General features: G+C 67.1%; 106 protein-coding genes and 6 tRNA genes (2 of these 112 only partly in view). 62 read left to right on the top strand and 50 right to left on the bottom strand.

The features are described 5' to 3' along the window. From nuoN to N5C18_RS21960, 12 genes are all read left to right on the top strand, one after another. Positions 1-1,088 carry the 3' portion of an NADH-quinone oxidoreductase subunit NuoN gene (gene nuoN / locus N5C18_RS22015; RefSeq protein ID WP_049456506.1) on the top strand. It extends 373 nt beyond the left edge of the window, so only the last 1,088 of its 1,461 coding nucleotides appear in the window; its start codon lies beyond the left edge, outside the window; the stop codon is at positions 1,086-1,088. 127 nt (positions 1,089-1,215) lie between these two features. After that, positions 1,216-1,292: transfer RNA gene (locus tag N5C18_RS22010), tRNA-Met, on the top strand. Between the two features lie 82 nt (positions 1,293-1,374). Then, positions 1,375-1,451, top strand: a tRNA-Met gene (locus N5C18_RS22005). Between the two features lie 366 nt (positions 1,452-1,817). Beyond that, a complete protein-coding gene (rimP, locus tag N5C18_RS22000; RefSeq protein WP_053450381.1) occupies positions 1,818-2,408 on the top strand; it encodes a ribosome maturation factor RimP in 591 nt (196 codons plus the stop codon). A 4-nt stretch (positions 2,409-2,412) separates the two neighbouring features. Then, positions 2,413-3,924 carry a transcription termination factor NusA gene (gene nusA / locus N5C18_RS21995; protein ID WP_006458580.1) on the top strand — a complete coding sequence of 504 codons (1,512 nt, stop codon included), beginning with the start codon at positions 2,413-2,415 and terminating at the stop codon, positions 3,922-3,924. Between the two features lie 92 nt (positions 3,925-4,016). Next, the gene (infB, locus tag N5C18_RS21990; protein WP_053511689.1) at positions 4,017-6,662 is read left to right on the top strand and encodes a translation initiation factor IF-2; all 2,646 of its coding nucleotides are present in this window, start codon (positions 4,017-4,019) and stop codon (positions 6,660-6,662) included. A 124-nt stretch (positions 6,663-6,786) separates the two neighbouring features. Further along, positions 6,787-7,170, top strand: a complete 384-nt coding sequence (gene rbfA / locus N5C18_RS21985) for a 30S ribosome-binding factor RbfA (RefSeq protein ID WP_005410447.1) — start codon at positions 6,787-6,789, stop codon at positions 7,168-7,170. Between the two features lie 105 nt (positions 7,171-7,275). Next, complete coding sequence (truB, locus tag N5C18_RS21980; protein WP_279945607.1) at positions 7,276-8,184, top strand: tRNA pseudouridine(55) synthase TruB; 909 nt, start codon at positions 7,276-7,278, stop codon at positions 8,182-8,184. A gap of 174 nt (positions 8,185-8,358) precedes the next feature. Then, positions 8,359-8,619, top strand: a complete 261-nt coding sequence (gene rpsO / locus N5C18_RS21975; protein ID WP_005417886.1) for a 30S ribosomal protein S15 — start codon at positions 8,359-8,361, stop codon at positions 8,617-8,619. 151 nt (positions 8,620-8,770) lie between these two features. Beyond that, complete coding sequence (gene pnp / locus N5C18_RS21970; RefSeq protein ID WP_006458359.1) at positions 8,771-10,879, top strand: polyribonucleotide nucleotidyltransferase; 2,109 nt, start codon at positions 8,771-8,773, stop codon at positions 10,877-10,879. 287 nt (positions 10,880-11,166) lie between these two features. Beyond that, positions 11,167-12,360 (top strand): glycoside hydrolase family 18 protein, encoded by a 1,194-nt coding sequence (locus N5C18_RS21965; protein WP_279945606.1) that lies wholly within the window; start codon positions 11,167-11,169, stop codon positions 12,358-12,360. Positions 12,361-12,457: 97 nt separating this feature from the next. Then, positions 12,458-12,850: a VOC family protein gene (locus N5C18_RS21960; protein ID WP_279945605.1), complete on the top strand. Its 393-nt coding sequence runs from the start codon at positions 12,458-12,460 to the stop codon at positions 12,848-12,850. 185 nt (positions 12,851-13,035) lie between these two features. Here the strand turns inward: N5C18_RS21960 and N5C18_RS21955 are convergent, their stop codons facing one another. Genes N5C18_RS21955 through N5C18_RS21940 form a run of 4 tightly spaced genes read right to left on the bottom strand, consistent with a single transcriptional unit; the run spans position 13,036 to position 17,299 of the window. After that, on the bottom strand, positions 13,036-14,595 hold the full coding sequence (locus N5C18_RS21955; RefSeq protein ID WP_053510958.1) for a PepSY-associated TM helix domain-containing protein: 1,560 nt from the start codon (positions 14,593-14,595) through the stop codon (positions 13,036-13,038). Positions 14,596-14,605: 10 nt separating this feature from the next. After that, complete coding sequence (locus N5C18_RS21950; protein WP_279945625.1) at positions 14,606-14,869, bottom strand: hypothetical protein; 264 nt, start codon at positions 14,867-14,869, stop codon at positions 14,606-14,608. Next, the gene (locus tag N5C18_RS21945; protein ID WP_040007368.1) at positions 14,869-15,165 is read right to left on the bottom strand and encodes a hypothetical protein; all 297 of its coding nucleotides are present in this window, start codon (positions 15,163-15,165) and stop codon (positions 14,869-14,871) included. Before N5C18_RS21945 ends, N5C18_RS21950 begins: the two co-directional genes overlap by 1 nt. 7 nt (positions 15,166-15,172) lie before the next feature. Continuing rightward, positions 15,173-17,299 carry a TonB-dependent siderophore receptor gene (locus tag N5C18_RS21940; protein ID WP_279945604.1) on the bottom strand — a complete coding sequence of 709 codons (2,127 nt, stop codon included), beginning with the start codon at positions 17,297-17,299 and terminating at the stop codon, positions 15,173-15,175. A gap of 362 nt (positions 17,300-17,661) precedes the next feature. On the opposite strand from N5C18_RS21940, the gene thrS reads away from it, so the two are divergent. From thrS to N5C18_RS21895, 9 genes are all read left to right on the top strand, one after another. Then, the gene (gene thrS / locus N5C18_RS21935) at positions 17,662-19,563 is read left to right on the top strand and encodes a threonine--tRNA ligase (RefSeq protein WP_049456625.1); all 1,902 of its coding nucleotides are present in this window, start codon (positions 17,662-17,664) and stop codon (positions 19,561-19,563) included. A 48-nt stretch (positions 19,564-19,611) separates the two neighbouring features. Further along, the gene (gene infC / locus N5C18_RS21930; protein ID WP_080357233.1) at positions 19,612-20,154 is read left to right on the top strand and encodes a translation initiation factor IF-3; all 543 of its coding nucleotides are present in this window, start codon (positions 19,612-19,614) and stop codon (positions 20,152-20,154) included. A gap of 266 nt (positions 20,155-20,420) precedes the next feature. Next, positions 20,421-20,618, top strand: a complete 198-nt coding sequence (gene rpmI, locus N5C18_RS21925; RefSeq protein WP_005410436.1) for a 50S ribosomal protein L35 — start codon at positions 20,421-20,423, stop codon at positions 20,616-20,618. Positions 20,619-20,629: 11 nt separating this feature from the next. Continuing rightward, on the top strand, positions 20,630-20,989 hold the full coding sequence (rplT, locus tag N5C18_RS21920) for a 50S ribosomal protein L20 (protein ID WP_005410435.1): 360 nt from the start codon (positions 20,630-20,632) through the stop codon (positions 20,987-20,989). A gap of 428 nt (positions 20,990-21,417) precedes the next feature. Beyond that, positions 21,418-22,392 (top strand): phenylalanine--tRNA ligase subunit alpha, encoded by a 975-nt coding sequence (gene pheS / locus N5C18_RS21915; RefSeq protein WP_279945624.1) that lies wholly within the window; start codon positions 21,418-21,420, stop codon positions 22,390-22,392. 85 nt (positions 22,393-22,477) lie between these two features. Further along, entirely contained in the window at positions 22,478-24,874 is a 2,397-nt protein-coding gene (gene pheT / locus N5C18_RS21910) for a phenylalanine--tRNA ligase subunit beta (protein WP_279945603.1), read from the top strand. A gap of 27 nt (positions 24,875-24,901) precedes the next feature. Beyond that, positions 24,902-25,201, top strand: coding sequence for an integration host factor subunit alpha (locus N5C18_RS21905; protein ID WP_005410432.1), 300 nt, complete (start codon positions 24,902-24,904; stop codon positions 25,199-25,201). Then, positions 25,182-25,538, top strand: coding sequence for a MerR family transcriptional regulator (locus tag N5C18_RS21900; RefSeq protein ID WP_005410431.1), 357 nt, complete (start codon positions 25,182-25,184; stop codon positions 25,536-25,538). The genes N5C18_RS21905 and N5C18_RS21900 overlap by 20 nt, the downstream gene beginning before the upstream one ends. A 68-nt stretch (positions 25,539-25,606) precedes the next feature. Then, positions 25,607-25,683: transfer RNA gene (locus N5C18_RS21895), tRNA-Pro, on the top strand. Between the two features lie 65 nt (positions 25,684-25,748). On the opposite strand, the gene N5C18_RS21890 is transcribed toward N5C18_RS21895, so the two are convergent. Beyond that, a complete protein-coding gene (locus N5C18_RS21890; protein WP_279945602.1) occupies positions 25,749-26,198 on the bottom strand; it encodes a GNAT family N-acetyltransferase in 450 nt (149 codons plus the stop codon). Between the two features lie 86 nt (positions 26,199-26,284). Then, complete coding sequence (locus N5C18_RS21885) at positions 26,285-26,788, bottom strand: DUF3011 domain-containing protein (RefSeq protein ID WP_049456623.1); 504 nt, start codon at positions 26,786-26,788, stop codon at positions 26,285-26,287. A gap of 242 nt (positions 26,789-27,030) precedes the next feature. Between N5C18_RS21885 and N5C18_RS21880 the strand changes: the two genes are divergently transcribed. Then, positions 27,031-27,423, top strand: a complete 393-nt coding sequence (locus N5C18_RS21880; protein WP_337999986.1) for a hypothetical protein — start codon at positions 27,031-27,033, stop codon at positions 27,421-27,423. A gap of 24 nt (positions 27,424-27,447) precedes the next feature. Here N5C18_RS21880 and N5C18_RS21875 read toward each other — a convergent pair whose 3' ends face one another. Next, positions 27,448-28,140, bottom strand: coding sequence for an aspartate/glutamate racemase family protein (locus tag N5C18_RS21875; protein WP_279945601.1), 693 nt, complete (start codon positions 28,138-28,140; stop codon positions 27,448-27,450). 154 nt (positions 28,141-28,294) lie between these two features. On the opposite strand from N5C18_RS21875, the gene N5C18_RS21870 reads away from it, so the two are divergent. Together N5C18_RS21870 and N5C18_RS21865 are read left to right on the top strand one after the other, a co-directional pair. After that, positions 28,295-28,936 carry a LysE family translocator gene (locus N5C18_RS21870; protein ID WP_279945600.1) on the top strand — a complete coding sequence of 214 codons (642 nt, stop codon included), beginning with the start codon at positions 28,295-28,297 and terminating at the stop codon, positions 28,934-28,936. A gap of 94 nt (positions 28,937-29,030) precedes the next feature. Further along, on the top strand, positions 29,031-29,204 hold the full coding sequence (locus tag N5C18_RS21865; RefSeq protein WP_080376002.1) for a DUF1328 domain-containing protein: 174 nt from the start codon (positions 29,031-29,033) through the stop codon (positions 29,202-29,204). A 22-nt stretch (positions 29,205-29,226) separates the two neighbouring features. Here N5C18_RS21865 and N5C18_RS21860 read toward each other — a convergent pair whose 3' ends face one another. The 4 genes from N5C18_RS21860 to N5C18_RS21845 all read right to left on the bottom strand — a co-directional run bounded on the left by N5C18_RS21860 (position 29,227) and on the right by N5C18_RS21845 (position 30,759). Continuing rightward, complete coding sequence (locus N5C18_RS21860; RefSeq protein ID WP_006457753.1) at positions 29,227-29,559, bottom strand: SMR family transporter; 333 nt, start codon at positions 29,557-29,559, stop codon at positions 29,227-29,229. A gap of 13 nt (positions 29,560-29,572) precedes the next feature. Continuing rightward, a complete protein-coding gene (locus N5C18_RS21855) occupies positions 29,573-30,142 on the bottom strand; it encodes a TetR/AcrR family transcriptional regulator (protein ID WP_279945599.1) in 570 nt (189 codons plus the stop codon). Between the two features lie 86 nt (positions 30,143-30,228). After that, complete coding sequence (locus N5C18_RS21850; RefSeq protein ID WP_164241749.1) at positions 30,229-30,462, bottom strand: DUF1653 domain-containing protein; 234 nt, start codon at positions 30,460-30,462, stop codon at positions 30,229-30,231. A gap of 12 nt (positions 30,463-30,474) precedes the next feature. Then, positions 30,475-30,759 (bottom strand): hypothetical protein, encoded by a 285-nt coding sequence (locus N5C18_RS21845; protein ID WP_164241748.1) that lies wholly within the window; start codon positions 30,757-30,759, stop codon positions 30,475-30,477. Between the two features lie 398 nt (positions 30,760-31,157). Between N5C18_RS21845 and N5C18_RS21840 the strand changes: the two genes are divergently transcribed. Then, entirely contained in the window at positions 31,158-31,415 is a 258-nt protein-coding gene (locus N5C18_RS21840) for a hypothetical protein (RefSeq protein ID WP_053510933.1), read from the top strand. Here the strand turns inward: N5C18_RS21840 and N5C18_RS21835 are convergent. The 8 genes from N5C18_RS21835 to N5C18_RS21800 all read right to left on the bottom strand — a co-directional run bounded on the left by N5C18_RS21835 (position 31,384) and on the right by N5C18_RS21800 (position 36,059). Next, the gene (locus N5C18_RS21835; protein WP_279945598.1) at positions 31,384-31,680 is read right to left on the bottom strand and encodes a hypothetical protein; all 297 of its coding nucleotides are present in this window, start codon (positions 31,678-31,680) and stop codon (positions 31,384-31,386) included. The genes N5C18_RS21840 and N5C18_RS21835 overlap by 32 nt on opposite strands. 593 nt (positions 31,681-32,273) lie before the next feature. After that, positions 32,274-32,738, bottom strand: coding sequence for a pilin (locus N5C18_RS21830; protein ID WP_279945597.1), 465 nt, complete (start codon positions 32,736-32,738; stop codon positions 32,274-32,276). A gap of 88 nt (positions 32,739-32,826) precedes the next feature. Further along, entirely contained in the window at positions 32,827-33,288 is a 462-nt protein-coding gene (locus tag N5C18_RS21825; protein ID WP_279945596.1) for a pilin, read from the bottom strand. Between the two features lie 168 nt (positions 33,289-33,456). Continuing rightward, positions 33,457-33,903, bottom strand: a complete 447-nt coding sequence (locus N5C18_RS21820) for a pilin (RefSeq protein ID WP_080376001.1) — start codon at positions 33,901-33,903, stop codon at positions 33,457-33,459. A 110-nt stretch (positions 33,904-34,013) separates the two neighbouring features. Continuing rightward, complete coding sequence (locus N5C18_RS21815; protein WP_197563404.1) at positions 34,014-34,340, bottom strand: hypothetical protein; 327 nt, start codon at positions 34,338-34,340, stop codon at positions 34,014-34,016. 99 nt (positions 34,341-34,439) lie between these two features. Next, positions 34,440-34,811 (bottom strand): roadblock/LC7 domain-containing protein, encoded by a 372-nt coding sequence (locus N5C18_RS21810; RefSeq protein ID WP_053510925.1) that lies wholly within the window; start codon positions 34,809-34,811, stop codon positions 34,440-34,442. Continuing rightward, on the bottom strand, positions 34,804-35,355 hold the full coding sequence (locus N5C18_RS21805) for a GTP-binding protein (protein WP_050413361.1): 552 nt from the start codon (positions 35,353-35,355) through the stop codon (positions 34,804-34,806). The genes N5C18_RS21810 and N5C18_RS21805 overlap by 8 nt, the downstream gene beginning before the upstream one ends. After that, the gene (locus N5C18_RS21800) at positions 35,352-36,059 is read right to left on the bottom strand and encodes a hypothetical protein (RefSeq protein WP_279945595.1); all 708 of its coding nucleotides are present in this window, start codon (positions 36,057-36,059) and stop codon (positions 35,352-35,354) included. Before N5C18_RS21800 ends, N5C18_RS21805 begins: the two co-directional genes overlap by 4 nt. Before the next feature lie 250 nt (positions 36,060-36,309). Here N5C18_RS21800 and N5C18_RS21795 point away from each other — a divergent pair, with 250 nt between their 5' ends. From N5C18_RS21795 to N5C18_RS21785, 3 genes are all read left to right on the top strand, one after another. Next, the gene (locus N5C18_RS21795; RefSeq protein WP_053510921.1) at positions 36,310-36,981 is read left to right on the top strand and encodes a response regulator transcription factor; all 672 of its coding nucleotides are present in this window, start codon (positions 36,310-36,312) and stop codon (positions 36,979-36,981) included. 127 nt (positions 36,982-37,108) lie between these two features. Next, positions 37,109-37,669, top strand: coding sequence for a DUF3011 domain-containing protein (locus N5C18_RS21790; protein ID WP_053510918.1), 561 nt, complete (start codon positions 37,109-37,111; stop codon positions 37,667-37,669). Positions 37,670-37,837: 168 nt separating this feature from the next. Then, positions 37,838-38,041: a hypothetical protein gene (locus N5C18_RS21785; RefSeq protein ID WP_005410416.1), complete on the top strand. Its 204-nt coding sequence runs from the start codon at positions 37,838-37,840 to the stop codon at positions 38,039-38,041. A gap of 114 nt (positions 38,042-38,155) precedes the next feature. Here N5C18_RS21785 and dxs read toward each other — a convergent pair whose 3' ends face one another. The 7 genes from dxs to N5C18_RS21750 all read right to left on the bottom strand — a co-directional run bounded on the left by dxs (position 38,156) and on the right by N5C18_RS21750 (position 44,674). After that, positions 38,156-40,063, bottom strand: a complete 1,908-nt coding sequence (gene dxs / locus N5C18_RS21780) for a 1-deoxy-D-xylulose-5-phosphate synthase (protein ID WP_279945594.1) — start codon at positions 40,061-40,063, stop codon at positions 38,156-38,158. 105 nt (positions 40,064-40,168) lie between these two features. Further along, the gene (locus N5C18_RS21775) at positions 40,169-40,834 is read right to left on the bottom strand and encodes an HNH endonuclease (RefSeq protein ID WP_006457729.1); all 666 of its coding nucleotides are present in this window, start codon (positions 40,832-40,834) and stop codon (positions 40,169-40,171) included. 412 nt (positions 40,835-41,246) lie between these two features. Continuing rightward, the gene (locus N5C18_RS21770) at positions 41,247-43,037 is read right to left on the bottom strand and encodes an acyl-CoA dehydrogenase C-terminal domain-containing protein (RefSeq protein ID WP_279945593.1); all 1,791 of its coding nucleotides are present in this window, start codon (positions 43,035-43,037) and stop codon (positions 41,247-41,249) included. Between the two features lie 64 nt (positions 43,038-43,101). After that, positions 43,102-43,578 carry an LEA type 2 family protein gene (locus tag N5C18_RS21765; protein WP_006457727.1) on the bottom strand — a complete coding sequence of 159 codons (477 nt, stop codon included), beginning with the start codon at positions 43,576-43,578 and terminating at the stop codon, positions 43,102-43,104. Between the two features lie 164 nt (positions 43,579-43,742). After that, positions 43,743-44,294 carry a lipocalin family protein gene (locus N5C18_RS21760; RefSeq protein ID WP_197563378.1) on the bottom strand — a complete coding sequence of 184 codons (552 nt, stop codon included), beginning with the start codon at positions 44,292-44,294 and terminating at the stop codon, positions 43,743-43,745. Between the two features lie 156 nt (positions 44,295-44,450). Beyond that, positions 44,451-44,526: transfer RNA gene (locus N5C18_RS21755), tRNA-Phe, on the bottom strand. Between the two features lie 72 nt (positions 44,527-44,598). Next, positions 44,599-44,674 (bottom strand) — tRNA-Phe (locus tag N5C18_RS21750). A gap of 334 nt (positions 44,675-45,008) precedes the next feature. Here N5C18_RS21750 and N5C18_RS21745 point away from each other — a divergent pair. Then, positions 45,009-46,034 (top strand): NADP-dependent oxidoreductase, encoded by a 1,026-nt coding sequence (locus N5C18_RS21745; protein ID WP_279945592.1) that lies wholly within the window; start codon positions 45,009-45,011, stop codon positions 46,032-46,034. 61 nt (positions 46,035-46,095) lie between these two features. Here N5C18_RS21745 and N5C18_RS21740 read toward each other — a convergent pair whose 3' ends face one another. Continuing rightward, on the bottom strand, positions 46,096-46,938 hold the full coding sequence (locus N5C18_RS21740) for a methylated-DNA--[protein]-cysteine S-methyltransferase (protein ID WP_279945591.1): 843 nt from the start codon (positions 46,936-46,938) through the stop codon (positions 46,096-46,098). 132 nt (positions 46,939-47,070) lie between these two features. Here N5C18_RS21740 and N5C18_RS21735 point away from each other — a divergent pair, with 132 nt between their 5' ends. After that, on the top strand, positions 47,071-47,832 hold the full coding sequence (locus tag N5C18_RS21735) for an SDR family oxidoreductase (RefSeq protein ID WP_279945590.1): 762 nt from the start codon (positions 47,071-47,073) through the stop codon (positions 47,830-47,832). A 111-nt stretch (positions 47,833-47,943) separates the two neighbouring features. Continuing rightward, the gene (locus tag N5C18_RS21730) at positions 47,944-48,117 is read left to right on the top strand and encodes a hypothetical protein (protein WP_271260482.1); all 174 of its coding nucleotides are present in this window, start codon (positions 47,944-47,946) and stop codon (positions 48,115-48,117) included. Between the two features lie 59 nt (positions 48,118-48,176). On the opposite strand, the gene N5C18_RS21725 is transcribed toward N5C18_RS21730, so the two are convergent. From N5C18_RS21725 to N5C18_RS21710, 4 genes are all read right to left on the bottom strand, one after another. Next, a tRNA-Ala gene (locus tag N5C18_RS21725) sits at positions 48,177-48,252 on the bottom strand. Between the two features lie 91 nt (positions 48,253-48,343). After that, complete coding sequence (locus N5C18_RS21720) at positions 48,344-49,270, bottom strand: alpha/beta hydrolase (RefSeq protein WP_279945589.1); 927 nt, start codon at positions 49,268-49,270, stop codon at positions 48,344-48,346. Next, positions 49,260-50,153: an alpha/beta hydrolase gene (locus N5C18_RS21715; protein WP_279945588.1), complete on the bottom strand. Its 894-nt coding sequence runs from the start codon at positions 50,151-50,153 to the stop codon at positions 49,260-49,262. The genes N5C18_RS21720 and N5C18_RS21715 overlap by 11 nt, the downstream gene beginning before the upstream one ends. A 21-nt stretch (positions 50,154-50,174) precedes the next feature. Continuing rightward, positions 50,175-51,230 (bottom strand): sugar phosphate isomerase/epimerase, encoded by a 1,056-nt coding sequence (locus tag N5C18_RS21710; RefSeq protein WP_279945587.1) that lies wholly within the window; start codon positions 51,228-51,230, stop codon positions 50,175-50,177. Between the two features lie 101 nt (positions 51,231-51,331). On the opposite strand from N5C18_RS21710, the gene N5C18_RS21705 reads away from it, so the two are divergent. Beyond that, positions 51,332-51,913: a TetR/AcrR family transcriptional regulator gene (locus N5C18_RS21705; RefSeq protein ID WP_164088002.1), complete on the top strand. Its 582-nt coding sequence runs from the start codon at positions 51,332-51,334 to the stop codon at positions 51,911-51,913. A 180-nt stretch (positions 51,914-52,093) separates the two neighbouring features. Continuing rightward, entirely contained in the window at positions 52,094-54,424 is a 2,331-nt protein-coding gene (locus tag N5C18_RS21700; RefSeq protein WP_279945586.1) for a TonB-dependent receptor, read from the top strand. Positions 54,425-54,515: 91 nt separating this feature from the next. Here N5C18_RS21700 and N5C18_RS21695 read toward each other — a convergent pair whose 3' ends face one another. Further along, positions 54,516-56,588: a DUF4034 domain-containing protein gene (locus N5C18_RS21695; protein WP_279945585.1), complete on the bottom strand. Its 2,073-nt coding sequence runs from the start codon at positions 56,586-56,588 to the stop codon at positions 54,516-54,518. A gap of 118 nt (positions 56,589-56,706) precedes the next feature. After that, positions 56,707-57,786, bottom strand: coding sequence for a ribonuclease D (rnd, locus tag N5C18_RS21690; RefSeq protein ID WP_053511729.1), 1,080 nt, complete (start codon positions 57,784-57,786; stop codon positions 56,707-56,709). An 84-nt stretch (positions 57,787-57,870) separates the two neighbouring features. On the opposite strand from rnd, the gene N5C18_RS21685 reads away from it, so the two are divergent. Then, on the top strand, positions 57,871-59,757 hold the full coding sequence (locus tag N5C18_RS21685) for a formylglycine-generating enzyme family protein (RefSeq protein WP_279945584.1): 1,887 nt from the start codon (positions 57,871-57,873) through the stop codon (positions 59,755-59,757). 89 nt (positions 59,758-59,846) lie between these two features. Further along, positions 59,847-60,743, top strand: a complete 897-nt coding sequence (locus tag N5C18_RS21680) for a M48 family metallopeptidase (RefSeq protein WP_008268686.1) — start codon at positions 59,847-59,849, stop codon at positions 60,741-60,743. Positions 60,744-61,382: 639 nt separating this feature from the next. Here the strand turns inward: N5C18_RS21680 and xseA are convergent. Continuing rightward, complete coding sequence (gene xseA, locus N5C18_RS21675) at positions 61,383-62,714, bottom strand: exodeoxyribonuclease VII large subunit (RefSeq protein WP_279945583.1); 1,332 nt, start codon at positions 62,712-62,714, stop codon at positions 61,383-61,385. Between the two features lie 44 nt (positions 62,715-62,758). Continuing rightward, positions 62,759-63,829, bottom strand: coding sequence for a tRNA epoxyqueuosine(34) reductase QueG (gene queG / locus N5C18_RS21670; RefSeq protein WP_279945582.1), 1,071 nt, complete (start codon positions 63,827-63,829; stop codon positions 62,759-62,761). Between the two features lie 23 nt (positions 63,830-63,852). Here queG and N5C18_RS21665 point away from each other — a divergent pair, with 23 nt between their 5' ends. The 6 genes from N5C18_RS21665 (at position 63,853) to N5C18_RS21640 (ending at position 71,386) form a co-directional block, all read left to right on the top strand. Next, complete coding sequence (locus N5C18_RS21665) at positions 63,853-65,337, top strand: NAD(P)H-hydrate dehydratase (RefSeq protein ID WP_279945580.1); 1,485 nt, start codon at positions 63,853-63,855, stop codon at positions 65,335-65,337. Continuing rightward, positions 65,334-65,816, top strand: coding sequence for a tRNA (adenosine(37)-N6)-threonylcarbamoyltransferase complex ATPase subunit type 1 TsaE (gene tsaE, locus N5C18_RS21660; protein ID WP_053511772.1), 483 nt, complete (start codon positions 65,334-65,336; stop codon positions 65,814-65,816). The genes N5C18_RS21665 and tsaE overlap by 4 nt, the downstream gene beginning before the upstream one ends. Before the next feature lie 82 nt (positions 65,817-65,898). Next, on the top strand, positions 65,899-67,461 hold the full coding sequence (locus tag N5C18_RS21655; RefSeq protein WP_053450335.1) for an N-acetylmuramoyl-L-alanine amidase: 1,563 nt from the start codon (positions 65,899-65,901) through the stop codon (positions 67,459-67,461). A 121-nt stretch (positions 67,462-67,582) separates the two neighbouring features. Next, positions 67,583-69,487, top strand: a complete 1,905-nt coding sequence (mutL, locus tag N5C18_RS21650) for a DNA mismatch repair endonuclease MutL (RefSeq protein ID WP_279945579.1) — start codon at positions 67,583-67,585, stop codon at positions 69,485-69,487. An 11-nt stretch (positions 69,488-69,498) separates the two neighbouring features. Then, a complete protein-coding gene (locus N5C18_RS21645; protein ID WP_180880727.1) occupies positions 69,499-70,428 on the top strand; it encodes a DUF1684 domain-containing protein in 930 nt (309 codons plus the stop codon). Between the two features lies 1 nt (position 70,429). After that, a complete protein-coding gene (locus N5C18_RS21640; RefSeq protein ID WP_279945578.1) occupies positions 70,430-71,386 on the top strand; it encodes a TraB/GumN family protein in 957 nt (318 codons plus the stop codon). 74 nt (positions 71,387-71,460) lie between these two features. Here N5C18_RS21640 and phaR read toward each other — a convergent pair whose 3' ends face one another. The 3 genes from phaR to gluQRS form a co-directional block, all read right to left on the bottom strand. Beyond that, on the bottom strand, positions 71,461-72,000 hold the full coding sequence (gene phaR / locus N5C18_RS21635; protein WP_053451352.1) for a polyhydroxyalkanoate synthesis repressor PhaR: 540 nt from the start codon (positions 71,998-72,000) through the stop codon (positions 71,461-71,463). A gap of 183 nt (positions 72,001-72,183) precedes the next feature. Continuing rightward, positions 72,184-72,924, bottom strand: a complete 741-nt coding sequence (phbB, locus tag N5C18_RS21630; RefSeq protein ID WP_053511776.1) for an acetoacetyl-CoA reductase — start codon at positions 72,922-72,924, stop codon at positions 72,184-72,186. 17 nt (positions 72,925-72,941) lie between these two features. Continuing rightward, on the bottom strand, positions 72,942-73,862 hold the full coding sequence (gluQRS, locus tag N5C18_RS21625; protein WP_279945577.1) for a tRNA glutamyl-Q(34) synthetase GluQRS: 921 nt from the start codon (positions 73,860-73,862) through the stop codon (positions 72,942-72,944). 93 nt (positions 73,863-73,955) lie between these two features. Between gluQRS and htpX the strand changes: the two genes are divergently transcribed. Next, entirely contained in the window at positions 73,956-74,822 is an 867-nt protein-coding gene (gene htpX / locus N5C18_RS21620; protein ID WP_049457138.1) for a protease HtpX, read from the top strand. Between the two features lie 668 nt (positions 74,823-75,490). Here the strand turns inward: htpX and N5C18_RS21615 are convergent. Continuing rightward, entirely contained in the window at positions 75,491-76,318 is an 828-nt protein-coding gene (locus N5C18_RS21615) for an inositol monophosphatase family protein (RefSeq protein ID WP_004153814.1), read from the bottom strand. A 120-nt stretch (positions 76,319-76,438) separates the two neighbouring features. Here N5C18_RS21615 and N5C18_RS21610 point away from each other — a divergent pair, with 120 nt between their 5' ends. From N5C18_RS21610 to N5C18_RS21600, 3 genes are all read left to right on the top strand, one after another. Then, complete coding sequence (locus N5C18_RS21610) at positions 76,439-77,209, top strand: RNA methyltransferase (RefSeq protein ID WP_053450329.1); 771 nt, start codon at positions 76,439-76,441, stop codon at positions 77,207-77,209. A 76-nt stretch (positions 77,210-77,285) separates the two neighbouring features. Further along, complete coding sequence (locus N5C18_RS21605; RefSeq protein WP_230078989.1) at positions 77,286-78,188, top strand: phosphate/phosphite/phosphonate ABC transporter substrate-binding protein; 903 nt, start codon at positions 77,286-77,288, stop codon at positions 78,186-78,188. Next, on the top strand, positions 78,185-80,311 hold the full coding sequence (locus N5C18_RS21600) for an EAL domain-containing protein (protein ID WP_279945576.1): 2,127 nt from the start codon (positions 78,185-78,187) through the stop codon (positions 80,309-80,311). The genes N5C18_RS21605 and N5C18_RS21600 overlap by 4 nt, the downstream gene beginning before the upstream one ends. A gap of 68 nt (positions 80,312-80,379) precedes the next feature. Here N5C18_RS21600 and epmB read toward each other — a convergent pair whose 3' ends face one another. Continuing rightward, positions 80,380-81,420, bottom strand: coding sequence for an EF-P beta-lysylation protein EpmB (epmB, locus tag N5C18_RS21595; RefSeq protein WP_154582934.1), 1,041 nt, complete (start codon positions 81,418-81,420; stop codon positions 80,380-80,382). A 96-nt stretch (positions 81,421-81,516) separates the two neighbouring features. Between epmB and efp the strand changes: the two genes are divergently transcribed. The 5 genes from efp to N5C18_RS21570 all read left to right on the top strand — a co-directional run bounded on the left by efp (position 81,517) and on the right by N5C18_RS21570 (position 85,736). Continuing rightward, complete coding sequence (gene efp, locus N5C18_RS21590; RefSeq protein ID WP_006457340.1) at positions 81,517-82,083, top strand: elongation factor P; 567 nt, start codon at positions 81,517-81,519, stop codon at positions 82,081-82,083. A 159-nt stretch (positions 82,084-82,242) separates the two neighbouring features. Further along, positions 82,243-83,586: a TRZ/ATZ family hydrolase gene (locus tag N5C18_RS21585; protein ID WP_053511833.1), complete on the top strand. Its 1,344-nt coding sequence runs from the start codon at positions 82,243-82,245 to the stop codon at positions 83,584-83,586. Positions 83,587-83,611: 25 nt separating this feature from the next. Next, positions 83,612-84,328 (top strand): bifunctional 2-polyprenyl-6-hydroxyphenol methylase/3-demethylubiquinol 3-O-methyltransferase UbiG, encoded by a 717-nt coding sequence (gene ubiG / locus N5C18_RS21580; protein WP_049458268.1) that lies wholly within the window; start codon positions 83,612-83,614, stop codon positions 84,326-84,328. Further along, positions 84,325-85,020, top strand: a complete 696-nt coding sequence (locus N5C18_RS21575) for a phosphoglycolate phosphatase (protein WP_279945575.1) — start codon at positions 84,325-84,327, stop codon at positions 85,018-85,020. Before ubiG ends, N5C18_RS21575 begins: the two co-directional genes overlap by 4 nt. Before the next feature lie 11 nt (positions 85,021-85,031). After that, positions 85,032-85,736 (top strand): squalene/phytoene synthase family protein, encoded by a 705-nt coding sequence (locus N5C18_RS21570; protein ID WP_053450323.1) that lies wholly within the window; start codon positions 85,032-85,034, stop codon positions 85,734-85,736. Between the two features lie 88 nt (positions 85,737-85,824). Here the strand turns inward: N5C18_RS21570 and N5C18_RS21565 are convergent, their stop codons facing one another. Genes N5C18_RS21565 through yidD form a run of 3 tightly spaced genes read right to left on the bottom strand, consistent with a single transcriptional unit; the run spans position 85,825 to position 88,275 of the window. Then, positions 85,825-86,673: a M23 family metallopeptidase gene (locus N5C18_RS21565; RefSeq protein WP_053511829.1), complete on the bottom strand. Its 849-nt coding sequence runs from the start codon at positions 86,671-86,673 to the stop codon at positions 85,825-85,827. Beyond that, entirely contained in the window at positions 86,673-88,019 is a 1,347-nt protein-coding gene (locus N5C18_RS21560) for a dihydroorotase (protein ID WP_006457238.1), read from the bottom strand. Before N5C18_RS21560 ends, N5C18_RS21565 begins: the two co-directional genes overlap by 1 nt. 1 nt (position 88,020) lies before the next feature. Further along, complete coding sequence (gene yidD, locus N5C18_RS21555) at positions 88,021-88,275, bottom strand: membrane protein insertion efficiency factor YidD (protein ID WP_008266150.1); 255 nt, start codon at positions 88,273-88,275, stop codon at positions 88,021-88,023. 272 nt (positions 88,276-88,547) lie between these two features. Here yidD and dksA point away from each other — a divergent pair, with 272 nt between their 5' ends. Continuing rightward, positions 88,548-89,777, top strand: a complete 1,230-nt coding sequence (dksA, locus tag N5C18_RS21550) for an RNA polymerase-binding protein DksA (protein ID WP_279945574.1) — start codon at positions 88,548-88,550, stop codon at positions 89,775-89,777. A 140-nt stretch (positions 89,778-89,917) separates the two neighbouring features. Here the strand turns inward: dksA and N5C18_RS21545 are convergent, their stop codons facing one another. From N5C18_RS21545 to cysS, 3 genes are read right to left on the bottom strand one after another with little or no spacing between them, the layout of a single operon-like run. Continuing rightward, positions 89,918-91,165 (bottom strand): MFS transporter, encoded by a 1,248-nt coding sequence (locus tag N5C18_RS21545; protein ID WP_006457191.1) that lies wholly within the window; start codon positions 91,163-91,165, stop codon positions 89,918-89,920. Continuing rightward, entirely contained in the window at positions 91,162-91,614 is a 453-nt protein-coding gene (locus tag N5C18_RS21540; protein WP_049458275.1) for a SufE family protein, read from the bottom strand. Before N5C18_RS21540 ends, N5C18_RS21545 begins: the two co-directional genes overlap by 4 nt. Positions 91,615-91,668: 54 nt before the next feature. After that, positions 91,669-93,045: a cysteine--tRNA ligase gene (gene cysS, locus N5C18_RS21535; protein WP_133935154.1), complete on the bottom strand. Its 1,377-nt coding sequence runs from the start codon at positions 93,043-93,045 to the stop codon at positions 91,669-91,671. Positions 93,046-93,231: 186 nt separating this feature from the next. On the opposite strand from cysS, the gene N5C18_RS21530 reads away from it, so the two are divergent. The 11 genes from N5C18_RS21530 (at position 93,232) to N5C18_RS21480 (ending at position 104,541) form a co-directional block, all read left to right on the top strand. Continuing rightward, the gene (locus N5C18_RS21530; protein ID WP_049458277.1) at positions 93,232-93,795 is read left to right on the top strand and encodes a hypothetical protein; all 564 of its coding nucleotides are present in this window, start codon (positions 93,232-93,234) and stop codon (positions 93,793-93,795) included. Between the two features lie 318 nt (positions 93,796-94,113). Then, positions 94,114-95,124 (top strand): N-acetylornithine carbamoyltransferase, encoded by a 1,011-nt coding sequence (locus N5C18_RS21525; protein ID WP_279945573.1) that lies wholly within the window; start codon positions 94,114-94,116, stop codon positions 95,122-95,124. A 118-nt stretch (positions 95,125-95,242) separates the two neighbouring features. After that, positions 95,243-96,439 carry an argininosuccinate synthase gene (locus N5C18_RS21520; RefSeq protein WP_053450318.1) on the top strand — a complete coding sequence of 399 codons (1,197 nt, stop codon included), beginning with the start codon at positions 95,243-95,245 and terminating at the stop codon, positions 96,437-96,439. 87 nt (positions 96,440-96,526) lie between these two features. After that, positions 96,527-97,615 (top strand): acetylornithine deacetylase, encoded by a 1,089-nt coding sequence (locus tag N5C18_RS21515; RefSeq protein WP_164242069.1) that lies wholly within the window; start codon positions 96,527-96,529, stop codon positions 97,613-97,615. Between the two features lie 25 nt (positions 97,616-97,640). Then, on the top strand, positions 97,641-98,969 hold the full coding sequence (locus tag N5C18_RS21510) for an acetylglutamate kinase (RefSeq protein ID WP_006457088.1): 1,329 nt from the start codon (positions 97,641-97,643) through the stop codon (positions 98,967-98,969). 3 nt (positions 98,970-98,972) lie between these two features. After that, on the top strand, positions 98,973-99,575 hold the full coding sequence (locus tag N5C18_RS21505; protein WP_197564308.1) for a GNAT family protein: 603 nt from the start codon (positions 98,973-98,975) through the stop codon (positions 99,573-99,575). Beyond that, a complete protein-coding gene (gene argC / locus N5C18_RS21500; protein WP_180880702.1) occupies positions 99,572-100,525 on the top strand; it encodes an N-acetyl-gamma-glutamyl-phosphate reductase in 954 nt (317 codons plus the stop codon). Before N5C18_RS21505 ends, argC begins: the two co-directional genes overlap by 4 nt. 20 nt (positions 100,526-100,545) lie before the next feature. Further along, positions 100,546-101,841, top strand: a complete 1,296-nt coding sequence (argH, locus tag N5C18_RS21495; RefSeq protein ID WP_279945572.1) for an argininosuccinate lyase — start codon at positions 100,546-100,548, stop codon at positions 101,839-101,841. Next, entirely contained in the window at positions 101,841-102,104 is a 264-nt protein-coding gene (locus N5C18_RS21490; RefSeq protein ID WP_279945571.1) for a YciI family protein, read from the top strand. The genes argH and N5C18_RS21490 overlap by 1 nt, the downstream gene beginning before the upstream one ends. 11 nt (positions 102,105-102,115) lie before the next feature. Further along, positions 102,116-103,273: a glutamate 5-kinase gene (gene proB, locus N5C18_RS21485; RefSeq protein ID WP_180880699.1), complete on the top strand. Its 1,158-nt coding sequence runs from the start codon at positions 102,116-102,118 to the stop codon at positions 103,271-103,273. Beyond that, positions 103,270-104,541 carry a glutamate-5-semialdehyde dehydrogenase gene (locus N5C18_RS21480; RefSeq protein WP_279945570.1) on the top strand — a complete coding sequence of 424 codons (1,272 nt, stop codon included), beginning with the start codon at positions 103,270-103,272 and terminating at the stop codon, positions 104,539-104,541. Before proB ends, N5C18_RS21480 begins: the two co-directional genes overlap by 4 nt. 137 nt (positions 104,542-104,678) lie before the next feature. Here the strand turns inward: N5C18_RS21480 and pgaD are convergent, their stop codons facing one another. The 4 genes in view from pgaD to pgaA are tightly spaced (at most 1 nt apart) and all read right to left on the bottom strand, a layout consistent with a single transcriptional unit that may run on beyond the window. Then, positions 104,679-105,149: a poly-beta-1,6-N-acetyl-D-glucosamine biosynthesis protein PgaD gene (gene pgaD, locus N5C18_RS21475; RefSeq protein WP_008266968.1), complete on the bottom strand. Its 471-nt coding sequence runs from the start codon at positions 105,147-105,149 to the stop codon at positions 104,679-104,681. After that, positions 105,146-106,402 carry a poly-beta-1,6-N-acetyl-D-glucosamine synthase gene (gene pgaC, locus N5C18_RS21470; protein WP_279945569.1) on the bottom strand — a complete coding sequence of 419 codons (1,257 nt, stop codon included), beginning with the start codon at positions 106,400-106,402 and terminating at the stop codon, positions 105,146-105,148. The genes pgaD and pgaC overlap by 4 nt, the downstream gene beginning before the upstream one ends. A gap of 1 nt (position 106,403) precedes the next feature. Beyond that, complete coding sequence (gene pgaB, locus N5C18_RS21465; RefSeq protein ID WP_279945568.1) at positions 106,404-108,290, bottom strand: poly-beta-1,6-N-acetyl-D-glucosamine N-deacetylase PgaB; 1,887 nt, start codon at positions 108,288-108,290, stop codon at positions 106,404-106,406. A 1-nt stretch (position 108,291) separates the two neighbouring features. Beyond that, positions 108,292-110,260: the 3' portion of a poly-beta-1,6 N-acetyl-D-glucosamine export porin PgaA gene (pgaA, locus tag N5C18_RS21460; RefSeq protein WP_279945567.1), read on the bottom strand. Its footprint extends 59 nt past the window's final position; the window shows 1,969 of its 2,028 coding nt (coding positions 60-2,028); the start codon falls outside the window, past its right edge; its stop codon occupies positions 108,292-108,294.

Raw genomic sequence — 110,260 nt, 5'->3', positions numbered from 1 at the left:
TGATCCTGGTCTCGGCCGGCAGCCTGCTGATGGTCTACCTGGGTCTGGAACTGCTGGCGCTGTGCTCCTACGCGCTGGTGGCCAGCAACCGCGAGAACGGCCTGGCCTCGGAAGCGGCGATGAAGTACATCGTGCTCGGTTCGCTGGCCTCGGGCCTGCTGCTGTACGGCATGTCGCTGATCTACGGCGCCACCGGCAGCCTGCACCTGGACGTCATCCGCGATGCCATCCCGCATTCGGAAGAACGCGTGCTGCTGATCACCGGTGCGGTGTTCATGATCGCCGGCGTCGCCTTCAAGCTGGGTGCCGCGCCGTTCCACATGTGGCTGCCCGACGTGTACCAGGGTGCCCCGGCGCCGATCGCGCTGTTCATCAGCTCGGCGCCGAAGCTGGCCGCCTTCGGCATGGCCTACCGCCTGCTGGAAATGGGCGTGGGCCCGTTGTCGACCGAACTGCAGTTGCTGATCGCCGGCCTGGCTGCGGTGTCGCTGGTCATCGGCAACCTGATGGCCATTGCGCAGAGCAACCTCAAGCGCATGCTGGCGTTCTCCACCGTTTCGCACATCGGCTTCCTGCTGATGGGCATCGCCGGTGGTGGCGCGCAGGGCTATGCCGCCGCGCTGTTCTACGCACTGGCCTACGCCATCATGTCGACCGCCGCCTTCGGCGCGATCATCGCGCTGTCGCGTGCCGGCTTCGAAGCCGAGAACATCGAAGACTTCAAGGGCCTGAACGCCCGCAACCCGTGGATGGCCGGCCTGGTGCTGTGCATCATGGCGTCGCTGGCCGGCATCCCGCCGTTCCTGGGCTTCTGGACCAAGCTGGCCGTGCTCGGCGCGGCGGTCAACGGCGGCCTGCTGTGGCTGGCGATCCTGGGCGTGCTGTGCGCCGTGGTCGGCTGCTTCTACTACCTGCGCGTCATCAAGGTCATGTATTTCGATGAGCCGGTGGGCGAGGCCATGCCGCGCAGCAACGACCGCGTACTGGGCCTGGTGCTGGGCGTGAACGCACTGGCGCTGCTGGCGCTGGGCATTGCCTGGAACCCGATCATGGTCTGGTGCCAGCAGGCATTTGCGCATCTTGCATAAAAGTTGACACAAAGCTGCGCGATTCGTGTAATATGCGCAGCCTGAGTTGTCACTGCAGCGGTTCAGCCAGAACATCGTTGCGGTAGCCCTCCTCGAAAGAGCAGGGCAGCAGTTCAAACACTTCCGGTGCGGGGTGGAGCAGTCTGGCAGCTCGTCGGGCTCATAACCCGAAGGTCGCAGGTTCAAATCCTGCCCCCGCTACCAACATCGAATCGGCGCCAACCGGTTTGATGAATGAGGGAAAGCTTGCATTTTTCGCAGCAATGCCTCATGATTCCGCTTCTGATGCGGGGTGGAGCAGTCTGGCAGCTCGTCGGGCTCATAACCCGAAGGTCGCAGGTTCAAATCCTGCCCCCGCTACCAAGTAAAGAATGCGCCTTCGAAGTCCTGCTTCGAAGGCGTTTTTCTTTGGGTCCTGCGGCGTTTCCGCGCGACCGGGGTCAGATCCCTTTTCCTGCGGAGAGGGATCTGACCCCGGGCTCACACCTTGCACCAGTGCGGTGCAGCCGCTATCATCAGCGGCCTAGCAGTACCCCTGAAGGCGGCCTCCCAGCGGGAGTCCGGATCCGGAAGGAGGGCCGCAACCGGCAGGCACTGCAGGTTGCAACCGGAATCCAGTCACCGGAGTCTTTCCGGAAAAGGGGCCCAGCGGGCCCTTTGTCGTTTCCGGGGCGTCATGTTTCCACGCCGGCCAAGGCCGGCACCCAACCATAGAGATCAAGGCAGGCTGTGAGCGACAAGGCAACCGACATCGCGAATCTGCTCGCCCCGACCGTTGTGTCGCTGGGCCTGGAGCTGCTGGGCGTTGAGTATCTGCCGGCCCCCGGCGGTGCGACCCTGCGCCTTTACATCGACGTGCCGCTGGCTGAACAGCCCGAGCGCATCATCAATGTCGACGACTGCGAGCGCGTCAGCCGCGAAGTGTCGGCGCAGATGGACGTCGAAGACCCGATCAGCGGCAACTACACGCTGGAAGTGTCTTCGCCGGGCGTGGACCGTCCGTTGTTCAACCTGGAGCAGTTCGGCCGTCACCTCGGCGAAATGGCCAAGGTCACCCTGAAGCTGCCGCAGGACAACCGTCGTCGCCTGCAGGGCCGCATCGAAGCAACCGACGAGGCCGCGGACACCATCACCTTCGTTGTCGACAAGACCGAAGTGGTCGTGTCGGCCGACAACATCGACAAGGCACGGATCATGCCCGACTGGGTGGCGCTGGGGCTGGCCCCGAGCAAGCCGACCGGTCCGGCACCGAAGCGTCCGAAGCCGAACAAGAATTCTTCTTCCAACGAGCCGGCGGCAAAGAAGCCGCGCGCGGAGTGAGCCAATGAGCAAGGAACTGTTGCTGGTAGTGGACGCAGTCGCCAACGAGAAGGGCGTGCCGCGTGAAGTGATCTTCGATGCCATCGAGGCCGCCCTGGCCTCGGCGGCGAAGAAGCGCTATCCCGACGAGGAAGTGCTGACCCGCGTGGTCATCGACCACAAGGATGGCAGCTACGAAACCTACCGCCGCTGGGAAGTGGTGGCCGATGACGTGGTGATGGAATCGCCGGACCGCCAGATCCGCCTGATGGATGCCGTCGATGAAGCCGAAGGCGTGGACGTCGGCGACTATATCGAAGAGCAGATCGAGAACCCGGACTTCGGCCGCATCGCCGCCCAGGCCGCCAAGCAGGTCATCGTCCAGCGCGTGCGCGAAGCCGAGCGCCAGCAGGTCGTGGATGCATGGAAGGATCGCGTCGGCGAACTGATCACCGGTGTGGTCAAGCGCGCCGAGCGCGGCAACATCTATGTCGACCTCGGTGGCAACGCCGAAGGCTTCATTCCGAAGGACAAGGGCATTCCGCGCGACGTGCTGCGCGCTGGTGACCGCGTGCGCGGCTACCTGGCCGAAGTGCGCTCGGAGCCGCGTGGCCCGCAGCTGTTCATCAGCCGCGCCGCCCCGGAATTCATGATCGAGCTGTTCAAGCTGGAAGTGCCGGAAGTCGGCCAGGGCCTGGTGGAAATCAAGGCCTGTGCCCGCGATCCGGGCGACCGCGCCAAGATCGCCGTGCTCGCCCACGACCAGCGCACCGATCCGATCGGCGCCTGCATCGGCATGCGCGGTTCGCGCGTGCAGGCCGTGTCCAACGAGCTCAATGGCGAGCGCGTGGACATCGTGCTGTGGAACGACAACCCGGCCAACTTCGTCATCAACGCGATGGCGCCGGCCGAAGTGCAGTCGATCATCGTCGATGAAGACAAGCACTCGATGGACCTGGCCGTGGCTGAAGACCGCCTGGCCCAGGCGATCGGCAAGGGCGGCCAGAACGTGCGCCTGGCCAGCCGCCTGACGGGCTGGCAGCTCAACGTGATGACCCAGGACCAGGTCACCGCCAAGTCGGAGGCCGAGCAGGCTTCGGCCCGCCAGCTGTTCATGGACAAGCTGGAAGTGGACGAAGAGATTGCCGGCATCCTGGTCAGCGAAGGCTTCGGCACCGTCGAGGAAATCGCTTATGTCCCGGTCGGCGAACTGCTGGCCGTGGAAGGTTTCGACGAGGATATCGTCGAAGAGCTGCGCGCTCGTGCCCGCGATGCGCTGCTCAATGAGGCCCTGGCAGTCGAGGAAGGCCTTGAAGACGGCCAGCCGGCGCAGGACCTGCTGTCCCTGAAGGGCATGGACGAAGCCACCGCGTATGCGCTGGCCGGCCACGGCGTGCGTACCAGCGAGGACCTGTCCGACCTGGCCGCCGACGAGGTCATGGACTTCGGCATCGAAGGACTGGATCAGGCGCGCGCCGCTGCGCTGATCCTGGCCGCCCGTGCCGAAGAGATCGCCCGACTGGAACGCGGCGAATGAGCCGGCAATGAACAGGGCCCTGAGCCGCTCAGGGCGTAGAATCCGCGCCACCTCCAGATGCGGGGGGGCGCCCACAAGATCATAGGATCCGAATGTCGCAGCAAACCACCATCCGCAAGCTTGCCGAACTGGTCAACACGCCGGTCGAAAAACTGCTGGAACAGCTGGCCGGTGCCGGCATGAAGTTCAGCGGTCCCGACCAGGTCGTGACCAGCTCCGAGAAGGTGAAGCTCCTGGGCTTCCTTCGTCGTTCGCACGGCAAGCCCGAGCAGGCCCCGGAAGAGACCGATCAGTCTGCAAAGAAGATCACGCTCAACCGCCGGAAGCAGCAGGAAGTGACGGTCAGTTCCGGTCGCAGCAAGACGACCGTGAATGTCGAGGTGCGCCAGAAGCGTACCTACGTCAAGGATGGTGCTCGCGCCATGACGCCGGACGAAGAGCGCGCCGACATCCTGCGCAAGCTGGAAGAGTCGCGTGCGCGCAACCTTGCCGAACAGCAGGCCCTGGCCGAGAAGGATCGTCTGCGCGACGAAGCCATCGTCCGTGCCCGTGAGGAAGAGGTTGCCGCCAAGGAGCGCGCCGAGGCCGAAAAGAAGGCTGCCGAAGAAGCTGCGGCCGCCGCCAAGGCTGCCGAGGCGCTGGCGGCCAGCAAGCCCAAGCGTGCTCCCATCGATGAAACCGCGCCGCGCCCGCCGCGTGCCCCGGCCGCCGCCCCGGCTGCGCCGCGTGGCGCACCGCCGCCGCCGCGCAACGATGACCGCAACAATCGCAGCGCGCCGCGCAACGAGCGTGGCCCGGGCGATCGCTTCGCCGGCCAGATGCACCTGTCGGCCGCTGACCGCGCGCGTCGTGGCAACAGCAACAACAGCAACACCCGGGGTCGTCCGGGCGGCCGCAACCAGTCCGGTGGCCGTCGCGACATGTCGCGCGGTGGCAACAATGCCGGCCCGCACGCCTTCGAGCGTCCGACTGCACCGGTGGTGCGTGAAGTGGCGATCGGCGACACGATCACCGTGGCCGACCTGGCGCAGAAGCTTGCGTTGAAGGGCGGCGAAGTGGTCAAGGCGCTGTTCAAGATGGGCGTGATGGCCACCATCACCCAGTCCATCGACCACGACACCGCCGCACTGGTGACCGAGGAACTCGGCCACAAGGCGATCCGTGCCAACGACAACGACGCCGAAGACGCACTGCTGGCCTCGACCGGTGAAAACCAGGGCGAAGCCACCCAGCGTCCGCCGGTGGTCACCATCATGGGCCACGTCGACCACGGCAAGACCTCGCTGCTGGATTACATCCGCCGCACCAAGGTCGCCACCGGCGAAGCCGGCGGCATCACCCAGCACATCGGTGCCTACCACGTGGATACGCCGAAGGGCGTGATCAGCTTCCTGGATACCCCGGGCCATGCTGCCTTCACCTCGATGCGTGCCCGTGGCGCCAAGCTGACCGACATCGTGGTGCTGGTCGTGGCTGCCGATGACGGTGTCATGCCGCAGACCAAGGAAGCGATCCAGCACGCCCGTTCGGCGGGTGTGCCGCTGATCGTGGCGATCAACAAGATCGACAAGTCCGACGCCGACCCGATGCGGGTCAAGAACGAACTGCTGTCCGAGCAGGTCGTGGCCGAAGACTTCGGTGGTGACACCCAGATGGTGGAGATCTCGGCCAAGACCGGCCTGGGCATCGACGACCTGCTGGACGCCATCTCGATCCAGGCCGAACTGCTTGAACTGAAGGCCGTCGACGAAGGCCGCGCCTCGGGCGTGGTGATCGAATCGTCGCTGGACAAGGGCCGTGGCCCGGTCGCTACCGTGCTGGTGCAGCAGGGCCGCCTGAAGAAGGGCGACTACCTGGTGTGCGGCATCCAGTACGGCCGCGTGCGTGCGCTGTTCGACGAAACCGGCAAGCAGCCGGAGTTCGCCGGCCCGTCCATCCCGGTGCAGGTCCTGGGCCTGTCCGGCGTGCCGGAAGCCGGTGATGACTTCGTGGTGGTCGAGGACGAGCGCCTGGCCAAGGACGTTGCCCAGCAGCGTGAGACCAAGCGCCGTGAATCGCGCCTGGTCGCTACCGCCGGCAGCCGCATGGAAGACATCATGGCGACCCTGGGCAAGGGCGAGGGCCAGCAGGTCCTCAACCTGGTCATCAAGGCCGACGTGCAGGGTTCGGTGCAGGCGCTGAGCCAGGCACTGGTCGCGCTGTCCAACGAAGACATCCGCATCAACGTGATCCACTCCGGCGTGGGCGGCATCACCGAGTCGGACGCCAACTCGGCCGCCGCTTCGAAGGCCACCGTCATCGGCTTCAACGTGCGTGCGGATGCTTCGGCCCGTCGCATCATCGAATCCAACGGCGTGGACCTGCGTTACTTCTCGATCATCTATGACGTGATCGATCAGGTGAAGCAGGTGGCTTCCGGCCTGCTGGGCGTGGAGATCCGCGAAGAGATCATCGGTATCGCCGAGGTCCGCGATGTCTTCCGCAGCTCCAAGCTGGGCGCCGTTGCCGGCTCGATGGTCATCGAGGGCGTGGTCAAGCGCAACAAGCCGATCCGCGTGCTGCGCGACAGCGTGGTGATCTTCGAGGGCGAGCTGGAATCGCTGCGCCGCTTCAAGGAGAACGTCGAGGAAGTCCGCAACGGTACCGAATGCGGTATCGCGGTGAAGGCCTACAACGACGTCAAGCCGGGTGACCAGATCGAGTGCTTCGAGCGTATCGAAGTGCCGCGCACCCTGTAATGCTGCAATGGACCGGCCCTCACGGGCCGGTCCACTCCCTGGTGGGGCCCGACCTTGGTCGGGCCGCTCCTCCTGGTAGGACCCGACCTTGGTCGGGTCACATTTGAATCGAGAGCCCGACCGCGTGCCCAAGACTTTCCATCGAACCGACCGTGTCTCCGCCCAGCTGCGCCGTGAACTCGGCACCCTGGTGCACAACGCCGTGCGCGAGCACGGGTTGCCCTCGGTGAGCGTGTCCGACGTGGAAATCACCCGCGACATGGCCCATGCCAAGGTGTTCGTCACCGCGCTGATGCCGGAACGCTCGGCTGAAGCCGTGGCCGGCCTGAAGGAGCTGGGCTACCGCCTGCGCATGGACCTGGCCCGTGCCATGAAGCTGCGCCACGTGCCGGAGCTGCACTTCCACTACGACGATTCGGTCGACCGTGGTGAGCACATCGACAACATCCTGCGCGACTTGCCCGATACGCTGGCCGCGGAGAAGCGTCGCGAGAGCGACGAAGAATAAGGCAGCGCCGGGCCCGTGCCCGGCGTCTTTCCGTTCCGGCAACGCGATGCCCGTGCGGGCCGCGCTGCGGCAGCCGGGCATGGCCCGGCTCTACAACTTCCTGTCATGACCCGAATTCAGTTCCGCCGCCTGGATGGCATCCTGCTGCTCGACAAGTCGACCGGCATGAGCTCCAACGCCGCCCTGCAGGTGGCCCGTCGCCTGTTCCGCGCCGAGAAGGGCGGTCACACCGGCAGCCTCGACCCGCTGGCCACCGGCCTGCTGCCGCTGTGCTTCGGCGAGGCGACCAAGATCGCCGGCCTGCTGCTGGGCTCGGCCAAGGCCTACGACGCCGAGATCGTGCTTGGACAGACCACCGATACCGACGATTCCGAAGGCCAGGTGCTGCTGCAGCGCCCGGTGCCGGCAGTCAGCGCGCAGGCCCTGCAGGCCGCGCTGGCGCCGCTGACCGGCAGCATCCTGCAGCGGGCGCCGATCTATTCGGCGCTGAAGCAGGGCGGTGAGCCGCTGTATGTGAAGGCCCGCCGTGGCGACGTCATCGAGGCGCCCGAGCGCGAGGTGCAGGTGCACGCCATCGAGGTGCTGGAGCAGCAGCCTGAACGGCTGCGCCTGCGCGTCACCTGCGGCTCGGGCACCTACATCCGCAGCCTGGCCCGTGACCTCGGTGAACGCCTGGGCTGCGGCGCGCATATCAGCGCGCTGCGCCGGCTCTGGGTCGAACCATTCCGCGAGCCGGCGATGGTTACCCTGGACCAGCTGCGGGCGATGGTCGAGGCGGGCGACGAGGCCGCCATGGATGCGCTGCTGCTGCCCCTGGCCGCCGGCCTGGCCGAGTACCCGCGGGTCGACCTCGACGCCGACCAGGCTCACCGGTTCTGTGTCGGCCAGCGCCAGCGCGACCTGTCCTGGCCGCGCGGCCTGGTCGCCGTGTTCGGCCCGGACGATGCTGTCCAGGGGCTGGGCCAGGTCGATGACAGTGGCCTGCTGGCCCCCCAGCGCCGTTTCAACCTCTGACCGGGGCCCGCCCGTTCAGCCCCGGACCTTGTCCCGGAAGCCCCCGGCCGTTACAATTTCGCGGCCGTTTTCCGGCAGCCTGCCTCGCGCAGGTTTCATCCTCGTAGTCCACGGCGAGCCTGGCGGTGCGCGAAGCGCGTTCCTGCCGGCCACGCATCACAGAGAAAAAAGAAAATGTCGATCGACACCCAGAAGGTCATTGAAGACAACAAGCGCAGCGCCGCCGACACCGGCTCCCCGGAAGTCCAGGTGGCCCTGCTGACCGCCCGCATCGAACTGCTGACCGGCCACTTCAAGACCCACAAGAAGGACCACCACAGCCGCCGCGGCCTGCTGCAGATGGTCAACCGCCGTCGCAGCCTGCTCGACTACCTGAAGAAGAAGGACGTCGAGCGTTACAAGGCCCTGATCGAAAAGCTTGGCCTGCGTCGCTAAGCAACGAATCCCCCGCGGCGCAGCGATGCGCCGCGGTTTTGTTTTGTAGCACCGCAATCCCCGATTCAGGCCGGAACGATCCGGCCACCCGCAGGCGGCAAGGGTCGCCGACGGTCCAAATTCGCAGACAGCATCCCCAAGGACACCCTCCGTGGCAAAAATCACCAAAACCTTCCAGTACGGCAAGCACACCGTCACGCTTGAGACCGGCGAAGTCGCCCGCCAGGCCAGCGGTGCCGTCATCGTCAAGATGGACGACACCGTACTGCTGGTCACCGCCGTCGCCGCCAAGAGCGCGCGCGAAGGCCAGGACTTCTTCCCGCTGACCGTCGATTATCAGGAAAAGTTCTACGCCGGCGGCCGTATCCCGGGTGGTTTCTTCAAGCGCGAAGGCCGTGCGACCGAAAAGGAAACCCTGATCTCGCGTCTGATCGACCGTCCGATCCGCCCGCTGTTCCCGGAAGACTACAAGAACGAAGTGCAGATCATCGCCACGGTCATGTCGCTGAACCCGGACGTGGACGGTGACATCCCGGCCCTGATCGGTGCCTCGGCTGCGCTGGCCCTGGCCGGCACCCCGTTCATGGGTCCGATCGGCGCTGCCAAGGTCGGTTACAAGAACGGCGAGTACATCCTGAACCCGACCGTCAGCGAACTGGCTGACTCGCAGCTGGAACTGGTTGTCGCCGGTACCTCCAACGCCGTGCTGATGGTCGAATCCGAAGCCGCGCTGCTGTCCGAAGAAGTGATGCTGGGCGCCGTGACCTTCGGTCACCGCGAAATGCAGAAGGTCATCAACGCGATCAACGAGCTGACCGTCGAAGCCGGCACCAAGCCGTCGACCTGGGAAGCCCCGGCCAAGAACGACGCGCTGATCTCCGCCCTGAAGGAAGCCATCGGCCCGCGCCTGGGCGAAGCCTTCCAGGTGCGCGACAAGCTGCAGCGCCGCGACGCCATCTCGGCGATCAAGAAGGACGTGGTCGAAACCCTGGCCGGCCGTGTGGCCGCCGAGGGCTGGAACCCGGCCGAGCTGTCGAAGGAATTCGGCGAGCTGGAATACCGCACCATGCGTGACTCGGTGCTGGACACCAAGGTCCGCATCGACGGCCGTGCGCTGGACACCGTCCGCCCGATCGCCGTGAAGACCGGCGTGCTGCCGCGTACCCACGGTTCCTCGCTGTTCACCCGCGGCGAAACCCAGGCCATCGTGACCATCACCCTGGGCACCGCCCGTGACGGCCAGGTCATCGACGCCGTTGCCGGTGAGTACAAGGAAAACTTCCTGTTCCACTACAACTTCCCTCCGTTCTCGGTGGGTGAGTGCGGCCGCATGATGGGCCCGAAGCGCCGCGAAATCGGCCACGGTCGCCTGGCCAAGCGCGGCGTGCTGGCTGTCATGCCGTCGCTGGAAGCCTTCCCGTACACCATCCGCGTCGTCTCGGAAATCACCGAGTCGAACGGTTCCTCGTCGATGGCGTCGGTCTGCGGCTCGTCGCTGGCCCTGATGGACGCCGGCGTGCCGGTGAAGGCGCCGGTTGCCGGTATCGCCATGGGCCTGGTCAAGGAAGGCGAGCGTTTCGTCGTCCTGTCCGACATCCTGGGTGACGAAGATCACCTGGGCGACATGGACTTCAAGGTGGCCGGTACCGCTGAGGGCATCTCCGCCCTGCAGATGGACATCAAGATCGAAGGCATCACCGAAGAGATCATGAAGCAGGCCCTGCAGCAGGCCAAGGCTGGCCGTCTGCACATCCTGGGCGAAATGGCCCACGGCCTGACCGCCCCGCGTTCGGAGCTGTCCGACTACGCGCCGCGCCTGCTGACCATCAAGATCCACCCGGACAAGATCCGCGAAGTGATCGGCAAGGGTGGTTCGACCATCCAGGCCATCACCAAGGAAACCGGCACCCAGATCGACATCCAGGATGACGGCACCATCGTCATCGCTTCGGTCAACGCCATCGCTGCCCAGGCCGCCAAGGCCCGCATCGAGCAGATCACCTCGGACGTCGAGCCGGGCCGCATCTACGAAGGCAAGGTCGCCAAGATCATGGACTTCGGTGCGTTCGTCACCATCCTGCCGGGCAAGGACGGCCTGGTCCACGTCTCGCAGATCTCCAGCGACCGCGTCGAGAAGGTCGGCGACGTGCTGAAGGAAGGCGATGTGGTCAAGGTCAAGGTGCTGGAAGTCGACAAGCAGGGCCGTATCCGCCTGTCGATGAAGGCCGTGGAAGAAGGCGACGCCGTCAGCGCCGAGTAATCGACCTCCGGTCGATTACGGTGGGTGTCAACCTTGGTTGACACGCTTCTGGAATCGCTGAAATGAAAAAGCGGGCTTCGGCCCGCTTTTTCTTTGCGTCGACGCAACGAGGAGCCGCTCATACAGGTCGCTGCATGTCCTGCTGCAGTGCATGAGCGCCGCCAGGTGGCCATCGTTCTGTCACGGTTGTGCGGATCGCGCCTGTCCACTGGACGACATGCCGCGACATCCGTACCGCAGGCACATCGGTTTGCTAACGTGGCTGCGCCTTCGAACCGGGAGATCCCATGTTGCGCCAGACCGTGGCTGTCCTTGCCGTGCTGATTGCCGGCGCCCTGCCCATCGCTGCGCACGCCGCTGCGGCTCCGCAGCTACCAATCTTCGGTGCCTACTATCCTGGCGGGTCGGCCGAGCGCTATCCGGTGTCGAGCATTCCGGCCGAACGCCTGACCCACCTGTTCTATGCGTTTTCCACCATTGAAGACGGCCGCTGCACGGTCGGTGCCGAAGCGCCGGCCAACTTCGCTGCGCTGGCCGAACTGAAGAAGGCGCATCCGCACCTGCGCACGCTGATTTCCATCGGCGGCTGGGGCGCGGGCGGTTTCTCCGATGCGGCGCTGAGCGAGGCCAGCCGCAAGCGCCTGGTCGATTCCTGCATGGCGCTGTTCTTCGATCGCCACGCCGGCAGCTTCGATGGCGTGGACATCGACTGGGAATTCCCGGTCAGTGGTGGGCCGAAGGAGCTGGCACATCGCCCGCAGGATCGCGCCAACCTGACCAGGCTCGCGCAGGCGTTCCGCGTGGCACTCGACGCGCGCGGGCGCAAGCAGGGGCAGCCGATGCTGCTGACCGCCGCATTGGCCGCCGGCCGCTTGCAGACCGATGGCCCCTACGATCCGGCGGCCAGCTACGACCTGCCGGCGCTGGCCAGGGTGTTCGATTTCATCAACCTGATGAGCTACGACATGGGCACCGGTTTCTCGGCGGTGTCGACCTTCAACGCCCCGCTGCATGAAGTAGCGACCGATCCGCTGGCGCCGGAACTGCGGCGCTGGAACAACGTGGCCGGCGCGGTGCAGTACTACCGCGACCACGGTGTGCCGGCCCACAAGCTGGTGCTGGGCGTGCCGTTCTATGGCCGTGGCTTCAAGGTCACCGGTGACGCCGCCGATGGGCTGTACCAGGCCTACAGCGCACCGGCCGACGCGGGCGACTGGCGGGTGATCAAGGCGCGCTATCTCGACCAGCCCGGCTGGACGAAGCATTGGCAGCCGCAGGCGCAGAGCCCGTGGCTGTACAACCCGCAGCAGAAGATCTTCATCAGCTACGAAGACCCGCGCTCGATCGGGCTGCGCGCGCAGTTCGCCCGCGAGCAGGGCCTGGCCGGGGTGTTCATGTGGGAGCTGACCGGCGATGACGAACAGGCCAGCCTGCTCAACGCCATGCTTGGCCCGTGGCAGAAGGCCCGCATCGGCGACTGAGCCGCGCGTGGATGCCGGGCGATGCCCGGCGCGATCGGCAACGCCATCGGCCCGAGGCCGCACAGCCAGGCAACGCCCGCAGCGTTAAGCTGCGGGCATGATCCTCATCGACCGCCTCGACCATCTGGTCCTCACCGTTGCCGACATCGAGCGCAGCTGTGACTTCTATCAGCGCGTGCTTGGCATGCAGGTCGTGCGTTTCGGCGCCGGCCGCACTGCGCTGCAGTTCGGCCAGCAGAAGATCAACCTGCACCCGGCCAGTGCACCGCTGCAGCCGCACGCCGCGCAGCCCGCGCCGGGCAGTGCCGATCTGTGCCTGGTCACGGGCACGGCGACTGCCGATGTGCTGGCCCATCTGCGCGCGCAGGCTGTCGTGGTGGAAGAGGGGCCGGTGCCGCGCACAGGTGCATTGGGGCCGATCGAGTCGGTGTACTTCCGCGACCCTGACGGCAATCTGATCGAAGTCAGCCGTTACCCCAGCGGCGCGTGATCCGGCTGCCGTAGAGTCGAGCTTGCTCGACTGCGTGGGGCGAGAAGGCAACGGCAGTCGAGCAAGCTCGACTCTACCGAGGCCGTGTTCCGGGATGCCGTGGCGTCGAGCTTGCTCGACTACGCGGGGCGAGAAGGCAACAGCAGTCGAGCAAGCTCGACTCTACGGAGTGCCGGGCGGGCGCCTCAATTGGCCCAGACGCTGTTGGGATCGCCGTTGCGCGCGCGACGCTGGCTGGCCAGTGCCAGCCGGGCAAAGCCGAATGCCATGGCCAGTGCGATCGCATCGACCCAGAACAGCGGCCAGTGCCCATGCGCGGCCGCGCGCCACAACCAGTCACCGCTGAGGGCGCCGTGCAGCACCGGCACCAGCGCGGTGCTGATCGCGGCGGCCCAGAGCAGCTCGCGTGCCGCCTGGGCCGGGCGGCGCAGTGCCGCCCACAGCGCACAGGCGGCCCAGCTGCCGAAACAGGCCCAGCGGATGCCGTGATCAACGGCGGACGGTGCCACCCGTTCCAGCACCAGGGCGCTGGCGAACGCGACCGAGATCGCCACGCACAGGCCGATGCACACGCCCACCGTGGCCCGTGCCATGTTCACCCCGGAGCGCGGCTGCTGTGGTTGCCGGCGCTTGCGCCGCGATTCGATCCACAGCAGGTTGCCCGAATAGAACAGGAAGGCACCGCCCAGGCCCAGCAGGAAGTACAGCCAGACCACCACGCCATTGCCGAACTCACCGAAATGCAGCGCGTAGGCGGCGCTGAGCGTGGCGTGGTTGGCATCGCGGTGGCCGGGCAGCTGGCTGGCCAGCAGGCGGCCACTGGCGACGTCCAGCGCGACCGAGCCGAGCGGGCCGAGGGTGCCGCTGGATTCACCGGTGATCTCGATGGTGGCATTGGCATCACCGCCGTTGGCCAGTTTCAGGTAGGCCGGTTCGAAATCGGTCACGCCCTGCGCGCGTGCCACTTCCAGCGCGCGCGCATGCAGTTCGCGCAGGCTGCCCGGAGCGGCCGGCACGCCGCTGGCGGCGCGCACGGGCGCGGTGTCCATCGCCGTCGGCACCGCCTGCAGGGCCTTGCCTTCGAAGATGAGCGGGTTGAGCAGGGCGATCTGGATGAACACCAGGCAGAGCAGGGCACCGGTCACCGCGAACATGAGGTGGAACGGCAGGCTGAGCACACCGATCACGTTGTGTGCGTCCTGCCACAGCTGCTTGAGGTTGCGGCCCGGGCGCAGCGCGAACAGGTCGCCGAGCAGTTTCGGCAGGTGGATCACCAGGCCACTGAGCAGGGCCATGCCATACAGCAGGCTGACGATGCCCATCACGTAGATGCCGGCTACCGGCAGGCCCAGGCTGTAGTGCAGCTCGTTGACCAGTTCGGCCAGGCCCGACTGCGGCGGCGTCGGGCTGCCGGCGGTCTGCCCAGGCCAGGCATAGCGCCACCCCCCGTCGTCGGCCTGCCAGTAGGCCAGCGGCTGCGGATGCTCGGCACCGGGGAAGGTCATGCCGACATGCCGGCGTGCTTCCGCATGTGCGGCCAGCACGTCCTCCAGCAGGTACTGCGCGTCATCCAGGCTGGCGGGCAACGCAGTGGCCGCGCCCGGCGTCTGCCACAGCGGCAGGTCGTGGTGGAACAGGGTCAGCGCACCGGCATAGAAGGCCACGAACAGCCCGAAGCCGGCCACCAGGCCGACCCAGGTGTGCAGGGTGGTGAACGTGCGCAGGGTCTGCGAGCTGAACTTCATGCGATTGATCTCATTGCACGGCGCCGGCCATGCGCAGCAGCCCGAGCACACCGAAACCGGCCACCGCGCTGCCGGCCAGGGCCAGCCAGGCATATCCCGCGCGGCGGAAACTGAAGGCCCACAAAGCCGCCAGCATCCACAGCGGCACGAAGGCGATCAGCGCAGGCACCAGGGCGTTCTGCCACGGGCCCGGTGGCAGCCAGGTGACCAGTCCGGTGGCGGCGGCCGCCAGGAAGAAGCCGGCGAAGATGCCGGCAAACGCGCGCGCCCACATCACGGTGTCTCCGCGCCGGGGCGATGCCACGCGGCCAATGCCGGCAGCAGCATCGCCGACAGCATCCAGGTGCACAGCATTGCGACCAGGCCAGCGGCGAAGCCCAGCTCGGCCATCCACAGCCACAGCGATGCGGCGGCGGCAACCAGGCCGATCTGGTGGCCGAGGCGTCCTGCGCGGCGCAGGCGTGGCCAGCGGCAGTGCGGCGAGGCGGCATAGAAGGCCAGCGCCGAGAACATCGCCGCCAGCATGCCCAGGCTGCAGAATCCCAGCGTCGACAGGCCTACCGTGATCATCGCGGGCTCACCATTGGTAGCGCAGGCTGGCGGTGACGGTACGCGGGTAGCCGTAGTAGCACCAGGTCGCGCTGTTGCAGGCCGACACGTACTTCCTGTCGGCGGCGTTGGCGGCATTGACCTGCAGGCGCCACGGGCCGCGGTCGTAATGCACGCTGGCATCGATGAGGGTGAACGACGGCGTGTACCAGTCGTTGTAGATGTCGCCGTAGATGCCGCCGTTGTAGCGCACGCCCGCACCGAAGCCGAACCCGCTCAGCGCGCCGGCGGTGAAGGTGTAGTCGGCGCCCAGCGACGCGCTTTCCTTCGGCACCAGCGCCACCTGCTTGCCTACCGAAGCGGCATCGGTGCTGCGCCGGACCTTGGCGTCGAGGCGGGTGTAGCTGCCGTACACGCTCAGGCCCTGGCCGATGTTCCAGCGCCCTTCCAGCTCGGCACCGCGCACGCGGGTCTGGCCCTGCTGGATCGAGAACAGGGTGTGCTGCGGGTCGACGGTGAGCGTGTTGTCCTGCTCGATCTGGTACGCCGCCGCGGTCAGCAGCAGGCGGCCACCCTCGGGCTGGTACTTCACGCCGGCCTCGAACTGCTCGCCGGTGGTCGGCACGAACGCGCGCCCCGCGTAGTCGGTACCGATGGTGGTCTGGAACGACTGCGACCAGCTCACGTAGGGGCTCACGCCATTGTCGAACAGGTAGTTCACGCCCACCCGGCCGGAGAACCTGTCATCGCTCTGGTGGGCGCGGCTGGCGGTGCCGATGCGCTGCTCGGTATCGGTACCGACCCAGTCCTGGCGGCCGGCCAGCGTGACCAGCCAGCGGTCGATGCGGATCTGGTCCTGCAGGTACAGGCCCAGCGTGCTCTGCGTCTGCACCTGGCGCGAGGTGTAGTCGGGTACCTGCACCGGCGCGCCATACACGGGGTTGTAGGCATCGATGCCGGGCGCGCCGAACAGGAATGCCGAGGCGTAATCGTTGCGCGCGCGACGGTAGTCCAGCCCCGCCAGCACCGTGTGCTCGGCACGGCCGCTGCGGAAGCGGAAGGTCAGGTTGTTGTCGATGGCCACGCTTTCGGACTTGTCCAGGCGCGGGTAGTAGTAGCGCACCAGCTCGGTGCTGTCCGGCGACACCAGGCCGAACAGGCCCAGGCTGCCGCGGCTGGCGTCCACTTCGGCCCAGCTGTAGCGCACGTTCTGGTTGAACACGGTGCCATCGCCGAAGTCATGGCGGAATTCATAGCCGAGCGCGGCGCTTTCCTTGGTGTAGTCGTTCACGCCCGGCTCGCCGCTGAAGAAGTGGCGGGAGATGTAGCGGCCGTTGGCGCCGGGCACCACCGTGCCCTGGTAAGGCAGGAAGCCGCCGGTTTCGACCGTGTCGTTCTTCTGGTAGCGCGCCAGCACGGTCAGCGCGTTGGCATCGTCCGGCGTCCAGGTCAGCGAGGGGGCCAGGTAGTAGCGATCGTCATGGACGTGGTCGATCACGTTGTCGCTGTTGCGGGCCAGGCCGACCAGCCGGTACAGCACGCTGCCGCTGTCATTGAGCGCACCGCCGATGTCGAAGGCGGCCTGCTTCAGGCCGTAGTTGCCGACCTGCAGCTCCACTTCCTGCAACGGGTTGGCGTGCGGCCGCTTGCTGACGAAGTTGATCAGGCCGCCCGGCGGCATCGCACCGTAGTTGACCGAGGCCGGACCCTTCAGCACATCGATGCGCTCCAGGCCATAGGGCTCCAGGCGCGATTCGCCGGTCCAGGTGCCTTCCACCGTGGCCAGGCCATCAAGGTAGCGGGCGGGTTTGAAACCACGGACCAGCAGCCAGTCGCTGCGCGTGTCTTCGCCGTACTGGCCGCCCTGGGCGCCGGCGGTGTACCACACCGCCTCTTCAACGCCATGGATGCCACGGTCGCGCATCTGCCGGTCGGTGATGACCGAGATCGACTGCGGGATCTCGCGCAGCGGGGTATCGGTCTTGGTCGCGCTGCCGCTCTCGGTGGCGATCGGGGCGGTCACCTGCACGGTGTCGAGCGTACGCGCCTCGTCGGCCGCGGCCAGGCCCGGAAGCATGCCGCAGACGGCAAGGGCGAGGGCGGAGAGTGGGGCACGGAGCAGGCCGGCACGGGCCGGCAGCGACAGCGTATACATGGGTGGTTCCAGGGCCAGGAAGGGGCGCGCCACACGCGAGTGAGAAACGCCTGCGTATGGTAATCATTGATATTTGGCCCCGCCAGCGACGGCCATTCAGCCGCGATTGCCGGCGGCAGGCCCCGGCCGGCTTGGGCTTTCCTCCCTGCTGGTTTAAGATCGTCGCAGACCCCTGACTGGAACAAGGTGGCCCGCGCCCAGCGCCGGCCGAGCGTGCGACATGAGCACTACCACCGCCCACGGTTGACCTGCCCCCGAAGGCCCTGCGTTCCAGGCGCCCTCGCGGCGCTTTTTTATTGCCCGGGCCATCGCCCGGGAACGCTTTCCAGCCCGCCCGGCGGGCCCCGCACGAAGCCACTGCGATGATCAATATCACCCTTCCCGACGGCAGCCGCCGCGAGTTCGAAAACCCCGTCAGCGTCATGGACGTCGCCCAGTCGATCGGCGCCGGCCTGGCCAAGGCCACCATCGCCGGCTCGGTCGATGGCGTGCTGGTCGATGCCAGCGATGTCATCGACCACGATGCCAGCCTGCGCATCATCACCGCCAAGGACGAGGAGGGCGTGGAGATCATCCGCCACTCCTGCGCCCACCTGGTCGGCCACGCCGTCAAGCAGCTGTACCCGGACGTCAAGATGGTCATCGGCCCGGTGATCGCCGAGGGCTTCTACTACGACATCTACTCCGAGCGCCCGTTCACCCCGGAAGACATGGCGGCGATCGAGAAGCGCATGGGCGAGCTGATCGCCCAGGACTACGACGTCATCAAGAAGATGACGCCGCGCGCCGAAGTGGTCGAGATCTTCAAGGCCCGCGGCGAGGACTACAAGCTGCGCCTGATCGAGGACATGTCCGACGACATCCAGGCGATGGGCATGTACTACCACCAGGAATACGTGGACATGTGCCGTGGCCCGCACGTGCCGAACACCCGCTTCCTGAAGGCCTTCAAGCTGACCCGCATCTCCGGCGCCTACTGGCGCGGTGACGCGCAGAACGAGCAGCTGCAGCGCATCTACGGCACCGCCTGGGCCGACAAGAAGCAGCTCGAGGCCTACATCAAGCGCATCGAAGAAGCCGAAATGCGCGACCACCGCCGCATCGGCAAGCAGCAGGACCTGTTCCACCTGCAGGAAGAGGCCCCGGGCCTGGTGTTCTGGCACCCCAAGGGCTGGGCGCTGTGGCAGGTGGTCGAGCAGTACATGCGCAAGGTCTATCGCAAGACCGGCTACGGCGAAGTGCGCTGCCCGCAGATCCTGGACGTGAGCCTGTGGCAGAAGTCCGGCCACTGGGACAACTACCAGGACGCGATGTTCTTCACCGAATCGGAGAAGCGCACCTACGCGCTCAAGCCGATGAACTGCCCGGGCCACGTACAGGTGTTCAACCAGGGCCTGCACAGCTACCGCGACCTGCCGATCCGCTATGGCGAGTTCGGTGCCTGCCACCGCAACGAGCCGTCCGGCGCGCTGCACGGCATCCTGCGCGTGCGTGGTTTCACCCAGGACGACGGCCACGTGTTCTGCACCGAAAACCAGGTCGAGGCGGAAGTGACCGCGTTCCACCAGCAGGCGCTGGCGGTCTACCAGCACTTCGGCTTCGATGAGATCCAGGTGAAGATCGCCCTGCGTCCGGAATCGCGCCTGGGCGACGACGCCACCTGGGACAAGGCCGAAGGCGCGCTGCGCTCGGCACTGTCCAGCAATGGGGTGGAATGGCAGGAGCTGCCGGGCGAGGGCGCCTTCTACGGCCCGAAGATCGAGTACCACCTGAAGGACGCCATCGGCCGTACCTGGCAGCTGGGCACCATGCAGGTCGACTTCATGATGCCGGGCCGCCTCGGCGCCGAGTACGTGGACGAGAACAGCCAGAAGAAGCACCCGGTCATGCTGCACCGGGCCATCGTCGGCTCGATGGAGCGCTTCCTGGGCATCCTGATCGAGCACCACGCCGGCCAGTTCCCGGCCTGGCTGGCGCCGACCCAGGTGGTGGTGGCCAACATCACCGACGCCCAGGCTGAATACGTCTCGGGCGTGACCAAAACCCTTGCGGAGCAAGGCTTCCGCGTCAGCTCGGATTTGCGTAACGAGAAGATCGGCTATAAAATCCGCGAGCATACGTTGCAGCGCGTGCCGTACCTGCTGGTCATTGGTGACCGCGAGAAGGAAAACGGCGCTGTAGCGGTGCGTACGCGTTCTGGCGAAGACCTGGGCAGCATGAGCCTGCAGGCCTTCATCGAGCGGCTCCACGCCGAGGGCGCGTAAGCAAAGGTCCGGTCCGGGCGCACAGGCACCCGGACCGGTTCGATACCCTTGGGAGAACGTAATATCAGCACCCCTGACAACAAACAGAACCGCAAGAATCAGGAAATCCGTGTGCCGCGCGTCCGCGTGATCGGCAGTGACGGAGAAATGATCGGCGTGTTGTCGCGCGACGAAGCGCTGTCCATGGCCGAAGATGAAGGCCTGGACCTGGTCGAGATCCAGCCGCAGGCCGATCCGCCGGTCTGCAAGATCATGGACTTCGGCAAGTTCAAGTTCGAAGCGCAGAAGAAGGCCAACGAGGCCAAGAAGAAGAGCAAGCAGGTCGAGATCAAGGAAGTGAAGTTCCGTCCGGTCACGGACGAGGGCGACTACCAGATCAAGCTGCGCAAGATGCGTGAGTTCCTCGAGGATGGTGACAAGATCAAGGTCAACATCCGTTTCCGTGGCCGTGAAATGAGCCACCAGGAACTGGGCCGCGAAATGGCCAACCGGATCGAGGCCGATCTGGGCGAGGACATCGTCATTGAATCCCGTCCGCGCCTGGAAGGGCGTCAGATGGTCATGATGATCGCACCGAAGAAGAAGACCTGAGGCCTGACCGGCCGCCTTTCGGGGCGCCTGGCTGAATGGTTCAGGGTGAAGGGGCGCCGATGGCGTCCCTTTGCTTTTGCGGCACCCCGGTGAATTGCCGGTGAAAGGGTTGCAGGGGCTGGTGACAGGGCGGTTTTGCCTGTATCATGCCCGGCTCGACCCACCCAGGACGGGTCGTACGCCGATCATGGCAGGACGGAAAGAGCGGCCCAGGCCGCCGCCAGATCAGTCAGAAACCAGGGTCAAATCCCATCAAGGACATTGCAATGCCCAAGATCAAGACCAACCGGGCAGCGGCCAAGCGTTTCCGCAAGACCGCCTCGGGCAAGTACAAGTGCGGCCACGCCAACCGTAGCCACATCCTCACGAAGAAAGCGACCAAGCGTAAGCGTAATCTGCGTCAGACGGGCCATGTCCGTGCAGAAGACGCAGGCCGTCTGGACCGCATGCTCCCTTACCTCTGAGGAACTGAAAAATGGCACGAGTTAAGCGTGGCGTACAGGCGCGTCGCCGCCACAAGAAAATCCTGGATCTCGCCAAGGGCTATTACAACGCCCGTCGCAAGGTCTTCCGCGTCGCCAAGCAGGCCGTCATCAAGGCACAGCAGTATGCCTACATCGGCCGTAAGCAGAAGAAGCGCAACTTCCGTTCGCTGTGGATCACCCGTATCAATGCGGCTGCCCGCATCAACGGCCTGAGCTACAGCCGCTTCATGAACGGCCTGCTGAAGGCTGGCATCACCCTGGATCGCAAGGTCCTGGCTGACATCGCCGTGCACGACGCAGCCGGTTTTGCCGCGCTGGCCGAAAAGGCCAAGGGCGCGCTGGCGGCATAAGTCCTTCCCGATGCCGTAACCGTTCACTCGGAACGGTGTCAGGTCAAGGCAATGCATGGGGAAGGGCGCAAGTCCTTCCCCATTTTTTTTTGGATAAAGCGATGAACCACAAACTCGAAAAGCTCGTTAACGCTTCTGCCAAGCTCGGTGAGGTCTCCGATCTTGATACGTGGCAGCGCTTGAATGCCCTTGTCGTAAAGGCGTCAACAGTCAACGTCGCGAACACTGCATTCAATAATTACTTGAAGAGCTATTCGAGTGCAAAGCTGGCATCCTCGCACTCTGGTTCAGCGCCAAAGCCGACTCCGACTCCGACTCCGACTCTCATTAAGCCGCCTTTGGAGAGGGCTCTTATTGAAGCGAAGCAGGCGATTGGTTTGTCTGGGTTGCAAAGTACAATTAATTGGTCGAAGGTCGAAAGCGATGCGTTGAATGCCTTACTGGCTTCCGATCGCGAAAAGCTTCTCTCGGCGTACCTGAATGAGGTCCGATTGGGGTTGCTCGGTAAGGCCGGAATTTTTAATGACTTGATGAAATCACTACGGACTTTGGTTCAGTCCGAGCGTGTTGAGCGAGCAAAGCTCGTTAACGAAGCAAAGGCTGCGGTGGAGGAGTCTGTTAGTGCGCTAACCAGCGAGCTGGAAGACGCGGCACTGGATGCGCGCCTGGCGGCCGAAGCCATCGACATCACCTTGCCGGGCCGCAATGGCGATCGCGCCGGCCTGCACCCGATCACCCGCACCCTGGAGCGCATCACCGGCATCTTCGGCCGCCTGGGCTACGAGCTGTCGGAAGGGCCGGAGATCGAGGATGACTGGCACAACTTCGAGGCGCTGAACTTCCCGCCGCACCATCCGGCGCGCGCGATGCATGACACCTTCTACTTCGGCGACGGCCGCCTGCTGCGCACGCACACCTCGGGTGTGCAGGTGCGCTACATGGGCGACCACGCGCCGCCGCTGCGCATGATCGCCGCGGGCAAGGTGTACCGCAGCGACAGCGACCAGACCCACTCGCCGATGTTCCACCAGGTGGAAGGCCTGCTGGTGGACGAGCATTCGACCTTCGCCGACCTGAAGGGCACGCTGGCCGAGTTCGTGCGCGCCTTCTTCGAGCGCGATTTCGAGATGCGCTTCCGCCCCAGCTATTTCCCGTTCGTTGAACCGGGCGCGGAAGTGGACATCGCCTGGCAGCAGCCCGATGGCAGCACGCGCTGGCTGGAAGTGCTCGGCTGCGGCATGGTGCATCCGAACGTGCTGCGCAACGTCGGCATCGATCCGGAGCGCTACACCGGCTTCGCCTTCGGCATGGGGGTGGAGCGCTTCGCGATGCTGCGCTACGGGGTCAACGACCTGCGCGCGTTCTTCGAGAACGACGTGCGCTTCCTGAAACAGTTCGCGTAAGCGCCGGTCCGTAGCGTCGAGCTTGCTCGACGGCTCTTAAATTCGCAGGCCCAGGCGCATGCGCCGGGCCCACCAGGATGACACCATGAAATTCTCCGAAAACTGGCTGCGCAGCCACGTCCCGACCAGCGCTTCGCGCGATGAACTGAGTGCGGTGCTGACCGCCATCGGCCTGGAAGTGGAAGAGGTGACCGCGCTGGGCGAAGGCCTCGATCACGTGGTCGTGGCACGCATCGTCGAGGCCGTCCGCCATCCGGAAGCCGACCGCCTGCAGGTGTGCAGGGTCGATGCCGGGCAGGGCGAGCTGCTGCAGATCGTCTGCGGTGCGCCGAACGCGCGCCCGGGCCTGGTCGCGCCGCTGGCGATGGTTGGTGCGCAGATCGGCGAGCTGAAGATCAAGCCGGCCAAGCTGCGCGGCGTCGAGTCCAACGGCATGCTGTGCTCGGCCAAGGAACTGGGCCTGGACAACGATGCGTCCGGCCTGCTGGAACTGCCCGATGACGCCCCGGTCGGCCAGGCCCTGGTCGAGTACCTGGGCCTGCCCGATGCCAGCATCGAGATCAAGCTGACCCCGAATCGCGCCGACTGCTTCAGCCTGCGCGGCATCGCCTTCGACGTTGCCGCCGCCACCCGCAGCGAAGTGCTGGATTTCGCCGCCGATCCCATTGCGGCCGTCGGCAGCCGTGAACTGTCGATCCAGCTGGATGCCGGTGCCGAAGCGCCGCGTTACCTCGGTCGTGTCATCGAGGGCGTCAACGCCGCGGCGAAGACCCCGCTGTGGATGGCCGAGCGCCTGCGCCGCAGCGGCGTGCGCCCGGTGTCGCTGCTGGTCGACATCACCCAGTACGTGATGCTGGAGCTGGGCCAGCCGATGCATGCCTATGACCTCGGCACCCTGCAGGGCAGCATCGCCGTGCGCCGTTCGCGTGCCGGCGAGACGCTGAAGCTGCTGGACGGCCGCGATGCTGCGCTGGATGACAGCTTCCTGGTGGTCACCGACGCCGACCGCGCGGTCGGCCTGGCCGGCCTGATGGGCGGCTTCGACACCCGCGTCACTGACGCGACCACCGCCGTGTTCCTGGAAGCCGCACACTTCGCGCCGGCCGCGATCATGGGCCGTGGCCGCAAGCTGGGCTTGCACACCGATGCCGGCCACCGCTTCGAGCGTGGCGTCGATCCGGCACTGCCGCGCACCGCCATCGAATACGCCACCCGACTGGTGCTGGACCTGGCCGGCGGCACGCCGGCAGCGGTCACCGAGGCCGTGCGTGAGGCCGATCTTCCGCAGCCGGCAACCATCGCGCTGCGCCGCGCACGCATCACCCGCGTGCTCGGCATCACCATCGAAGACGCCGAAGTCGAGCGCATCCTGCGCGCGCTGGGCATGGACGTGAGCGCGACGGCCGAGGGCTGGCAGGTGGCCGCGCCGACCCGCCGCTTCGACATCGCCATCGAGGAAGACCTGATCGAGGAGCTGGCCCGCATCCATGGCTACGAGCAGATCCCGACCACGCTGCCGGGCGGTGCCTCGCGCGTGGCGATGCCGAGCGAGACCCAGCTGGACGCGCTGAGCGTGCGTCGCCAGCTGATCGCCCGTGACCAGCAGGAAACGGTCAATTTCGCCTTCGTCGACGACGCACTGCTGACCCAGTGGCAGCTGCGCGACGGCCTGGTGCCGCTGGCCAACCCGCTGTCGGCCGAACTGGCGGTGATGCGCCCGTCGCTGCTGCCGGGCCTGGTCGCCACGCTCGGCCGCAATGCCGCCCGCCAGCTGGGTCGCGTGCGCCTGTTCGAGCTGGGGCGGGTGTTCGCCCAGCAGGCCGGCGACGCGTCGCCCGGCGAAAGCCGGCCGGCGCCGCTGGAAACCCCGCGCGTGGCCGCGGCGGTTTGCGGTGATGCGCAGGCGGTGCAGTGGGGCCTGCCGACCCGCAAGGTCGATTTCCATGACCTGAAGGGCGACCTGGAGTCGCTGGCCGCCGCCAGTGGCGCGCAGCTGGAGTTCCGCCCGTCCGCCCGTGCCTACGGCCACCCGGTACGTTCGGCCGAAGTGCTGCGCGATGGCGTGGCGATCGGCTGGATCGGCCAGATCCACCCGCGCCTGCTCAAGGCGATGGAGATCGAGGCCGATGTCTATGCCTTCGAGCTGGACCTGGAGCCGCTGACCGCCCGCCGCCTGCCGCGTGCCGGCGAGCTGTCGCGCTACCCGGCGGTGCGCCGCGACCTGGCGTTCCTGGTGCCTGAACAGGTGGCCTGGGCCGATCTGGCCGCCACCGTCCGCCAGGCCGCCGGGCCGCTGCTGCGCGACCTGAACCTGTTCGACCGCTATGTCGGCCAGGGCGTCGAGCCGGGATTCAAGAGTCTCGCTATGGGCTTGATTTTGCAGGACAAGTCGCGCACTCTGACGGACCGCGACGTGGATGCGGTGGTGGCCGAGGCGGTCACTGCCATCGAGCGTGAACACCACGCCCGGATCCGCGGCTGAGCGGGCAGCACTCGGGGGTAGCAGGCAATGGCATTGACCAAGGCGGAGATGGCGGAAAAGCTGTTCGACGAAGTCGGTCTGAACAAGCGGGAAGCCAAGGAATTCGTCGACGCGTTTTTCGATGTGCTGCGTGAAGCATTGGAACAGGGACGTCAGGTGAAGCTGTCGGGCTTCGGTAATTTCGATCTGCGGCGCAAGAACCAGCGTCCGGGTCGCAACCCCAAGACCGGCGAGGAAATTCCGATTTCCGCCCGTACGGTGGTCACCTTCCGTCCGGGCCAGAAGCTCAAGGAGAGGGTGGAAGCTTATGCTGGATCCGGGCAGTAACCGCGAACTACCGCCGATCCCGGCCAAGCGCTACTTCACCATCGGTGAAGTCAGCGAGCTGTGCGACGTCAAGCCGCACGTCCTGCGCTACTGGGAAACCGAGTTTCCCAGCCTTGAGCCGGCCAAGCGCCGAGGCAACCGCCGCTACTACCAGCGCCACGACGTGCTGATGGTGCGGCAGATCCGCAGCCTGCTGTACGAACAGGGCTACACCATCGGTGGTGCACGCCTGCGCCTGGACGGCCCTGATGCCCGCGAGGAATCGGCGCTGAGCAACCAGATCATCAAGCAGGTACGCATGGAGCTGGAAGAAGTGCTGCAGTTGCTGCGCCGCTGATCCCATTTCCTTCGTAATCCGCTATACTTCACGGCCCGCCGCACTGGCGGGCACATCGCAGCATCAGTCGGGGCGTAGCGCAGCCTGGTAGCGCATCTGCCTGGGGGGCAGAGGGTCGTCGGTTCGAATCCGGCCGTCCCGACCACTGTGATGAATCAAGAAGCCTGCGCAGCGATGCGTGGGCTTTTTTGTGCACGCGGCGCAGCGTGATCAATCACCCGCGAAGCGGTAGATCCGTTCCGCATCGCCCTCATCCAATCCGTGCACGATGCCGCTGTCGACAAAGCCCGACGCAGCAAGCAGGCGCTGCATGCCGCTGTTGGAGCTGTTGGTGGAGGTGAACAGCTTGCCGCCGCCGCGTCGCGCAATGGCGTGGCGAAGCAGGGCGGCACCGATGCCCTGGCCGCGCCGTGCCGGGCCCACCATCAGCATCTCAACGAAGGCTTCGCCGAAGAAGTGGTGATGGATGACCAGGTAGCCGACAGCCACGCGATCCTGCTCGGCCACGTGCACATGGCCCTGCGCAAGCCACTGGCCGATCTGCGTCGCCCGTCGCGGATCATGTGCCGCCACGCTGTCCAGCGCGATCAGCGCGGCGGCATCGCCGGGGCGGGCGTCGCGGATCTGCAGCGTCGTCGTGGAGGGATCCGGCGGTGTCATCAATCGTTCCTCGGGCGGTTGCATGCAGTCTATCGGTCACGCCGGTTGCGATCACTGATCCGCCGCAGCCAGCGCGTGCTCGGCAGTCAATAGACCCGGAACTCGGCACGGCAGCCGTCGCTGACCCAGATGCCACGGCGGTCCCAGCCCCAGTTGCGGTCCTCGACACAGGCCGTCACCGACTTCTGCTTGACCAGGCGCACTTCGTGGCGCACGCGGATACGGCATTCCTTGTCCTTCTTCTCGTACGACTCGCAGACCAGGCGTTCGCCCTCGTCGTCGCGATCACGACCGCGCCCGGGCCAGCGACCGTACTCGTCGGCGACGAACTCGGCGCGGCAGCCGTCAGTGACCCACAGCATGCGGCGGCGCTGGCCCCAGTTCTGGTTCTCCACGCATCGGGTAACCGACAGCTGCCGGGCCAGCCTCATCGGGCCTTCGATGGCGCACTGCTGGGTCTTGTTGAACTGCGATTCGCAGCGCAGCACTGGAATGTGATCCGTGTCGTAATCCTGGGCGGCCACGGTGGTGGCAGCCAGCAGCAGGACAAGCGCGGCGGCGGTGATCGGTAACAGCAGGCGGTGGGTCATCAGGGGCCTCGGGTGGTGGATCGGGCGGCAAGAATGACCCAGCCCGGGGCCGCCGGAACGCACCGTTCCGGAACGGGCTCAGTGGGGGTTTACTAGTACGCGCGGGCCCATGCAGAGGCTTACATCCCGTATCATCGCTGCACATCCGATCGCATCGGTTTACACCTTCTTACATGTCTTCCACGCCTGTCGGCGCAGCCTGCGGCTGCCGTCACTGGTGTGCGGGCGGCCTGTGGGGGAGGATGCGCGGACCACGACGACCACAGGGGGTTGCGTTGATCAGCAGTACTGTCATTCATCGCTCGGCCGACACCGGCGCCGAGGTGCAGGTCCTGGACACCACGTTCAAGGGCAAGCATGTGTTCATTGCGTGGGGCCTGCGCGGGCCGGAACTGACCCGCAGCGCGGACCCGGCCACGACCGTGGCCGCGCGCAACGCGTTGCATGCCGTGGCCGGGCACAGTGAAGGGCCGCGCAGCCCGGAAGTGTTCATCGCCAACCAGTCGGCGGTGGCGATCACCGTGTATCGCCTGCTCACCGAAGCGCGCTCCGGCGATGCCATCTTTTTCCTGTGCGATTCGCAGGCGGTGGTCGACTGGCTGATCACCGCGCTGGAAGTGCAGGGCGCGGACTGATTCCGCGCCGCATCGCAGGTGGGGTCAGGCCAGTGCCGCGTCCACCGCGGCCCGCGCATGCAGGGTGGTGGTATCGAACAACGGCACGGCGCTGTCCTCCGGCCGCACCAGCAGCATGATCTCGGTACAGCCGAGGATGATCGCCTCTGCGCCGCGCGCGACCAGGCGCGCGATGACCGCGGCATAGACCTGCCGTGACTGCTCGCTGACCACGCCGGCGATCAGCTCCTGGTAGATGATGTCGTGCACGCTGCGACGATCTTCGGCATCGGGCACCAGCACCTCCAGGCCGAAGCGCTCCTGCAGCCGCCCACGGTAGAAGTCCTGCTCCATGGTGAAGGCGGTGCCGAGCAGGCCTACCCTGCGCGCACCCGCCTGCACGATCGCGTTCGCGGTCGGGTCGGCGATATGAAGCAGCGGCAGGGGGCAGGTGGCTTCGATGCGATCGGTCAGCTTGTGCATGGTGTTGGTGCAGATCAGCAGCAGATCGGCGCCGCCGGCCTGCAGGCGCCGTGCGGCATCGGCCATGTGGTCGCCCAGCGCATCCCAGTCGCCGTCGTGCTGCAGCTGCTTGATGCCGGCGAAATCCACCGACCACAGCAGCAGCTGTGCCGAGTGGGCGCCGCCCAGGCGATCACGGATCTCCTCGTTGATGAGCCGGTAGTACTGCGCCGAGCTCTCCCAGCTCATGCCGCCGATCAGGCCAAGGGTCTTCATGCACCGCTCCATGCCAGGGGCCTCCATTGCAGCACAGAAGGCGTGCGGCTGCCGATCCCGGAATCTGTAACCACTGCATCCACGGTGGGCTGTATGTTCCGTGCGTTGCGGGCACGGCCTATGCTGGTGCGGTCTTCTGGAGTGGATGTGCGCGATGGCCCTGCATACCTGGTGGTGGTTCCTGGCCACCGTGTTCGTGCTGTGTGGCACCCCGGGGCCGAACATGCTGCATATCCTGGGCCGCAGCGTCGGGCTCGGCTTCCGTGGCAGCGTGCCGGCAATGGCGGGCTGCCTGCTGGCGATGCTGCTGGTGCTGGCCGCGTCCGCGGCGGGCCTGAGCGCGCTGCTGCATTCCTCGCCGATGCTGTTCGAGGTGCTGCGTTACGTGGGCGTGGCCTACCTGGCCTGGCTGGGGCTGAAGGCATGGCGTGACAGCGGCCGCCCGGCGCCGCCGGTGACCGTGGATGCAGGGCTGGCGGTCGCGCCGGCACTCGGCGCATGGGCAGTGTTCCGCGGGGGACTTCTGGTCGGCCTGAGCAATCCCAAGCTGCTGCTGTTCGCGACGGCGTTCCTGCCACAGTTCGTCGACCCTTCGCGCGGCCAGGCGCTGCAGTACAGCGTGCTGGTGGCTACCTTCGCCGGCTGCGAGCTGTTCTGGTACGTGATGTATGCAGCCGGTGGCCATGGCCTGCGCCGCTGGCTGGCAAAGCCGTTTGCACGGCGCTGGTTCGAGCGGCTGGTGGGCAGCGTGTTCCTGGCGTTCGCGGTGGCCCTGCTGCGTTTCCGCCCGCGCTGATTCACGCCGCGCACGCGGCCTGTTCACGAGTGCCGCATCGGCCACGGCCTAGCCTGATCATCCAGTACGCAGTCCCCGCGGGGAAAGGTTTGACATGATCAAGTGGGCCATCATCTTCGCCATCATCGGCGTCATCGCAGGCGTGCTCGGCTTCGGCGGCATTGCCGGCGCGGCGGTCGGCATCGCCAAGTTCCTGTTCTGGGCCGGCATCATCATCGCCGTGGTGCTGTTCCTGCTGGGCATGACCGTGGCCAGGAAGGTCAGCTAGCGCGTGCCGCGCGGCAGCGTGCTCAGTGTGCGCTGCTGCGCGAGAACAGGTTGATCACCAGCACGCCGGCGCAGATCAGCCCGATGCCGATCAGTGCCGGCGCATCCAGGCGCTGCTTGAACACCACCAGCCCGATCACCGAGATCAGCACGATGCCGATGCCGGACCAGATGGCGTAGGCGATGCCGGTCGGTATCGATTTCATGGTCACCGACAGCAGGTAGAAGCACAGCCCGTAGCCGACCAGCGCACCCAGCGTGGGCAGCAGCCGGCTCATGCCGTCGGAGGCCTTGAGCAGCGACGTGGCGATCACTTCCAGCACGATCGCGGCGGCGAGATAGACGTAGGGATTCATCGCAGGCTCCGGCTTACACAGGGTCACACAGCTTCAGGGCCTGCTCGGCCATGGCCAGGGCATTGATGCGTTCTTCCTCGTCCAGCGGCCGGCCGTAGGCGGTGGCCCAGTAGCCGTCGGCAACACAGCGCGCCGCATACAGGCGGGGATTGGCGGCTTCCTCCGGGAACTCGGCCAGCATGCGCCGCAGCCAGGCGCCCCACTGCGCAAGCAGCGCCGGTTCAAGCATGTTGCCCAGGGTCAGCCCGATATCGTTCACCCGTTCCTGCTGCAGCAGGTGGTCGAAGTTGGCGCGCACATAGGCGCGGGTGAAGCAGCCGTAGTGCGCACTGCCTGCCATCAGGCCACGTACCTGCGCTTCGAACTCCGCGATGAGCGTGGCGATGGCGGCATCGACCAGCGCCTGCTTGCTGGCGAAGTGATGGAACAGCGCGCCCTTGCTGACGCCGGCCGCCTGTGCGATGTCCTGCACGGTCACTGCGGCCAGTCCCTGCCGTGCGATCACGTCGATGGTGGCCTGCAGCAGCGACTGGCGCACGCTGTCGGGCGCCTTGCGGCGCGAGCGGGAGGAGGATGCGGACATGGCGGGAAGAAACCGACTGGACGGTACGATTGTAACGCAGGCCCGGTGCCGGGCAGCCACTGCCGGCCGTGGCCGGCAACGCGGATTCAATCGCCGATACGCGCGAAGCGCGGCTGCGGGCCGTGTTCGCCGGGTACCTGCTCGACGAACATCGGGTAGGGGCGCACCCACAGCCCACCTTCGCCATAGAGCGCCCGGTACAGCACCAGCGGCTCCAGCGTTTCGCTGCTGCGGACGATGTCGATCACTTGGTACTCGCCGCCCTTGAAATGGCGGTAGCGGCCGGGTGCGAGGGCGGGCAGCGGACTGAGCTCAGCCATGGTGCGCGCTGCTCACTTGCGCGCCGGACTGGCCGGCTTCGCGCAGTAGGCATCGATCGCTTCGGCGGTATTGGCCAACCCCTGGGCCTGCGCCAGTTCCCACGGCCGCTCGCAGCGTTGGCTGTGTTCGCACCACTGGTAGCCGGCAGAACCAATGCAGCCGTGGGCGTCGCGATCAGCGCCGACCCTCGGCGTGGCCGGCGAGCTGGCCGCAGCATCGGCGCTGGCGGCCGCCTGACGCTGGTTGGCGCAGGCGGACAGGACCAGCAGCGCTGGAATCAGAAGAAGCACTTTCATCGGGCGAACTCCATGCCTTGAAGCAACAGTTTCTGCTGGCGCCGTGCTGCCAGCAAGCGCTCAATGCATGGCGGCGCGGATCAGTTCTTCGATCAGCACCAGATAGCTGGCCACGAAATAGAACTTGAGCAGCGTCCCGCGCTGCTGCGAGAAGAAGGTGCGCATGTGGAAGGGGCCCCTGTTAGTGACGGTAGTGTGAAGCTGAACCGACTCCGTGACAAGGATCACGGAATGAACAGGCTAAACGGGCTCAGGGATGTGATGAGCGTGGAGTTCTGACACCCGGGCGCGGGTTTTTCGTACTTATCTGATAGGACCGCGCTGATGGGCTGGCTACGGTGACGTCATCAGCAGAGGGTCATGCGCCCCCTGTGCCATTTCCCCACGAGGAGCTTCCCATGGTCATTACCGTCAAGTGCAGTGCCGCACAGTGGTCGCTGCTGGACCCCGCCGCCGGCGTGGCCGAAGCCTTCAGCAGCGGCGCCGCCGCCTTCGACGCCGCGGTTGGCCGGGCCAGCGCCCACCACCGCCGCACCGGCCAGGGCAGCACGGTGCGCGTGGAAGCGCTGGGCAACAGCGTGGAAGCCGTGCATTTCGAGGCGCTGCCCGCCGCCGCCGCGCCGGTCAGCGGGCTGCGTCCTGCGCCAGTGGCGTAACGCCAGTCGATTCATCGCGCAGTGCCTGGCTGATGAAACGGCACAGCCACAGCGGGTTGACCGTCTTCGCATAGACGTGCCTGACCTGCGCTGGCAGGGCGCGATCCTGCAGCAGGCGCAGGGGTTGCTGGGCCAGGACCAGGATGAGCAGGTCCCTGCGCAGGCAGCAGATCTGGCGCAGCAGCGGCATGCCATCGGTCTGGCCTACGGTGGGCATGCACGGATCGATGACCAGCACCTTGCAGTGCGGGTTGGCGATCTGCATCAGAACCTCCGCGGGCGAGCGGGCTTCGCTGAGCACAGTGCCATCCAGATGGGGCTGGACGCTGCGCACCAGTTCACGACGGACCCAAGGATTGGGATCGGCGAGCGCGATGGAGGGGATGTGATCCACGGGTGTTTGCCTCTTGCAGGATGAAACATCCAATACGAATGCGGGGGTGTTGGCGGCGGAAAAAGGATGGCTCAGCAGCCTGCGTGGATCGCATGCTTGCGCGTCAGTCAGTCAGTCAGTCAGTCAGTCAGCCGGGCTGGCACAGCTCGAGCAGAAGGTCGTGGAGAATATGGGGAATGCCGGATTGGAATAGCCGGTCTCCCCAGGGATTTGCATTCCCATATGCACTGTGAAAGAGATTGATGCCGATACTCTTCATGCTGCGAATGAGGATGAAGCCCGAAGTGCGTCATCGCTGACTATGACTGTCACATCCCGCCGCGGAATCCTTGCATCGTAATCGCCAACGCAGCCAGCGAGAGGTCCACTATGGGGACACCATCACCACTTACAGCGGTGAGCCTTGCGTAACTGGCCAGCAGCCGGGTCTTTGGTCGCCCAGCATTGATACGTCGCTACTCTTACTAGCGCTGGGTGCAGCCGGCAGGAAGCCAGCTGGCGTCCCCTGCGTCAATGCGGCATTTCCAAGCCCCATCTACTTGGCGAACAATATCCACGGCGCTGACATTGTAGCGCCCGGAGAACCTCAAGTTGCACCAGATCTCCAGAGCGCCAAAATCGATGGATACTGCAGTGAAAGATGCGCATTGCGAGGTCTGCTGCGGGAGCCCGAATTCTTCTGGTTTCACGGTCTGCCCGGTTGGCAACGCCCGTCCTTCGGCAAGAATGGCCTCAACTACCGGTTTTGCAGCTGAAACCTCGGAGAGCGCGGTTGTAAGCTTGGCGCGGATCGCATATTTCTGATACTGGGGCAGCGCGATCAGTGCCAGAATTGCAATGATTGCCACTGCTACGATCAGCTCGACAAGAGAGAATCCGCGCTGTACCAAGGTGTGGGAGTGAGTGCTGCGTACGATCTTGGGGGGCATGGCAGGTTTCCTGCGGAACGGTGATTTGCACTGAGGTTCGTCAGAAGGCCGGAATGTGCTCCATTACCGGCCTTTGTCTTTGCTGGGATCAGGTTTTGCAACCTTCCGGCAGGACGCTCAAGTCGGAAATTGAACTTGAGCAGGTCCAGATGCCCTCAGCGGTGCGATCCAGACTCAGAGTCTGGGCCGTGCCGTAGTTTGCGTCGTCCTTGAGATTGCAGACCAGGCTCCCCTCGCCGGTGCCACTCATGCTCACATCGAAGTCAGTGCACCTGGAGCTCTTGGCTGGCATCCCGACGTAGGTCGCGTCGGCGCCAGTCATATCCGCACCTTCGGCCAGCAGCGCTTCAACGCCGATTTTCCCACTCGTCAGTTCCGCGAGTGCCGACGTCACCTTCGATTTCGTAGAGAACTTCTGATACTGAGGCAGGGCAATCATCGCCAGGATGCCGATGATCGCCACCACCACCATGAGTTCAATAAGGGAGAAACCCTTTTGCCGGGAGGCACGCATGCCTGTGCGCGATGCTGGGGCGAATTCGATATTCATGATAATCCTTTGTGACATGGGTGATTCGTGGGTGTGGCCGCGAAAGGAGGGTTCGTGGCGCAGCCCTAGAAAATCACGAGTGCTCCAATGTGGATATTCAAGAAATCGTAAAATCTACTTTATGAACTGACTGGTTCTGTGTTTTGAAAATAATCCGATGCCGCGCTTTCATTGCGTGGGGCACTTCACCGGCACAGCGTGCACATCCGGGGCGCGCGCATGGCATCGCCACTCGCCGGAAGCGGTACGCGACCACCTGACGCTGCCGCGCAGGGCGGCCGTTTCGCGCAGCTCGCAGGACAGCACGGCGTGTCCTGTATCCGGCAGCGAGGCGCGCAGATGGCTGCAGTACGCGGCACTGCCGGGCAAGCCCAGGTGCTGGTCGGTCAAGGTGAGATCGCCCTCTGCGTAACTGGCTTCGACGGTGGTGATGGCACGACCCAGCGCGTTGGCCGCATCACGCAGGCGCACGCGGCTGGCATGGCCATCCACGGCGGGAGCAAGCAACAGGATCGCGTAGACGGCGGCCAGCGCGATGGTAATGCCCGCCGCCGCCCAGTGCGGGTAGCGCGGTGGCACGTCGCGTGCTGCGTGCGCTGACGATCCAGCTGGCATGCAAGGAACTCCCGATGGTGAGTGGTGAGTGCGGGGCGCACTCGCAGGCCGGGGCCGCTCTCCCCAGAACAGCCCCGGCGTTTCCATCCCCTGTCTGTCGTTGCCGGGTGTTACAGCGCCAGCGAACTTTCCACGTCCAGCACCATGCGCCGTGCGAGGGCGAGATTTGCCTTCTGCCGGTCCAGTACCACGTAGAAGAACAACCCCTTCTTGGCCGACACCGGGCGCAGCACGTGGTACGCGCGTCCCAGCGTGATCAGGACGTCTTCGATGTTGTCGTTGAGGTTCAGTGCTTCGGCGGTTTTCATTTTGGCGCGCAGCACTTCGGTGTTTCCTGCGGCCGCCAGTTCCATGTCCACGCCCGAGCCGGCCTCACCCAGCAGCATGCCGCTTTCGTAGTCGACCAGGGCAACGGCTTGCGCGCCGTTGATCTGCATGAGCGTGTCCAGGCATTTATTGATGGCGATATTCATTTCAGTGGTCCGTTGCGGGTGTGAGGGGGTGAACAGCCGTCTGAGCAGTGAGAAAGGCATGCATCAGTTCAGACTGTCGGCCAGGGCGCGCACGCACTGCTTGGCATGCCAGAGCACGTTGCCGATGACACAGCGGTGGTCGCAGGCGGTCATCAGCAGGCGCGGTTGCTTTCCGGGAATGGCGAGCATCAGCACCTTGCCGTCGGCGGCGTCGAGGATCAGCGTGTCGAGCTCACCGAAGTGCAGTTCGCGGCCCAATGCACTGGCCAGGCCGAGCATCGAACTGGTCATCGCGGCCAGGCGATCGGCGACATGGCCCTGCGGGCCGGCCTGGGCCAGTGCGAAGCCATCGGTGCTGGCAACGACGAGGGTCTGGATGCCGGTGACGTCGCGTACCAGTGCGTCCAGTGGTGAAGTGCGGCCGATGTCATGCATGGGTGACCGCCATGGCGTTGCATTCGATCTGGCTCATCAGCAGATCCATCGCGGTGATGGCCTGGGCCATGTCGCGTGGGTCCAGTGGCAGCGCCGGCAGGTGCGGTGCATGGTCCTGCAACCAGTCCTGCCAGTGTGGCTGTACCGGATCATCGGTACTGCCGCATCGGGTGAAGCCGATGACCACCGGCAGGCCCGGTGCGCTGTCTGCGATGGCTCTCAGATGCTGCCCAGCCAGCGTGCTGTCCACGCCGGCGCTGCCATCGATCAGGACGATGGCACCTTCGGCACCGGCTAGCAGGATCGGCCAGATGTATGAAAAGCGCTCCTGCCCGGGCGATCCATACAGGCGCAAGCGGTCACCACCAGGCAGGTCGATGTCGCCATAGTCCATGGCCACGGTGGTGTACTGCTTGCCCACGGCGGGGTCGGTATTGCGGGCCTCGGTCACTACGGCCTTGCCCCGGGTCAGGGTCTGCACCAGGGTGGACTTGCCCGCGCCGAGGGGGCCCATCACTACGATCTTGTGCTCACGCACGGTCATGCACTCCAGCGGATGCGAAGTTGTCGCCACAGATTGACGAGGCCGTCGGTGGGCGAGGGGCGCACGGGCGCGTCCTCGCCCACGACGGGAAAGGCGTAGGCGGTGAGGAAGGCCGCATTGAAGAATGACTGCACGCTTCGGCGTGGCAGGTCGAGGATGGCGCAGCACGCCTGCACGGATGCGCCCTGCTTGATCAGCAGCGCACACAGCCGGAAGTGATCGGGACGATGGGCCAGGATGCGGAAGTCCGGCCAGCGCCGAAGGCGCAGCTTGGTGCCGTCATGCAGGGGCTGCATCGGCGTGCCATGCCCGGCGGTGGCCAGGGCAATGTTCCACAGCGTCAGGCGCAGTGGAATGTTGCTGGACACCGTCGCACGCTGCACGAACACGTCCTGCGTCACCGGCACCAGGCTGAGCGCAGGGTCCGCATCGCCCAGCAGCTTCTGCAGCAGCGTCAGCGTGATCGGCGCGGGTGCAGTGGTCATCATCCGGTCGTTCCTGGCATCCAGCCAGCACACGGTGGCGCCGTCATGGATGATCGCGGCATGGGCCGGGCGTCGTTGCAGCGCGCCGTCGCTTGCCAGGTGCAGGCGCAACTGCTGCACGAACGGCAATGCGGCCGTTGGCAGGGCTGCCGGCGCCAGCGGTTCTGCTGCAAAGGGCTCTTGCAGATCCTCAAAAGGTCGACGACGGAAACGGACCATGGGGTGTCCAGTACAGCGAGTGATCGGAGGTGACTATGTAAGCGGCGCTACCGGTTTTATGGAATGAAACTATTGGGAAAATTGCAGTGCCGTCCGTGTTTGTGCAGCTCGCTGCAACTAGTGGAATTGGCCGGTTGATACTGCTGCGATGCCATCAATTGCAGTGCGTGATTGTTAAGTTGACGTAGCCTGGAATGATTACTAGCGTCTTCGCTGCGCACTGCGGCGTGACTATTGACGGGTAATCAGCATGCTCACTCGAATTGCCATTGCGGATGATCATCCACTGGTCCTGCTTGGCACGCGCATCGTGATCGAGGCCGGTGGGCGCCACCGCGTGGTGGCCGAAGCGCGATGCGCGGAAAGCCTGCTGGCGGTGCTGGCCGAAGAACCGGTGGATCTGGTGGTGACTGATTTTTCGATGCCCGATGGCGGGCGCTCGGACGGCCAGGCGATGCTGCAGGCGTTGCGTCGCAATCACCCCAAGGTGCCGGTGATCCTGGCCACGATGGTCACCAATGCCACCACCTTGAACATGGCCATGCGCACCGGAGTGCGTGGGCTGGTGTGCAAGGGCAGTGGCGTGGATGGCATCCGCAGGGCGGTCGATACCGTGTTGAGCGGAGGGATCTATCTGGACCCCGAATTGGCGCACTGCCTGCAGGATGCCGGGCGCGAGCGATCGCTGTCGGTGCTGTCACCGAAGGAACTGGAAGTCCTGCGGCTGTATGTGTCGGGGCCCTCGATCACCGAGATCGCCGCGCAGTTGCGGCGCACGGTCAGTACCATCAGCCGGCAACGCATTTCCGCGATGAGGAAACTGGGCATCAGCAATGACGCCGAGCTGTTCGCCTATGCGTTCGAGGAACGGCTGGGCAATGCCGGTGGCATGGGCAGCGGGGCCGAGAAAGGCGGTCCATGAGTCACGCCGGTCCAGTCAGGTCCGGTTGGGTTGTTTGAATGGGGGAAAAACTGCCGTTACGTTTCCCACTGTGCGGCGCGCCGCGAATCCCGGATGCTTGCGCCATCGTATTCATCTGGAGATCTCGATGGGCAAGGCACTCAGCTGGCGCACCCTGGCCTGCACCCTGTTGCCAATGCTGGCGGCCGCGGGCGGCGCCCAGGCGCAGAGCTATGGCTACGGCTATGACGATGACCGCTATGGCGGCCGCGAGGGCAGCGGCATCGTGCGCTGCGAATCGATCAAGAACCGCAGCAACGAGTGCCGCCTGGAGGGGCGGGCGCGGATGATCCGCCAGCTGTCTGGATCGCCCTGTGTGGAAGGCGAGACCTGGGGCCAATCGCGCAACGGTGTATGGGTCACCCAGGGCTGCCGTGCCGAATTCGTCGGCGAGTACCGGCGGGGCGGCTGGGGTGGCGGCCGAGGCAACGGCTGGGGCAACAATGGCAACGGTTGGGGCGGCGGTGAGGTGATCACCTGCCATTCCAATGGGCACCGCCAGGAATACTGCGATGCGCGCATCCGCCGTGGCGTGCGCCTGGTCCGCCAGGATTCGCGCAGCGCGTGCATTGAAGGCCAGACCTGGGGTTGGGATCGTCGCGGCATCTGGGTGAGCGACGGTTGCCGTGCCCAGTTCCAGGTGAATTGAGCGTTCCTCTCGAAAATCAGAATAATCTGATACAGCTCACATTTTGAACGTCGTATCGTCTGCGATCAGGGGCACCTCCGCGTGCTCCTGATTCGTCGCGACAATGCGCGCCGCAATCGGCATGCCTGTCCCGCCCCCGTCGATACGCTGTCTCAAGGAGTGAGCCGCATGTTGATCCGCCTGCAATGCGAGCAGCGCCAGTGGCGCGTGCTGCACCCGGATCGGCCGGAGCCGATCGATTTCCGCGACGGTGCCCGCGCGTTCGATTTTGCTGAAACCCTCGCACGCCTGCACTTCGTCGACACCGGGCAGCGCGCAGCCGTGCGCGTGGAGGCCAGTGGCGCCTTTGTGGAAGCGGTCAGTTACGGCTGAGCGCGGGGCGCGCCGGATCATTTTCCAGGGGCTGTCATCCACGCATGGCGTGGATTTTTCTCTGCTCCACAATGGATCCACGCCATGCGTGGATCCACCGGGCCTGCAGCGGCTTCAGCCTGCCGCGCTGAGCGGCGGGCTGCCCACGGCCAGCTGCGGCCAGCGCTTCAGTACCGCAGCGCGGATGCCCGCCGCGTCGATGCCGGCTTCGGCCAGCAGGTCCTCACGGCTGGCGTGGTGCTGGTAGCTGTCGGGCAGGCCCAGGTGCAGGATCGGGCGCAGCACGCCTTCGGCATTGAGCAGTTCGCCAACGCCGGAACCGGCACCGCCGGCCACCACGTTGTCCTCGATCGTGACCAGGCCTTCGTGCCCGGCGGCCGTGGCCAGCACCAGTTCGCGGTCCAGCGGCTTGATGAAGCGCATGTTGACCACGCTCAGGCCCAGCTCGCGGCCGACCTGTTCGGCGGCGGACACGGTGCTGCCGAAGGCGAGCAGGGCGATACGGCTGCCCTGCAGGCGCAGCTCGCCCTTGCCGATCGGCAGCGTGGACAGGTCGGTACCGGCGGCAATGCCGGTGCCGGTGCCGCGCGGATAGCGCACCGCGGCCGGGCCCGGATGCTGCAGGCCGGTGCTGAGCATCTGACGGCATTCGGCTTCGTTGGACGGCGCCATCACCACCAGGTTCGGCACGCAGCGCAGGAAGCTCAGGTCGAGGTTGCCGGCATGGGTCGCGCCATCCGGGCCGACCACGCCGGCGCGGTCGATCGCGAACAGCACGTCCAGGTCCTGGATCGCCACGTCATGCACCAGCTGGTCGTACGCGCGCTGCAGGAAGGTTGAATAGATCGCCACCACCGGCTTGCCGCCCTGGGTGGCCATGCCGGCAGCGAGGGTGACCGCGTGCTGTTCGGCGATGGCCACGTCGAAATAGCGCTGCGGGTATTCCTTGCTGAAGCGCACCAGGCCCGAGCCTTCGCGCATCGCCGGGGTGATGCCGAACAGGCGCGGCTCGGCAGCGGCGGCGTCGCACAGCCAGTCGCTGAACACGTCGGTGTAGGTCGGCTTCCGGGCGCCGGACTTGGCCACCAGGCCCTTGTCCGGATCGAACGGGCCGACCGCGTGGTAACCGATCTGGTCGCCCTCGGCCGGCTCGTAACCCTTGCCCTTGGTGGTCATCACGTGCAGCAGCTTCGGACCCTTGGAGGCGCGCAGCGTCTTCAGCGTGGACAGCAGCGCCGGCATGTCGTGGCCATCGATCGGGCCGGTGTAGTGGAAGCCCATTTCCTCGAACATCGTGGACGGCACGAACATGCCTTTCCAGTGTTCTTCCCAGCGCTTCACGAAGCGGGCCGGGTTGTTCTTCTTGTCGCCGAGGATCTTCTTGCCGCCTTCGCGCAGTGCGTTGAGCGTGCGGCTGCCGGTGGCACGGCCGAGCATCTTGGTCAGGCCGCCGACCGCCTCGGAGATCGACATGTTGTTGTCGTTGAGGATCACCAGCAGGTTCGGCTCCGGTTCCATGCCGCCAGCGTGCATCAGCGCCTCGAAGGCCATGCCGGCGGTCATCGCGCCGTCACCGATCACCGCGACGACCTTGCGGTCGTCGCCTTCGGACTGGCGGGCGATGGCCATGCCGAGCGCGGCCGAGATCGAGGTCGAGGAGTGGCCGACGCCGAAGGTGTCGTATTCGCTCTCTTCGCGCTTCGGGAACGGCGCGACGCCGTCCTTCTGCTTCACGGTGTGGATCTCGTCGCGGCGCCCGGTGAGGATCTTGTGCGGGTAGGTCTGGTGACCGACGTCCCAGACCAGCTGGTCCTGCGGCGTCTGGTACAGGTAGTGCAGGGCCACGGTGAGTTCGATCACGCCCAGGCCGGCAGCGAAATGGCCGCCGCTCTTGCCGACCGATTCGATCAGGTAGGCGCGCAGCTCGTCGGCGACCGCCGTCAATTCGGATTCGTCGAACGTGCGCAGGTCATCCGGTGTCTGGATGCGCGCGAGGCGGGGATAGCGGGCAGAGTCGATCATCGTGTTCGCACTTTTTCTGAACGCCCATTTTCGCCCTCAAACGGGGGTGGGGCAAGCAAACGCCGCCGCCCGTGACAGGACGGTGAGGGTTGCATTTTCGGCCGTTCAGGTGCTCAGTTTCGATCGCTTCGGCAATTGCGCCTTCAGGAAGGCCATCTGGTCGGCCAGGATGTTGCGGTTGGACAGGATCAGGTGCTCGATCCAGCTGGGCCGGTAGGGCACGGCCAGCAGGGGCATTCCCGCCTGCTGCGGGGTGCGGTCGCTCTTGCGCGAGTTGCAGTGGAAGCAGGCGGTGACCACGTTTTCCCAGCAGTCCAGGCCACCCTTGGACAGCGGCATGACGTGGTCGCGGGTGAGGGTAGGGCGGTTGAACTGCTGGCCGCAGTACATGCACAGGTGCGCATCGCGGGCGAACAGGGCCGGGTTGGTCAGGTTCGGCGTGGGGTCGATCGCGCGGGAGCGGGCGTGGCCGCGGGCGGCGATGATCGGGTGCAGGTCCATGCCGCTTTGCAGGCCGCTGAAGCGGTTGGTGCCACCGTGGATGTGCAGGCAGGGATCGCCCAGCGTCCAGGCCACGGCTTCACGGGCGTAGAGGCAGGCCGCATCCTGCCAGGTGATCCAGTCCAGTACGCGTCCGTGGGCATCCAGCGAGAGCAGCCGGACCGAACCGGGGCGATGCAGCGGGGTGACGTTGGGCGATGCCTCGGCGCCCGGAGCAGAAATCGGAGCTCCGGCTTCGATCAGACCCAAGCGTGTAGTGTCTGTCTCCATCGGGAGAACAGCTTATACCTGAATTGTTGCGTTTTGGGTATCGCCACTTGGGCGATACCCAAAACGCAACAATTCAGGTCCGCGCATTCCTCCTAATCCCCGCGCCGTTGGCGCGCCCCCTTTAACAAAAGGGGGCTTTTCTCCCGAGGGATTCCGGTGGTTCCCATCCACGCATGGCGTGGATCCAACGTGTCGACCAAGGTCGACACCTACCCACAGCAGCAGAAATCTGTCAGAGGCGGGGTGGGTCCGGTTGCGGGGGCGTGAGCGCCATGGATGGCGCGATCGAGGCTACAGGGACGTACTTGCGCCGTCCCTCGCAATTGGACCCGCCTCGCCATCCCGCAGAAGCCAGCTGTTGCGGTTGCCGGCCAGCGGCCGGCACTACCGCGGGTGCCGGGCGTGGCCCGGCTCAGGCGCCGAAGCGCTCGTCGTCCATCGCCATCAGCGGGGCGGCGCCGGCCTGGATCGCGGCGGCGTGGCTGAGCGTGCGCGGCAGCACCCGGGCGAAGTAGAACCGAGCGGTCTCGCGCTTGCCCTGGGCGAAGGCGGCGCCGTGCGCGCTGGCATCGGCGGCGGCCACGCTGCGGGCCCACCAGTAGGCCAGCACCACGTAACCCGAATAGAACAGGTAGTCGTAGCTGGCCGCACCCAGTTCGTCCGGGTTGGCGGATGCGCGCTTCAGCACGTCCATCGTCAGCGCGCCCCACTCGGCGGCCTTGGCGCGCAGCGGGCCGATGAACTCGGCCAGCGCCTCGTTGCCTTCATGTTCCTTGGCGAAGGCTTCGATCTCGGCCAGCATCAGCTTCAGGCCGGCGCCCTGGCTGGACGCGGTCTTGCGCCCGATCAGGTCCAGCGCCTGGATGCCGGTGGTGCCTTCATACAGCGTGGTGATGCGCGCATCGCGGGCCAGCTGTTCCATGCCGTGTTCGCGGATGTAGCCGTGGCCCCCGAAGCACTGCAGCGCGTTGTAGGTGTTCTCGATGCCCCATTCGGTCTGGCAGGCCTTCGAGATGGGCGTGAGGAAGCTGACCAGGGTGTCGGCGCGCTCGCGCTCGGCGGCGTCTTCGGCGTGGTGGGCCACGTCGATCAGGGTGGCCGCGTGCAGGGCCAGCAGGCGGCTGCCTTCGACCAGCGACTTCACCGTCAGCAACATGCGGCGCACATCCGGGTGGACCAGGATCGGATCGGCCGGCTTGTCCGGGAACTTGGCACCACTGAGCGCACGCGACTGCAGGCGCTCACGGCTGTACTTCAGCGCGTTCTGGTAGGCGCGCTCGGACAGGCCGATGCCCTGCAGGCCGACGCCCAGCCGTGCGGTGTTCATCATGGTGAACATCGCCTGCAGGCCCTTGTGCGGCTGGCCGACCAGGTAGCCCTGCGCGCCATCGAAGTTCATCACGCAGGTGACCGAGCCCTTGATGCCCATCTTGTGCTCGATCGAGCCACAGCGCAGCGCGTTGCGCTCGCCGACGTTGCCGTCGCGGTCGACCTTGAACTTGGGGGTGACGAACAGCGAGATGCCCTTGGCGCCCGCAGGGGCGTCGGGCAGCTTGGCCAGCACCAGGTGCACGATGTTGCCAGTCAGGTCGTGCTCGCCGGCGGTGATGAAGATCTTGGTGCCGGTGATGGCGTAGCTGCCGTCGGCGTTCGGTTCGGCCTTGGTCTTGAGCAGGCCCAGGTCGGTGCCGCAATGCGGTTCGGTCAGGCACATGGTGCCGGTCCAGCGGCCTTCGATCAGCGGCTTGAGGAAGGCCTCGTGCTGCCACGCTTCGCCATGCTGCTTCAGTGCTTCGATGGCGCCGTGCGAGAGCAGCGGGAAGTTGCCCCATGCCAGGTTGGCGGCGTTGATCATTTCGTTGAGCGGTACGCCCAGGGTATGCGGCAGGCCCTGGCCACCCAGGTCCGGCGAAGCGGTCAGGCCGGTCCAGCCGCCATCGACGAACTGGTCGTAGGCCTGCTTGAAGCCGGGCGGCGTGGTCACCTCACCGGTGGCCTGGTCGAGCACGCAGCCGATCTCGTCACCCACGCTGTTGAGCGGGGCCAGCACGGTGGCGCTGAAGCGCCCGGCTTCTTCCAGCACGGCATCGACCACGTCGGCGGTGGCGTCGGTGAAGCCCAGGCGGGCGAACAGGGGTTCGACCTTGAGCACGTCGTGCAGGGCGAAACGGAGGTCGGAAAGCGGGGCGGTGTAGCTGCTCATCGGTACGTCTCGATTTGATCAGGGGCAGGGGAGCGGCGCCGGGCGCCGCGGCGGAAGCGGGGATTCAGCGCAGCACGCCAGGCAGGCCGGGGGCCTGGTTGAGGGTGCTGCGGCTGCTGATGTCGAAGCTGCGCTGCTTCTTTTCCTGCGGCGTGGCGGCCACCGTTCCCTTCAGGCCGTAGGCCAGGGTGCGGTTGCCGGCCAGCGCGTCGGCCACGATCAGGCGCGCGGCCGAGCTGGGCACAAGGTCGACATTGATGACGTCGGCCGAGGTGCCGCCAATGGAAATGCCCGGCCTCGCCTGCAGGGTGCCGGCTTCGCTGTCGCCCACGGTCAATGCCAGCGAAACGTCATCGAAGGTCATCGGCATCGAGCTGAAGTTCTGCAGGCGCAGGGCCACGGTCCAGTTGCCATCGGCGCGCACGGTCAGTTGCTGCAGGCTGGCCGCCGGTTCCGAAACACGCTTGACGATGCCGTTGTTGCAGGCAACAAGGGCGAGGGTGCACAGAACGATCAAGGCGATACGGAAACGGTGGAGCATGGGCGCAAGTCCTCTGGAGGGGGTGCGTTGGGATAAGCATACTACGGCGTATGGTTGTTTGGATCGCCGGTGACGACCCGCCGCAGAGGGTAGCGCGTGAAGATGGCGGCCGGGCGTGCGCGGCGCCGGATCGTCCACGTCGGGTGCGCGGCTCGCGCCGCGGTTCACTTGGCGGGCGATTCCCGCAGCGGTGCCATCTGGCGCAGCGGGCCGAGGTCGTAGCCCATGGATTCGGCCGTTGCCTTGAGCTGTTCGAACCGCGCGCGCTCCATTTCCGGCACGCGCGAGAGAATCCATAGGTACTTGCGGCCGGGTTCGCCGACCAGGGCCCACTGGTAGTCCGGGTCCAGCGCCAGCACCCAGTAATCGGCCCAGACCAGCGGTACCCAGCTCAGCCAGTCCGGCACGAAGCGCACCTGCAGTTGGCCGGGGTGGCCGGGTACCGGGCGCGCCACGCCTTCGGCAACCACGCGCTCGCCTTCGCCGTTGCGGCAGGCATTGGTGACGCTGATCCGGCCGTCGCGGCGCAGCCCGTAGTTGGCGGTGATCTCGCCGACGCATTGCTTCTGGAACGAGACCGGCAGGTGCGCGATCTCGTGCCATTGGCCGGCATAGCGATCGATGTCCAGGGTATCGACCGCGCGCACCGGCTCGACGGCGAGCACCGGGGCGGCGGCCAGCAGCAGGCACGCGAGCAGGGCGGGGCGCAGGTGCATCGACAGGCTCCAGGCAGGAATCTGGAGCGTAGGTGCGGCGGCGCGTGCCGCGTGTAAATGTTTCGTCAATCCGGCGCTGGCGTCCCCATGCGGGCACGTTGCATGGAAGGAAATCGAAGACAAAAAAAGACCTGCATTTCTGCAGGTCTCTGAAAATGGTGGCCGAAGACGGAATCGAACCGCCGACACGGGGATTTTCAATCCCCTGCTCTACCAACTGAGCTACTCGGCCAAATTGTGTGGCAACCGCGATGGATGCGGCTTCCGGAAAAAAAAGACCCGCATTTCTGCAGGCCTTCGAAAGTGGTGGCCGAAGACGGAATCGAACCGCCGACACGGGGATTTTCAATCCCCTGCTCTACCAACTGAGCTACTCGGCCACATGTTTCGTTGCAGCGAGGTCGCTGCCAAGGAGGCGTATATTACGGAGGTCGGTTGTCTTCGGCAAGGGTTTTGCCAAGATTTCTTCACATTGCCGTCTGCGCGCTCGCAAGTGCTTGATCCTCCGTTGTGGGGCGGGGCGGGCCAATCGATCATCGCCTGCGCTGGAATTCAGCAGGTCGCCGCGATCGCCAAAGCTGCAAGGACAAGGGGTGCGCCGGACGCGCGCGGGTCCGGGCAATGGAACGCTGTTTTCGTGGCCGCCACGGGCGGTCGATGCGGCGTAGTGTCGGCAGTCCTTTCCCGAAGCTGGCCACAGCAGAGACCGCCGCCATGTCCGATTCCCCAACCACGTCCCGCATCGTGCTGGCCTCGCGTCCGCAGGGCGCACCGAGCGCGGCGAACTTCCGCCTGGAGCAGGCCGCACTGCCGGCATTGGCGGAAGGAGAGGTGCTGCTGCGCAATCGCTACCTGTCGCTGGACCCATACATGCGTGGACGCATGGACGAGGGTCCTTCGTACGCGGCGCCGGTGGCCGTGGGTGCGGTGATGGAAGGCCAGACTGTGGCGGAGGTGCTGCAGTCCAACGCCGAGGGCGTAGCCACAGGTGAGCTGGTGCTGGCGCCGGGTGGCTGGCAGACCCACGCGGTGCTGCCGGCCCGGGCACTCGGGCGCCGGCTGGATCCGGTCGGGTTACCGTTGAGCACGGCGCTGGGCGTGTACGGCATGCCGGGGTTCACTGCGTATTCCAGCCTGCATGAAATCGCCCGGCTGAAACCGGGTGAGACGCTGGTGGTGGCCGCCGCAACCGGTCCGGTGGGCGCCACCGTGGCCCAGCTGGCCAAGCTGCAGGGCGCGCGCGTGGTCGCCATTGCCGGCGGCGAAGCCAAGCGCGCCTATCTGCAGACGCTGGGCGTGGACGTGGCGCTGGATCATCGCGCCGCTGATTTCGCCGCGCAGCTGCACGCGGCGGTGCCCGCGGGTATTGACGTGTACTTCGAGAACGTGGGCGGGCACGTGCTGGATGCGGTGCTGCCGCTGCTCAATGACTTCGCCCGCATTCCGGTGTGCGGCACCATCGCCACCTACAACGATCGCGGCGTCGAGCAGCCCGGCCCGGACCGGCTGCCGGCACTGTTCAGCCAGATCCTGCGCCAGCGCCTGACCGTGCGGGGTTTCATCGTGCACGACTTCAATCACCTGTGGCCGGACTTCGAACGCGAGATGCCGCAATGGCTGCGTGAGGGCCGTATCCAGTACCGTGAGGATGTGGTGGATGGACTGGAGAATGCGCCGGAAGCGTTCTTCGGACTGCTGAAGGGGCGCAACTTCGGCAAGCTGGTGGTGAAGCTGGATTGAGTGTTCGCCGGGCATGGTCCGGCGCTGTCACAGGGCGTGCCGGCCAGGGTCGGCACCCACGTCAGGCAGTCGAGGCCTTTTCCCGGCGCAGCAGTTCGCGCTTGCGCGCGACGCCCCAGGCGTAGCCGGACAGGTCGCCATCGCGGCGCACCACGCGGTGGCAGGGCACCGCCACCGCCAGTGGATTGCTTGCACAGGCCCTGGCCACTGCGCGGCTTGAGCGCGGTGCGCCGATGCGCGCGGCGATGTCGGCATACGACGCGGTCTGCCCGCGTGGAATCTGCTGCAGCGCCTGCCAGACCCGCTGCTGGAACGCGGTGCCGCGGATATCCAGCGGCAGCGTGGTGCCACGCGTGGGGTCCTCGACCAGGCCCACCACCTGCGCCACCAGTTGTTCATAGCCGCTGTCGGCGCCGACCAGTTCGGCCTGGCGGAAACGCTGCTGCAGCGACTGCAGCAGTGTCTCCGGATCGTCGCCGAGCAGGATTGCGACCACGCCGGTCCCGCTGCTGGCCACCAGCACGCTGCCCAGCGAGCTTTCGGCAAGCGCGAAGTGGATGACTTCGCCGCGACCACCTGAGCGCCACTGCTTCGGGGTCATGCCCAGCAGGCGCGGGGCGTTTTCGTAGAAACGCCCGCTGGAGCCGAAACCGGCGTCGTGGAAGGCATCGGTGATGCGCTCCTGGTGTTCCAGTCCGGTGCGCAGGCGGTCGGCGCGCAGCGCGGCGGCGTACTGCTTGGGGGTCAGCCCGGTCGCCTGCTTGAACAGGCGATGCAGGCGCGTCGGGCTGCAGCCGGCAATGCCGGCCAGTTCCTGCAGCGAGGGTTCGTCGAGGCTGGCCTGCAGGTGGCGGCAGACCCGTTCGACGCGGGCATCGAGGGCGGTAGTGGCGGTGCTGTCCATGACCAGATTCTGGCATGTGCCGGTTCTGCGGAAACTCCGTTTCCTGCACCGATAGACGAAGCCCGGAAACGGAGTGTTGGCGGGCCGAAGGCGCGGCATCGTGGCGGCACCTTCACAACCGATACCGCCACCATGCGCCTGAACAACAAGATCGCTCTCATCACCGGTGCCAGCGCCGGCATTGGCCGCGCCAGCGCGCTGCGGTTCGCCGCCGAAGGCGCGAAACTGGTGCTCAACGCGCGGCGGCTGGAACCGCTGCAGTCGCTGGCCGAGCAGATCCGTGCTGCGGGGGGCGAGGTGGTGGTGCATGCCGCCGACGTGGCCGACCCTGACACCGCGCAGGCGCTGGTCGATCTGGCCCGGCACTCATTCGGCGGCCTGGACATCGCCCTCAACAATGCCGGCATGCTCGGCCCCGGTGTACCGGCCGCGGAATTCCCGGTGGATGCCTGGCGCGAGGTGATGGCAACCAACCTGGATGCCGCCTTCCATGCTGCTCGCGCGCAGCTGCCGGCATTGCTGGCACGTGGCGGCGGCTCTCTGGTGTTCGTCGGCACCTTCGTCGGCCATACCGTGGGCTTCCCGGGCATGGCGGCCTACGCGTCGAGCAAGGCCGGGCTGATCGGCCTGAGCCAGGTGATCGCCGCCGAATATGGTGCACGTGGCGTGCGCAGCAACGTGCTGCTGCCCGGTGGCACCGATACCGAAATGGGCCGGCAGGCCGCGCCCAGTGGCGACGCGCGTGACTTCGTGCGCTCGCTGCACGCGCTCAAGCGCCTGGCCGAGCCGGAGGAGATTGCCAACGCGGCGCTGTTCCTGGCCAGCGATGAAAGCAGCTTCGTGACCGGCACCGCGATGCGCGTGGAGGGTGGGGTGTCGATTACCCGCACCTGAGTGGAGTCATTTGCGGCTGCACGCGCTGTTGGCGCAGGGCTGACCTGCTGATTACCCGGCGATCTCTAGGGTAGGGGTAGCGTCGGTGTCCCGCCGGCGAAGGAGCGATGGATGAGTGAGCGCGAAAAAGACCAGGGCGACCCCAGGCAGGGCGTGCAGGAAAGCCGCCAGGACAGGAAGCAGGACGATGTGGCCAGGCAGCGGCCGGGGCAGCGCGACCAGCAGGTGCGCGATGCACATTCGCGCGACCCGAAGCGCAAGGACGGCGGGCAGGATCCCGCCTGAGCGGGCCACTGAAAAGAAAAAACCCGTAGATCGCAGGATCTACGGGTTCTTTCGAATAGTGGTGGAGCCAAGGAGGATCGAACTCCTGACCTCGTCATTGCGAACGACGCGCTCTCCCAGCTGAGCTATGGCCCCACGGCAGGGCTTCAGTGTAGCGCTGCCCGCCGGGCTTGCCAAGCGCGGGGCCGGGACGGCCGTAACGTTGCGTCTACGGCCGTCCCGGCCTTCAGGACAGCGCCCGGCGCAGCAGCACGCCCGCGCGCTGCACTGCCACCTCGGTGGAGGCGGCCACTCCGCGCAGATGGAGACAGGCGTGGATCATCCCGGATAGCCGCTCAAGCGTGCAGCCGACGCCCGCAGCTTGCAGGCGCCGCGCGTACTGCTCGGCCTCGTCACGCAGCGGGTCGTGCTCGCAGCTGAGCACCGAGGCCGGGGCCAGCCCCTGCAGATCCGTGGCGTGGGCCGGCGAGGCCAGTGCCGGCGGCGCATCCAGATCGCCCAGGTAGGCCTGCCAGCAGCGTTGCATCAACTCGGCGTTGAGGTAGAAGCCATTGGCGTACTCGCGGTAGGAGTCGCTGCCCATGCCGGCATCCAGTGCCGGGTACAGCAGCAGCTGGTGATGCGGCTGCGGCAGGCCGAGATCGCGCAGCAGCAGGCAGCATGCGGCTGCCAGATTGCCGCCAGCGCTGTCGCCACCAATCGCCAGCCGTTGCGGGTCCAGTCCCAGGCGCCCGGCATTGGCCTGCAGCCACTGCCAGGCGTCGGCAACGTCATGCAGCGGAACCGGGAAGGAGTGTTCCGGCGCGAGCCGATAGCCGACGGCGACGATCACGCAGCCACTGCTATTGGCCAAGGCGCGGCAGGGGCCGTCATAGACCGCCAGCGAACACTGGAACCAGCCACCACCATGGGCGAACAGCAGGGCGGGTGCCGGTCCATCGGGCAGCCCATCCGGTGTGTACAGGCGTAGCTCCAGGGCATGACCGTCGCGCGTGGTCAATGTCTGTTCGATCACGTGTGCGACCGCTTGGGGTGCTCCCTGCAGTTGCGGCAGTGTGCTCTCGCTGATCGCGCGCAGCGCTCGCAGATCATCCGGCAGCGGATGCGCGGCAACGGCGTCGACGAACTGCTGCAGTTCCGCTTCAAGCGGCATGGCGTGCCTCCTGCAGGAACGGCAGCAACTGCGCCAGGAACGCCTGCGGCGCTTCCTCCATGATGAAGTGGCCGCAGCCCGGGACGATGCTGCCGCGCACGTCGTCGGCATGTGGCAGCAGGGTCAGCATCGGCGCATCGCCGGTGGCATGTTCGGCGCCGATCGCCAGTACCGGCATCGGCAGCCGGCGCTCGGCGCGGAGCTTGTTCTGGCGGATCGTTTCCGGAATCGCACGGTACCAGGCGAAGCCGGCACGCAATGCGCCTGGACGGCTGTAGGCGGCGATGTAGGTATCTGCAGCGACGGCATCGCGACGGTACGACCAGCGATCGAACATGAATTCCAGGTAGGCGCGCTCGCGGCCGCTGATCAGCGCTTCGGGAAGATCGGACACCTGGTTGAACATGAAATGCCAGAGGAAGATGTTGTCGGCCGGTGCGGCGAAAATGCCCGGTTCCGGGGCCAGGCCCGGAATCACCGCCTCGGTGACCGCCAGTTGGCGCACGGCCTGCGGCTGGTCGCTGGCCAGCGCATAGGCGATCCACATGCCGATGTCATGGCCGACCACCTGGTAGCGGTCGTGGCCCAGCGCCTGCATGGTCTGGTGCAGGACGGCGGCGGCGCTGCCGGTGTCGTAGCCATGGGCGGGCCGATCGGATTCGCCGATACCGGGCGGATCGATAGCGATGGCTTCGAAACCGGCCTCGGCCAGTGCGTGCAGCACGTGGCGCCAGGCGTACCAGGTCTGCGGCCAGCCCGGAATCAGCAGCACCGGCTCACCGTGGCCGGCGGACACGCAATGCACACGCTGGCCGTCGATGCGCAGGTAGTGGTGGCGCAGGGCGTCGTCGCCGGCAGTGCCGGCGGGAAGGGAGGAAGTCATGGGGGAAGGCTCCGTTGGGGTTCAGGCGATGCCGAGCATCTGCTGCATCTGTGCGGTGCTGATCGGCGCACCGGCGAAGTCGTCGAAGATCTTGTCGGTGACCGGGATGATGTGGTCGCGGATGAACGCGGCGCCCTCGCGCGCGCCGGCTTCCTGGTCCTTCAGGCAGCACTCCCATTCCAGCGTGGCCCAGCCCGGGTAGTCGTACTGGGCCAGCTTGGAGAAGATCGACTTGAAGTCGACCTGGCCATCGCCCAGCGAGCGGAAGCGGCCGGCGCGCTCGGTCCAGTCGGCGTAACCGCCATAGGTGCCCTGGCGGCCGCTGGGGCGGAACTCCGCATCCTTGACATGGAACATGCGGATCAGCGGGTGGTAGATGTCCAGGTACTGCAGGTAGTCCAGCTGCTGCAGCACGAAGTGGCTGGGATCGAACAGGATGCGGCAGCGTTCGTGCTGGCCGACGCGTTCAAAGAAGCGCTCGAAGCTGGTGCCGTCGTGCAGGTCCTCGCTGGGATGGATCTCGTAGCAGAGGTTGATGCCGTTGTCCTCGCAGGTGTCGAGGATCGGCCGCCAGCGCCGGGCCAGTTCATCGAACGCCGCATCGATCAGGCCCGGCGGGCGCTGCGGGAACGGGAACAGGTAGGGCCAGGCGAACGAGCCGGAGAAGGTGCCCATGTCCTGCAGGCCGAGCCGGCGCGAGGCGCGGGCGGCCAGGTGCAGCTGCTGCTGCGCCCATTCGGTGCGGGCCTGCGGATTGCCGCGCAGGGCTTCCGGTGCGAAGCCGTCGCACAGTTCATCGTAGGCCGGATGCACGGCCACCAGCTGGCCGAGGATGTGGGTGGTCAGCTCGCTGACCTGCAGGCCGTGTTCGGCCAGGGTGCCGCGGATGTCGTCGCAGTAGTCCTGGCTGTCGGCGGCGGTGGCCAGGTCGAACAGGCGCGCATCCCAGGCCGGAATCTGCAGGGCCTTGAAGCCGTGGCCGGCCGCCCATGCGGCAATGCCGTCGAGGCTGTTGAACGGGGCCTGGTCGCCGGCGAACTGCGCCAGGTGCAGGCTGGGGCCCTTGAGGGTCTGCATGTGTTGCTCCAATTGTTTGTCAGTCGACAAAGAATAGGCGCGACCCTCGCGGTGGTCAACACCCGCGTTACACTGCGCGCCTCACTGGAGCAGGCAGGCAGATGGCAGGGCGACCGCGCGAATTCGACAGGGACCAGGCGTTGCGCAAGGCGATGCTGCTGTTCTGGCAGCACGGCTATGAAGGCACCTCGATGTCGGCGCTGGTCGAAGCACTGGGCATCGCCTCGGCGCGCATCTATGCCGCGTTCGGAAGCAAGGAGCAGCTGTTCCGCGAGGCGGTGGCGCTGTACGAAGAGGGCGAGGGTGGTTTCGCGCCACGCGCGCTGGAGCAGGCATCGCTGCGTGAGGCCATCGGCACGATGCTGCGTGAGGCGGTGCTGACCTACACCCGGCGCGGGCGCCCGCATGGCTGCCTGGTGGTGTCCTCGGCCAGCAGCGTGTCGCCCGACGGCGAAGGCGTGCGTGACTGGCTGGCCAGCCATCGTCGCCAGCGTACGGCGGCGATCATCGCGCGCCTGCAGCAGGCGCAGGCCGAGGGTGAGCTGGCCGACGACGCGGCGGTGCAGGCGCTGGGCGACCATTTCGCCACGGTGCTGCATGGCATTTCGGTGCAGGCCCGCGATGGCATCAGCCGCGAGCGGCTGCTGGCAATGGTCGATGTGGCGCTGAGCCCGCTTCCCTGAGTCAAGCCCGAAAGGCGTGCCAAATGCCGAGTGACTGTGCCGAAACCGCTTGTTTCATCGGGTTCGGAGCTCGCGCAACGAAATCGTAACAATTTGGGGGATAATGACGGCTTGCGCAGTCTTCCTCCCATTTGCCGCCCGGCTCGCGCAGGCCGCACGGACGCCTCCTCAGAGCATTGCATGCCCTCCCATACCGATTCCCGCCGCCTGTCGGGTCTGTCGTCTTCCTTCGTTTCCTTCCGCCGCCACCCGCTGGCCCTGGCCTGTGCCAGCCTGGCCCTGGTCGGCAGCTTCGGCGCCGCCGCGCAGGACAGCGCGCCGACCCCGACCGGGCTGGACACGATCACCGTGACCGCCGAGCACCGCGAGCAGAACCTGCAGGAAGTGCCGGTCTCGGTCGGCGTGGTGCAGGGCGAGCGCATGCGCGACTTCACCGCTGGCGGTGACGACACCCTGCTGGCGCTGTCCGGCCGCGTGCCGAGCCTGTATGCGGAAACCACCACCGGCCGCATCTTCCCGCGCTTCTACATCCGCGGCCTGGGCAACATCGACTTCTACCTGGGTGCCTCGCAGCCGGTGTCGATCATCCAGGACGACGTGGTGCTGGAACACGTGGTGCTGAAGTCCAACCCGGTCTATGACGTGGACCAGGTGGAAGTGCTGCGCGGCCCGCAGGGTTCGCTGTTCGGTCGCAACACCACCGCCGGCATCGTCAAGTTCGACACCCTGAAGCCGACACAGGACTACACCGGCCGCGTCAGCGCCAGCTACGCGACCTACAACAGCGTGTCGATCGATGGCGGCTTCGGTGGCCCGATCAACGACATCGCGTCGTTCCGCGTGTCGGCCCTGTACCAGCATCGCGATGACTACGTCGACAACACCTACAAGGGCCCGAGCGCCGACGGCACCATCAGCCCGAAGAAGAACGCGATGGGCGGCTTCGACGACCGCAACGTGCGCGCGCAGCTGCTGCTGACCCCGAGCGACCAGTTCTCGATCCTGGCCTCGGCCCATGCCCGTGACTACGAAGGCACCTCGACCCTGTTCCTGCGCGGTGCGCTGACCAAGGGCTCGAACAAGACCGACGTGCCGCGCGACAAGGTGGCCTACGACGAAGCCGACAACAACCCGCAGGCCTACAAGACCTACGGCGGCTCGGTGAAGGCACGCTACGACTTCGGTGCGATCGACTTCACCTCGATCACTGCCTACGAGACCACCTCCGGCTACAGCCGTGGCGACACCGACGGCGGCGCTGCGGTGAACTTCCCGGTCAATGGCGTGCCGAACGGCTATGGCCAGTCGATGGGCCGCATCCGCGACCTCGACCAGTGGACCCAGGAGTTCCGCCTGGCCAGCCATGACGACAACGCACTGCAGTGGCAGGCCGGTGCGTTCTACTTCAACGGCAGCGACACCACCGACTTCTACCAGCGTGCGTGGTTCCTGCAGGGTGCGGCCCGCAACCCGAACAACTGGGTGCGCCTGCGCAACAAGAACACCTCGTGGGCCGGCTTCGGACAGCTGAGCTACGCCTTCACCGACAAGTTCACCGTCACCGCCGGCCTGCGCCAGACCAAGGACGAGAAGCACACCCGCCTGCTGAAGACCGCGGACACTGCTGCTGGCGTGGTCACCTACAAGGGCCGCACCGACGTCAAGATGTCCGACACCACCCCGAGCTGGGATCTGAGCGCGATGTACCAGATCACGCCGGACGTGAGCGTCTACGCCAAGGTTGCCCGCGGCTTCCGCGGCCCGACCATCCAGGGCCGCTCGGCCGTGTTCAACGCCGACTTCACCACCGCCGATTCCGAGACCATCCTGTCCTGGGAAGCGGGCGTGAAGAGCAGCCTGTGGGACAACCGCCTGCGCCTGAATGCCACCGCGTTCACCTACACGGTCAATGACATCCAGCTCAACGGCAACGATTCGGACGGCAACGGCGTGCTGTTCAACGCTGACAAGGCCAAGGCCTACGGCTTCGAAGCGGACATGGAGCTGCGCCCGATCCCGAACCTGACCCTGAGCGCCGGCCTGAGCCTGCTGCACAGCGAGATCAAGGACAAGCGCGTCTATGCGCAGGTCTGCGGCCTCAACGGCCAGGTGGTCTGCACCGTCGGTGACCCGACCATCAAGGTCGGTGCCAACACCTTCGCGCAGATCGACGGCAACCCGCTGCCGAATGCGCCGAAGTACAACGTCAACCTGGCCGCCCGCTACGACTTCCCGGTCAGCGATGCCGGCACCATGTTCGTGTCCACCGACTGGAACAAGCAGGGTTACACCAGCTTCGTGCTGTACGACACCAGGGAATTCAATTCCAAGGGTGATTTCGAGGGTGGCCTGAAGATCGGCTACTCGGGCAACTACGGTGCCTACGAAGTGGCGCTGTTCGCGCGCAACATCACCAACGAGAAGAACCTCAAGGGTGTGATCGAGAACTACATGGCGGCGGTCTACAACGAACCGCGCACCGTCGGTGTCTCGCTGAACATGAACTGGTAATGCGCGATTGCGGTTGCGGTGCACGCCGCCGCCATCGCACTGCATGAATGCAAAGGGCGGCCCGGATTACCGGGCCGCCCTTTTCGTTGCTTCAGACCGCGGTGAGGTCGCTTTCCTGGCTGCGCTGGCCGAAGGTCAGGGCCCAGGTTGCGGTGTCCACCTGCTGCCGGTCCTGCGCCTGCTGTTTGCGCGCACGGCTGGCGCCGAACCAGCGCCCTTCGCCGTTGATCAGCGGCGCCATGCGCACCACGTCCACGTACTCCGGATCGATCTCGCTGGCGCGCTGCAGCCAGGTCAGGGCCAGGAACGCGTTGGCCGGCACGCCGTTGCCGAAGTGGTAGATATCGGCCAGGTAGCCGGCCGCCCACAGCTTGTCGTTGTCGTCACCGCGCCACCACAGTGGGATCAGTGCACGTTCGACCGCTTCGCGCTTGTGTGCGTCGTTCCGGCCATCCATCGCCAGGCAGGCCAGGTTACGGCAGGTGGGGCCCCAGACGCGCTCGCCGGCCTCGGACCCGTCCAGGCAGCGCAGGTACAGTTCACGTGCACGCGCTTCGTTGTGCTCGCCTCCGGCCGCCACCAGGCGCACGCCCAGGTTGTAGGTGGCGATCAGGTCGCCGCCTTCCACCGCACGCTCCTGCCAGTAGGCGGCCTTTTCCGCATCGACGAACTGCGGCTGGTCGCGGCCGCCGAGGCGGCCCTTGTACAGGTCGCACAGTGCCGACATCGCGCCAGCGTCGCCGGCTTCGGCCATGCGCTGCAGCAGCGAGAGACCGGCGGACTGCGAGACATCGCAGAACAGGTTGGAGGCGAAGGTGACCGCCGAGGTGTTGTCCTGCGGCGCCAGCGTCAGGGCGCGCTGCAGCAGGGCATCGGCGCGCACGGGGTCGGTGGTCTGGCCGAGCAGTCCATGCTCGACGGCGGTGGCGGCCCAGAGCAGGCCGATCGCGGAGTCGCCTTCGCGTGCAGCGTAGTCCACCACCTGCGCGAACAGTGCCTCGGCGCCTTCCACGCGGGCGAACCAGGTGCAGGCTTCCAGGTTGCTGAAGCCTTCGTGCAGCACCATGTCGCGGTCCAGCGCCCACGCCTGCTGCAGATCCTCGAACACCGCCCGCATGTGCCCGGCGTCCCACTGCACTTGGTCTTCGCTGCCTTCGATCCGGCCGAGCCGGTAGCGCAGCCCCGAACGCTGGGCCAGAACCTCGGCGCGCAGGTTGCGGTCCAGGTGCCAGTCCAGGATCTGTGCATACGCACGCTCGTGCACGCCTACCGCGTCGGCATCTTCGCGGTGTGGCAGGTCGGCCATCCAATCCTGTTCCTTTCGCCAGCGCAGCGCGTTGCTCTGCGCAAGCTCCAGGCCACGGCACCAGCCTCCTTCGATGAAGTCCTCCATAGCTTCATGGCTGCCGCCCCAGCGCGGGTACAGGTAATAGAGGGTGTCTTCCAGCGTGCTCAGGTCGTCGGCGCGCTGTTCCAGCACCAGGCGCATCCAGTAGGCCAACGGTGCATCGAAATCGTCCTGGCTGCGCTCGCGCAGCACGGGCGGCAGGCTGCCGGGCACCGTCCGCAGCGGAGCGCCGAAGCGTGACAGCAGCTGCAATGCCTGCGGCCAGGCTTGCGGATAGTGCTCGGCCAGTGCCACTTCCTCGGGCTCGGGTACCTGGCCGGCCTGCAGCGCGCGCAGCCAGTCCGGCTCGCGCAGGTAGCTGGTGATGCGCTTGATGCCATCCAGCGCCAATGCCGGTCGCGCCGACAGCGGGATTGCCTGCAGGTAGGCATGCACGGCATGGTCGCGCGCCTGCTGTGCGGCCAGCCACTGGCTGTCTTCGACCAGTGCGGCGACGTCGGCGCTGCGCAGTTCGCCGGCGGCGGATTCCCAGCAGGCGCCGAGGCGCAGGTGCGCGTAGTAGCTGTGCGGCGCGGCAGCGACCCATTGCTGCGCCTGCTGAAGGCGCTCGTCCAGGGTCAGTGCCTTGTCATGCAGGTTGCGCAGGCGCCAGCGGATGCCCGGCAGCAGCCTTTCACCATCCAGCCAGGCCTGTTCGTGCGGTGCCAGCAGTGCATCCAGTTCGGCGTAGCGCCGCTCCTGCATTGCGGCGCGCGCTGCTGCACGCCAGGCCAGGTCCTCGGCGGAAAGGCCGTCCTTCGCAGTTCCATCTGTCATCTGTTGCAGTCCAACGATAGCGGGGACGCTATTGGACAGGCGCACGCCCGCGTCGGCAAGCGTGGCAGATGCTCGATTCACCGTGCAGGCGCCGGGGCAATCCCGGCGCCCGGCACCATCAGCGCGCGGGCAGCAGGGCCTGCAGTCGCGATTCCAGTTCCTGCTGGCGCCAGCCGGCCAATGCAGCGGGCCATTGGCGACGTTCCAGATAGCTCTCCAGGTGCTTGCGTGACGCCAGTACCCCATCCGGCAGGCCCAGTTCTCGGCTACGCTCGGCCACCGCATCCTGCAGCTTCTTCAGTGCCTGCTTGTTGCTGTCGTTGGCCGGCAATGCCAGCGGTGCCTCGGCTTCATCGGCCAGCGGCGTCTGCAGGGCCTGCCACACGGCACCGGCCAGCTTGCGCGGTGCCTTGGGGAACTGCTCGAACAGCGCGCCCAGCGCGTCGGCGTCGGCCGGTGGCGTGCGCGCCAGGGTGGCGGCCAGCTCGTTGTCCAGGATCCAGCTGCGCGGACGATCGCTGCTGCGCGCCTGCACGTCGCGCCAACGCAGCAGGCGCAGCAGGCGGCGCTGTGCAGCGGCATCGAGGAACTGCGCCGAGCGCATCGCCAGGTGTGGCCAGCGGTCTTCGTCGTTGGCAACGCTGGCCAGCAGGCGCTCGCCATCGTCGTGCAGCCACTGCTGGCGGCCCAGCGCCTGCAGCCTGGCATCGATGGCGTCATGCAGGGCAAACAGGTGCTCTACATCGTCGGCGGCGTACTGCAGCTGCGACTCCGAAAGTGGGCGGCGCATCCAGTCCGAGCGGGTTTCGCCCTTGGCCAGGGCCACGCCAGTGATTTCCGCCACCAGCTTCTGGTAACCCATGCCACCACCTATGCCGGCCAGCGAGGCACCGATCTGGGTGTCGAACAACGGGCGCGGCAGCACGCCGCAGGCCCACTTGAACGCGACCAGGTCTTCGCTGGCGCTGTGCATCACCTTGGTGATCGATTCATCGGCCAGCCACGGTGCCAGCGCTTCGGTCATGCCGGGAATCAGCGGGTCGATCAGCAGGATGTCCTGCCCGACGGCCATCTGCACCAGCGCCAGCTGCGGCCAGAAGGTGCGTTCACGGATGAATTCGGTGTCGAGGCCGATGCGGCTCGGACGCTGCTGGAAGTACGCATCCAGCTCGGCGGGGGTGGTGATCCAGGTTGCCACGGGTCAGGGCCTACTACTCGGGTTTGCTCAGGCAGGGGAGAATAGCCTAACGTCGGTCCGCGTCCGTGCAGAAGGAGGTCCTGCTTGCGTTTTCCGTTGTCGCCCGCGCTGTGCACCGCCCTGGCCGTTGCCCTGGCCGGCTGCACACCGTCGCCATCGTCGACGCCGGAGCGCGCCGCTGACGAACCGGCGCGGCCACAGGAAGGCGCGGCGGCGGACCTGACAGCGGCGGCCGGGCAGGGCAGCGTGACCATTGCCGGTGAGGATGCCGCCGAGGACGTGCAGTACTGGACGCCGCCGCGGGTGGACCGGGAGGGACGCAGCCTTGCGCAGCTGCGGCGCGCGGCCGAGCAGGCCTTTGCCGAAGGCCGGCTCTACGAGGATGCCGACGCTGCCATTCCCTTGTGGCTGGCGGTACAGGAGGAGAATCCGGATGACCGCCAGGCCCGGCAGGGCCTGCAGCGCGCCCGCCAGGGCCTGCAACAGCAAGCCGATGCGCTGCTGGTACGGCCGCTGAAGCAGCGCGAGGCACTGGCCGAGGCCAGCCGCCAGGCACTGGTGCTGCTCAGCCTGGCGCCGAAGGACGAGAAAGTGCGCGCACTGCAGGGGCGGGTCGAGACCGCGCAGCGCGTGGTGGCGTACAACCGCGCCGGCGAAGAGGACCTGCGCTCGGACCGGATTGGCGAGGATGGTGACGGCGCCATCGGCAACTTCCGTGAGGCGCTGGCGCTGGATGAGCGCAATGGGCGTGCGCGGCAAGGACTGGCGGCCGCCGAGAGCGGGTTGATCCGTCGTGCCGAGGACGCCGCGCGGGCACGGGATTTCGCCGGAGCGGGCACCTGGCTGGCCGAGGCAAGCAAGGTGCGCGATTCGTCGCCGACCATCGCCGATGCGTTCGAGCGCATCGAACAGATCCGTGCCGCCACGCTGCTGCGATTGCGCGACGACGGCCTGCGCGACCTGGCGACACCACAAGGACTGAAGCCGGCGCGTGAAAAGCTGGCCGAGGCCCTGCGCATCGCCCTGCCGGGTGATGCGGTGGTGGGCCAGCTGCGCGAACGCATCGACCTGGCCACCCACTACGGCAGTTTCCGTCCCGGCCAGGTGTTCAGTGACGCGATGCGTGATGGTGGTCGCGGCCCACAGATGGTGGTGGTACCGCATGGCGGTTTCCAGATGGGGGCCGGCGATGCCGAGCCGGGTGCCAGTGATGCCGAGCGTCCGTCGCACTATGTGCGCTTCGATCGCGGCTTCGCGATGGCGATCACCGAGGTCACGGTCAGCGATTTCGAGCGTTACGTGAAGGCGACCAGCGCGCGCCCGCGCGCAACCCGCCGGGGCCATTCGGTGGTCTATGACGAGCGCAGCGGCAACTTCATCCGCCGCAGTGGCGTGGATTGGCGCTCGGACTACGACGGCGGTCGTGCACTGGGCAACTCACCGGTGATGCACGTGAGCGTGCGTGATGCCGAGAACTACGCGGCGTGGCTGTCCGAGCAGACCGGGCGCAGCTACCGCCTGCCCAGCGAGGCCGAGTTCGAATATGCGCTGCGCGCCGGCAGCAGTGGCCGTTACCCCTGGGGGGATGCCGGTACGCCGCCGCCGGGCAGTGGCAACTTCACCGGCAGCAAGGACGTATCGCCGTCGGGGCGGCACTGGCACAACGCGTTCATCGGCTATGGCGATGGCTGGTGGGGACCGGCGCCAGTCGCCACGTTCCAGGCCAATGCCTTCGGCCTGCACGATATGGGCGGCAATCTGAGCGAATGGGTCGCCGACTGCTGGCACGCCAGCTACCGCCGGGCCCCTTCCGATGGCGCGGCCTGGTTCAACCCGGGTTGCCGGTCCCGGGTCATCCGCGGTGGCAACTGGGCCAACGCGCCGGAGCAGACCCGTGCGGCCTGGCGGCAGTCGCAGGATTCGGATACCACCAACGCACGTATCGGTTTCCGGCTGGTGCGCGTTATCTGAGCGGGGTCCGGCTTCACCCGCTGCTGGCGTCGGCACACTAAGATTGCGCCGTGCCCGCCGGCCGGCGGGGCCTGCCGGACGACCACCCGATGCGCAACGATCCCTTTTCCCGCTCGCCCCAAGGCCCGCAGCGGCGTGGCCTGTTCGGCAACATCCGCTGGTGGGTGCTGCTGCTGGCCGCCGGCTACGCGGTGTTCTACTGGTTCTCTAACCGCACGGTCGATCCCTATACCGGCGAGAAGGTGATGATCGACAGCAGCCTGGACGCGCGCCAGGAGACTGCGCTGGGGCTGCAGGCCTACCAGCAGATCCTGTCGCAGGAACGGCCGATGGATCCCAACGCGCCAATCGCACGCGACGTGCGCGACATTGCCCAGCGGCTGATCGCCAAGGTCGATGTGGTGGAGACCGCGCTGGCGCAGGAGCATGGCGTGCAGCCGGCGCATTTCGCACGGGATTTCCAATGGGAAGTGAACGTGATTCCCTCCGACCAGGCCAACGCGTTCTGCCTGCCGGGCGGCAAGATGGCGGTCTATACCGGCCTGGTGCCGGTGGCGCGTACGCGCGATGCGATGGCGGTGGTAATGGGCCACGAGATCGCCCATGCGCTGCTGCGGCATGGCGCCCAGCGCATGGCGCAGCAGAAGCTGACCCAGATCGGCCAGGTGGCCGGTGCCGCCAGCGGCATGGATGCACAGCAGCAACAGATGATGATGTCGGCGATGGGCTACGGTTACCTGTTGCCCTACGCGCGCAGCCACGAGACGCAGGCCGACGAAGTGGGGCTGATGCTGGCCGCAGCGGCATGCTTCGATCCGCGCGAGGCGGTGCCGTTGTGGCAGCGCATGGGACAGGCCAGTGGCGGCCAGGCACCGCCGGAGTTCGCGTCCACCCACCCGAACCCGGGTACGCGCATCCAGAACCTGCAGGCGCTGATGCCGAAGGCGCTCGAATACCGGCAGAAATTCTGCGAGCAGGCGAAGTAGGGGCGGCAGGGCTGCGCCCTGCGCCCGCGGTAGTGCCGGCCGCTGGCCGGCAACCTCAACGGCAACAGCAAGCATTCCGGGGGATGGCGGGGTGGGTCCGGTTGCGGGAGACGCCGTAAACCCCGCTGCTCGGTCCGGCCCAGCCGCTGGCGGCTGTGCGTTCGGGCGCTTGCGAAGCAGTGCTTCGCAAGCAAAGCGCCCTCACCCATGGGGGCTTGGCCGCGGCTTGCTCGTGTGCGCTGTCCTGCGCACACAGCAAGACCGGGGTTGGGCGTCCTGCCCAACCCGCCCGAGGTATACCTCGGGCCCATGCCGCGGACACTCCCGCAACCGGACCCACCCCGCCTTCGACAGATTTCCGCGGTCTGTTGGATCCGACCCCATTTTTACTTTCGATATCTGACAGATGTGTCGACCAAGGTCGACACCCACCGACAGCCGTAGAAATCTGTCAGAGGTGGGGCGGTGTCGGAGTGCGGGGTGTCAGCCGCATGGATGCGGCTGCCAAGCCCCCAGGGATGGGTTCACGGCGTCCCCGCACTCCGGCACCGCCCCGCCATCCCAAGGAATGCACGCTGTTGCTTCGGCTGTTGCTTGAAGCCTCGGCAGGTGCAGGGCGCAGCCCTGCCGAACACCCCTCTACTTGACCTGCACGTCGATCACGCCGTCGCCGACGCGGGCCTGCAACGCGTCCCCCGGCTGCACCTGGCCAACGTGCCGCACCAGGGCGCCATCGTCGCTGCGGGTGAGGATGCTGTAGCCACGCGCCACGGTCGCCAGCGGGCTGACCGCTTCCAGTGAGCGTGCCAGCCCGCGCAGGCGCAGTGCATCGCGTTCCAGCAGGCGCTGCATCGCACTCTGCGGACGCCCGCGCAGGGCGGCCAGGCGGCGCTGCATCGCGTCCAGCTGTCGTTGTGGATGGTGCCCGCGCAGCACCGCCGCGGCATGACGCAGGCGTGCGGCGCGGCGCTCGTGCTGCTGGTTGGATGCCGCATGCAGGCGCCGGCCGAGGTCCAGCTGGCGGCGACGCAGCAGGTCCAGGCGGGCCTGCGGGCTCTGTGCGTTCAGGCGCAGCAGGGCACGGTCGGCGCGCTGCATGGCCTGCTGCATCGCGTGCCGTTGCAGCTGCACCATGCGCGCCGCGGTGCGGCGCAGGCGCAGCGCCAGTTCGCGCTGGTCCGGTACCAGCAGTTCGGCGGCCACCGATGGCGTCGGCGCGCGCAGGTCGGCAGCGAAGTCGCTGAGGCTGAAGTCGGTCTCGTGGCCTACCGCCGATACCACCGGGGTGCGGCTGGCCGCAATCGCGCGAGCCAGCGCTTCATCGTTGAACGCCCACAGGTCCTCCAGTGAACCGCCACCGCGGGTCAGCAGGATCACGTCGTAGCGGCCGCTGGCATCGGCGGCCTGCAGCAGGCGGGTGATCTGCGCCGCGGCACTGCTGCCCTGCACCAGGGTCGGCAGCAGGTCCACTTCCAGCAGCGGGAAGCGGCGGCCCAGCACGCTCAGCACGTCGCGCACGGCGGCGCCGGTGGGCGAGGTGATCACCGCCAGGCGCTGCACATGCGCCGGCATCGGCCGCTTGCGTGCCGGGTCGAACAGGCCCTCGGCCTCCAGGCGTGCCTTCAGTTCCTCGAACGCGCGGCGCAGTGCGCCTTCGCCGGCTTCCTCCATGTGGTCCAGCACCATCTGGTACTCGCCACGGGCGTCGTACAGGGTGACCTTGCCGCGCACCAGCACACGCATGCCTTCGCGCGGCACGAACTTCAGGTACTGCGCTTTCATCCGGAACATGGCTGCACGCAGCTGCGCGCGCGCGTCCTTCAGGGTGAAGTACAGGTGCCCGGAGGCAGGGCGCGCCACGCTGCCCAGTTCGGCCTCCACCCAGATTGCCGGGAAGCTGCCTTCCAGCAGATCGCGGGCCAGGGTGTTGAGCTGGCTGGGGGTGAAAATGTCGTCGTTGCGTGGCTGCATGGGCACGGCATGGGGCGGGTGGAACGGGGGCTCAGGATCGCACGTCAGCGCGCCGCGTGCTGGCCCAGCGCCCACTGCACGTGCTCGCGCACCAGCGGCGAGGGATCGTCGATGCGGGTGTGCAGGGCAGCCAATGCCTCGGCGGACGCAGGCGCATTGCCCAGCGCCACCGCGATGTTGCGCAGCCAGCGCTCATGCCCGCTGCGGCGGATCGGGCTGCCCTCGGTGCGGCGCAGGAATTCGGCCTCGTCCCAGGCGAACAGCTGGTCCAGGCGCGCGGTATCCAGCTGGTTGCGTGCACGGAAATCGGCTTCGTCGGTGCGCATGGCGAACTTGTTCCAGGGGCAGACCAGCTGGCAATCGTCGCAGCCGTAGATGCGGTTGCCGATCAGCGGCCGCATGTCCTCGGGGATGGCGCCGTCGTGCTCGATGGTCAGGTACGAGATGCAGCGCCGCGCATCCAGCCGTTGCGGACCGATGATGGCCTGGGTGGGGCAGACGTCGATGCAGCGCGTGCAGGTGCCACAGTGGGCGGTGGCCGGGGTATCGATCGGCAGCGGGATATCGATGTAGATCTCACCGATGAAGAACCAGGAGCCGCCGTGACGGTCGATCAGGCAGGTGTGCTTGCCGATCCAGCCGAGCCCGGCGTTGCGCGCCAGTGCACGTTCCAGCACCGGCGCCGAATCGACGAAGACGCGGTAGCCCAGCGGAGCCACCTCGTCGTTGATCTGCGTGGCCAGTTTCTGCAGGCGGTTGCGCATCAGCTTGTGGTAGTCGCGGCCCAGCGCATAGCGAGCCACGTAGGCGCGGCCGGGATCAGCCAGGGTCGCCCAGGCCTCGGTGTCGTCCTTGTGGCTGTAATCCATGCCCACCGAGATCACCCGCACGGTGCCGGGCAGCAGCTCGGCCGGACGCGCGCGCAGGGTGCCGTGGCGCGCCATCCAGTCCATCGTGCCGTACAGGCCCTGGCCCAGCCAGTCGGCCAGGTGCGCCTCATCCTCGCCCAGCTCGATGCCGGCGATGCCGCAGCGCTGGAAGCCATGCGCGCGGGCAAGTTCACGGATGCGCTGCACGGCCTGGGCCGGATCGACAGGGGCGGGGACGGGGGACATGTGCACCAGTATAAAATCCCTGCATGCCCGATCTTTCCCTTCTGTTCGATACCGCAGCGGCGCGCGCGCTCGATGGGCGCGCATCGGCGCTGGCCGGTGATGGTGGCTGGAGCCTGATGGCCCAGGCGGGCCTGGCCGGCTGGCAGTGCCTGCTGCAGCAGTGGCCGGAGGCCCTCCAGCTATGCGTGCTGGTCGGTGCCGGCAACAACGGCGGCGACGGCTACGTGCTGGCCAGCCATGCCCTGCGGTCGGGGCGACAGGTTCAGGTGGTCACGCTGCCTGGCAGGTCGCCCGCCACGGTGCTGGCGGCGCAGGCTGCAGCGGAATTTGCGGCGGCTGGTGGCAGTGTCGTCGAGTTCGATGGCCAGTTGCCGGACGCCGAGGTCTATGTGGACGCCCTGTTCGGGCTTGGCCTGGACCGGGCACCGTCCGGCACGGCCCAGGCGCTGATCGACGCCCTCAACGCGGCGCGTGGGCCGGTACTGGCGATGGACGTGCCCAGTGGCGTTGATGCCGACAGCGGATATGTGCCCGGCGTGGCGGTGAAGGCCGATGTCACGTTGCAGTTCATCGCGTGTCACCGAGGCCTGTACACCGGTGATGCGCTGGAGCAGGTCGGCCAGCGCCGGCTGGCGCCACTCGAACTGCCTGATCAGGCCTGGGACGGCATCCAGGCCAGCGCGCAGCGCTGGACCGGCGACCGTTTGAAGGCGCTGCTGCCACCACGACGCGCCAATACCCACAAAGGCGAATCCGGGCACGTGCTGTGCGTTGGCGGCAACCATGGCAGCGGTGGCGCCATCGCGATGGCGGCCGAGGCAGCACTTCGTGCCGGCGCCGGCCTGCTGAGCCTGGGTACCCGTCGCGATCACGTCGGCCCCTTGCTGGCGCGCCTGCCGGAGGCGATGACCCATGCGCTGGAAGACGGCGATGCGCTGCCGGCGCTGCTGGACAGGGCCACGGTGGTGGCGATCGGGCCCGGCCTGGGCCAGGACGAATGGGCGCGCGCGCTGTTTGCGCGGGTGCTGGCGTGTGGCAAGCCGTTGGTGGTCGATGCCGATGCCCTGAACCTGCTGGCGCAGGATCCGCGAGCGTTGCCCGGCGCCATCCTTACCCCGCACCCGGGCGAGGCCGCGCGCCTGCTTGGTTGCAGCAGCGCTGACATCCAGGCCAACCGCTATGCCAGCGCGCAGGCGTTGGCCGAGCGCTTCCACGCCGTGGTCGTGCTGAAGGGGGCGGGCAGCATCGTGGCGGCACCCGCGCAGACACCACGGCTGATCGCTGCGGGCAATCCCGGCATGGCGGTGGGCGGAATGGGCGACCTGCTCACCGGCATCATTGCCAGCCTGCGCGCGCAGGGCCTGGCCGCGTTCGACGCGGCCGCGGCCGGCGCCTTGCTGCACGCACTCGCCGGCGATTCCGCTGCCGCCGATGGCGCGCGTGGCCTGCTTCCTACTGACCTGCTGGCGCCGCTGCGGCGACTGGCCAATCCGGACCTCTCTCCATGACCGAATTCTTCCTTGCCGACAGCGATGCCACCGAACTGCTCGGGCAGTGGCTGGCGGCGACCCGGCCGCCGCAGGCGCTGATCGAGCTGCGCGGCGACCTCGGCGCCGGCAAATCCACCACCGCCCGCGCACTGCTGCGCGCACTGGGCGTGCAGGGCGCCATCCGCAGCCCGACCTACACCCTGGTCGAACGCTACCCGCTGGCCAGTGGCGGCGAGGCATGGCACCTGGACCTGTACCGCATCGGCCAGGCCGGCGAGCTCGATTTCCTCGGTCTGGACGAGGGCAGTGCCGTGTTGTGGCTGGTCGAATGGCCCGAGCGCGGGGCCGGTGCGTTGCCGCCGACCGATCTGGTGGTCGCGCTGGAAATCGAGGGGCAGGGGCGTCGTGTTCGTCTCACTGGGGCCAGCGACGCGGGGCGTGAATGGCTGGAACGGCTCCCTCAAGGGGGTGACTTGCAGGCCATTTCTGTCGGCTGACGAGAACAAACATCGGCAGGTTACGGATTATTAAGGAAAAAGGTGTTGCATTCCGTTCAGCGCGGTGATTGAATCCTGAGCCATGCGCCCGGGGAACCGTCTCATCGCCATCTGTGCCGCCGTCGGACTGGGTCTGGCGAGCGTCAGTGCGTGGGCCGGTGAAGTCCGCCAGGTCCTGCTGAACACCGGCGCCACCGGCACCCGTGCCGAGATCTCGCTGGTCGGCAGTGGCGGCTACAAGACCCTGTCGCTGGCCGGCCCGAACCGCCTGGTGGTCGATTTCCCGGACTCCAGCGCCATACGCAACCTGAAGATGCCGGCCGCGCAGGGCGTGGTCACGGCGGTGCGTACCGGACAGCCGGTTCCGGGCACGTTTCGTGTCGTTTTCGACCTCGCTGAATCGGTGGCGCCGTTCCGCCCGCAGATGCAGCGCGAGGGCAATGAATCCAAGCTGGTGATCGAATGGCCGGGCGATGGCCCGGCCGTGGCCGCCAGCCGGCCGGCGGTGACCCCGGCGGTGCAGCCACAGGCGCCCGCCAGCACGCCCGCGCCGACTCCGGCCGAGAGCGCGCAGTCGCGCAATGACGCCGCGCGCGCCACCGCGCTGCTGACCGCACAGGTGCAGCAGCAGGCCAGCGCCGCTGCAGCGACCCCGGCCACGCCGACGCCGGCACCGTCCACCGCACCGGCGCAGGTCGCTGCGGCAGGTACCGCGGCCAGCAGCACGCCGTCCTCTTCACCGGCCGCGATCCTCGCCGGCCAGCGCACCGCTGCGGTGGTGACCACGCCGCCGGCCACGGTGCCCGCGCCGGCGCCAACGCCAGTGGAACCGCCACGCCCGGCCATGCCCAGCGATGCCTCGCGCATCCGCATGCAGGCTGGCATGCGCCACCTGGTGGTGGCCATCGATCCGGGCCACGGCGGCCAGGACCCGGGTGCGATAGGCCCGACCGGCAAGCGCGAGAAGGACGTCACCCTGGCGGTGGCACGCGAGCTGGCGCGCCAGGTGAACGCGACGCCGGGCCTGAAGGCCTACCTGACCCGCGACAGCGACGTGTTCATTCCGCTGCCGATGCGTGCGCAGAAGGCGCGTGCGAACAAGGCCGACATCTTCATCTCGATCCACGCCGATGCGGCCGAAAACCGCTCGGCCACCGGTTCGTCGGTGTATGTGCTGTCGACCAAGGGGGCTTCCTCGCAGCGTGCGCGCTGGCTGGCAGACAAGGAAAACGCGGCCGATCTGGTCGGTGGCGTGCGCCTGCAGCAGACCGAAGGCACGCTTGCCAACGTGCTGCTGGACCTGGCCCAGAGCGGTTACATGAAGGCGTCCGAGGATGCGGCCGGCCACGTGCTGGGCGGCCTGAAGCGGATCGGCAACAACCACAAGCCGAATATCGAGCGCGCCAACTTCGCGGTGCTGCGCACCTCGGACATGCCGGCGATGCTGGTGGAAACCGCGTTCATCTCCAACCCGGATGAAGAGCGCCGCCTGATCGACCCGGCCTACCAGCGCAAGATCGCCGGTGCGGTGCTCGATGGCGTGCACACCTTCTTCAGCCGCCAGCCACCGCCGGGCACGCTGTATGCCGCCCGCGCGCAGGCCGAGATCGACGCCGCAGGCACCATGGCCGGCGGCAGCAAGTAACCCGCCGAAGGCGGGTTTCTGCTTTCTGTAGAGTCGAGCCGCGCTCGACTGGGCCTTGCCGGTAACCCGCCGGTCGAGCATGGCTCGACTCTACCCAGGGCCGCTCCGCTATCATCCCTGCATGACGTCTGCTACCCATCCGCGCCCGATCCGGCCGTTGCCGGACATCCTGATCAACCAGATCGCCGCTGGCGAAGTGGTCGAACGTCCTGCGTCCGTGGTCAAGGAACTGGTCGAGAATGCGATCGATGCCGGTGCCAGCCGCGTCGACATCGATCTTGAAGAAGGCGGTGTGCGCCTGATCCGCATCCGCGACAACGGCAGCGGCATCGCGCCGGAGCAGTTGCCACTGGCGGTCTCGCGCCATGCCACCAGCAAGATCGCCGACCTGGATGATCTTGAATCGGTGGCCACGCTCGGTTTCCGGGGGGAGGCGCTGCCATCGATCGCCTCGGTCAGCCGCTTCACCCTGGCCTCGCGCCGCGCGCACGACGAGCATGGTTCCGCGCTGCAGATCGAAGGCGGCAAGATCGGTGAAGTCACTCCGCGTGCGCATGCACCGGGTACCACCGTGGAAGTGCGCGAACTGTTCTACAACGTGCCGGCGCGGCGCAAGTTCCTGCGCGCCGAGCGCACCGAACTGGGCCATATCGAAGAGTGGCTGCGTTCGCTCGCACTGGCGCGGCCGGATGTGGAACTGCGCGTGTCGCACAACGGCAAGGCCTCGCGGCGCTACAAGCCGGGCGATCTGTATTCCGATGCGCGGCTGGCCGAAACGCTGGGCGAAGATTTCGCCAACCAGGCCGTGCGCGTGGACCACAGCGGTGCCGGCCTGCGCCTGCATGGGTGGATTGCACAGCCGCATTATTCGCGTGCCAGTGCCGACCAGCAGTACCTGTATGTCAACGGCCGTTCGGTGCGCGATCGTAGCGTCGCCCATGCGGTGAAGATGGCCTATGGCGACGTGCTGTACCACGGTCGCCAACCGGCCTACGTGCTGTTCCTGGAACTGGACCCGACCCGCGTCGACGTCAACGTGCATCCGGCCAAGCACGAGGTGCGCTTCCGTGATTCGCGGCTGGTCCATGATTTCGTCTACCGCACGCTGAAGGACGCGCTGGCCGACACCCGTGCCGGCATGTCGGCTCAGGAGATCGGTGCCGTACCTGCGCATCCGGTGGATGCGACCACGGCGCCGATGGCGTCCACCGCCGGCGCTTCCGGATTCGGGCTGGTGCGCGGTCCCGCGCCCGGCTCCGGCTCAGGTGGCGGAGGCGGATTCTCAGGCTGGCGACCGCAGCAGCCGCTGGGCCTGCAGGTGGCCGACGCCCCGGCCGCCTATGCCGCGTTGTATGCCGCACCGTCCGGTGCCGAACGCGGGGCGACGCTGCCGCCGATGCCGAGCGAGAATGGACTGCCGGTGACCAGCGCCGATGCGGGCGTGCCGCCGTTGGGCTATGCGATCGCGCAGCTGCACGGCATCTACATCCTGGCCGAGAATGCCGAAGGCCTGATCGTGGTCGACATGCATGCGGCGCACGAGCGCATCGGCTACGAGCGCCTGAAGAACGCGCATGATGGCATCGGCCTGCAGTCGCAACCGCTGCTGGTGCCGATCACCCTTGCCGTGGGCGAGCGCGAGGCCGACACCGCTGAAAGCGAAGCCGAAACGCTGGCCGCGCTCGGCTTCGAAGTGACCCGTGCCGGCCCCGGTTCGCTGCATGTGCGCAGCATTCCGGCGCTGCTGGCGCATGCCGAGCCGGAAGGGCTGCTGCGCGACGTGCTGACCGACCTGCGCGAACACGGCCAGAGCCGGCGCGTGGCGAGTGCGCGCGACGAACTGCTGTCGACCATGGCCTGCCATGGCGCGGTGCGTGCCAATCGGCGCCTGACCGTTCCAGAGATGAACGCGCTGTTGCGCGACATGGAAATCACCGAGCGGTCCGGCCAGTGCAACCATGGCCGGCCGACCTGGGCCCGTTTTTCACTGGCGGAGATCGACCGCTGGTTCCTGCGCGGACGTTGAGGGGAGCATCGATGCGTTATCGGGGAATGGGCGGGCTGCTGGCCGCCATGGTGTTGGCTGCCTGCAGCCCGGCGACACCGCCGGCGCCGACGGTCACTGAAGATCCGGCCTTTGCCGCCGCGCAGCAGCAATGGCGCGTGGCGCGCTACCAGGACCTGACCCGGCCCGATGGCTGGACGGCGCTGGTCGGCCTGCATTGGCTGCAGAACAAGTCGCACTTCGTCGGCAGCGGCGCCACCAACGGCATCCGCCTGGCGGTCGGCCCGGGCAAGCTGGGCCTGCTGCGCCGTGAGGGTACCCAGTGGTGGTTCACGCCGGAGGCCGGTGCCGAGGTCAGCCATGAGGGCCAACCGGTACGCGGTCGTATCCGCGTCGACACCGACAAGGATGCACAGCCGACCCTGTTGTCTTTCGATGCCGGCAAGGGCCAGCTCAGCATCATCCGCCGCGGGCCGCGCGATGCACTGCGGGTCAAGCACGCCGATGCGCCGGCACGCCGCGATTTCGCTGGCCTGGAGTACTGGCCGGGTGGCCCCGACTGGCAGGTGCAGGCACGCTTCATCGCGCACCCGCCGGGCAAGACGCTGCCGATCGTCGACATCACCGGCCTGACCACAGAGATGCCCAATGCGGGCGCGGTCGAGTTCCAGCGCGATGGCCGCAACTGGCGTCTGGAAGCGATCGGTGCCCCCGGGCAGCCGCTGTTCCTGATCTTCGCCGACCGCACCAGTGGCCGCGGCAGCTATCCGGCCGGCCGCTACCTGGACACCGATGCACCCGCTGCCGACGGCACGGTGCGCATCGATTTCAACCATGCCTACAACCCGCCGTGTGCATTCACCGCCTACGCGACCTGCCCGCTGGCGCCACCGGAAAACCGGCTGGACCTGCGCGTGGAAGCGGGCGAGAAGGCCTACCACCTGCCTGAAGGAGAAGGCTGAAATGCCGATCAGAGACCTGTTCCGTGCCGCTACCCTGCTGCTGGCCTGCGCGGTCGCACCGCTGGTTGCGGCGCGCAATGCGCCTGCCGTTGACCCGGCCGCTGCCGCCGCTGCCAAGCCACCGGTGCCGCTGCTGTGGAAAGTGACCGGTCCAGGCGATTCGCGCCTCTATCTGCTCGGTTCGTTCCATCTGCTGAAACCGCAGGACTATCCGCTGTCGCCGGATGTCGAACAGGCCTTCGAGGCCTCGCAGCGCATCGTGTTCGAGCTCTCGCCGGAAGACATGCAGTCACCGCAGCTGGCCAGCCGCATGGTGCAGGCGGCGGTCCGCACCGATGGCAGCGAACTCAAGCGCGACCTGGATGCGGCCACCTGGCAGAAGCTGCAGGCGTTCGCGGCGCAGAACGCGCTGCCGCTGGCACAGATGCAGGGCATGAAGCCCTGGTTCGTCGGCCTGAGCATTTCGATCGGGCAGATGCAGAAACTGGGCCTGGACCCGGCGCTGGGCCTGGATCGCCATTTCATGGAGCGCGCGCAGAAGACTGGCCGCAAGACGGCCGGCCTGGAAGACATCGATACGCAGATCGGCATGCTCGATGGCATGACGGTGCAGGAACAGCGGCAGATGCTGTCCGAGGCGCTGGACCAGGCGGGCAAGGGCGATGAGCAGGCGCGCCTGCTGCACGATGCCTGGCGCCGGGGCGACGAGCGCCTGTTGTGGACCAAGATGGCGGCGGAAATGCGCCAGCAGTATCCCCAGCTTTACCAGCGCATCAACACCGGCCGCAATGACGCATGGGTGCCGAAGCTGCTGCCGTACCTGCAGGCTGGGCAGGGCGGAACGCTGGTGGTGGTCGGCACGCTGCACCTGCTCGGCAACGATGGCGTGGTCGAGAAGCTGAAGGCCAAGGGCTACAAGGTCGAGCGCGTGTGCGCGGGGTGCAGGGCCAAGCGCTGAGGCATTGCGGGCGCCATGCAATGAAAAACGGCGTGCCCAGGGCGCGCCGTTTTCGTATCCACCGCGGTGATGGCTCAGCGGCGGGTCTTGCCGCCGGTGCCGCTCCCCGGTTCGTTGGGCTTGTTGCCGGTGCCGGTGCCGGTACCCGTTCCGGTGCCGCCCGGGCGCGGGCCACCGAAACCGCTGCCCATGCTGCGCTGGAATTCCTGCCACAGCTCCAGGTTGCGCTCGGTCAGCTGGTTCATCATCGCCCACGGGGTCTGCCCCAGCAGGTTGCCCATCTGCTGGCGGAACTGCTGCTGCTGGTCGAGGAAGACCTGCATGCTGCGCTCCAGGTAATTGCCCATGAAGCCCTGCAGGGAATCGCCGTAGAAGCGGATCAGCTGGCTCAGCAGCTGGGTGGACAGCATCGGCTCGCCGTCCTGTTCCTGGTCGGCGATGATCTGCAGCAGGACCGATCGAGTGAGGTCGTCGCCGCTCTTGGCGTCGCGGACTTCGAAGTCTTCACCGTCCAGGATCAGCTGGCGCACGTCCTCGATGGTGATGTAGCTGGAGATCTCGGTGTCGTAGAGACGGCGGTTCGGATACTTCTTGATGATGCGGGTCGCAGCCATGAAGCGGTACTCGTCACAGTAGACGCGCAGCATGGCGCAGTGCAGCAGCCGTTGCAACCGCCTCAGCCCCCGCCAGGCTTGGCTTTCGGCGGCGATCATGTTGCGCAGCAAGGGTTTGCGTGCTGCGCAGCATGACTCTTGGCAGGGGCCGGCGGCGTTCGCCGCAACGGCCCGCTGCGCGGCTTACCAGCCCATGTGGTGGCCGCCGTTGATATCCAGGTTGCTGCCGGTAATCCAGGCGGCCTCGTCGGCCACCAGGAAGGACACGCCGTAGGCGATTTCCTCCGGCTTGCCGAGGCGCCCGGTGGGGATGTCGGCGATGATCTTGGCGCGCACGTCCTCCGGCACCGCCATCACCATGTCGGTCGCCACGTAACCGGGCGAAATGGTGTTGACGGTGATGCCGAAGCCCGCGTTCTCGCGGGCCAGCGAGATGGTGAAGCCATGCATGCCGGCCTTGGCGGCGGCGTAGTTGGCCTGGCCGTACTGGCCCTTCAGGCCGTTGATCGAGCTGATCTGGATGACCCGGCCCCAGCCGCGGCGGCGCATGCCCTCGATGACCGGGCGGGTGACGTTGAACACCGAATTGAGGTTGGTGTTGATCACATCGTGCCACTGGTCCACGCGCATGCGATGGAAGGTGGTGTCACGGGTGATGCCGGCGTTGTTGACCAGGATCTCGACCGGGCCCAGTTCGGCCTCGACCGCGCGTACCAGCGCTTCGGCGCTGCCGGGGTCGGAGACATCGCCTGGGAAGATCGACACCGTGTAACCGCGTTCGGTCATCGCCTGCTGCCAGGCGCGCGCCTTGGCTTCGTCGCGGTAATTGGTGGCGACCCGGTGGCCCTGGTCGGCCAGTCGTTGGCAGATGGCGGTACCGATGCCGCCGGTTCCGCCGGTGACCAGTGCGACGCGAGATGTCATGGAATGCTGTCCGGGTATCAGGTGGGGGAAGGGGGATTCTGCAACATCGGCGTGGAAAGTGCGCCGGGCGGCAGCAGGATGTCGGTGCGCGGCAGGCGCGCCGGGTCGAAGGCCCGTTGCGCGGAGGCCAGCAGGGCGTACAGATCGTGTGCCTGCTCCAGCGCCGCAGGTGCCTGGCCGAGCAGCTGCCAGAGCTGGCGCAGCACCGGCAGCGGGCGCGCGGTGTCCACCGGCAGCGCCGCCAGCGACTTCGAGAGTTTGTGGCCTGGCGCGTCCAGCAGCAGCGGCAGGTGCCAGTAGCGTGGCACCGCAAGCCCCAGTGCCTGCTGCAGCAGGATCTGCCGCGCGGTGGAGTCGAGCAGGTCGGCGCCGCGCACCACTTCGGTCACGCCCTGCGCAGCGTCGTCGACCACCACCGCCAGCTGGTAGGCCCAGCAGCCGTCGGCACGGCGCAGCACGAAGTCGCCGACCTCGGCATGCACGTCCTGCTGCTGCGGGCCGCGCAGTCCATCGTCGAACTGCACGACGCTGCCGGCCGGTACACGGAAGCGGACGGCGGGGTCCGGTCGAGCCTGCCGTGCGACGCAGCGATGGTGGATGCCGCCACTGGCGGCCAGTTCGCTGCGGCTGCAGTGGCAGATGAAGGCCAGGTCGCTGGCCAGCAACACATCCAGTGCGGCCTGGTAGGCCCCGCCGCGGGCGCTCTGCCAGAGGATCGGACCATCGTGGACCAGGCCGAACGCGGCCAGTGCCTGCAGTTGCGAATCCGCTGCACCGGGTACGGTGCGCGGCGGGTCGACGTCTTCGATGCGCAGACGCCACAGGCCGCCGTGATGGCGGGCGAGCAACCAGCTGCCGAACGCGGCGAGCAGGGATCCGGGGTGGAGCAGGCCGGTCGGCGAGGGCGCGAAACGCCCGGTGGGAATAGGGGAGGTCATGCTGGCTGAATCGTCGGTCAGGTTGGCGCTTGAATTCAAGCTGACCACACCGCAAATTGACCGATATCGACCCCTTCCGAGCCGGATTTTCCCATGTTCACCCGTATAGCCCTCTTCCTGGCCACGAACTTTGCCGTGCTGATCCTGGCCAGCATCGTGATGTCGCTGTTGGGAACCGATCCCAGCAAGATGAGCGGCCTGCTGATCATGGCCGGCATCTTCGGTTTCGGTGGTTCCTTCATCTCGCTGCTGCTGTCCAAGTGGATGGCCAAGCGTTCCACCGGCGCGGTGGTGATCACCGAGCCGCGCAACCAGACCGAGCGCTGGCTGCTGGCCACCGTCGAGCGCCAGGCCAAGGCGGCCGGCATCGGCATGCCCGAAGTGGCGGTGTATGAGGGCCCGGAGATCAACGCCTTCGCCACCGGTGCCAACCGCAACAACGCGCTGGTGGCGGTGTCCACCGGCCTGCTGCACAACATGAGTGAAGACGAGGCCGAAGCGGTGCTGGGCCACGAGATCGCCCACGTCGCCAACGGTGACATGATCACCATGGCGCTGCTGCAGGGTGTGCTGAACACCTTCGTGATCGTGCTGGCCCGCGTGGTCGGCGGCATCATCGACAGCGCGCTGTCGGGCAACCGCGAAGGTGGCGGCCGCGGCTTTGCGTACTACATCATCGTGTTCGTGCTGGAGATGGTGTTCGGCCTGTTCGCCACCATGATCTCGATGTGGTTCTCGCGCCACCGCGAGTTCCGCGCCGACGCCGGCGGTGCCTCGCTGGCCGGCCGCCAGAAGATGATCGCCGCGCTGGAGCGCCTGCAGCTCAACCACGGTCAGAGCACGCTGCCGACCCAGATTGCCGCGTTCGGTATTGCCGGTTCGACGGCGAAGAAGCTGTTCATGAGCCACCCGCCGCTGGAAGAGCGCATCGCCGCGCTGCGGGCGTCGACGGTGGCGTAAGCCTCCGTACTTTCACGGTAGTGCAGGAACGCCTGGCCCCGCGCCGGGCGTTTTTGTTTGCGCGCCGACGCATGGGTGGCGCCGGGCAGGACCCGGCGAGAGTCATTTCCGCGACTGCGGAGGGGTGTCACTTTCTTTGCTCGTGCAAAGAAAGTAACCAAAGAAACACGCCGCCGGCCGCGAGCCGGTGCTGCGCACCGGTACCCTGCGCTCCTCGGCCCGTCGAGGGACGGTGCGGGAACTCGCTGCGCTCAGACACCCGCACCTCTTCGCCCTCGCCGGACCTGCGGTGCTCGGCTCGCTCAAGGCGGACCCAAGATCAAATGCCACAGCTGCACCCAGTAGATCCACGCCATGCGTGGATGCCGTTGCCGTTGATCTTGACCTTCCAGTCCGCCTTGAGCGAGCCGAGCATCGCAGGTGAATCAGGGGCGAAGAGGCGCCGGTGTTTGAGCGCAGCGAGTTCGGCGCCGTCCCCTGATTCGCCGAGAAGCGCAGGGTACCGGCGCGTAGCGACGGCTCGCGGCTGGCGGAGCGTTTCTTTGGTTACTTTCTTTGCGCGCAAAGAAAGTGACACCCCTCCGCGGTCGCGGAAACGAATCTCCCAGCGCACAAACGAAAACGGCACCTCGCAGGTGCCGTCTCCATGAACCGCAACTATGCGCAGATCAGAACTTCGCGTCGAACTCGGCGGCGTAGCCGGTGTTCACCAGCACCTTCTGCAGCGACTCGGCCACCTTCAGGTTGCCGGCGACGATCTGGTGGGTCTCCGGGCCGCGGTTGTCCATGCGGCCCAGGGTCGCGCCCTTGAAGTCGCAGACCTTGCCGCCCGCTTCGCGGACCAGCAGCAGGCCGGCGGCGATGTCCCATGCCTTCACGCCGGCCTCGAAGTAGGCGTCGGCACGGCCGCAGGCCACGTAGGCCAGGTCGAGCGCGGCCGAACCGGTGCGGCGGATGTCCTCGCCGTGCACCAGCAGGGCGTCGACCGCCTTCAGCTGGGCACTGGCGCGGGCGCGTTCGCGCGGGGCGAAGCCGGTGTGGATCATGGTGCCGTCCAGGTCCTTGCGGTCGGCCACGCGGATGCGGCGGTCGTTCAGCACGGCACCGGCGCCGCGGCTGGCGGTGAACAGCTCATTGCGCAGCGGGTCGAAGATGACCGCATCGGTCGGTTCGCCGTTCTCGACCAGCGCGATCGACACGCAGTAGTGCGGCACGCCACGCAGGTAGTTGCTGGTGCCATCGAGCGGGTCGATGACCCACATCTGGCGACGTTCGCCCTGCACGCCGCCTTCTTCGCCGAAGATGCCGTATTCGGGGTAGGCGCGCTTGAGTTCCTTGACGATGACCTTTTCCGCGTCCGCATCCACTTCGCTGGCGTAGTCCATCCGGCCCTTCTGCACCACGTTCAGTGCCTCGAGCTTGTTGATGTTGCGCAACAGGACGTTGCCGGCGAGGCGGGCGGCCTTGACCATGACGGTGACGGCGGGTTTCTGCATGGCGTGGGCTCCCGGAAAGGCAGAAGAGATGGACTGGCGGGGGAAAAGAGCAGGTCCGGCGCAGTGGCCGGCCGCACAGTTTACCATTGGTCATCGTCCAGCTCGACCTTTTCCCTGTTCATGTCCCAGTTTCCTGCCGCCACCCGCCTCCGATTCGTCCTGGTCGGTACCCAGCACCCCGGCAACATGGGGGCTGCCGCCCGCGCCCTGAAGACCATGGGCCTGGCCCGCCTGGTGCTGGTCGCCCCCGAAAAGCCACTGGACGAGGAGGCCTTCCGCCGCTCGGCCGGTGCCGAAGACGTACTGGGGGACGCCCCGGTGGTGGCCACCCTGGCCGAGGCGGTGGCCGACTGCCGGCTGGTGCTCGGCTGCACCGCCCGGGCCCGACGGGTCCAGCTGGAGGAGTACCTGCCGGCCGACGCCGCTGCGCGCGCAGTGGCCAAAGCGGGCGAGGGTGCCGAAGTGGCGCTGGTGTTCGGCCGCGAGCGCACCGGCCTGACCAACGAGGAACTGCAGCTCTGCCACGCCGCGGTGCACATCCCGTCCGATCCGGAGTTCAGCTCGCTCAACCTGGCCGCGGCCGTGCAGGTGCTGGCCTATGAAACGCGCATGCAGCTGCTGGGCGCACAGCCGGCGGCCGCGGCAGAGCCGGGCTTCCGCGAGCAGGTGGCCAGCCATGAGCAGATGGAGAGCTTCTTCGCCCAGCTTGGCGACACCCTGGACGAGATCGATTTCCACAAGGGCCGCGCCCCGGAATCGGCAATGCGCAAGCTGCGCCGCCTGTTCCTGCGCAGCGAGCCGAGCGAGCAGGAAGTGCGCCTGCTGCGCGGCATCCTCGCCGACACCCAGCGCATGGCGCGACTGGCGCAGGCGGGCAGCAAGGACAGCTGACGACGTTCTCATTTTTTCGGGTAGTCTGTTCGGATACCCAGGGGGGATGAAGCCTGTGTCGGGTCTGCGAAAGGCAATGCAGGGGGGACTGCTGAGCCTGGCCATGGTCCTGCTGGCCGGGACGGTGCGTGCAGCGCCGGACCCGGTGCTGGTGCTGGGCCGGATCAGCGATGATCCCAAGGCCCATTACGAGCAGCTGCAGCCCCTGCTGGATTATGTGGTGGCCCGCATGCACGACGTCGGCATCAGGGAGGGGAGGATCCTGATGGCACGCGATCCGCAGCAGATGGCCAGCTATCTGCGGCGGGGGCGGGTCGACTGGGTCACGGAAACGGCGGGCACGGCGGTGGCGCTGGGCCAGCGCAGCGGCGCAAGGCCCTTGCTGCTGACCGAACGCAATGGCGTGCGCGAGTACCAGACAGTGTTTTTCGTGCGCAACGACAGCCCGATCCAGCGCATGCGGGACCTGCCTGGGCATCGCCTGGCGCTGCAGAACACGGCGTCCACCAGCGCCTACCTCGTGCCGGTGATGACCTTGCTGCAGGAGGGGTTGTCGCCGCAGATCCTGGCCGGCGACTGGGACATGCCGGGGCGGGACAGCGTGGGATATGTGTTCGCGCGCAGCGAGTTGAACATCGCGACGTTCGTGCACAAGGGGGTGGTCGACGTAGGCGCGGTGAGCAGCGTGGACTGGAACGACGAGCGGCGGGTGCCGGCCGCGTTCCGGCGCGACTTCCGCGAGCTGCTGCGCACCGAGCCGTACCCGCGTGCGGTGGAGATGGTCCGCTCCGACCTTGATCCGCGTGTGCGCGATCGCCTGCAGGAAGTGCTGCTGCAGGCGGCCAGCGACCCGCGGGCACAGGGAGCGTTGCATCGGTTTTTTGGCACTTCCGGTTTCCACCGTGTCGATGCGCATGCGCAGCAGCGGTTGGATGAATTGAAACAAGGATTGACGCGCGTGCGGATGGAAGTGGAATGAAGTGGCTTGGCTCTGGAATGCAGGCCCGGTTCCTGCTGGCGATGGGCGGGGCAATGGTCGTGGTGGTCGCGATCCTGGCAGTGCTGCTGGGGCGCCAGACGGCGATGCAGGGCGAGGTGCGCAGCCTCAGTGGCGGTGTCATCCACGAACTGTTCGACCGCAGCGTGCGCAGCCGCGGCGAGGCGATGGCGCGAGAGTTGTCCGACTCGCTGGCCAACCCGTTGTACTACCGCGACCTGGACCAGGTCGGCGCACTGGTGCGCGGTACCGCGCGGCAGCCGGTGGTGCGCTATGTGCTGGTGTTCGACGAACGTGGGCGGTTGGTGCACGACGGCTCGATCGAGGTCGCCGGCTTCGGCCAGCAGATGGCCGACCCGCTGGCGCCCAAGGCTGCTGCCGCACAGGCACTGGTGGTGCAGGAATCGCCCAAGGTGCTCGACAACACGATGCCGATCATGATCGGCAACCAGCGCATCGGCGGAGTCCGCGTCGGCATGGCGCTGGACGAAGTGCAGCAGCGCGAGCAGGCCGCCAATGCCACCCTTGGCGAACGCCTGCAGCAGGCCGGCAGCCGTCATCTGGGCTGGCTGCTGCTGATGCTGGGCCTGCTGGTGGTGATCGGCGTAGTGGTGATCCTGTACGTGCAGCGGACCCTGGTCGCGCCGATCCGTGATCTGGCCGCGGCCGCCCGCCGCATCGAGGCCGGCGACTACCAGACGCCGTTGGCCGAGAACACCCGCGATGACGAAGTAGGCGAACTGGTGCGTGGCTTTGCCCGCATGCGCGATGCGATCGCCCGCCATGACCGTGAAGTGCGGCACATGGCCTACACCGATGCGCTGACCGGATTGACCAATCGCCTGGCCTTCCGCGAGGCACTTGACCATCGGTTGATGGCCGCGCGCGCGTCCAACCATCGGCTGGGCCTGCTGTTCGCCGACATCGACGATTTCAAGCGGGTCAATGACACCCTCGGTCATGAAGCCGGCGATGAAGCATTGCTGCAGTTCGCGCAGCGCATCGGCCGCGCGGTAGCCGAAGCCGGTGGCGACGAGGCCCTGCTGGCGCGCTTTGGTGGCGACGAATTCGTGATCCTGGTTGGTGACGGTGACGTTGCTGCCAACGCGCGGCTGCTGGCCGAAGTGCTGGTGCGCGAACTGGGCAAGCCGCTGGTGGTGCAGGGCCGGGAGCTGTTCCTTGGCACGTCCATCGGCGTGACCCTGTTCCCGGACGATGCGGCGGATGCGACCACGCTGCTGAAGAACGGTGACATCGCCATGTACCAGGCGAAGATGGCCGGCAAGAACTGCTACCGCTACTACAGCCGGGCGATGGACCATGCGGTCGAGCGCCGCGTGCACATGGAGCAGGAACTGCGCGGGGCCTGGGAGCGCGGCGAACTGCGCCTGGCCTACCAGCCGATCTTCCGCATGCGCGACCGCCGCATGGTCGGTGTCGAGGTGCTGCTGCGCTGGCAGCATCCGACCCTGGGTACGATCCCGCCATCGGTGTTCATCGAGGTGGCCGAGCAGAGCGGGCTGATCGAGATCATCGGCCCGAAGGTGTTGCGCGCGGCCTGCATGGAGGCTGCGCAGTGGCCACGCGGGGTGGCCGGGGACGACCTGTTCGTGTCGGTCAACGTGTCGCCGCGGCAGCTGCGGGGCGGCGAACTGCCGGCGCTGGTCGCACAGTGCCTGCATGAGTCCGGGCTGCCGGCGTCGCGCCTGCACCTGGAACTGACCGAGACCGCGGTGATCGGCGATGAAATGGTCGCCGCGCAGCTGCTGGACAAGCTGCACAGGACGGGCGTGAAGGTCTGGCTGGATGATTTCGGCACCGGCTTCTCCGGGCTCAGCCATCTGCGCCAGGTGCCGGTGGACGGGGTGAAGATCGACAAGAGCTTCGTGGCCGACATGCAGCGTGATCCCGACGACCTGGCACTGACCACCGCGATCATCGCGATGGCCCACGCGCTGGGCATCACCGTGGTTGCCGAGGGCATCGAGCAGCAGGCGCAGTTCGAGCTGCTGGCCCAGCGTGGCTGCGACCTCGGCCAGGGCTACTGGCTGAGCCACCCGGTGACCGCCACCGAAGTGGTGCGGATGATCGAGTCGGGCGTCTGACAGATTGACGTTGTGCTGGGGTCAGATCCCTTTTCCACGGGAAAAGCGATCTGACCCCGGTAGTGCTCTTACACCGGGCGCTTGCTCGGATCGCCAGGCAGTTCGCGCACCAGCTTCGGGATCAGGTAGCCGGACAGGCGTGCGGTGAGGCCGGCAATCAGTGCCTTGGCCTGGGTGTCGTCCACTTCGAAGTGGGCCACGCCTTCCACCTTGTCCAGCTGGTGCAGGTAATAGGGCAGCACGCCGGCGGCGAAGCTGCGCTCGCTCAGGTCCTGCAGGGCCTGCACGCTGTCGTTGACCCCGCGCAGCAGCACCGCCTGGTTCAGCAGCTGCGCACCCGTACCACGCAGGCGCGCCATCGCCGCGTCCACGTTGGCATCGAATTCATTGGCATGGTTGGCGTGGACCACGATCGCCAGCGGCCACGGCAGGCTGCCCAGCCAGGCCAGCAGTTCCTCGTCCACGCGTTCGGGCAGCACGATCGGCAGGCGGCTGTGGATGCGCAGGCGGCGGATGTGCGGGATCGCGCGCAGTGCGTCGGTCAGTTCGACCAGCTTGTGCGTGGCCAGCGACAACGGGTCGCCGCCGGACAGGATCACCTCGTCGATGTCCGGATCGGCCGCGATGGCGGCGACTGCTTCCTGCCAGCCGCCCTTGGCCGCATTCTCCGCGCCGTAGTCGAAGTGGCGGCGGAAGCAGTAGCGGCAATTGATCGCGCAGCTGCCGGTGGCGACCAGCAGGGCGCGGCCGCGGTACTTCTGGATGACCCCGGTGGCCTTTTTGGCCGCACCATCACCCACCGCATCGAAGCTGAATCCGGGGGCGGGGCGCATTTCCTCGTCGATTGGCAGCACCTGGCGCAGCAGCGGGTCGGTGGCGTCGCCCGTGCGCATGCGGGCCACGAAGCCCTCCGGCACGCGCAGCGCGAACTGGGCCATGGCCGCCTCCGAGACGCCCAGCGCGGCCGGGTCCAGCTGCAGCCGGGCCAACAGGGCGTGCGGGTCACGCAGCGCCTGGCGCCAGAGCTGCTGCCAGCGCGCGGGCGCGCCTGGCGACTGGGGCCGGGGGAAGGCGGAAAGCTGCATGGAGAGGGGGCCTGCGGTTATCATGGGGGCAGAAAAACAGTCGCCCACCGGCATCCGGTGGGCTTTCCATTCTAACGGCTCGCCGCACCCGCGGCGTTTTTGCCACTCAGGAGTTTACGCATGGCCAGCTACGGCATGAACGACGTCAAGAACGGGATGAAGATCCTGGTCAACAACCAACCGGCTGTCATCATCGACACCGAATACGTCAAGCCGGGCAAGGGCCAGGCCTTCACCCGCGTGAAGTACCGCCTGATCAAGGACGGCCGTACCCAGGAAGTGACCATGAAGTCGACCGACTCGCTGGATGCAGCCGACGTCGTCGATACCGACATGAACTTCATGTACAGCGACGGCGAGTACTGGCACTTCATGGACCCGGAATCCTTCGAGCAGGTCCAGGCCACCAAGGCCGGCATGGGCGGCGCCGAGAAGTGGCTGAAGGGCGAAGAGTCCTGCGTGGTGACCCTGTGGAACGGCGAGCCGATCTTCGTGCAGCCGCCGAACTTCGTCGAACTGAAGATCACCGAAACCGATCCGGGCGTCCGTGGCGACACCTCGGGCGGCGGCGGCAAGCCGGCCACCCTGGAAACCGGCGCCGTGGTCCGCGTGCCGCTGTTCGTCAACCAGGACGAAATCATCAAGGTTGATACCCGTTCGGGCGAATACTCCGCACGCGTCAAATAAGGTTCCGGCCGTAGGCCGACCTTACTGTAGTGCCGGCCGCTGGCCGGCAACCCCGCGGCCTCGAGGGCTGCGGGACGGCGCCGGGCATCGCCCGGCGCCATGACCACGATCCATCCCCGATGGATCGTAGGCCCGCCACCCCCCAGCCAGTGAGCCCGCATGAGCGATAGCCCGCACCTCCCCGAAGCCTGCGACCTGCTCATCGAAGCCGGCTATGTCGTTCCGATCGAGCCACATGCGGTGGTGCTGGAGGACCATGCCGTCGCCGTGCGTGGCAGCGAGATCGTGGCCATCCTGCCGCGCACCGAGGCCCGTGCGCGCTTCCGCGCCGCCCAGGTGGTCAGCCGCCCCGAGGCCGCGCTGATGCCGGGCCTGGTCAACGCGCACACCCACAACCCGATGACCCTGCTGCGCGGCGTCGCCGACGACCTGCCGCTGATGACCTGGCTGCAGCAGCACATCTGGCCGGTGGAAGCGGCGGTGATCGGCCCCGAGTTCGTCGCCGACGGCACCACGCTGGCCATCGCCGAGATGCTGCGTGGCGGTACCACCTGCGCCAATGAGAACTACTTCTTCGGCGACGTGCAGGCCGCGGTCTACAAGAAGCACGGTTTCCGCGCGCTGGTCGGCGCGGTGATCATCGATTTCCCCACCGCTTGGGCCAAGACCGACGACGAGTACTTCGCCAAGGCCGGTGAACTGCATGACCAGTGGCGCACCGATCCGCTGATCGGCACCGCGTTCGCGCCACATGCGCCGTACACCGTCAACGACGCCAACTTCGAGCGGGTGCGGATGCTGTCCGACCAGCTCGACATGCAGGTGCACCTGCACACCCACGAGACCGCGCAGGAGATCACCGATTCGATCAAGCTGCACGGCCAGCGCCCGCTGGCGCGGCTGGATCGGCTTGGCCTGGTCAACGACCGCCTGATCGCGGTGCACATGACCCAGCTGACCGACGCGGAAATCCACCTGTGCGCCGAGCGTGGCGTCAGCGTGGTGCACTGCCCGGAATCGAACCTGAAGCTGGCCTCCGGCTTCTGCCCGGCCTGCGCCCTGCAGCGCGCCGGCGTGAACCTGGCGATCGGCACCGATGGCTGCGCCAGCAACAACGACCTGGACATGTTCAGCGAGAACCGCACCGCGGCGATCCTGGCCAAGGCCGTGGCCGACGATGCCACCGCGCTGGATGCGGCCACCACGCTGCGTGCGTCCACCCTGGGCGGCGCGCGCGCGCTGGGCTTCGGTGACCGCATCGGCTCGATCGAAGTCGGCAAGCAGGCCGACCTGGTCTGCGTCGACCTGTCCGCACTGGAAACCCAGCCGCTGCACAACGTGCTGTCGCAGCTGGTCTACGCCACCGGCCGCCAGCAGGTCAGCGATGTCTGGATCGCCGGCAAGCCCAAGCTGGTGCAGCGCGAGCTGGTCGGCATGGACCTGCCGGGCATCATCGCCAACGCGCGCCAGTGGCGCGAGCGCATCCGTCATATCCGCGCCTGAACCCCGGCGCCGCAAGGACTCCCTCATGACTGCCCCCCACGCTTCCTCCAATTTCGATCAGGCCGAGCTGGACAAGTTCGCCGCGCTGGCCAACCGCTGGTGGGACGCTGACGGCCCGCAGAAGCCGCTGCATGCGCTGAACCCGGTGCGGCTGAAGTACGTGGCCGACCGCGTGCCACTGCGCGGTGCGCGCGTGCTCGACATCGGTTGCGGTGGTGGCCTGCTGAGCGAGGCATTGGCGCAGGCCGGTGCCGACGTCACCGCCATCGACCTGGCCCCGGAACTGGTCAAGGTCGCGCGCCTGCATGCGCTGGAAAGCGGCGCCACGGTCGATTACCGCGTGCAGGCCGCCGAGGACCTGGCCGCCGAGCAGCCGGGCAGCTTCGACGTGGTCACCTGCATGGAAATGCTTGAGCACGTGCCCGACCCGGGCGCGATCATCGAGGCCTGCAAGCGCCTGCTGAAGCCGGGTGGCCATCTGTTCCTGTCGACCATCAACCGCACCGCGGCGGCCTTCGCAGTGGCCATCGTTGGCGCCGAGTACGTGGCACGGTTGCTGCCCAAGGGCACCCACCACTACCAGGAATTCATCAAGCCGGCCGAGCTGGCGCGCTGGCTGCGCGAGGCCGACATGCAGCTGGTGGATGTCAGTGGCATGGCCTACGAGCCGTGGCGCAACCATGCCCGCCTGAGCAGCCGCACCGACATCAACTACCTGGCTTACGCGGTCAAGCCGGCATGACCACGGCCGGCTTCCCGCGCGCGGTGCTGTTCGATCTGGATGGCACCCTGCTGGACAGTGCGCCGGACTTCGTCGCCACCTGCGATGCGATGCTGGCCGAGCGTGGCCGTGCGCCGATCGATCCGGCGATGTTGCGCCCGGTGGTGTCGAAGGGCTCGCGGGCGATGGTGTCGGCGGCCTTCCCGGAACTGGATGCCGCCGCGCGCGATGCGCTGGTCCCGGAATTCCTGCAGCGCTACGAAGCGCTGATCGGCCAGCATGCGGTGCTGTTCGATGGCGTGGCCGGCATGCTGGCGGCACTGGATGAGGCCGGTACGGTGTGGGGCATCGTCACCAACAAGCCGGAGTACCTGGCGCGCCTGATCCTGCCGCAGTACGGCTGGCAGCAGCGCTGCGCGGTGCTGGTCGGCGGTGACACGCTGGCCGAACGCAAGCCGCATCCGCTGCCCCTGCTGCACGCCGCACAGGCCATCGGCATTGCCGCCGAAGACTGCGTGTACGTGGGCGACGACGAGCGCGACATCCTCGCCGCGCGTGCCGCCGCCATGCCCTCGGTGGCGGCGCTGTGGGGCTACCGCCTGCACAGTGACGACCCGCTGGCCTGGCAGGCCGACGTGCTGGTCGAGAACGCCGGACTTCTGCAACTGGCCAGCCTCTGGCCGACCCGGCCGGCAGCACCGGCCCAGCCGTAAGGAATGACGTAGTGAGCAGTACCGCGCTGGACAGTTTCCTCGACAAGTGGCGCAGCCGCTGGCCGGAATGGTCGGTGGCCGCGCCGTTCGTGGCCGAATCGCAACGCGAGATCGCGGTCGCGTGGTTCGCGCTGCTGCAGGAATTCGACGACATGCTCAACACCGGCGGCGATCCGTTGCCGGCCGATGCCAAGCTGGCCTGGTGGGGCGAGGAGCTGCGCAGCTGGGCCGCGCATCGTTCGCGCCACCCGCTGGGCCGCCTGCTGGAGCCGGCGCGTGCACCGTGGGCGCAGCTGGCCGAGGCGCTGCCGGATCTGGTTGAAGCGCGCACGGTCGCGCTGGATGCGGCCGGCGCTGAACGCGCACTGGCCAACTATTCCGACGCGGTGGCGGCGGTGGAAGCGGCGTTGTTCAACGACAAGCCGCGTACCGGTGCCGGGCGTGCGGTGCAGCTGCAGACCCTGGCCCAGCGTCTGCAGGATGCCGGCGTGGCGGGCGTACCGCGCAGCCTGCTGGATGAGGACGCCGGCACGGCCGCGCAGCGTTGGGCGCAGTATCTGCTGAAGGGCTGGGGCACCCGTGTGCCGGGCCCGCGCCCGCGCCGCGTCTGGTCAAGCCTGGCGCGCGCCCGCGTGGCCGCACAGGCTGCGGGCAAGCCGATCGAGGCCACCCCGGTGCGCACGCTGCTGCGTGTGTGGTGGGCCGCGCGCGGTTGATTGATCGCCGCTGGTAGTGCCGGCCGCTGGCCGGCAGCTCCGGCGCTGCGGAATTCATGCAATTGCCGGCCAGCGGCCGGCACTACCGCTACTTCCGTTCCAGCACCAGCAACGGATCGATGCGGGTATCGAACCAGTTCATGCCCCAGTGCAGGTGTGGGCCGGTGGCACGGCCGGTGGCGCCGACGGCGGCGATCACCTGGCCCTGTTCGACACGGTCACCGACCTTCACGTCGATGCGCGACAGGTGCAGGAAGTTGGAGCTGACCCCGAAGCCGTGGTCGAGCAGCAGCGTGCCACCGGTCAGGTACAGGTCCGGACCGGCGAAGGTGACGATGCCGGCGGCCGGCGCCTTCACCGGCGTGCCGGTCGGCACCGCGATGTCCATGCCGGAATGACCTGCACCGGGCTGCCCGTTGTACACGCGCGCATTGCCGAAGCGGCCGCTGATGCGGCCCTGCACCGGCCAGATGAAGGTCTGGGTGAAGTCGGTGCGGTCGTCATCGCGGGCACGCGCGGCAGTCACCTGCGCCTGTTCGCGCTTGATCCGCTCGGCAATCGCCGGTGGCGGGTTGACCGTCTTCGGCGGCACGCCGTTGACCCGTTCGGTGGGCCAGTCGCGTGGCGTCACCGCGATGGTCGCGGTCTCGCTGCCACCATCGGGGCGCTGCACCTGCACGCGCAGCGGGCCCTTCTCGTCGCGGCCGATACCGAACACCACGCTGCCATAGCCGCTCACCCGCAACTGCCGGCCGGCGTACTGCACGCGGCTGCCGGCGGGCACCTTGCCGATCACCAGCGCGCCCTGCGACGCGCTGGCCGGAAACACCACGCGGCTGTCGATCAGGCTGCCGATGCCATCCTGTGCCTGCGCCGGGGGTGCAGAAAACAGGGGCGCGGCCAGCAGCAGCGCCCCGATCATCAGTGCCGGGCGCATCAGCGGTCGTAGGTCATGCGCTGGCCGGCGGGCTCGCCCACCAGCTTGCTGCCGTCCCACACCTGCTGGCCGTTGACCCAGGTGGAGGCAATGCGCGAACGGAAGGTGGTGCCTTCGAACGGCGACCAGCCGCACTTGGACAGCACGTCCTCGCGCTTGACGGTGAACGGCACGTCCTCGACCAGCACCAGGTCGGCGAAGTAGCCCTCGCGCAGGAAGCCGCGCTCCTCGACATCGAACAGCTGTGCCGGGGCGTGGGCGAACTTCTGCACCACCTGCTCGCGGGTCAGCTTGCCTTCGTGCACGCGCTCCAGCGCGGCTACCAGCGCGTACTGCACCAGCGGCAGGCCCGACGGCGCCTGCGCATAGGGCTTCTGCTTCTCTTCCCAGGTATGCGGGGCGTGGTCGGTGGCCAGCACGTCCAGCACGTCATCGGCCAGCGCGGCGGTGATCGCCTCGCGGTCGGACACTTCCTTGATCGCCGGGTTGCATTTGATCAGGTTGCCCTTGGTCGCATAGTCCGGGCGTGCGAAGTGCAGGAAGTGCACGCAGGTTTCGGCGGTGATCTGCTTGCGGCTGCCGTCGGCGCGGATCAGCGGGCCCTTCTCGAACAGCGCCAGCTCGTCGGCGGTGGAGATGTGCAGCACGTGCAGGCGGGTGCCGTGCTTGCGTGCCAGCGACATCGCCAGCCGGGTCGACTTGATGCAGGCTTCGCGCGAACGGATGTCCGGGTGCATGTCCGGGGTCAGTGCGTCGCCGTACTTTTCCTGGAAGGCCTTCAGATTGGCATCGATCATCGGCGTGTCTTCGCAGTGCGTGATGATCGGGGTCGGGCATTCGCGGAAGATCGCGTCCAGCGTTTCCGGGTTGTCCACCAGCATGTTGCCGGTCGAAGCGCCCATGAACACCTTCACGCCGGGTGCCTTCTTCGGGTCCAGCGCACGGATTGCTTCTAGGTTGTCATTGCTGGCGCCGTGGTAGAAGCCGTAGTTGGCCCACGCGCGGCCGCGCGCCAGTTCGTACTTGGCTTCCAGGATGGTCGAATCCAGCGTCGGTGGATTGGTGTTGGGCATGTCCATGAAGCTGGTCAGGCCACCGGCCACGGCGGCAGCCGATTCGCTGGCGATGTCGCCCTTGTGGGTCAGGCCCGGTTCGCGGAAGTGCACCTGGTCGTCGATCATGCCGGGCAGCAGCCAGCGCCCGGCCGCATCCACCACCTGCTCGCCGTCTCGCGGCGTCAACCCGCTGCCGATCTGCGCGATGCGGCCGTTCTCGATGCGCAGGTCACCATCGAAGGTGCGGCCTTCGTTGACCATGCGGGCGTTGGTGATGAGGGTGGAGGACATGTCAGTGTTTTCCTGTGCAACGGCAAGAGGGGGCGTTGGGGGACTCGGGCACGGGGTCGAAGCCGCCGGGATGGAACGGATGGCAGCGTCCCAGGCGGCGCGCAGCCAGCCAGCTGCCGCGCAGCGGGCCATGCAGGGAGATGGCCTCCATCGCGTATTCAGAACAACTGGGCACGAAACGGCAGCGCGGCCCCAGCAGGGGGCTGATGAAGCGCTTGTAGAAGCGCAGCAGGGCAATGAGCAGGCGCGAGATCACCCAGTCATCTTATGCCAGTTGGCATGAAGGCCGCATTTGTGCAGGATGGGCCGTTGGTCGCATGTCGCCGATGGCCTGCGACCGGTACCAGCACCTTCGGGTGCTGGCTAGGTTCCGTACCGCGCAAGGCGGTCCGTGTTCGTCGGACCGCCCCTTGGCTGGCTTGGCTCCAGGACTGAATGGAGCAGGGCCGCTGAGGTTGCTGCTGCGGGTCGGGTAGGCTATAAAGGCCCGCTTTCCCGGGCCCCGGGGAATCCAAGGAAGAGCGTTTCGTGGCTGCTAAAAAAACTGCAAAGAAGGCCGCAACGGCCGCCAAGAAAACCGCCAAGCCTGTTGTGAAGAAGTTGGCGGCAAAGCCCGTTGCCAAGAAGCCGGCCAGCAAGCCGGCGACCAAGGCAGCGTCCTCGCAACCGGCGGCCAGGAAGGCCACCGCAAAGAAAGCGCCGGTCAAGGCAACCAAGCCGGTGGCGAAGAAGGCCGCCGCGCCCGCCAAGGCCAAGCCTGCCGCCGCCAGCAAGAAGGCGCCGGTGGTGAAGAAGGCTGCCGGCAAGGCCGCGCCGGTCAAGAAGGCCGCCGCCAAGCCGGTAGCGAAGAAGGCAGCAGCCAAGCCGGCGCCGAAGGCGGTGGTGAAGAAGGCTGCGGCCAAGCCGGTCGCCAAGCCTGCCGCGAAGAAGGTGGCTGCGGCTAAACCGGCGGCCACGCCTGCCGTTGTAAAGAAGGTCACCAAGAATGTTGCTGCGCCGGCCGTAAAGCCGAGCCCGGCCCCAGTAGTGAAGTCCGCACCGAAGCCGGCTGCCAAGCCGGCTCCGGCCAAGCCTGTCCCGGCCAAGACCGTGGCAGTGGCAGCAGCCCAACCGGCCCCCAAGCCGGCCCCGGCCGCCGCACCTGTTGCTTCGAAGGCCCCGCAATCCAAGAATCCCGTGCCCGTTTCGAAATCGCCTGCCAAAACCGCCGTGAAATCCGATTCCGCCCCGAAGACCGTGTCGCGCCCTGTCGGCAAGGTTGCCGTGGCCGTCGCCGCCCGCTCGGCTGCACCGGCCCCGCGCAGCAAGTACAAGGTGGTCGAGTACAAGACCGACGAGGCCACCGGCCGCCCGATCCTGCCGGCTGGCTACAAGCCGTCCTCGGAAGAGGAATACATGAGCCCGCTGCAGCAGGAGTATTTCCGCCAGCGCCTGCAGAACTGGCGTGCGGACCTGGTGGAAGAGTCCAAGCAGACCATCGAGAACCTGCGCGAGGAAGTGCGTGACATCGGCGATGAAGCCGAGCGCGCGACCCGCGAAACCGAGAACTCGCTGGAACTGCGTACCCGCGACCGCTACCGCAAGCTGATCGGCAAGATCGACAGCACCCTCAAGCGCCTGGAAGCCGGCGACTATGGCTACTGCGTGGATACCGGTGAAGAGATCGGCCTGGAGCGCCTGGAAGCGCGACTGACCGCCGAGCGTACCATCGACGCCCAGGAGCGTTGGGAGCACCTGCAGAAGCAGCAGGGCGACTGATTCCCGGTCGTTGTCTGGTCATGCGAAAAACCCGGCCTCGGCCGGGTTTTTTGTTGGGCTTCCTGGCTTTTGTAGAGTCGAGCCATGCTCGACTGGCGCCTCTGAAAAGCAGTCGAGCATGGCTCGACTCTACAGAACAGCTACTGCAGGTCGCGAAGATTCAACTTCCGCAGCGTCGGGTTCTTCCACGCCGTGATCCCGGCCACGCTCAGCACCGCGAACCCACCCAGCACCACCGCCGGCACCAGGCCCAGCAGCCGCGCCATCGTGCCGGCGTAGAACGCGCCCAGTTCGTTGGACGAACTGATGAAGATGCCGTTGATCGACGACACCCGTCCGCGCATTTCCTCCGGCGTGGCCAGCTGCAGGATGGTCGAGCGGATCACCACCGACACGCCGTCGAACGCCCCGTAGAACAGCAGGATCAGCGCCGACAGCCAGAAGTGCTGCGACAGCCCGAAGCCGATCACGCACAGGCCGAAGCCGGCCACCGCGAACAGCAGCACGCGGCCGGCATTGCGGTGCAGTGGGTGGCGGGCCAGCCACAGCCCCACGCATACCGAACCCAGCGCCGGCATCGCGCGCAGGATGCCCAGCCCTTCCGGGCCGTGGTGCAGGATTTCGTGCAGGAACGCCGGCAGCATCGCCACCACGCCACCCAGCAGCACCGAGAACATGTCCAGCGCCATCGCGCCGACCATGATCCGGTTGCCCACCACGAAGCGCGCGCCTTCGGCGATGCTCCTGAAGATCGGCGCGGCCGGGCCGGTGTGCACCGGTTCTTCCACCTTCAACGTGGCCAGGCACCCCATCGCCACCAGCGCGAAGACGGTGGCCACCGCATAGGACAGGCCCTTGCCTCCGAAGCCGACCAGCACGCCGCCCAGTGCCGGACCGGCCACCATGCCGGCCTGGAACACCACGGCACCGAGGCCGGCGCCACGCGCGAACTGGTCGCGGGCCAGCACGCGGGCGAACAAGGCGTTGTAGATCGGTGACAGGAAGGCGCGCACCATGCCGGTCAGTGCGATGGCCGCATAGATCGGCCACACGCCCTCAAAGGGCAGCCAGCCCTTGGCCACGCTGGTCAGCACCAGCGCGGTGGCGATCAGCCCGGAGCAGGCGACCATGCCCAGCCGGCGCCGCGGCAGATGGTCGACCAGGTAACCGGCGAACGGCGCCACACAGAAGAACGGCAGTACCTCGGCCAGGCCGACCAGGCCCAGCGAGAACGGATTGCGGGTGACTTCGTAGATGTGCCAGCCGACGGTGACCGCGACCACCTGGTAGGACAGCATCGCGAAGATGCGGTATGCCAGCAGCCTGGCGAAACCGGGCCGGGACAGCAGCCCCAGCGCGGTGTCTTCGGCGGTGGCAGGTTCGCTCACGACGGATCGCGCTGCAGCTGGGCCTGCGCGGTCTCGCGGATGAAGGCCAGCATCGCCGCCACGCCGTTGCTGCGGGTGGGCGAGAGGTGGCGGGCCAGGCCGATGTCCTGGATGTAGCTCGGTTCGGTGTCCAGGATCTCCTGGGCCGAGCGCCCGGAATACACGCGCAGGGCCAGGAAGATCAGGCCGGAGACGATGGCCGAGTCACTGATGGCATGGAAGCGCAGCGACTGCGCGTTGCCTTCCGGCACGATCCAGACCATCGACTGGCAGCCGAGCAGGCGGTGCTCCTCGGTCTTCCATTCCTCCGGGAAGGCCGGCAGCTTGCGGCCGAGGTCGATCAGGTACTGGTAGCGCTCGGACCAGTCGCCGAAGAAGCCGAATTCCTCGGCGATGGCGGTCTGGGCCTCGGCGGCGGTGGGTTCAAGCGGGAACGGGGAGTCGGTCACAGCAGTCTCTACAGTGGGGACGTGGCCGGCGGGCCGGCCACGGGGCAGGGCAGGTCAGCCGCGCTTGCGCGACCAGCGCACGCCCTGCGGGGTGTCTTCGAGCACGATGCCTTCGGCGGCCAGCTGGTCGCGGATGGCATCGGAGCGGGCGAAGTCGCGCGCCTGCTTGGCCGCGGCGCGCTCGTCGATCAGGCCCTGGATGCGCGCATCGTCGCCGTCATCGCCGGCGGCAGTGCCGAACCACTGCGCCGGATCGGCCTGCAGCAGGCCCAGCGCCAGGCCCGCGCCGAGCAGTTCGCCCTTCAGGCGCGCCTGTTCGGCCGGATCGGTAGCTCGACGTGCATCGGCGGCGATGCGGGCCACTTCGGCCAGCGCCTGCGGGGTGTTCAGGTCGTCGTCCAGGGTCGCCTCTACGGAGGCCGGGATCACCGCGCTGGCCTCGATCGACGCCAGTTCGCGCAGGGTGCCGTACAGGCGGTCCAGGGTGCGCACCGATTGCTCGATCAGGCCATCGGACCAGTCCAGCGGCTGCCGGTAATGGGCCGACAGCAGGGCCAGGCGCAGCGCCTCCGGCGGATGCTGGCGCACCAGGTCGTGCACGCGCTCGATGTTGCCCAGCGATTTGCTCATCTTGGCGCCGCCGAAGTTGAGCATGCCGTTGTGCAGCCAGAAGCGGGCGAAGATCTTGCCACCATGGGCGCACTCGCTCTGCGCGATCTCGTTCTCGTGGTGCGGGAACTGCAGGTCGACCCCGCCGGCATGGATGTCGATGGTCTCGCCCAGGTGCGCGGCGGCCATCGCCGAGCACTCGATGTGCCAGCCCGGGCGGCCACGGCCCCACGGCGATTCCCAGCCGGGCAGGTCGTCGCTGGACGGCTTCCAAAGCACGAAGTCGCCGGCGTCGCGCTTGTACGGCGCCACGTCGACGCGGGCGCCGGCCAGCATTTCATCCGGATCACGGCGCGAGAGCTTGCCGTAGCCGTCGAAGCTGGCCACCGCGAACAGCACGTGGCCTTCGGCGGCGTAGGCATGGCCGCTGGCGATCAGCTGCTCGATCATGGTGATGATCTGCGGCATGTGCGCGGTCACTTCCGGCTCGATGTCCGGCGGCACCACGCCCAGCGCGGCCATGTCTTCACGGTAGGCGGCGGCGAAGCGGTCGGTGATGGTGCTGATCGGCACCCCCTGTTCGCGCGCGGCGGTGTTGATCTTGTCGTCGACGTCGGTGATGTTGCGGGCGTAGCGCAGTGCGCCGAAGCGCCGCCGCAGCAGGTCGGCCAGCACCCCGAACACCACCGGGCCACGGGCGTTGCCGATGTGCACGTAGTTGTAGACCGTCGGGCCGCACACATACAGGGTCGGACAGGCCGGATCGAGCGGGGTGAACGGTTCGAGCTGGCGAGTCAGGTTGTTGTGCAGGCGCAGGGTCATGGGGCTGTGGCTGGGGGACAAGCCTGCGATTTTAGAACGTGTCGGCCCCTTTGGGGGCACTGGCTGCCACCGGTGGACGCGGGTTCTCCCAAGGTGGGGTGGGCAGGAGCGGCGTGGACGGGTAATGTTCAGCCCCTTGCGCTCGTCACTGCCTACACTATTGCCGTGTCCTTGCTCCCATCGCCAATGAAATCCACCGCGTTGCTGACCCTGGCCTGCCTGTCGGCGCTGCCCGCCGTGGTGCTGGCGCAGGAGGCCGAGCCCCGCAACCGGGTGGTGATCGTGGAGAACGTGAAGTTCGACTATGCCCAGGTGCTGAACGTCGAGCCGGTGTTCCAGACCCTGCGCGCGACCCGCACCGAGGAGCACTGCGAGCCGGTCTCGACCCGGACCCTGGCCCCGGTCAACGTGACCGGCGAGGAGCCGGTCGAGGACAAGGGCCGGATCAGCCGCTTCTGGGACTCGGTGCGCTCGATGTTCAAGCGCAGCGATGAAGAGGCGTCCGAAGAGGTTGCCGCCGAGACGCCGGCCCCGGCGCCGGCCAACAATGGCCCGATGCTGACCCGCGACTGCCGCATCGTGCCGGTGGGGCGTGAATTCCGCCGGCCCATCGCCTACGACGTGGACTACGTCTACAAGGGCACCAAGTACCGCTCGCGGCTGCCGGAAGACCCCGGCAACCGGCTCAAGATCCGGGTGTCGATCACCCCGTGGGTCGGCCCCGAGCAGGGCACCGCCAGCAACCCCTGATTCTGCGACCCCGGCCCCTTGCGTCGGCCCCGGCCGCATGCAAAGATGGTTGACCATGAAGCTCACCGACTTCCAGCACGACAGCAGCGCAGCCCGACAGGCGTCGGGCATGACCTCGCGTGCGCGTCGACCGGAACCCCACATCCTCGCTGGGTAACCGGAGCTTTTTGCTGTTCGTCCGAAAAAACCCAGCCGCCCGGCTGGGTTTTTTCGTTTCTGCGTTCTGAAAGCTGCAACTGCAACCTTTTCGTTCCACCTTTGGTTCCTGCTTTTCCCTTCCACCGCGTCGAACCCGGCGCCGCCACGCAAGGAAAGATGATGTCCCCCAAGCACTTCCTGAACACCCAGGACTGGAGCCACAGCGAGCTCGACGCGCTGCTGACCCAGGCCGCGCTGTTCAAGCGCAACAAGCTCGGCGACCAGCTCAAGGGCAAGTCGATCGCGCTGGTGTTCTTCAACCCGTCCATGCGCACCCGCACCAGCTTCGAACTGGGCGCGTTCCAGCTCGGCGCGCACGCAGTGGTGCTGCAGCCGGGCAAGGATGCGTGGCCGATCGAGTTCAACCTCGGTACGGTGATGGACGGCGATACGGAAGAGCACATCGCGGAAGTGGCCAAGGTGCTGGGCCGTTACTGCGACATCATCGCCGTGCGTGCGTTCCCGAAGTTCCAGGACTGGGCCTACGACCGCCAGGACATCGTCCTCAACAGCTTCGCCAGGTACTCGCCGGTGCCGGTCATCAACATGGAGACCATCACCCACCCGTGCCAGGAACTGGCCCACGTGATGGCCCTGCAGGAGCACTTCGGCACCCAGGACCTGCGCGGCAAGAAGTACGTGCTGACCTGGACCTACCACCCCAAGCCGCTGAACACTGCCGTGGCCAATTCGGCGCTGACCATCGCCACCCGCATGGGCATGGACGTGACCCTGCTGTGCCCGACCGCCGACTACATCCTCGACGAGCGCTACATGGGCTGGGCCGAGCAGAACGTGGCCGAGAGCGGTGGTTCGCTGAAGATCAGCCATGACATCGACAGCGCCTACGCAGGTGCCGACGTGGTGTACGCCAAGAGCTGGGGCGCGCTGCCGTTCTTCGGCAACTGGGAACCGGAAAAGCCGATCCGCGACCAGTTCAAGCACTTCATCGTCGACGAGCGGAAGATGGCGCTGACCAACAACGGTGTGTTCAGCCACTGCCTGCCGCTGCGCCGCAACGTGAAGGCCACCGACGCGGTGATGGATTCGCCGCAGTGCATCGCCATCAACGAAGCCGAGAACCGCCTGCACGTGCAGAAGGCGATCATGGCCGCGGTTGCCGGGCGCTGAGTCAAACACGGGGTAGAGCCGACCGTTGGTCGGCTGCTCCCGCAGCGGCGCATCCAACATTTCAGCCGACCAGCGGTCGGCTCTACCGAAATCTCATCACCAAGTGGACCTGACCCCCATGAGCAACAAAGACGTCGTTCTCGCCTTCTCCGGCGGCCTCGATACCAGCTTCTGCGTGCCGTACCTGCAGGAGCGCGGCTACAACGTGCACACCGTGTTCGCCGACACCGGCGGTGTCGATGATGAAGAGCGTGATTTCATCGAGAAGCGCGCCGCCGAGCTGGGCGTGACCAGCCACGTCACCGTCAACGGTGGCCCCGCCATCTGGGAAGGCTTCGTCAAGCCGTTCGTGTGGGCCGGCGAAGGCTACCAGGGCCAGTACCCGCTGCTGGTCTCGGACCGCTACCTGATCGTCGATGCCGCGCTGAAGCGTGCCGCCGAACTGGGCACCAACATCATCGCCCACGGCTGCACTGGCATGGGCAATGACCAGGTCCGCTTCGACCTGGCGGTGAAGGCGCTGGGCGACTACCAGATCATCGCGCCGATCCGCGAGATCCAGAAGGAACACACCCAGACCCGCGCCTACGAGCAGAAGTATCTGGAAGAGCGCGGCTTCGGCGTGCGCGCCAAGCAGCAGGCCTACACCATCAACGAGAACCTGCTGGGCGTGACCATGTCCGGTGGCGAGATCGATCGTTGGGAAGCCCCGGGTGAAGGCGCGCGTGGCTGGTGCTCGCCGCGCAGCGAATGGCCGGAACAGGCGCTGACCGTGACCCTGAAGTTCGTCGAAGGCGAAGCCGTCGAACTGAACGGCAAGGCGCTGCCGGGCGACCAGATCCTGGCCCAGCTCAACAAGCTGTTCGCGCCGTATGGCGTCGGCCGCGGCGTCTACACCGGCGACACCGTGATCGGCCTGAAGGGCCGAATCGTGTTCGAGGCCCCGGGCCTGGTCTCGCTGCTGGCCGCGCACCGCGCGCTGGAAGACGCCGTGCTGACCAAGCAGCAGAACCGCTTCAAGCCGGACGTGGCGCGCAAGTGGGTGGAGCTGGTGTACGAAGGCTTCTACCACGACCCGCTGAAGACCGACATCGAGGCCTTCCTGAAGTCCTCGCAGGCCAAGGTCAACGGTGAAGTGGTGCTGGAGACCCGTGGCGGCCGCGTCGACGCGGTGGCGGTGAAGTCGCCGCACCTGCTCAACACCAAGGGTGCCACCTACGCGCAGTCGGCCGACTGGGGCGTGGAAGAGGCTGAAGGCTTCATCAAGCTGTTCGGCATGAGTTCCACTGTCTATGCGCAGGTCAATCGCGGTTGACCTGTGACGGTAGTGCCGGCCGCTGGCCGGCATTCACCACCGACATCGTTGCCGGCCAGCGGCCGGCACTACCAGGATTGTTGATTCATGCTTGAACAGACGCTCGATCACCTGCAGGCCCTGGTGTCCTTCGACACCCGCAACCCGCCGCGTGCGATCACCACCGGTGGCATCTTCGATTACCTGCGCGCGAACCTGCCCGGCTTCAACGTCGAGGTGATCGACCACGGCGCGGGTGCGGTCAGCCTGTACGCCGTGCGCGGGACGCCGAAGTACCTGTTCAACGTGCATCTGGACACTGTGCCCGACTCGCCGCACTGGACTGCCGACCCGCACGTGATGCGGCGCCTGGACGACCGCGTGGTCGGCCTTGGCGTGTGTGACATCAAGGGCGCTGCCGCTGCGCTGGTGGCGGCGGCCAACGCCAGCGAGGGCGATGCCGCGTTCCTGTTCTCCAGCGACGAGGAAGCCAACGACCCGCGCTGCATCGCTGCGTTCCTGGCCCGTGGCCTGCCCTATGAAGCGGTGCTGGTGGCCGAGCCGACCATGAGCGAGGCGGTGCTGGCGCACCGTGGCATCAGCTCGGTGCTGATGCAGTTTGCCGGCCGCGCCGGCCATGCCTCGGGCAAGCAGGATGCGGCCGCAAGTGCACTGCACCAGGCCATGCGCTGGGGCAACCGCGCGCTGGACCATGTGGAATCGCTGGCCTCGGCCCGCTTCGGCGGGCTGACCGGCCTGCGCTTCAACATCGGCCGTGTCGAGGGCGGGATCAAGGCCAACATGATTGCGCCGGCCGCTGAAGTGCGGTTCGGTTTCCGTCCGCTGCCGTCGATGGATATCGACGGCCTGCTGGCGACCTTTGCCGGCTTCGCCGAACCGGAAGCCGCACTGTTCACCGAAACCTTCCGTGGCCCCAGCCTGCCGGCCGGTGACATCGCCGAGGCCGAGAACCGCCGCCTGCTGGCACGCGACGTGGCCGATGCGCTGGAACTGCCGATCGGCAACGCGGTGGATTTCTGGACCGAGGCCTCGCTGTTCTCCGCCGCCGGTTACACCACCCTGGTGTTTGGCCCGGGCGACATCGCCCAGGCCCACACCGCCGATGAGTTCGTGACGCTGGACCAGCTGCAGCGCTACACCGACGCCGTGCACCGCATCATCGCCGCCGGCGCCTGATTCTTCCCTTTCCGACGAAACCGAAATGTCTCCTGCCCTCCAGCCTCACCGCCAGACCCGCCAGACCATCGTGCGCCTGCTTTCCAGCATGGCCAGCGCGAAGGAGATCAGCCAGTACCTCAAGCGCTTTTCGCAGCTGGATGCCAAGCGCTTCGCCGTGGTCAAGGTCGGCGGCGCGGTGCTGCGCGATGATCTCGACGCGCTGACCTCCTCGCTGTCGTTCCTGCAGGAAGTCGGGCTGACCCCGATCGTGCTGCACGGCGCTGGCCCGCAGCTGGATGCCGAGCTGTCTGCCGCCGGCATCGAGAAGCAGACCGTCAACGGTCTGCGCGTGACCTCGCCGGAAGCGCTGGCGATCGTGCGCCGGGTGTTCCAGCAGTCCAATCTGCGCCTGGTCGAAGCTCTTCAACAGAACGGCGCGCGCGCCACCTCGATTACCGGTGGCGTGTTCGAGGCCGAATACCTGGACGTGGACACCTACGGCCTGGTCGGCGAGGTGAAGAAGGTCAACCTGGCGCCGATCGAAGCCAGCCTGCGTGCCGGCTCGATTCCGGTCATCACCAGCCTGGGCGAGACCGCCGGTGGCCAGATCCTCAACGTGAATGCCGATTTCGCCGCCAACGAGCTGGTGCAGGAGCTGCAGCCGTACAAGATCATCTTCCTGACCGGTACCGGTGGCCTGCTGGACGAGGCCGGCAACGTGATCGATTCGATCAACCTGTCCACCGAGTACGACCACCTGATCGCGCAGCCGTGGATCCACGGTGGCATGAAGGTGAAGATCGAACAGATCAAGGATCTGCTCGATCGCCTGCCGCTGGAATCGTCGGTGTCGATCACCCGTCCGGCCGACCTGGCCAAGGAACTGTTCACCCACAAGGGCTCGGGCACGCTGGTGCGCAAGGGCGAGAAGGTGCTGCGCGCCACCGCATGGGAGCAACTGGACCTGCCGCGCCTGAAGCAGCTGATCGAATCCAGCTTCGGCCGCACCCTGGTGCCGGACTATTTCGAGAAGACCCGGCTGCTGCGCGCCTACGTCAGCGAGAACTACCGTACTGCGGTCATCCTCACCGATGAAGCCGAAGGCGTGTACCTGGACAAGTTCGCCGTGCTGGACGATGCGCAGGGCGAAGGCCTGGGCCGCGCGGTCTGGAACGTGATGCTGGAAGAAACGCCGCAGCTGTTCTGGCGCTCGCGCCACGGCAATCCGATCAACCACTTCTACTACGCTGAGTCCGACGGCTGCTACAAGCAGGATCACTGGAAGGTGTTCTGGTTCGGCGCCGACGGCATCGACCGCATCAAGACCTATGTCGATCACTGCGCCCAGCGCACCCCGAGCCTGCAGGGCTGAGCGATGAGCAACCCGGCCGCCTGGAACACCGTCCCCACACTGCGCGGGCAGCACGTGCTGCTGCAGCCGCTGCAGCTTGAACACGTCCCCGGCCTGCGTGCCGCGCTGGAAGGCAGCGGCCTGGACCAGCTCTGGTATACCCAGGTGCCGTCGCCGGAGCAGGCCGAGGCCTATGTGCAGGCCGCGCTGCAGGCGCAGGCCGAAGGCAAGGGGCTGCCGTTCGTGATCCGCGATGCCGCCGGTGACATCATCGGCAGCACCCGTTTCTACGACATGGACGCCAGCGTGCCCAAGCTCAGTCTCGGCTACACCTGGTACACGCCGCGCGCGCAGCGCACCGGCGCCAATACCGAAGCCAAGCTGTTGCTGCTGCAGCACGCCTTCGAAGTGCTGGGCTGCATCAGCGTGGTGCTGGAAACCAGCTGGTTCAACGCCACCTCGCGCACCGCCATCGCCCGCCTCGGCGCCAAGCAGGATGGCGTGCTGCGCAACCACAAGCGGCATGCCGATGGCACGCCGCGCGATACCGTCATCTTCTCCATCATCGACGCGGAATGGCAGGGCGTGAAGCGCCACCTGCAGTACCGCCTGGACCGTCACGCATGAACGATTCGACTTTCACCCTGGGCATCGTCGGTGCCCGCGGCCATACCGGCGCCGAGCTGATCAAGCTGGTGGCCGCACACCCGCGCCTGAAACTGGCCTTCGTGTCCTCGCGCGAGCGCGCCGGGCAGCGCCTGTCGGACCATCACCCGGAGTTCCAGGGCGATCTGCAGTACGAGAGCCTGGATGCTGACGCGGTGGCCGCCAAGGGCGTGGACGCGGTGATCCTGGCCCTGCCCAATGGCCTGGCCGCACCGTTCGTGGCTGCGCTGGAAGCGGCCAGGCCGGAGACCGTCATCGTCGATCTCTCGGCCGATTACCGCTTCGACAACAGCTGGTACTACGGTCTGCCGGAGCTGACCCGCAACCGCTACAACGGCCAGAAACACATCAGCAACCCGGGTTGCTATGCCACCGCGATGCAGCTGGCGGTGCATCCGCTGCTGGACCTGCTGGCCGGCCCGCCGCAGTGCTTCGGTGTCTCCGGTTACTCCGGTGCTGGTACCACGCCGTCGGACAAGAACAACGTCGAGCTGCTGGCCGACAACCTGATGCCGTATGCGCTGACCAATCACGTGCACGAGCGCGAGGTGTCGGTACAGCTGGGCGTGGCCGTCGAGTTCATGCCGCACGTCGCGCCGCATTTCCGTGGCATCACGCTCACCGCCAACCTGTGGCTGAACCGCGTGCAGACCCGCGAGCAGATCGTCGAGCGCTTCCAGCAGGCCTATGCGGGCGAGCCGCTGATCGAGGTGGTGGATGAAGCGCCGTGGGTCAGCCGCATTGCCGGTCGTCATGGCGCCCAGGTCGGTGGCTTCACCCTGGCCCCGGGCGGCAAGCGGGTGGTCGTGGTCGCGACCCTGGACAACCTGCTGAAGGGCGCGGCCACCCAGGCCATGCAGAACCTCAACCTCGCGCTGGGCATCGACGAACTGACGTCGATCCCGCACTGAACACGCATTCCGGAGCCCCCATGGCAGACCTTCTTTGGCAGAAGCCCGGCGTCGCCGTCGACGCCCAGATCCAGACCTTCCTCGCCGGCGACGACGTGATCCTCGATCGCGAATTCTTCCTGCACGACATCGCCGCCAGCGCCGCGCACGCGCAGGGCCTGCAGCACATCGGCATCCTCAGCGCCGACGAGCTGGCCGGCCTGCTGCGCGAGCTGGAGGTGCTGGCGCAGGACTTCCGCGACGGCCGTTTCATGCTGGACACGCAGTACGAAGATGGCCATTCGGCGATCGAAGCACGGCTGACGGAGCGCCTTGGCGACGCCGGCCGCAAGATCCACACCGGCCGCAGCCGCAACGACCAGATCCTGGTCGCCACCCGCCTGTGGCTGAAGGAAAAGCTGCAGCGCGTGGCGCGGATCAGCGCCGAAGTAGCCAAGGTCGCGCTGGACCGTGCCCAGGCCGAGAAGGATCTGCCGATCCCCGGCTACACCCACATCCAGCGTGCCGTGGTGTCCTCGGCCGGCATGTGGTGGGCCGGCTGGGCCGAGGCCTTCATCGACAACGCCACCCGTGCCCGCGACACCTTTGCGCTGGTGGATGCCAATCCGCTTGGCACCGCGGCCGGCTACGGCGTGAACCTGCCGCTGGACCGTGAACACACCACCGCCGCGCTGGGCTTTGCGCGCATGCAGATCTCGCCGATCTACGCGCAGCTGTCGCGCGGCAAGTTCGAACTGGCCGCGCTGGAAGCGCTGGGGGGCGCGACGCTGGACCTGCGCCGCATCGCCTGGGACCTGTCGCTGTTCACCAGCGCCGAATTCGGCTTCGTCGCATTGCCGGCGCAGTACACCACCGGCAGTTCGATCATGCCCAACAAGCGCAATCCGGACGTGATCGAGCTGATGCGCGCGACCCACGCCAGCGTCGCCGCCGCGCGTACCGAGATCGAGCAGCTTCTGTCGCTGCCGTCGGGCTATCACCGCGACCTGCAGTCGTCCAAGGGCGCCATCTTCCATGGCTTCGGCCGCGGCCTGTCCGCGCTGGAACTGCTGCCGGCGCTGCTGGCCAACCTGGAATGGCGCGACGACAAGGTTCGCGCGGCGATCGACTCGGGCATGTACGCCACCGACGTTGCCGTGGAAGCGGCGGTGGCCGGCGTGCCGTTCCGCGATGCCTACAAGGCCGCGGCGGCAGGCGCCGACAGTGCAGGGCAGGGCCGTACGCCGGAAGGCAGCCTGGCCGCACGCGTGTCGCCGGGCTCGGCCGCCGACCTGCGCCTGGATGAGCTGCGCGCGCGCTGGCAGGCGCTGGCCTGATGGCAGGCACCGTCTACCTGGTGCTGGCCATGCGCCGGCCCGACTTCAACGCCGAGGCAGTGCAGCCGCACCGTGACTTCCTCGATGCGTTGCAGGCGCAGGGCAAGCTGCAGCTGACCGGCGGCTTCGCCGATGGCAGCGGTGGCGCCTATGTGCTGTGCAATGTCGAGAGCCTGGCGCAGGCGCAGGCCATCGTCGCCACCGATCCGCTGGTGACGATGCAGGCCTCCGACCTGACCGTGCACGAATGGATTACCCGCTGAGGCCCTGACCGATGACCCTGCACGCTGCCGCTGTCGCCTCGCCGTTCCCGGAACAGGCGTTGCCGCCCTGGCGGCGCGCGGTGCTGAAGGTCGGCAGCAGCCTGCTGGCCGCCGATGGCGGCGGCCTGTCGCCACGCCACGCGCTGGGCCTGGCCCAGTTCGTCTCGGCCAACGTGCTGGCCGGGCGCGAGGTGGTGATCGTGTCTTCCGGCGCGGTTGCGGCGGGGCGCGCGATCCTGCCGCGGGCCGATGAACCCGGTGCGGCGATGGCAGCCCGGCAGGCTCTGGCCGCGCTTGGCCAGGCCCAGCTGATCGGGCTCTGGCAGCGCTTCTTCGAACGCCCGGTGGCGCAGGTGCTGTTGACCCACGACGACCTGCGCAACCGCCGCCGTTACCTCAACGCACGCGCCACGCTCAGCGAACTGCTGCGGCTGGGTGCGCTGCCGGTGGTCAACGAGAACGACACCGTGTCGGTGGACGAACTCAAGCTCGGGGACAACGACAACCTGGCCGCCACGGTCGCCGCGCTGGTCGATGCCGATGCACTGTTCATCGCCACCGACATCGATGGCCTGTACAGCGCCGACCCGCGCACGGCCGCCGACGCACGGCCACTGCACGACGTGCCCGAACTGGATGAGGCCGTGCTGGCCATGGCTGGTGGCGCCGGTTCGCGTGCCGGCACCGGTGGCATGCGCACCAAGCTGGAGGCAGCGGCGAAAGCCGGGCGGCTCGGCATCGAGACCTACCTGTTCAATGGCCGCAGCGGTGACGTGGTGCGTGCACTGGCGCAGGATCGCCTGTATGGCACCCGCATCCACGCCGCGCGCAGCCGCGAGGCGGCCCGCAAGCACTGGTTGAGGCATGCGCCGCTGGCCGAGGGCGCGATCATCATCGATGCCGGTGCGGCACAGGCGATGCGCGAGAAGGGCGCTTCGCTGCTGCCCGGTGGCATCACCGGTGCAGAGGGCGCGTTCCGTCGCGGCGACATGGTGCAGGTGTGCTGGAACGCCCCGCAGGGCCGCGTCTGCGTCGCCCGCGGCGTCAGCCAGTACGCGGCCGATGATGTGCGCAGGATCGCCGGCCGCCATTCGCGCGACATCCAGGCCCTGCTCGGCTACAACTACGGTGGCAGCGTTGTTCACCGTGACGACCTGGTGCTGCCATGACCGGATTGAAGGACACCCCGATGAGCGGAATCGAAACGCAGGCGCGCGCCTGCCGTGACGCAGCCCTGGTTGTTGCCGGCCTCGATAGTGCGGCGCGCCGTTCCCTGCTGCTGGCGATGGCCCAGGCACTGGAAGTGAATGCCGGGCTGATCCTGGCCGGTAACGCGCGCGACCTCGCCGCTGCGCGCGAGAAGGGCGTGGGCACTGCCATGCTCGATCGCCTGGCATTGGACCCGCCGCGCCTGTTCGCGATGGCCGAAGCCGTGCGCGAAGTGGCCGGGCTGCCGGACCCGGTCGGCCAGGTGACCCGCGACGACGTGCGCCCGAACGGCATCCGCGTGCAGAAGGTGCGGGTGCCGCTGGGCGTGATCGCGATGATCTACGAGGCACGCCCGAACGTGACCGCCGAAGCCGCCGCCCTGTGCCTGAAGGCCGGCAATGGCGTGATCCTGCGCGGCGGTTCCGAGGCGATCCATTCCAACACCGCCATCGCCCACGCGCTGGCCGGTGCCTTGCAGGCCAACGGCGTACCGCCGGCGGCGGTGACCGTGCTGACCGATCTGCGCCGTGAAGCGATGCTGGAGCTGCTGCAGCTGCATGAGCTGATCGACCTGGCCATTCCGCGTGGCGGCGAAGGCCTGATCCGTTTCGTCGCCGAGCATGCGCGGGTGCCGGTGATCAAGCACTACAAGGGCGTCTGCCATCTGTTCGTGGACGCCAGTGCAGACCTGGACAAGGCCATCGATCTGCTGGTGGATGGCAAGTGCAGCCGCCCGGCCGCCTGCAATTCACTGGAGACGCTGCTGGTGCACGGCGACGTGGCCGATGCATTCCTGCCACGCGTGGCACGGGCGCTGGGCGAGCGCGGTGTGCAACTGCGTGCGGACGAGCGTGCCCAGCCGCAGTTGCCAGGCAGCCGCGCCGCCACCGACGAGGATTACGCCGCCGAGTTCCTCGACCTGGTGCTGGCGGTACGCGTGGTCGACGATCTGGATGCGGCCATTGCCCACATCCGCCGCTATACCTCCGACCACACCGAAGTGATTGCCACCGAAGACAGCGGCAATGCCGAGCGCTTCGTCAACGCGCTGCGCTCGGCGGTGGTGATGGTCAATGCCTCCTCGCGCTTTTCCGACGGCGGCCAGCTCGGCCTGGGCAGCGAAATCGGCATTTCCACCACACGCCTGCATGCCTATGGCCCGATGGGCCTGGAAGCGCTCACCGTCGAGCGTTTCGTCGTGCGCGGCGAAGGGCAGACGCGCAAGTAGATCCACGCCATGCGTGGACGCTCCTCGTGGCGGACATCGGTGCCGACCAAGGTCGGCACCCACCGGAGAGAGCGCCGACCAAGGTCGGCATCTACCAAGGCAGGTGCCCCCCAGGTCGGCGCCTGACGGGCAGGGGGCTACACCACCTCGCGGCGGATGCCGATCGGCCGTGCATGCTCATCCATGTGCAGCGTGGCGGCCTTGCATCCCATCAGGCGTTCGGCCAGGCCGGTGCTGGCGCCCAGATCGGCCGCGACCTCGTTGAGGCTGGCCAGCGGGCGTGGCAGGCGCCGGTCGTGGCCGCGGAAGCGTGCACGGTTGTACTCGGCCCAGCCGATCAGCAGCACGCTGGCGCACAGCAGCATCAGCGGCAACGCCACCAGCACGTACGGATCGAGCTGGTTCTGCCGCTCATACAGCTGCTGCCACGCCAGCTGGCCGCCAATCAGCCACGACAGCAGGGTTACCAGCGGCGCCCACAGGTAGAAGTAGAAGCCCCAGAATGCCAGGGTGACGAAGCCCCAGGCCGTGCGCTGGAAGCGCGGCTGGCGGTGCGGCTTGCGGATCGTCCGCGAGTCGAAGCGGTTGGATGGGCGTTGTGCGTTCATCGGATTCCCCGGTCAGGGCTGGTCCAGGTGGCGCGCTTGCGGCGACGGCGCAGCAGCGTCTTCGGCAGCGCCACCAGGGTGGTGGAAAGGCTGATCAGCCAGTACGCCATCGGGTACCAGATGACCCAGAAATAGTTGCGTCCAATCTGTGTTTCGTAGCGCCGGTCGATGATCAGGCTGCTGGCGAACTGCAGCAGGCAGACCAGCGCCAGGATCACGCCATGCCATTCCGGCAACAGGCTGACGATGTGCAGCTGCGGCGGCAGCTCGATGAACTTTCCCAATGCCCACAGCAGCACGATGAACAGCATGGTGTAGGCCCACACCACGCTCAGCACATACTCCAGCAGCACCCCCCACATGCGCCGTTCCTTCCAGTGCAGCAGCGACCGCGCATGCCGCAGCATCACTTCCACGCCGCCCTGCGCCCAGCGCAGCCGCTGCCGCCACAGGCCCTTCAATGTTTCCGGCATCAGGATGAAGCACAGCGCGTTCGGCTCGTAGCGGATGTCCCAGTGCGCGTGTTGCAGGCGCCAGCTGATGTCGATGTCCTCGGTGACCATGTCATCCGACCACCAGCCGACCTGGTGCAGGGCGGTACGACGGAAGCCGGCGATTACCCCGGAGATGGTGAAGATGCGCCCGTACACGCGCTGTGCGCGCTTGATCATGCCGATGATCGATGAGAATTCGGCCACCTGCAGGCGACCGAGCAGGGTCGAACGGTTGCGGATGCGGGGATTGCCGGTCACTGCACCGACCCGGCTGCCACTGGCAAGGTGCCAGACCATCCAGTGCAACGCGTGCTCTTCCAGCATCGCGTCGCCGTCGATGCACACCAGGTACTCCGAGCGCGCCGCCAGCGCCCCCATGCGCAGCGCATTGGCCTTGCCCAGGTTGCGGTCCAGGTGCAGCACGCGCAGCCGTGGGTGCCGGGCCGCCAGAGCGTCCAGGCGAATGCCGGTGTCGTCGCTGCTGCCGTCGTCGATGGCGATCACCTCATAGTCGGCCGGATAACGCTGTGCAAGCGCCGCGCCGAGCGTGTCGTCCAGGTTCTCCGATTCGTTGTGGCAGGGGATCAGCAGGGTCGCGAACGGATGGTCGACCATCAGGGGTGGATCGTTGCGCGGGCGTGAGTAGCGCTCGCGCCGGAAGTAGTAGTAGAGCCCGCCGGACATCCAGAAGAACGCCATCACCATCGGGTAGTAGAAGGCGAACTGGAACAGGATCAGCAGCATGGGATGCATGTCCATGTCACTTCTCCGGGTACGGGAAGTTGCCGGCGGACATCGCCGCACGGGCATCGTGGGTGGAGGGCTGGTCGGCGATGAAGTCGTCCGGGTACCAGGCGAAGTGGTGCACGCCCTGCGCCTGCAGCTGGCGGATCTGCGCGCGCAGGCGCTCGGCGGGAATCGGCTGGCCGTTGTTCCAGTCGACGGTCTGCAGCTCGAACAGGGTGTGCTGCAGCTGGGGATCGTGGCTGCGTACGGCGGCCAGCAGCTGGTCCAGCCAGCGCTCCGGGTGCTTGCTGCCTTCCATCCACGGCATCGCCATCAGCGCAGTCTGGTCGTAGGCCTTGTTGAACAGGTCCAGGCGTTGCGCGAACCAGGCTTCGCTCTGCGGGCGCAGTACGGGCTCGGCATACAGGTTGCGTACCGTTGCCAGCTTCGGTCGCCAGCGCTGGGCGCTGTCACGCAGGGCCAGGGTGAAGTCGATCAGCGCCTGGGTGCGCGCGCTGCCGCCGTCGCCGGAGGACAGTGCGGGCAGTTCGGTGTTGCGCAGGTAGCCATCGTCGTGGAACAGCAGGCCTTCAAAGTACGAGTTGACCGCCAGGTCCTCGTAGATGTCGAGCATGATCTGGCGCGCTTTTGGATTGGTGAAATCCAACCGGTACATGCCGTCGGCATCGCCGTTGCGGATTGCCAGTGCCTTGCGCAGCACCGGATCGGGTAGCTCGAAGCCGAGCACCGGCAGCCATGCGTAGACCTTCACCCCGGCGCGCGATTTCAGTTGCCACGCGACGCGGCTGAACAGGTCCGCGCGCATTGGCATGTGGCGGTTGGGGAAGTACAGCGCATCGGCGGTGTTGTTGCCGTCCGGGTCGGCAAACGCCTGCAGGTAGACGTGGGTCGGCGCGATGCGCTTGACCCGCTCGATCAGTGCATCGAGATTGCGCGCCTGCTGTGCAGGATCGGGGTCATATACATCGTCCAGGTCGATCTGCAGCGCGCGGATGCCATCCAGCGCGACGTCACGGCGCAGTTCGTAGGCCAGGCCCTCCACGGTCGGATTGTCACTGACCAGGAAGCGTGCCAGCCCGTGCAGGTCGCTGGCCACCGGTGTGCTGCGGCCTTCCAGATCGAATGAAACCGGCATGTCCAGCTGCTCGGCGATGTTGTTGCTCAGCTGGTTGTAGGCGGCATACGGCCAGACAATGGCCCGTGGGCGTACGCCCAGGTGCTGCTCGATACGCTGCACGCTGCGCGAGAGGTCGGCACGCAGGCGTTGTTCGTACTGGGCTTCGCTTTCGTAGCTGTGGGTGGCCGGGCTGTAGACGCGGGTCACCACCGCCGGCGTGGAGTTGCCCTGCGGATTGGCGAGCACGCCGTGATGCAGGTCATCGGTGTGGCTGGCCACTTCGATCAGGCCACTGTCATGCATCTGTTTCAGCTGTGCCCAGGTGACGAAGTCGTCATGCCCGAACGGGCGATAGCCATAGTCGATGGTGCGCCCCGGCGCCATGTCCACGTAGTCGGTGATCACCGCCACCAGCGCCGGATAGCGGTAGGCCTGGAGCAGGGGGAAGGCCTTGTCATAGACACTGCGCAGGCCGTCGTCGAAGGTCAGCAGCACCGGCTTGGGCGGCAGCGTGGCGCGGCCCTGCGAGGCCTCGATCACCTGCGACAGCGAGACCGGGTGGTAGCCGTGCGCGCCCAGCCAGTCCAGGTGCGCGGCGAAGTTCTGCGTACTCACCGCATAGGTATCGGCATCGCCCTTGGCGGCCACCTGGTCGCGGATGTCGTGGTAGCTGAGGATCAGCAGACCATTGTCGATCGCATCGAGATGCAGGGCCCGCTGGGCGAAAGCTGGCGGTGCAACGGCCAGCAACAGCAGCACGATCAGTCGCAGGATGCGGGCCATGTCAGTCTCCCCAGCGCAGTGCGGCTTCGAAGCCGATATGACGCTCGCGATGGCCGTCGTAGACCGGCCGCGACCAGCGCACGCCATACTCGAACACGCGGCCCGGCCCCAGCTGCCATTCGTGCATGTACGACACCGACGGCACCAGCGCGCTGCCGAAGCCATCCTGCCAATAGTCGCCCAGCGAGACCGTCAGCCGGTGCCGGAAATGGCGCTCGTAGTGACGCCACAGCTGCTGGTCGATACGCAGTCCAATCTCGACCATGCGGTCGCGCTTCGGGTTGAAATAGGGCACGTCGTCGCGGCTGCCGCGACTGGCGTACGCACTTGCCAGGCCATCGACCAGCCAGCGTGGACGCGTCAGCAGCCGTTGTTCGAGGCTGGTACTGACCAGCTCGCGATGGTTGCCATCGTCGTAGCGGAAGCGGCTGGCGCCGAACATCCAGTGGGTGAGTTCGCTGCGCCGGTAGTCCACCTGCGCGCTTACGCTGTCGGCGGTGATGCCGGCCACGCGGGCCTGCATCGAGGCTTCCGGATCATTGCGCGCGGCTACCAGCCCGGCGTGCCAGTAATCATTGAACTGCCAGCCGACGCCTACGCGCAGGCCGGTGTCGCCGATGTGGTCATTGGCGCGCAGTGCCGCGGCTTCCGCATCCAGCCGGCCGAAGCGGTAGCGCACGCCAGCCCCCAGCCAGAGCGGGTCGATGCGCTGGTCCTGGAAGTCGATCGAGCGGCGGTCGGCGAAGGCGAACAACCGCCAGCGGTCATCCAGCATCGGCGATTCGACTTCAACGCCGTAATGGCGATCGTTGTTGCCCAGTGGCGACGTGCCGCCGCCTCCCGAGCTGCGGCCGATGTCGGTCCATGCCTTCAGCTGCCAGCCGCGATGAGCGCGCCACGCCTGGTCCATGCGCTCGACCGCGGGTTGGGTGGGGTAGCGCGCGATCAGATCGTCGTGCAGCGGCCGTGCCAGGTCATCACGCTGCAGGGCGACGTAGGCTTCTTCCATGCCCAGGCGGGCTTCGATGTCACGTGGGTCCAGCGCATGTGCCATCTGCTGCCGCTGCAGCGCCCGGCGTGGCCAGCCGCGCATCATGTACACGCTGCCCAGCGCACTCTGCAGCCCACCGTTGCCGGGTGCGATGTCGACCATCGATTCCAGGTCGTGCTGTGCGGTGCGCAGATCGCCACTGTAGGCGCGCACCATCGCCAGGTTCAGGTCGGCCTCGTAGCGTGACCAGTTCGGGTACGGTGATTTGCCATTGCTCCAGCGCCACGCCGGCTCCTTGTCGCGCCAGGCCTGCAGCAGGTCGATGGCCTTTTCCTGCTGTTCGCTTTCCAGGTAGGCATAGGCCAGCTCCGAATGCGAGGCGTCGCGGGTCGGGTCGCCGGCCACTGCGGCCTGCAGCACCGGAATGGCTTCCTGCGGGTGCAGGGTACCCATCAGCGAATCACCCACGGCGGGCAGCACGTAGTCGGGCAGGGTGTGGCCTTCGGCCTGCAGCGCCCGTGCTTCCTCGCGCACCTGCGCATGTCGGCCCAGGCGGTTGAGCAGGATCAGCCGGTCCATGCGGATGCGCAGCGGCGCCTGCGCCGGCAGCGTGCCTTCGCCCCCCAGATAGCGCTGCATGCGGGCCAGGGTTGATTCGGCCTCTTCCAGGCGGCTGTCTTCGCTGCTGCTGTAGGCCAGGCTCCAGACCACCAGCTTGGCCAGGTAGTCCCCTTCCAGGCGCTGCTTCTGGGCAGCGTCGAACAGCTGCGGGCGCTGCTGGTAGAGCTCCCAGGCCCGCCAGGCGTTGCCGATGTCGCCCAGGGTCAGTACGCGCAGCTTGAACAGCAGATCGTCGTTGGGCTGCTGCTGGCTGGCGCGTTCGATCGCACCCAGCGCATCCAGCCAGCGGGCCTGGTCGCGGTAGCGGCCGATCTCGGCCAGCGCCGCCTCGCGGTCAGGCGGGGCAGCGCTGCTGGCC

This window comes from Stenotrophomonas sp. GD03930, assembly GCF_029839665.1.
Taxonomy (GTDB): domain Bacteria; phylum Pseudomonadota; class Gammaproteobacteria; order Xanthomonadales; family Xanthomonadaceae; genus Stenotrophomonas; species Stenotrophomonas forensis.
The sequence above is the reverse complement of the archived record's forward strand: the minus strand, read 5'-3'. Positions and strand labels throughout refer to the sequence as shown.

What these genes read in the sequence shown, in the direction of transcription:
- rplT (WP_005410435.1), top strand. Translation starts at nt 20,630, where the DNA reads ATGGCACGAGTTAAGCGTGGCGTACAGGCGCGTCGCCGCCACAAGAAA.
- N5C18_RS21700 (WP_279945586.1), top strand. Translation starts at nt 52,094, where the DNA reads ATGCCCTCCCATACCGATTCCCGCCGCCTGTCGGGTCTGTCGTCTTCC.
- dxs (WP_279945594.1), bottom strand. Translation starts at nt 40,063, where the DNA reads ATGATCGACTCTGCCCGCTATCCCCGCCTCGCGCGCATCCAGACACCG.
- infB (WP_053511689.1), top strand. Translation starts at nt 4,017, where the DNA reads ATGTCGCAGCAAACCACCATCCGCAAGCTTGCCGAACTGGTCAACACG.
- N5C18_RS21490 (WP_279945571.1), top strand. Translation starts at nt 101,841, where the DNA reads ATGGCAGGCACCGTCTACCTGGTGCTGGCCATGCGCCGGCCCGACTTC.
- argH (WP_279945572.1), top strand. Translation starts at nt 100,546, where the DNA reads ATGGCAGACCTTCTTTGGCAGAAGCCCGGCGTCGCCGTCGACGCCCAG.
- N5C18_RS21480 (WP_279945570.1), top strand. Translation starts at nt 103,270, where the DNA reads ATGACCGGATTGAAGGACACCCCGATGAGCGGAATCGAAACGCAGGCG.
- N5C18_RS21950 (WP_279945625.1), bottom strand. Translation starts at nt 14,869, where the DNA reads ATGTGGGCGCGCGCGTTTGCCGGCATCTTCGCCGGCTTCTTCCTGGCG.
- N5C18_RS21720 (WP_279945589.1), bottom strand. Translation starts at nt 49,270, where the DNA reads ATGCCGCTTGAAGCGGAACTGCAGCAGTTCGTCGACGCCGTTGCCGCG.
- queG (WP_279945582.1), bottom strand. Translation starts at nt 63,829, where the DNA reads ATGTCCCCCGTCCCCGCCCCTGTCGATCCGGCCCAGGCCGTGCAGCGC.
- pgaD (WP_008266968.1), bottom strand. Translation starts at nt 105,149, where the DNA reads ATGAACGCACAACGCCCATCCAACCGCTTCGACTCGCGGACGATCCGC.
- thrS (WP_049456625.1), top strand. Translation starts at nt 17,662, where the DNA reads ATGATCAATATCACCCTTCCCGACGGCAGCCGCCGCGAGTTCGAAAAC.
- N5C18_RS21850 (WP_164241749.1), bottom strand. Translation starts at nt 30,462, where the DNA reads ATGGCTGAGCTCAGTCCGCTGCCCGCCCTCGCACCCGGCCGCTACCGC.
- N5C18_RS21890 (WP_279945602.1), bottom strand. Translation starts at nt 26,198, where the DNA reads ATGACACCGCCGGATCCCTCCACGACGACGCTGCAGATCCGCGACGCC.
- N5C18_RS21760 (WP_197563378.1), bottom strand. Translation starts at nt 44,294, where the DNA reads ATGCACCTGCGCCCCGCCCTGCTCGCGTGCCTGCTGCTGGCCGCCGCC.
- N5C18_RS21805 (WP_050413361.1), bottom strand. Translation starts at nt 35,355, where the DNA reads ATGACCGTGCGTGAGCACAAGATCGTAGTGATGGGCCCCCTCGGCGCG.
- phbB (WP_053511776.1), bottom strand. Translation starts at nt 72,924, where the DNA reads ATGACATCTCGCGTCGCACTGGTCACCGGCGGAACCGGCGGCATCGGT.
- htpX (WP_049457138.1), top strand. Translation starts at nt 73,956, where the DNA reads ATGTTCACCCGTATAGCCCTCTTCCTGGCCACGAACTTTGCCGTGCTG.
- N5C18_RS21520 (WP_053450318.1), top strand. Translation starts at nt 95,243, where the DNA reads ATGAGCAACAAAGACGTCGTTCTCGCCTTCTCCGGCGGCCTCGATACC.
- N5C18_RS21815 (WP_197563404.1), bottom strand. Translation starts at nt 34,340, where the DNA reads ATGCAGATCAACGGCGCGCAAGCCGTTGCCCTGGTCGACTACGAAAGC.
- pgaC (WP_279945569.1), bottom strand. Translation starts at nt 106,402, where the DNA reads ATGGACATGCATCCCATGCTGCTGATCCTGTTCCAGTTCGCCTTCTAC.
- phaR (WP_053451352.1), bottom strand. Translation starts at nt 72,000, where the DNA reads ATGGCTGCGACCCGCATCATCAAGAAGTATCCGAACCGCCGTCTCTAC.
- pgaB (WP_279945568.1), bottom strand. Translation starts at nt 108,290, where the DNA reads ATGGCCCGCATCCTGCGACTGATCGTGCTGCTGTTGCTGGCCGTTGCA.
- xseA (WP_279945583.1), bottom strand. Translation starts at nt 62,714, where the DNA reads ATGCAGCCACGCAACGACGACATTTTCACCCCCAGCCAGCTCAACACC.
- N5C18_RS21810 (WP_053510925.1), bottom strand. Translation starts at nt 34,811, where the DNA reads ATGCATGACATCGGCCGCACTTCACCACTGGACGCACTGGTACGCGAC.
- N5C18_RS21770 (WP_279945593.1), bottom strand. Translation starts at nt 43,037, where the DNA reads ATGAGCAGCTACACCGCCCCGCTTTCCGACCTCCGTTTCGCCCTGCAC.
- N5C18_RS21505 (WP_197564308.1), top strand. Translation starts at nt 98,973, where the DNA reads ATGAGCAACCCGGCCGCCTGGAACACCGTCCCCACACTGCGCGGGCAG.
- N5C18_RS21865 (WP_080376002.1), top strand. Translation starts at nt 29,031, where the DNA reads ATGATCAAGTGGGCCATCATCTTCGCCATCATCGGCGTCATCGCAGGC.
- N5C18_RS21825 (WP_279945596.1), bottom strand. Translation starts at nt 33,288, where the DNA reads ATGAATATCGAATTCGCCCCAGCATCGCGCACAGGCATGCGTGCCTCC.
- N5C18_RS21525 (WP_279945573.1), top strand. Translation starts at nt 94,114, where the DNA reads ATGTCCCCCAAGCACTTCCTGAACACCCAGGACTGGAGCCACAGCGAG.
- N5C18_RS21585 (WP_053511833.1), top strand. Translation starts at nt 82,243, where the DNA reads ATGAGCGATAGCCCGCACCTCCCCGAAGCCTGCGACCTGCTCATCGAA.
- mutL (WP_279945579.1), top strand. Translation starts at nt 67,583, where the DNA reads ATGACGTCTGCTACCCATCCGCGCCCGATCCGGCCGTTGCCGGACATC.
- N5C18_RS21855 (WP_279945599.1), bottom strand. Translation starts at nt 30,142, where the DNA reads ATGTCCGCATCCTCCTCCCGCTCGCGCCGCAAGGCGCCCGACAGCGTG.
- pheT (WP_279945603.1), top strand. Translation starts at nt 22,478, where the DNA reads ATGAAATTCTCCGAAAACTGGCTGCGCAGCCACGTCCCGACCAGCGCT.
- proB (WP_180880699.1), top strand. Translation starts at nt 102,116, where the DNA reads ATGACCCTGCACGCTGCCGCTGTCGCCTCGCCGTTCCCGGAACAGGCG.
- rpmI (WP_005410436.1), top strand. Translation starts at nt 20,421, where the DNA reads ATGCCCAAGATCAAGACCAACCGGGCAGCGGCCAAGCGTTTCCGCAAG.
- N5C18_RS21870 (WP_279945600.1), top strand. Translation starts at nt 28,295, where the DNA reads ATGGCCCTGCATACCTGGTGGTGGTTCCTGGCCACCGTGTTCGTGCTG.
- efp (WP_006457340.1), top strand. Translation starts at nt 81,517, where the DNA reads ATGGCCAGCTACGGCATGAACGACGTCAAGAACGGGATGAAGATCCTG.
- epmB (WP_154582934.1), bottom strand. Translation starts at nt 81,420, where the DNA reads ATGATAACCGCAGGCCCCCTCTCCATGCAGCTTTCCGCCTTCCCCCGG.
- ubiG (WP_049458268.1), top strand. Translation starts at nt 83,612, where the DNA reads ATGACTGCCCCCCACGCTTCCTCCAATTTCGATCAGGCCGAGCTGGAC.
- N5C18_RS21745 (WP_279945592.1), top strand. Translation starts at nt 45,009, where the DNA reads ATGTCCGATTCCCCAACCACGTCCCGCATCGTGCTGGCCTCGCGTCCG.
- argC (WP_180880702.1), top strand. Translation starts at nt 99,572, where the DNA reads ATGAACGATTCGACTTTCACCCTGGGCATCGTCGGTGCCCGCGGCCAT.
- N5C18_RS21680 (WP_008268686.1), top strand. Translation starts at nt 59,847, where the DNA reads ATGCGCAACGATCCCTTTTCCCGCTCGCCCCAAGGCCCGCAGCGGCGT.
- N5C18_RS21960 (WP_279945605.1), top strand. Translation starts at nt 12,458, where the DNA reads ATGATCCTCATCGACCGCCTCGACCATCTGGTCCTCACCGTTGCCGAC.
- N5C18_RS21515 (WP_164242069.1), top strand. Translation starts at nt 96,527, where the DNA reads ATGCTTGAACAGACGCTCGATCACCTGCAGGCCCTGGTGTCCTTCGAC.
- N5C18_RS21605 (WP_230078989.1), top strand. Translation starts at nt 77,286, where the DNA reads ATGCAGGGGGGACTGCTGAGCCTGGCCATGGTCCTGCTGGCCGGGACG.
- rpsO (WP_005417886.1), top strand. Translation starts at nt 8,359, where the DNA reads ATGTCGATCGACACCCAGAAGGTCATTGAAGACAACAAGCGCAGCGCC.
- N5C18_RS21510 (WP_006457088.1), top strand. Translation starts at nt 97,641, where the DNA reads ATGTCTCCTGCCCTCCAGCCTCACCGCCAGACCCGCCAGACCATCGTG.
- N5C18_RS21820 (WP_080376001.1), bottom strand. Translation starts at nt 33,903, where the DNA reads ATGCCAGCTGGATCGTCAGCGCACGCAGCACGCGACGTGCCACCGCGC.
- N5C18_RS21560 (WP_006457238.1), bottom strand. Translation starts at nt 88,019, where the DNA reads ATGTCCTCCACCCTCATCACCAACGCCCGCATGGTCAACGAAGGCCGC.
- N5C18_RS21645 (WP_180880727.1), top strand. Translation starts at nt 69,499, where the DNA reads ATGCGTTATCGGGGAATGGGCGGGCTGCTGGCCGCCATGGTGTTGGCT.
- N5C18_RS21795 (WP_053510921.1), top strand. Translation starts at nt 36,310, where the DNA reads ATGCTCACTCGAATTGCCATTGCGGATGATCATCCACTGGTCCTGCTT.
- N5C18_RS21845 (WP_164241748.1), bottom strand. Translation starts at nt 30,759, where the DNA reads ATGAAAGTGCTTCTTCTGATTCCAGCGCTGCTGGTCCTGTCCGCCTGC.
- N5C18_RS21875 (WP_279945601.1), bottom strand. Translation starts at nt 28,140, where the DNA reads ATGAAGACCCTTGGCCTGATCGGCGGCATGAGCTGGGAGAGCTCGGCG.
- N5C18_RS21665 (WP_279945580.1), top strand. Translation starts at nt 63,853, where the DNA reads ATGCCCGATCTTTCCCTTCTGTTCGATACCGCAGCGGCGCGCGCGCTC.
- N5C18_RS21945 (WP_040007368.1), bottom strand. Translation starts at nt 15,165, where the DNA reads ATGATCACGGTAGGCCTGTCGACGCTGGGATTCTGCAGCCTGGGCATG.
- N5C18_RS21710 (WP_279945587.1), bottom strand. Translation starts at nt 51,230, where the DNA reads ATGCAGACCCTCAAGGGCCCCAGCCTGCACCTGGCGCAGTTCGCCGGC.
- N5C18_RS21905 (WP_005410432.1), top strand. Translation starts at nt 24,902, where the DNA reads ATGGCATTGACCAAGGCGGAGATGGCGGAAAAGCTGTTCGACGAAGTC.
- cysS (WP_133935154.1), bottom strand. Translation starts at nt 93,045, where the DNA reads ATGACCCTGCGCCTGCACAACAACCTGACTCGCCAGCTCGAACCGTTC.
- N5C18_RS21530 (WP_049458277.1), top strand. Translation starts at nt 93,232, where the DNA reads ATGAAATCCACCGCGTTGCTGACCCTGGCCTGCCTGTCGGCGCTGCCC.
- N5C18_RS21835 (WP_279945598.1), bottom strand. Translation starts at nt 31,680, where the DNA reads ATGCAGATCGCCAACCCGCACTGCAAGGTGCTGGTCATCGATCCGTGC.
- truB (WP_279945607.1), top strand. Translation starts at nt 7,276, where the DNA reads ATGACCCGAATTCAGTTCCGCCGCCTGGATGGCATCCTGCTGCTCGAC.
- N5C18_RS21900 (WP_005410431.1), top strand. Translation starts at nt 25,182, where the DNA reads ATGCTGGATCCGGGCAGTAACCGCGAACTACCGCCGATCCCGGCCAAG.
- N5C18_RS21830 (WP_279945597.1), bottom strand. Translation starts at nt 32,738, where the DNA reads ATGCCCCCCAAGATCGTACGCAGCACTCACTCCCACACCTTGGTACAG.
- N5C18_RS21740 (WP_279945591.1), bottom strand. Translation starts at nt 46,938, where the DNA reads ATGGACAGCACCGCCACTACCGCCCTCGATGCCCGCGTCGAACGGGTC.
- N5C18_RS21860 (WP_006457753.1), bottom strand. Translation starts at nt 29,559, where the DNA reads ATGAATCCCTACGTCTATCTCGCCGCCGCGATCGTGCTGGAAGTGATC.
- N5C18_RS21965 (WP_279945606.1), top strand. Translation starts at nt 11,167, where the DNA reads ATGTTGCGCCAGACCGTGGCTGTCCTTGCCGTGCTGATTGCCGGCGCC.
- tsaE (WP_053511772.1), top strand. Translation starts at nt 65,334, where the DNA reads ATGACCGAATTCTTCCTTGCCGACAGCGATGCCACCGAACTGCTCGGG.
- N5C18_RS21885 (WP_049456623.1), bottom strand. Translation starts at nt 26,788, where the DNA reads ATGACCCACCGCCTGCTGTTACCGATCACCGCCGCCGCGCTTGTCCTG.
- N5C18_RS21695 (WP_279945585.1), bottom strand. Translation starts at nt 56,588, where the DNA reads ATGACAGATGGAACTGCGAAGGACGGCCTTTCCGCCGAGGACCTGGCC.
- N5C18_RS21840 (WP_053510933.1), top strand. Translation starts at nt 31,158, where the DNA reads ATGGTCATTACCGTCAAGTGCAGTGCCGCACAGTGGTCGCTGCTGGAC.
- N5C18_RS21640 (WP_279945578.1), top strand. Translation starts at nt 70,430, where the DNA reads ATGCCGATCAGAGACCTGTTCCGTGCCGCTACCCTGCTGCTGGCCTGC.
- N5C18_RS21600 (WP_279945576.1), top strand. Translation starts at nt 78,185, where the DNA reads ATGAAGTGGCTTGGCTCTGGAATGCAGGCCCGGTTCCTGCTGGCGATG.
- N5C18_RS21790 (WP_053510918.1), top strand. Translation starts at nt 37,109, where the DNA reads ATGGGCAAGGCACTCAGCTGGCGCACCCTGGCCTGCACCCTGTTGCCA.
- N5C18_RS21565 (WP_053511829.1), bottom strand. Translation starts at nt 86,673, where the DNA reads ATGCGCCCGGCACTGATGATCGGGGCGCTGCTGCTGGCCGCGCCCCTG.
- N5C18_RS21800 (WP_279945595.1), bottom strand. Translation starts at nt 36,059, where the DNA reads ATGGTCCGTTTCCGTCGTCGACCTTTTGAGGATCTGCAAGAGCCCTTT.
- N5C18_RS21880 (WP_337999986.1), top strand. Translation starts at nt 27,031, where the DNA reads ATGCGCGGACCACGACGACCACAGGGGGTTGCGTTGATCAGCAGTACT.
- N5C18_RS21785 (WP_005410416.1), top strand. Translation starts at nt 37,838, where the DNA reads ATGTTGATCCGCCTGCAATGCGAGCAGCGCCAGTGGCGCGTGCTGCAC.
- N5C18_RS21735 (WP_279945590.1), top strand. Translation starts at nt 47,071, where the DNA reads ATGCGCCTGAACAACAAGATCGCTCTCATCACCGGTGCCAGCGCCGGC.
- N5C18_RS21775 (WP_006457729.1), bottom strand. Translation starts at nt 40,834, where the DNA reads ATGGAGACAGACACTACACGCTTGGGTCTGATCGAAGCCGGAGCTCCG.
- N5C18_RS21940 (WP_279945604.1), bottom strand. Translation starts at nt 17,299, where the DNA reads ATGTATACGCTGTCGCTGCCGGCCCGTGCCGGCCTGCTCCGTGCCCCA.
- N5C18_RS21655 (WP_053450335.1), top strand. Translation starts at nt 65,899, where the DNA reads ATGCGCCCGGGGAACCGTCTCATCGCCATCTGTGCCGCCGTCGGACTG.
- N5C18_RS21765 (WP_006457727.1), bottom strand. Translation starts at nt 43,578, where the DNA reads ATGCTCCACCGTTTCCGTATCGCCTTGATCGTTCTGTGCACCCTCGCC.
- N5C18_RS21615 (WP_004153814.1), bottom strand. Translation starts at nt 76,318, where the DNA reads ATGCAGAAACCCGCCGTCACCGTCATGGTCAAGGCCGCCCGCCTCGCC.
- nusA (WP_006458580.1), top strand. Translation starts at nt 2,413, where the DNA reads ATGAGCAAGGAACTGTTGCTGGTAGTGGACGCAGTCGCCAACGAGAAG.
- N5C18_RS21575 (WP_279945575.1), top strand. Translation starts at nt 84,325, where the DNA reads ATGACCACGGCCGGCTTCCCGCGCGCGGTGCTGTTCGATCTGGATGGC.
- N5C18_RS21730 (WP_271260482.1), top strand. Translation starts at nt 47,944, where the DNA reads ATGAGTGAGCGCGAAAAAGACCAGGGCGACCCCAGGCAGGGCGTGCAG.
- N5C18_RS21705 (WP_164088002.1), top strand. Translation starts at nt 51,332, where the DNA reads ATGGCAGGGCGACCGCGCGAATTCGACAGGGACCAGGCGTTGCGCAAG.
- N5C18_RS21955 (WP_053510958.1), bottom strand. Translation starts at nt 14,595, where the DNA reads ATGAAGTTCAGCTCGCAGACCCTGCGCACGTTCACCACCCTGCACACC.
- gluQRS (WP_279945577.1), bottom strand. Translation starts at nt 73,862, where the DNA reads ATGACCTCCCCTATTCCCACCGGGCGTTTCGCGCCCTCGCCGACCGGC.
- N5C18_RS21715 (WP_279945588.1), bottom strand. Translation starts at nt 50,153, where the DNA reads ATGACTTCCTCCCTTCCCGCCGGCACTGCCGGCGACGACGCCCTGCGC.
- N5C18_RS21610 (WP_053450329.1), top strand. Translation starts at nt 76,439, where the DNA reads ATGTCCCAGTTTCCTGCCGCCACCCGCCTCCGATTCGTCCTGGTCGGT.